Origin of the sequence: Stenotrophomonas sp. MYb238 (assembly GCF_009496535.1) — a bacterium.
Taxonomy (GTDB): domain Bacteria; phylum Pseudomonadota; class Gammaproteobacteria; order Xanthomonadales; family Xanthomonadaceae; genus Stenotrophomonas.
Genome location: NZ_WIDL01000006.1, coordinates 1 through 115,343, shown reverse-complemented (window position 1 = coordinate 115,343; position 115,343 = coordinate 1). Strand labels below are relative to the sequence as shown.

Here is a 115,343-nt window from a genome sequence, read left to right as displayed (position 1 = left end):
TGCGCTCGCGCTCGGCCAGGTCGAGCAGCAGCTTCTCGCGCTCGCGCTGCTTCTCCTGCAGCTTGCTCTGCTTCTCGCCGAGGTCGCGCAGCAACTGGCTGCTGTCGAAGGCCAGCACCGGCTGGTCCTTGCTGACCGGCGAGCCATCGGGGGCGAGCTGGGTGACCTTGAACTGCCACATGCGGTCCACCGAGGGCGACATCAGCTGCACCGCGCGCTGGGCGTAGACCTCGCCATCGATGCGCAGCGTGCCGCCACCGGCGGCCGAGGCCGCCAGCGCGGCGGCGAGCAGGACCGGCAGGCACAGGCGTGCGTACGGGTGTTTCATCGCGGCATTCCCTCTCCGGCGGCAGGCGCATCGGCGATCACCCGCACGCTCATGCCCGGCAGCAGCGGCAGCCTGCCCGGATCGAACGCGATGTCGACCAGGAAGTAGAGCCCGTCGCCCCATTCGGGCCGGCGCTCGGGCGCGCCGCCGATGGCGGTGATGCGCCCTGCCACGGCGCTGCCGGGCACAGCGTCGAATCCCAGGCGAGCCGCCTGGCCGACCCGCAGTGCCTGGCGGTCGGGCTGCAACGCCCAGGCACGGACCGCGAACCGGCTGGTCGTGGCCACCACCTCGCCGGCCCGGCTGCCCGGCATCGTCGAGGAACCCTCGTCGATGCGGCCGCCGATCCAGTTGTTGTTGAAACCGTGCACGACGATGCCGTCGCGGTCGGCGCGGACCTCGGCGGTGCGCACCAGCGCGGCATGGTAGTCGCGCTGGACTTCCAGCTTGCGGATCTCCAGCCGGTTGTCCTCGCGGCGCCGGCGTACCGCCTCGCGCGCTTCGGCCAGCAGGCGGCGCTGCAGTTCCACTTCGCGCGTGGCGCTGTCGAGTTCGCCCTGGTAGCGGTCGTAATCGAGGTCCGAGACCAGGCCCTTGGGGATCTTCGCGTCGATCCTGGCCGCGGCGAGCTTGGCCTGCGCATCGACCAGCGCCAGTTCGGCATCGACCGTCTTGACCTCCAGCTCGGCGATCTCCTTGTTGCCCTTGGCCGCGGACTGTTCGATCTGTGCCTCCAGATCGGGAATCATCGCCGCCGACTGCCCGGGATCGATGCGCAGGACGACCTCGCCTTTCTTCACCGGCTCGCCTTCGGGCACGAAATAGCGGATCACCACCGGCGAGCTGTTCGACTGCGGGGTGAGGATGACCTGGCTGTCGATCGAGCGTACCTCGCCGGTCAGCACCACCTTCGCCGCCGCGGGCACGGCGGTTGCGAAGCACAGCGCCGCTGCCGCCACCAGCTCAGTGCAGCGCCGAATCATGCTCGATCCTGCCGTCGTGCAACCGGACCCGGCGCGGCGCGCGCGCGGCGATGTCGTTGTCGTGGGTCACCAGCACCACGGTCTGGCCGTCGCGGTGCACCTCGTCGATCAGCGCCAGCACGTCGGCCGCGCTGCGCGAATCGAGGTTGCCGGTGGGTTCGTCGGCCAGCAGCAGGGCCGGGCGCAGCAGCAGGGCGCGGGCGATGGCGGCGCGCTGCATCTGCCCGCCGGAAAGCTCGCTGGGACGGTGGTGGCGGCGTTCGGCCAGGCCGACCCGTTCCAGCAGCGCGTCGGCGCGCTCGTGCGCTTCGGCCGGCGGCTGGCGGTGGAAGCGCAGCGGCAGCAGCACGTTCTCGCGCACGGTCAACCGCGGCAGCAGGTGGAAGCTCTGGAAAACGAAGCCGATGCGGCGGTTGCGGATGTCGCTGCTGGCCTCGTCGTCGAGCGTGGCCACGTCGCGTTCCTCGATCAGGTAGTGACCGCTGGTCGGGTGGTCGAGGCAGCCCAGGATGTTGAGCAGGCTGGATTTGCCCGAGCCGGACTGGCCGGTGATGGCGACGAACTCGCCTGCGCCGATCTTCAGGCTCACATCGGCCAGCGCCCGTACGGTCTGTCCACTCATGGCGTAGTGCCGGTGTACGTTGCGCAGCTCTATCACGGTCCGGTCATCCTGACTGCCCCTTTGGTCCTGTGCCCGATGCTAGCCGAAGAGGTGGCGGCAAGGCCATGGTCGGGGAGCTGGATCGAGGCTCGCAGCGGGTGTCGATGGCCCGGCTTGCTTGCCCGTTGGCCGCAGGCATGATCATGCGTGGGTTTGGTTGCTGCTGTCGTTGCTGTTGCTGGTGATTCTGCTCTTGGCTCCTGATTTCCCCGGCCGTAGAGCGAGCCGAGCACCGCAGCGTGGCGAGGGGCGAAGAGGCGCACGTGTCTGAGCGAAGCGAGTTGTGCGCTGCCCCCTCGGCACGCGAGGAGCACAGGGGACCGGCGGGCGCAGCCCGACGGATCGCGGCCCGGCCCGTGTTGACCAGCCATTCGGCTGTTGAAGAGCGTTTCTCTTGGCTACTTCTCTTTGCACGAGCAAAGAGAAGTAGCTCGCGCCCGATAGGGGGCGAAAGCTCTTGATCTTGTTTCAGCCGTTGCTTGCATTCCTGCTCTGGGAAGGAGCAATAGCCAAGGCATAGACACAAGAACGAAATCTTGAAAGCAAGGCTTTCACTCCTGCTTCGCAGGAGCGAGTTACTTCTCTTTGCTCGTGCAAAGAGAAGTAACCAAGAGAGGTGCTTTCCAACAGCCGAATGGCTGGTCAACACGCCCCTGCCTCCGCACCCAGCCCGCTGCGCGGGCTGGGTCCACTACGCCGGCGGGATTTTTCGACGAGGCATCCCTGTCTCGTCGAAAAACGACGTGCTCGCCCACTTCGCGGTCGAGTCCGGGGCAGTCGCCGCACGGCGCCTGCCCGTCCGGCGGGGCGAAGCAGTGCTTCGCCTTTTTCCGCCGAACCCATGCACGTCGCCCCTGCGGGGTCTTGTCCGTCGACTCCGTCGCTGTGGAAGGGGACCCGGAAGTCAAAAGCTAGAAGCAACGGCAAAATCACAGCAACGGCAACGGCAACGGCAACGGCAATGCGCCGCGACGGGGGCGTGGTGCCGTGTAGTGCACGGCAGAGGCTTTCCCGGCTACGCGTTTGAGCGGGACGTTGCCGTTTGAGCAGGACGTTGCCCGTGCGGGGACGATCAGGCCCGGGCGATCCGCCGCTGCCTTCTGCGCTCGCGGCGCCGTGCGCGCCAGCCGCGCCAGTGCTGCTGCAGGCAGGAGAAGATCACGTACAGCGCCGGGGTGCTGAGCAGGGTCAGGCTCTGCGAGATCAGCAGGCCGCCGATCATCGCGATGCCGAGCGGGCGGCGCAGTTCCGAGCCTTCGCCCAGGCCGATGGCCAGCGGCAGCGCCGCCAGGATCGCCACCATCGTGGTCATCATGATCGGGCGGAAGCGCACGATGCTGGCCTCGCGCACGGCCTCGGCCGGGGACTTGCCGTGCTCGCGCTGCGCCACCAGGGCGAAGTCGATCATCATGATCGCGTTCTTCTTGACGATGCCGATCAGCAGCACCAGCGCGATGGTCGAGATCACCGACAGGTCGGTATTGGTCATCCACAGCGCCAGCAGCGCGCCCATGCCGGCGGCCGGCAGGGTGGACAGGATCGTCACCGGGTGCACCAGGTTCTCGTACAGCATGCCCAGCACGATGTAGACCGTGGCGATGGCGGCGATGATCAGCATCAGCATCGCGGTGGGGTCCAGCGCCTGGCGGAAGCCGCCGGGCTCGGCCTGGCGGATGTCGCCGGGCATGCGCAGGCCGTCGATGGCGGCCTTGACGATGGTATCGCCCTCGCCGCTGCTCACGCCCGGGGCGAGGTTGTAGCTCAGGTCCATCACCGTGTACTGGTTCTGGTGGGTCACCTGCGATGGCGCCAGGCCCGGTTCCTGGTGGGCGAAGGCGGTCAGCGGGATCATCTGCCCGCTGCTGGAGCGCACGTACACGTCGTTGATCGCGGCCGGGCTGCCGGTCTGTTCCGGCAGCGCGTTGACCACCACGCCGTACTGGTTGAGGTCGGCGTAGATGGTGGAGATCTGGCGCTGGCCGAAGGCGCCGTACAGCGCGCCGTCGATGGCGCCGATGCTCACGCCCAGGCGCGAGGCCTTCTCGCGGTCGATGACGATCCGCTGCATCAGCCCGCCCTTGTCCACGTCCGAGCCGACATCGCGCAGCTTGGGGTTCTGCTTCAGCGTTTCCACCAGCTTCGGCAGCCATTCGGCCAGTTGCGCGGCGTCGTTGCCCTGCAGGGTGACGCGGTTCTGCGCGCCCTGGCCGCCACCGCCGCCGCCATCGGAGGGCAGGTCCTGGATGGCGCGCAGGCGCACGTCCAGGTCGGGGAACTGCGCGGCCTTGGCACTCAGTCGCGCGACCACCAGGCTGGTGGCCTCGCGCCGGCCCTCGGCCATGGTCTTCAGTTCGATGTTGAACTGCGCGCTGCTGCCCTGGCGGCTGGAGCCCAGCCGCGCGCCGACCATCTTCACCGCCGGGTCGGCCAGGAACATGTCGCTCAGGCGCCGCTGGCGCGCGCTCATCTCGTTGAAGGACACGGTGGCGCTGGAACTGGCGCGGCCCCAGATCAGGCCGGTGTCCTGCTCGGGGAAGTTGCCCTTGCCGACCGCGCCGGCGAGGTAGAAGGTGGCCACGATCAGCAGCAGCGGGGTGAGCGCCAGCATCAGCGCGTGGCGCAGCGAGAAATCCAGCGCGACCGTATAGACCTTCAGCATGCCGCCGTGCACGCTGTCGAGCAGGCGGTGCATGCGCGACTGACGCACGTGCGCCTCGTGCGGCTGCAGGAAACGCGCGCACAGCGCCGGGGTCAGGGTCAGCGATACCAGCGCCGAGACCATGATCGCCGCCACCAGGGTCAGGGTGAACTCGCGGAAGAACGCGCCGAGCATGCCCTGGGCGAAGATGATCGGCAGGAACACCGCCACCAGCGAGGCGGTGATCGAGACGATGGTGAAGCCGATCTCGCGCGCGCCGGCCATCGCCGCCTGCATGCGCGGCATGCCGTCGTCGAGGTGGCGCATGATGTTCTCGATCACCACGATGGCGTCGTCGACGACGAAACCAATGGCGATGACCAGCGCCAGCAGGGTCAGGTTGTTGAGGGTGAAGCCCAGCACCATCATCACCACCGCCGCGCCGGCCAGCGACAGCGGCACGGTCACCGCCGCGATCAGGGTCGGCGCCAGCCGGCGCAGGAACAGCGCCATGGTCAGCACCACCATCGCCAGGCTGATCATCAGCGTGATCTGCACCTCGGCCAGCGAGGCGCGGATGGTCGGGGTGCGGTCGAAATAGGGCGTGAGCGTGGTGCCGGCGTCGAGGTAGCCGGACAGCGCCGGCATCTCCGACTTCACCCGGTCCACGGTCGCCACCAGGTTGGCGCCGCTGCGCAGGTAGACGTACATCAGCACGCCGCGCTTGCCGTTGAACCACGCCGCCTGGAACGCGTCCTGCTGGCCGTCGTAGACGGTGGCGATGTCCTTCAGCCGCACCACTGCGCCGTCGTGGGTGGCGATGGCGACGTTGGCGAAGTCGGCGGCCTTGCGCACCTGGTCGTTGAGGATGATGGCGGTCTGGCTGCTGCCGTCGCTGAGGAAACCCAGCGGCGAGGCCACGTTGGCCGCGCGCATGGCGTTGCGCAGGTCGTCCGGGCTCAGCCCGAGTGCGTTCATCGCGCGCAGGTTGAGGTCCACGCGCACGGCGGGAGTGGAGGCGCCGGCGATGTCCACCTGCGACACGCCCGGCAGCTGGCGCAGGCGCTGCGCCAGCAGCGAATCGGCCAGGTTGTAGAGCTCGGCAACGGACTGCGTTTCCGAGGTCAGCGACAGCGCGATCACCGGATCGTCGTTGGGGTTGGCCTTCTGGTAGGTCGGCGTGCCGATGCCGGCCGGCAGGTCGGCCATGGCGGCGTTGATCGCCGCCTGCACGTCCTGCGCCGCGGCGTCGATGTCGCGGCTGGTGTCGAACATCAGGAACACCATGCTGCGGCCGTCGCTGCTGCTCGACCGCATGGTGCTGATGCCCGGCACCTGGCCGAGGTGGCGTTCCAGCGGCGCGGTGACGGTGGCGGCCATGGTGTCGGCGTCGGCGCCGATGTTGCTGGCCTGCACGAAGATCACCGGAATCGACAGGTTCGGCAGCGCCGCCACGCCCAGCCGCAGGTAACAGAGCAGGCCGGCGAAGAACAGGCCGATGGCCAGCAGGCTGATGCCGATCGGGCGCTTGATGAAGGGCGCGGAAATATTCATCCGGCGCGCTTGCCGGTAGCCTGCAGGCGCGCGGCGGCACGCTGCTCGCGGCGCCTGGCGGCCCATTCGGACAGGCGTTCGAAGTACAGGTAGATCACCGGCGTGGTGTACAGCGTGACCAGCTGCGACAGCAGCAGGCCGCCGACGATGGCCACGCCCAGCGGGCGCCGCAGTTCCGAGCCGATGCCGGTGCCCAGCGCCAGCGGCAGCGCGCCGAGCATGGCCGCAGCGGTGGTCATCATGATCGGGCGGAAGCGCAGCAGGCAGGCGCGGCGGATCGCGTCGAAGGCGTTCATGCCGGCGCGCTGCGCGTCCAGCGCGAAGTCGATCATCATGATCGCGTTCTTCTTGACGATGCCGATCAGCAGCACGATGCCGACGATGCCGTCCACCGACAGGCTCATGCCGCACAGGTACAGCGCCAGCAGCGCGCCGACGCCGGCCGGGGGCAGGGTGGAGATGATGGTCAGCGGGTGGATCCAGCTCTCGTAGAGCACGCCCAGCACGATGTAGATCACCGCGATGGCGGCCAGCAGCAGCATCACCACGTCGGTCTGGCTGCTGGAGAACTCGGCGGCGGTGCCGACGAACTGCGCCTGCATCTGCTGCGGCAGCTGCAGCTCGGCGACTGCCTTGTTGATCGCCGCCACGCCCTCGGACAGCGAGTAGCCCGGCGCCAGGTTGAAGGAGATCGTCGCCGACGGCAGCTGCTGCTGGTGGCTGACGATCAGCGGCGCGGTGCCGGGCGTGGCGGTGGCGATCGCCGACAGCGGGATGGTGCCGCCGGCGCCCAGCGCGATGCCGGTGTTGCTGTTGCCGATGCCGGTGGCGGTGGAGGAGTTGCTGGAGCTGACCTGGCCCAGGGTGGTGGCGTTGCTGCCGGTCAGCGCGCCGCTGCCGTTGCTGCCGATCGCCAGCTGGTTCATCAGCGCGTCGGAGGTGCGGAACTCCGGCGCCACCTCCAGCACCACGCGGTACTGGTTGAGCTGGGTGAAGATGGTGGAGATCTGGCGCTGGCCGTAGGCGTCGTACAGCGTGTCGTCGATGGTCTGCATCGGCACGCCGTAGCGGCTGGCCTTGTCGCGGTCCACTTCCACGTGCAGGGCGCGGCCGTGGTCGGCCAGGTTGTTGTCCACGTCGGCCAGCTCGGGCAGGCGGCGCAGCGCATCGGTGACGCGCGCGGCCTGTTCGGCCAGCTCCCTGCTGTCCATGTCCGACAGCGAGAACTGGTAGGCGGTGGCGGCCACGCGCGTGTCCAGGGTCACGTCCTGCACCGGCTTGAGGTACAGCGCCACGCCGGGGATGTGCGCGGCGGCGGCCTGCAGCCGCGGCAGGATCGCATCCAGGCTGCCGCGTTCGCCGCGGTCCTTGAGCACGATGTTCAGCTGGCCTTGGTTGAGCGTGGGGTTCATCGAGCCGGCGCCGATGTAGGCGGCCACGCCGGTCACCGCCTCGTCCTGGCGCAGCGCCTCGGCCACGGCGCGGGTGCGCTGCTGCATCTGCTCGAAGGCCACGTTCTGGTCGGCGATCACCACGCCGGTGATCATGCCGGTGTCCTGGTCGGGCAGCAGGCCTTTGGGTATCGCGATGTACAGCAGCACGGTCAGCGCCACCGAGCCCAGCGCGATGCCCAGGGTCATGCGCTGGTGGCGCAGCACCCAGTCCAGGCTGGACTCATACATATGCACCAGCTTCGACCACGCCGTCACCTTGCCCTGCGCGGCGGCGCGCTCGTGGGCGTCGTCGCCCTCGGGCAGCGCGTCGGGCTTGAGCAGGTAGGCGCACATCATCGGGGTGAGCGTCAGCGAGATCAGCATCGAGATCGCCACCGCGATCGACAGCACCCAGGCGAACTCGTGGAACAGGCGGCCGGTCACTCCCGGCATCAGGATCAGCGGCAGGAACACCGCGATCAGCGACACGGTCAGCGACAAGACGGTAAAACCAATCTCCTTCGCACCGGTCTCGGCCGCCTCCTGGCCGTCCTTGCCCTGCTCGATGTAGCGCACGATGTTCTCGATCATCACGATCGCATCGTCGACCACGAAACCGGTGGCCACGGTCAGCGCCATCAGCGACAGGTTGTCCAGCGACATGCCGGCAAACGCCATCACCCCGAAGGTGCCCAGCAGCGACAGCGGCACCGCCACCGACGGGATCACGGTGGCCCACAACCGGCGCAGGAATACGAAGATCACCGCCACCACCAGGCAGATGGTGAGGACCAGGGTGAACTGCACGTCGTGCACCGAGGCGCGGATGGTGACGGTGCGGTCGGAGAACACGTCCAGCTTCACGTCCGCCGGCAGCATGTTCTGCAGGCCGGGCAGGATCTGGCGGATGTTCTGCACGGTCTTGACGATGTTGGCGCCGGGCTGGCGCCGCACTTCCAGCAGCACCGCCGGCCTGCCGTCGGCCCAGGCGGCGATCTGGTCGTTCTCCACGCCGTCGACCACGCTGGCCACGTCGCGCAGCCGCACCGGCGCGCCGTTCTTGTAGCGCACGATGATGTCGTTGTAGTCCGACGCGTCGCTGAGCTGGTCGTTGGTGGAGAGCGTGTAGCTCTGGGTCTTGCCGTTGAGCGAGCCCTTGGGCGCGTTGACGTTGGCCTGGGTCAGCGCGCTGCGCAGGTCTTCCAGGGTCATGCCCATGTTGGCCAGCTGCGCCGGGTTGGCCTGGATGCGTACGGCCGGGCGCACGTTGCCGGCGATGGACACCAGGCCGACGCCGTCCACCTGCGACAGGCGCTGCGCCAGCACCGAGTCGGCCAGGTCGTTGACCTCGCGCAGCGGGCGCGTGTCCGAGGCCAGCTTGAGGGTCAGGATCGGCGCGTCGGCCGGGTTCACCCGGTTGTAGACCGGCTGGTATGGCAGCGAGCCGGGCAGGGTGGCCTGGCGGATCGCCGCCTGCACGTCCTGCGCGGCGGTGTCGATGTCGCGCTCCATCGAGAACTGCAGCACGATGGTGGACAGGCCGGCCGAGGAATCGGAGGTCATCAGGTCCAGGCCGGAGATCTGGCCCAGCTGCCGCTCCAGCGGCGTGGTCACCAGCGAGGCCATGGTCTGCGCGCTGGCGCCGGGGTATTGCGTGGTCACGACCAGGCTGGGCGCCTCGATCTCGGGCAGGGCCGAAACCGGCAGGCGCTGGTAGCCGAGGATGCCGAGCAGCATCAGGCCGACCATCAGCAGCGAGGTGGCGATGGGGCGGCGGATGAAGAGAGTCGAGAAGCCCACGGTCGGTTCCTGTGGTGAGAGTGTGGCGCGGCGCCGGGCGGTCAGTACCGGCCCATGTTCCCGCCGCGCTCGTTGCGCGCGCCGTGTGCGGCGCGCGCGTATGCGTATGTGTCCCGCGCCCGCATCGCGCCATCGCGCGCCGCGGGCAGGGACCGGGCGTCAGCGCGGGCCACGGCCGCCCCGGCCGGCGCCGCGCTTCTGGCTGGCGGCCTTCAGCTGTTCCTCGGTCGGCGCCGGCGGCGCCTGGCCCGGTTGCAGCGGATTGACCTTGACGCCTTCCTTGAGCCGGAACTGACCCTCGGTCACCACCTTGTCGCCGGGCTGCAGGCCCTTGCTGACGACCACGTGGCTGTCGTCGACCTGGCCGCCCTGCACCACGTCGCGCAGGGTGACGGTGTTGTCCGGCTTGATCAGGTAGACGAAGTCGCCGGTGCTGCTGCGCTGCACGGCCTCGGCCGGCACCACCACCGCGTCGGGCAGCTCGTCGAGCTTCATGCGCACGTTGACGAACTGGCCCGGCCACAGCGCCTTGTCGGCGTTGGGGAATTCGGCGCGCAGGCGGAAGGTGCCGCTGGTGGCGCTGATCTGGTTGTCCACCACCTGCAGCCTGCCGTTGGCATTGACCACCGCGCCGCCGGCGCGGTCCAGCGTCGCCGCTTCCAGCGGGCCGTTGCCCTGCGCGGTGCGCACCGCTTCCAACTGCTGCTCGGGCAGGTTGAACAGCACGTAGATCGGCTGCAGCTGGGTCAGCGTGACCAGGGCGGTGCCGGCGCCGACCACGTTGCCCGGGTCCACCGCGCGGATGCCGGCCACGCCGTCGATGGGCGAGACGATGCGGGTATAGCCCAGCTGCACCTTGCTCTGGTTCGCGGTGGCCTGGGCGGCGGCCACCGCCGCCTGGTACTGGGCGACCTGGTTGCGCAGGGTGGTCAGGTCGGTCTGCGCCACGTACTGGCGGTAGGCCTCGGAATTGGACCGCTCGTAGTTGGACTGGGCGGTGGCCAGCAGGGCCTGGTTCTGGCGCTGGCTGGCGATGGCCTGGTCGTACTGGGCCTGGAAGGTGCGCGGGTCGATCCGGGCCAGCAGGTCGCCCTTCTTCACCGTCTGCCCTTCCTTGAAATCGACGCTCAGCAGTTCGCCGCCGACCTGCGGGCTGACCGTGACCGTGTTGTACGCGGCCACCGTGCCCTGCGCGGTGACGTAGACCGGCACGTTCCTGCGTTCGGCGGCCACCGCGGTGACCGGCACCGGGTCGCGCGCCTTGTCGCCGCCGCCCCAGCCGCCGGGCGCCCCCGCGGCCGGCGCCGCGCCTCCGGCCTTCTTGCCGCCTCCCATCACCCGGTAGCCGATTCCCCCCACTAGCAGGATGGCGACGACGAGCAGCACGATCTTCCAGAAACGCGACATGCGGAAAACTCCCGAGGAACCGATTGGCGAAGGGGCTGGCGGAACGGCGCAGAGCATAACGCCGGCCCGTGACGGCTGGCGCATGACCGATGGGCCACGCGCTCAGACCCGTATTGGTGGTGAACGGTTCCGTGCCGTATTGGTTGACACTCGTCGGCCCCGTCCGTTTGCCCTACATTCACCTGCCAGCCGCAGTCCAGGAAAGCCGCCGATGGCCAGCAGGATTGTCAGGATGCTTGGCAAGCCCCTCGTACTCGTCTCATTGCTGGGAATCTCGATGAACCCATTTGCTGCATGGGCAAAGAAGGACGGCCCTCGGGGCGACGACTCGCGTTACCAGATCATCAGGATCACGGACAAGGCCTCCGTTCGTTTGCCGTGGTCATGGAGTGGCAGGGCGGCCATTCTGAGCCTGAAAGATCTGGCGCCGCTTGTGGACGAAAGCACGGAGCAGGGCAGGGTGCTGCTTGCCTACATCCGGGATTTGAGCGCCGGTGACGAGGAGCCTTTCATCCTGGACTCCGCCATTCCCCGTGAAGTGAATGATGGTTACAGGGATTACTGGGCGCGCAAGGACAGCGTGCTGCGCGTGGTCGGCTATGAATCGCTGGGGTCCGAGTCGCACACCAATGAGTACCTCGGACCGATTGCGTCGATCCCCACGGATCGCTATGGCGTGGCCACCTACCGGTTGGCCTACGAAGGCGAGGTGTTCGACATGACCGGGCCGATTTACCGGAAAATGGTGAGAAACAAATACTGGTCCCATGCGCAGGTGTTTTTCCCCAGGAACGGAAGTGGCGGAAAAATAGCCATCGTGGCCATCCGGCTGCCGACCAACTCCATGGATTACTTGAACCATCATGGAATCTACGCGGTGATCCCGAAGTCGTCTTGATGCCTGTGCGCGCCGGCCGTTGATCGGCATCGTGCTGGCGGTATCGCCATGCAGCAAGCAGGAAGGAAACAACATCCGCTACAGTCGACGCATCGTTCCGCTGCCGAGGAAACCCGCCGATGGCCCGCAAGACCGTGTTGCTGCCCGCCTTGTTGTGCGCCCTGTCGCCGCTGCTGGCGCAGGCCGAAACCACGCAACGCCCGGAAGTGGCCGCCGCCGCCGCGCGCCTGCAGCGGCAGGTGGTGGAGTGGCGCCGCGACTTCCACCAGCATCCGGAGCTGTCCAACCGCGAGGAACGCACCGCCGCCAAGGTCGCCGAGCGCCTGCGCGCGATGGGCCTGCAGCCGAAGACGGGCGTCGCCGTGCACGGCGTGGTGGCGATCATCAAGGGCGCCCTGCCGGGGCCGAAGATCGCCCTGCGCGCGGACATGGACGCATTGCCGGTGACCGAGCAGACCGGGCTGCCCTTCGCCTCCACCGCCACCTCCGAGTACCGCGGCGAGAAGGTCGGGGTGATGCATGCCTGCGGCCACGACGCGCATACCGCCACCCTGCTGGGCGTGGCCGACGCGCTGGTGGCGATGCGCGACAGGTTGCCCGGCGAGGTGATGCTGATCTTCCAGCCGGCCGAGGAAGGCGCGCCGCCGCCGGAGCAGGGCGGCGCCGAACTGATGCTCAAGGAAGGGCTGTTCAAGGACTTCAAGCCCGAGGCCGTGTTCGGCCTGCACGTGTTCTCCAGCGTCCAGGCCGGGCAGATCGCCGTGCGCGGCGGCCCGCTGATGGCCGCATCCGACCGTTTCGCCATCACCGTCAACGGCCGCCAGACCCACGGCTCGGCGCCGTGGAACGGCATCGACCCGATCGTGGCCGCCTCCGACCTGATCGGCACCGCGCAGACCATCGTCAGCCGCCGTGCCAACCTGTCCAGGCAACCGGCGGTACTGACCTTCGGCGCGATCAAGGGCGGCATCCGCTACAACATCATTCCCGACGTGGTGGAGATGGTCGGCACCATCCGCACCTTCGATGCGGACATGCGCCGGCAGATCTTCGCCGACCTGCGCAACGTCGCCGAGCACACCGCCGCCGCGCATGGCGCCACCGCCACCACCGACATCTACGAGAAGGACGGCAACCCGGCCACGGTCAACGACCCGGCGCTGACCGCGCGCATGCTGCCCAGCCTGCAGGCCGTGGTCGGCAAGGACAATGTCTACGAGCCGCCGCTGCAGATGGGCTCGGAGGACTTCTCGCTGTATGCCCAGCAGGTGCCGGCGATGTTCTTCTTCGTCGGCTCCACCGGCGCGGGCATCGACCCGGCCACCGCGCCCAGCAACCACTCGCCCAGGTTCCTGCTCGACGAGAAGGCGCTGGACGTGGGTCTGCGCGCGCTGCTGCAGGTGTCGCTGGACTACCTGCACGGCGCGCAGGGATAAGCTTCAGCGGACGTCGACCCGGTAGTCGGCGGTGCGCGCGGCCGGTTCGCCGCGCTCCCAGGGCCGCCGGTACTCCAGCCGCAGCAGCGCTTGCCCGGGCTGCTCCGCGCGGAACCGCAGGCGCTGCAGGACAGGGCCGCCGGGCCGGGCCGGCGCCGCCGTGGCGGTATCGGCCGACGGCGCGATGGCGGCCAGCTGCGGCTGTCCGCTCTCGACCACCTGCCACTGGTAGCCGGTGCCGGCGTTGCCTTCCAGCGCGACCTCCAGGATCTGCCCGACCTCCAGGGTGTTCGCCGAATCGGCCCGGGCATGCACGATCGTGGGGGGCGTCTGTGGCGGTTGTCCCTGGCAGGCGGCCAGGCCCAGCAGCAGGGCCAGTGTCGTGGACGGTCGGATCATGGCGGTCGGCTCCGATGCAGGCGCGGCTAACGTAACAGCTCCTACAATTGCCGCATGAACACCCCCCACGATTCCAGCCTCGGCCGCGAGGTCGCCTACCCCGCGCAGTACGACCCGGGCCTGCTGTTCCCGATTCCGCGCGCCGCCGCGCGTGCCGAGATCGGTCTCGATGCCGCGCTGCCCTTCGTCGGCCAGGACCGCTGGCACGTGTACGAGCTGGGCTGGCTGGACACGCGCGGCAAGCCCTGCGTGGCCACCGCCACGCTGTGGGTGCCGGCCGCCTCGCCCAACCTGGTCGAGTCCAAGTCGCTCAAGCTCTACCTGAACTCCCTCAACGCCGCGCGTTTGGGCAGCGCCGCCGACGTGCGCGGGCGCATCGCCGCCGATCTTTCCGCCTGCGCCGGTGCCGAGGTCGTGGTCGAATTCGGCCTGCCGCCCGTGGCCGATGCCGAGGGCGACTCCATCGACGGCCTGGACCTGGACATCGACCACTACGGCCCGCCGCAGGCCGGCTTCCTGCGCGCCGACGCCGGCGACGTGGTCGCCGAAACCCTGGTTTCGGCCCTGCTCAAGTCCAACTGCCCGGTGACCGGCCAGCCCGACTGGGCCAGCGTGAGCATCCGCTACGCGGGCCCGCGCATCGACCGCGGCGGCCTGCTGCGCTACCTGGCCAGCTACCGCGACCACGCCGAATTCCACGAGCAATGCGTGGAGCGCCTCTTCCTCGACCTGTTGCGCCACTGCGGCTGCCGTTCGCTGGACGTGGAGGCGCGCTACACCCGCCGCGGCGGCCTGGACATCAACCCGCGCCGTTCGACCGCCGACTTCGCCGCCGGCCACCGCCCATTCCGCGACCCCCGCCAGTAATCCGGCCGGGATTGTCTTCCGGGTATACGCCGGCTTTACGCCGGCGCGATGGTTCCTTAACGCGGGGGGTGCAATCGTTGCACCCAGCCGAGGAGGAACGACCCGATGAGCAACGACAAGAAGGCCGATTTCTCGGACGTGACGTCCAAAGTGGACAGCACGGCCGAGGTCGTACAGAAGGCGGATTTTTCCGACGTGACGGCGCGGGTGGATTCCACCGCGCAGATCGTGGGTGAGCAGTCCTACACCGTGCAGAAGGGCGACAGCCTTTCGCGGATCGCCAAGAACCAGCTGGGCGACGCCAATGCATGGAAGCGGATCTTCGAAGCCAACCGCGACGTGCTCGACGACCCGGACAAGATCTTCCCCGGGCAGACCCTGAAGATCCCGCCCCGCCAGGGCTGAGGCCACCAGGCCCGACCGCCCACTCCCTCCCATTCCGGAGCATCCCATGAAGAAGACTTCGCTCAGCAGTGTCCTGATGATCGCCCTGGCCGGTACGCTGGCCCTGGCCGGCTGCAAGAAGAAGGAAGAAACCACGCCGCCGCCGATGACCAACACGCCGGCACCCGCGCCGATGAGCGAGCCGGCCCCGGCTCCTGCTCCGGCGGTCAACGTCACCGCGGTCACCGTCGGCACCATGGCCGCGGCCGACAAGTCGGTGACGCCGGTGGCCATGATCGGCAGCAAGGACAAGATCATCGTTTCGGTGAAGACCGACGGTACTGCCAACAACGCCACGCTGGCCGCCAAGCTCACCTACCAGGACGGCCAGGTTGCCGGCGAGCAGAGCGCCACGCTCAACACCAGCGGCACCGATACCACCAATCTCGAGTTCAGCAAGGCAAGCGCATGGCCCGCCGGCAAGTACCGCGCGGACGTGACCCTGGATGGCCAGCCGGTCGGCACCACCCAGGAGTTCGAAGTGAAGTAGCAAGCGGCTCTACCTGCCGTCCCTCTCTCCCGGCAGGTGCAGGCCATGGGCGCAGTCGCGAGACTGCGCCTTTTTTTGTTTCACGATGACTCCAGCCCGGTAGTTCGCTGGACTGCGACGTAGCCCGATACAACAGGTTTATCAATAGCTTACGCGCGTCCATCATATGCCGGTGCTTTCTGAAACTTGACCCGGTTCTCCCTCGCGCCGCTCCTATCTGGCTCCTGGAATCCGGGTCGTTCCAAGGAGTCATCATGGCAAAGATCAAGCTCACCAAGACCGCCGTAGAGTCGGCGCAACCCCAGGCGAAGGACATCGAACTACGGGATACCGTCGTGCCCGGCTTCCTTTGCAAGATTACCCCGACGGGACGCCGGGTGTTCATGCTCCAGTACCGCACGAACTCTGGCCAGCCCCGCAAGCCCTCGCTGGGACTCTACGGGGAGCTAACCGTCGAACAGGCGCGGGTCAAAGCGCAGGACTGGCTGGCCGAGGTTCGCCGGGGTGGTGATCCCGGCGGTGCCAAGGCCGAGGCGCGCAAGGCGCCCACGATGGCCGAGTTGTGCAAAAAGTTCATGGAGGACTACTCCAAGAAGCGCAACAAGGTCAGCACGCAGGACGGCTACCAGGGCGTCATCGACCGCAACATCATCCCGCTGCTGGGCCGCAAGAAGGTGCATGACGTGAAGCGGCCCGACATTGCGGGGCTCATGGAAAAGCTGGCCTACAAGCCGACCGAGGCCAACAAGACCTTCGGCGTGCTGCGCAAGATGTTCAACTTGGCCGAAGTCTGGGGCTTCCGCCCGGACGGTACGAATCCGTGCCGCCACGTCCCGATGTACCCGCCGGGCAAGGAAACCCGGCTCATCGTGGACGAGGAAATGGTGCGGATCTTCCGCCAGTTGGAGAAACTGGAGGCGGAGGGGCTGGAGAACTACGTCATCCCGTTGGCGATCCGGCTGCAATTCGAGTTTGCGGCGCGGCGCTCCGAAATCTGCCCGCTCGAATGGAGCTGGCTGGACTTCGAGAACCGGCGCGTGGTGTGGCCCGACAGCAAGGTTGGCGGCATTTCCAAGCCCATGAGCGAGGAAGCCTATCGGCTGCTTTCGACGGCGCCGCGTCTGGAAGGCTGCCCTTACGTCCTGCCGTCGCCGAACGACCCGGCCAAGCACCTGACCTTTGGCGAGCACTATGGCGGCTGGTGCCGGACGCTCAAGGCCGCCAGCGTGCCGCACGTAGGCACGCACGGCATCCGTCATCGCTCGACCACCGACATTGCCAATTCCGGTGTGCCGACCAAAGTGGGAATGAAGCTGACGGGCCACAAGACCGTGGCGATGTTCATGCACTACGTCCACACCGAGGACAAGCCGGTGCGCGAGGCGGCCGAGCTGGTGGCCAGCCGCCGCCAAGCCATCACGGGCGCGCGGCAGCTTGCGGAGGCGGTGGCATGAACGGGCGCCGGCCATCAGCAGCATCGCTCGCAGCGCCCGCGGCGCTGCTGGGCGACATTCGGGCACTGATCGAGGCGGCGCGCAAGCGCGCCGCCTCGACGGTGAATAGCGAGCTTACGATGCTCTACTGGCGCATCGGCCAACGCATCCACACGCAGGTCTTGGACAGGCGCCGGGGCGCCTACGGCAAGGAAGTTCTGCCCACCTTGGCTGCGCAGTTGGTGGAGGAGTACGGCAGCAGCTTTGCAGAGCAGAACTTGCGCCGCATGGTGCAGTTCGCCGCCACCTTCCCCGACGAGCGAATTCTCGTATCACTGATACGAGAATTGAGCTGGACGCACTTCATCGCCCTGATGCCGCTGAAAGACCCGCTCCAGCGGGACTACTACGCACAGATGGCCAGCACCCAACGCTGGAGCGTGCGGACGCTGCGCGAGCGTATCGACTCGATGCTGTACGAGCGCACGGCGCTTTCCCAAAAGCCGGAAGAAACCATAGCGCAGGAGTTGGCGACCCTGCGCGATGCGCAGCGCATGTCGCCGGCCCTGGTCATGCGCGACCCGTACATCCTCGACTTCCTGGGCCTGCGGGACACTTGGCAGGAAGGCGACTTGGAAGCGGCGATCATCCGTGAAATGGAGTCCTTCCTGCTGGAGCTGGGCGCGGGCTTCTCATTCGTCGCCCGGCAGAAGCGCATTCCGATCGACGACGAGGATTTCCACCTTGACCTTCTGTTCTACAACCGCAAGCTGCGGCGGCTGGTTGCGGTGGAGTTGAAGGTAGGTGACTTCAAGGCGGCCTACAAAGGGCAGATGGAGCTTTACCTTCGGTGGCTAGACAAGCACGAACGGGAGCCGGAGGAAGCCTCGCCGCTCGGGATCATCCTTTGCACCGGCAAGAAGCGCGAGCAGATCGAATTGCTGGAGCTGGACAAGTCCGGCATCCACGTTGCCGAGTATCTGACCGCCTTGCCGCCGAGGGGCGTGCTGGTGGAGCGGCTGCAACAGGCAACGCAACGGGCGCAGTTGCAAATCGAGCAGCGCAAGACGGACAACGAGTAGTCCTGTCCCAAGCAGTCGGGCGTCCCGGCGTGCCGCCGTCGCGCTGTCGTGCTGCGCATCGAGCTTCGCTGCGCGAGTCTCGCCCCTGTCGGGCTTCCATCACTGACGCCTCCGTCCCGGCTCGTTGATCCGGGCCTGCGCGCTCCGCTTGCCAAAAATCGACTCTGTGCAGTGGGCGGGTGTGGGCGGTCTTGCTGTTCCCTTCACCGTATCACGGCGTTCTCGCCGTCAAGGGCGGCGCGCGCCATGCGCGCTTGCGTCCTGGCGGCCGTCTGCGACCCCTGACTGCTTGCGCTGCGCCGTGCTGCCGCCGGTTCCGGGCAATTCCGCCCGAGCAACCGGAGCACGATCATGTCGCAACTGTCCTTTCCCTCGTTCGATTCCTGTCTGCTGGTGCGCGACGCGCACGGGCGCTATCTACCGGCATCGGCCGACGACATTCTGGAAGCTGCGCGCCAGGTCATTGACCGGAAAATGCAGCGCGGAGCAGAGTTCACTTCGCCGGCGGCGGTCAAGGAATACTTGCGTACAAAGTTGGCCAGCTTCGAGCATGAGGTGTTCGTAGTGCTGTTCATGGATACGCGCCATCGTCTGATCGAATACAGGGAGATGTTCCACGGCACTATTGACGGTGCGTCGGTGTATCCGCGCGAAGTGGTCAAGGAGGCGCTGCGGCTCAATGCGGCGGCGGTCGTCGTTTCGCACAACCATCCGAGCGGAAACCCCGAGCCGAGCGCGGCTGACCGGGCGCTGACCCAGCGGCTCAAGGAAGCGTTGGGTCTGGTGGACGTGCGCGTGCTCGATCACATCATCGTTGCGGGCAACGAAACGGCATCGTTCGCCGAGCATGGGCTGATCTAGCCCAAGGGGCTTCGGCCCCTTTTTGCTGCGCCTGGTGGCATAGCTATGGCCCTCGCGGCCTGATGCTCAGGCCGTCGCAACCTGAATCATCTCGTCGTAATGTTTCTTGTCCACCTCTTCCAGCCACTGGAAGATGTTCCCGATGACGCTGTGGCTTTCGCCTGCCAAGTTTTCTGCGGATTCCTCTGTTATCTCAATAACGTCGCTATGTGAATACTTATTGATAAAGCGGTAGATTTTTTCTTTAAGCTCTGGTGTCGTGATGGTGCAATCTTTTAGGCCAGCCTCCATCAATTGACTAATGTCGCTTCGCCGCCTTGGATATTTGAAGGTAAAAAACGATTCAACAAGCTTTCGGGCGAGGTTGGCGGTCAAGAACGCCTCATCTCGATTGAGTGTCGTGTGCGCCCTATATTCGTAAAGCTTCTTGAAGATATAGTGGTACTCGGAACCGTAGTTCTTGAGTGAGTCGTCGGCATCCACAAGTAGGGAGTGACGAGGGGAGCCAGGTGGCGCATCCAGGCGATAAAAGAAGCAATTCTCGGCGTTGCCTTTTTTGACTCGATTCCTATTGGTGCCAGTGAACCAGTCTCTCACTAGCTTAAAGTAAGTGAAGTTGTGAGTCAGCACAAAAAGTTGCTTGGCTTCAGTGCATTGCGTTCTCAAAAACGAGTAGGCGTGAAACAAGTGATTAGAATCAAAGCTTGAGACCGGATCGTCAACGACGACGATCGTATCCTTGATGTTATTTCCATTTTCTTTGAGCTTCGTGATGAAATAGACAAATGCAATCGCAGTCTTCTCACCTTCGCTCAAATTCCCATCGTGCTCACCAACCCCGTTTCTGATGATCTCATAGCCTTTCTTCTTCTGATTGAAGTTCAGGCAAAGCTCAGAGCGGCCAATGAAGCGATGCAGGATGTCATTGAACTCCTTTGCCCCGACCGTTTCATTCGAGAGCGCCGCTTCTATGGCTCCGACCTCTAGACTAATTTTTTCAATTTCCTTATGGTCGTTCTTTGCTTCTGACTCAAGGTCATTGCACTTCTTCTCACTTCCAGCATAGTCAAACTCTTGCACCTCAGCCGCAGCAAAGTGAAGCTCCAGTGCCACCTTGCTTTTTGAGGTCTCAGATTTGAAATTTGAAGTCTTATTGTTGTGCTTTCCAACGAGAGCAACAATCGACTTCAGGATGTCATTGAAATTGGTGACATCGTCTTCAACCACATCCGAGATCTGAATGTCTGTCTTCCCAGGGTCTGTGATCTTGGCCTTCAGGGCTTCCCGCCAGGCGTCCATTTGCTGGTCGATCTTTTCAGCAGCAGTTGCGTAGTCCTTTTGAAGCTTTTCTGCCTCGGCCGATAGTTCTTTATAAAACTCGGTCGATGCGGGAAACTGATTAGCTGGAGCGCCTTGAGATTCAATCCATGTCGCCGCATTCTGAAGTCGGCTCTGAAACTCCGTGAACTCCTTGCTGAAGTGGGCAGCAAGCGCCTCGGCACGAAGCTGGGCGAACGGAGAGCCGCAGAACTCGCAGGATTGCGAGTCGTGGTTTTTATGGATTTCCAAGCCTGCTTGAACCCATTCGCGGATGTCCGGGTTATCGGTAAGCCGCTGGATTGCTTGATTGACCGCCGTAGTCCCAATCAAATCTCTGATGCGGCCCGCCGCTTTCTTAAAGTAGTCCGGCTCAATGGCCGTTGAGGCGAAAGCAATGCTTGGAAGCTGATCTGGCTTGGCGGCATTCGTAAGGTCGATAACCCTCTCATCTGGAAGAACCGACTCCGCCTTGATAATTGTCTCGCCGTTATTCTGTATGAAGTTGGAGAGCTTGCGGCGGTCGTAATTCAAGTAATAACTGTCGCTCGTATCAATCGCCTGAAGTCCAAGCTTCATTTTCTTGGCAGCATTGGTCAGGAACTTCTCTAATGCCTCACGCTGCTTCTTGATATCGCTTTGCTTGTCGTCGTGAGCCTTCTTTTTCGACTGAAGCTCGCTCTTCAGCTTCTCCAGCTTCTGCAAGTCATCAATCTTCTCTTTCGCAATAAGAAGGATGCTCTTTACGGATTTGTCCCAATCAATGTTCTCATGCACGAAGCGTTGATTGAAAACATGAATATTCAATTGGGATGAGTGGAGTGTGGATTCCGTGATCGTTGAGCCATCCTCCAGAACTACTGAAAATTGGCCCGTGCTGAAGCGGGGAACCATCGAGCGAAGCTCAAAGCAAGAGAATAGATTCGATAACGTTGACTTGCCTGTTCCATTCCAACCATAGACCAGGTTGTACCGGCCGAACTTTTGGATCTTCGTTCCATTGAAGTCGCTGAAGATTCCGAACTGTTTGAGGCGGTTGATGCAGACAATCATCTCTAGATCTCCGTGTTCTTGCTTTCCCATCATTAGCTTGCGAAACAAATGGTAAACGAAGAGTCCTCTTGCGTCTCCGCTTCGCGGATCGCGCTGCTCCAGGTTCGCTAGTCGCTCATCCCTGGCGGGACTGGCTTCGCCAGCCTTCCGCATCGCTGACGCCTACGGCCCGGCTTCCAGCTTCGGGCCTGCGCGCTTCGCTTGCGTGCGGTCAGCACAAAGGGATGGCCGTTGCCTTGTCCAGCCGTCTCCCCTGACTTCATCACCTTACCCGCGACCGTAGCCCGCGCCCGTGTGCCGTCAAGGCGCGCAGGGCCGTGTCCTCGGCTGCGCCTGCGGGCCGCACCCACCCTGCGCTTGGCTCCTTGACGGCCCCCGTCCGCGCGCTCCTTTGGCCGCGGGCGATGAACTCAGGAAAGACGGTGGCAACAGGGCCAACCGGGTTCCTCGTGCCGACCGCACCAAACAGCCGAAAGGCTGGGCTCCGAATCTAGAAATCCGGTGTGCGGTGTGAACAGCAAACCTCTTTTGTCAGGAGAAAGACCATGCAACTCGCATCCCGTTTCGCTTTCCGCTCCCCCTCGCTGCGCAGCGATTACCCGCTGTCCGACGACCAGATTCACCGCGTGGCCCCGTCCATCTTCGCGGATGCCCCGCACGAGAGCCGTTCGCAGCGGTACGCCTATATCCCCACCGCCGCCGTGCTGACCGAGCTTCGCAAAGAAGGCTTCCAGCCTTTCATGGTGACGCAAACCCGCGTGCGCGACGAAGGCAAGCGCGAGCACACCAAACACATGATTCGCTTGCGCCATGCCAGCCAGATCAACGGCGCGGAGGCCAACGAAATCGTGCTGCTGAACTCGCACGACGGCACCAGCAGCTATCAGATGCTGGCCGGAATGTTCCGGTTCGTGTGCAGCAATGGCCTTGTTTGCGGCAACACCGTGGCCGATGTGCGAGTGCCCCATAAAGGCGACGTGGCCGGTCTGGTCATTGAGGGCGCTTACGAAGTCTTGAGCGGTTTCGATCGGGTGAAGGAATCGCGCGATGCCATGCGCGGCATCACCTTGGACGATGGCGAATCCGAAGTGTTCGCCCGCGCCGCGCTCGCCCTCAAGTACGACGACCCCGACAAGCCCGCGCCCATCACGGAATCGCAAATCCTGATGCCGCGCCGCTTCGACGACCGCCGCCCCGACCTGTGGAGCGTGTTCAACCGCACCCAAGAAAACCTGACCCAAGGCGGGCTGCGTGGCCGCAGCGCCAACGGGCGCCGACAGCAAACCCGCCCGGTGCAGGGCATCGACCAAAACATCCGACTGAATCGCGCCCTCTGGCTGCTGGCCGATGGCATGCGCCAGTTGAAAGCCTGAATCCCCACGCGGCAGGGGCAGGCAGCAGCCCTTGTCGCTTTCTTCGCTGCTGCATTCCTGAACCGATAGGAGTTATCACCATGAACGCCGTTACCCAAACCGAAGCCCGCGCCATCAACACCGCCGCCGCTATCCCGCTGGAAGCCGCTGACCCGACCAAGAACCTGATTCTGGTTCCGCTGTCGCGGCTGGTGTCGCGCCCCACTGGCCGCAACGTGCGCAAGACCCCGCGCATGTCCATTCCCGAACTCGCCGCCAGCATCCAGCGTGTCGGCCTGCTGCAAAACCTCATCGTGATTGCCGCCGCCGACGGCGAGCATTACGAAGTCGTGGCCGGTGGCCGTCGCCTCGCAGCGTTGAAGCTGCTGGCGAAGAAGCACCGCATCAGCAAGGAATGGGAGGTGCCTTGCCTGCAGGTGGCCGATGGCACCGCACGCACGGCCAGCCTGACCGAGAACGTGCAGCGCGAAGCCATGCACCCCGCCGACCAGTTCGAGGCGTTCGCCGCGCTGGTGGCCGAAGGCCGCAGCATCGAGGATATCGCAGCGGATTTTTCCGTCACGCCGCTGGTGGTGCAGCGCCGCTTGAAACTCGCCAACGTCTCGCCGCGCCTGCTGGCCGACTATCGCGCCGAGGCCGTGAGCCTTGACCAGTTGATGGCCCTTGCCATCACCGACGACCACGCCGCGCAGGAAGCCGCGTTCTACGATGCGCCGACATGGCAGCGCAGCCCGCACAACCTGCGCGACCGTCTGACCGAACGCGAAATCGACGCCTACCGGCATCCGCTGGTGCGCTTTGTCGGGCTGGACGGCTACGAGCAGGAAGGCGGTGGCATCCGCCGCGACCTGTTCGCGGAGGGCGACAAAGGCGTGTATCTGACCGATGCCGCACTGCTGGAACGGCTGGCGCAGGACAAGCTGGCAGGTATCGCCGCCAAGGTGCAGGCCGAGGGCTGGGCGTGGGTGGATGCCACGCCGGGCATGACCCATGCCGATCTGCAAGCCTTCCAGCGTGCGCCAAGGGAACGCCGCAGTCCGAACAAGCGCGACGCGCAGCGCATCGAGAAGCTGCAAACCAAGCTGCACGAACTGGCCGAAGCCGTGGATGCCGCGCTGGACGACGAAGACGAAGAAAAGGCCGATGCCTTGCAGGAAGAAGGCGAACGCCTGGGCGAGCAGTTGCAGGCGCTGGAAGAAGGCTTGCTGGACTATGCGGCCAATGTGAAGGCCGCAGCCGGTGCCATCGTCACCATCGACCGCGACGGGCAGGCCGCGATTCATCGCGGGCTGCTGCGCGAAGCCGAAGCCAAGGCGCTGCGCACGCTGGAACGACTGCGGCAGGGTTTCGGCAGCGAAGGCGAAGCCGCAAACGAGGACGAAGGCGAGGACGACGAGCAGCCCAAGACCGCCACCATGTCCGACCGACTGGCGCAGCGGTTGAGCGCGCACCGTACCGCCGCGCTGCAAATCGAAGTGGCCCGGCATCCGCAAGCCGCGCTGGCCGCCGTGGTGCATGGCATGGTGCAGACCGTCTTGCAGGAAAGCCACTACGGCCACGACCTGCCGCTGGGCGTGCGCCTCACGGTGCAAGACCGGCTGGAAGGCATGGCCCCGGACTGGCCGGAATCACCCGCCGCCGTGGCGCTGCGCGAACTGCAACAGGTGGCAGGCGAAACCTTGCCGGAGGACAGCGCCGAACTGTTCGCCGCGCTGCTGGCGAAATCACAGGATGAACTGGTGCGGCTGCTGGCCGTGTGCTTAGCTTCCACGGTGGACGTGGTGACGCCTCGCGCCACGCCGCACCAGCCCGGCGCGGAACTGGCGCAGGCCGTGGGGCTGGATATGGCCGCGTGGTGGCAGCCCACCAATGAGGGTTACTTCCGGCATGTGCCGAAGGCCGCGATTCTGGAAGCCGTTGGCGGGTTCGCGCCCTCGCACGTCACCCGACTGGCGAAGTTGAAGAAGGGCGACATTGCCAGCGAAGCCGAACGGCTCGCCGCTGGCACCGGCTGGATGCCCGCCATCTTCCGCACCGAAGGCCCGCAGCAGGCCGGGCAGGACGCGCCGGCGGATGGCGAAGCCGAAGCACAGGAAGAAGCGGCCGCCGTGGCGGATGTCCAGCCGCAGGCCGAGGCTTTGGCCGCGTGACTTCGCACCGTAGATAGCGCCCCGGTTCCGGCCGGGGCGCTTCATATTGAGGATGCCTGCCATGACCCACCAACCCGCAAACCGCCCCCGTATGGCTGCGACCTATGCCTCCGGCACGGTGCGCGCCCGCCGCTGGCACGGCGACGGCGACGTGCGCGGCTACCGTCCGCCGCGTGGCTGGACGGCCCGCGCCGACCTGACCGATCTGCATCCCCTCACGGGCCGCGCCTTGCCGCGCGCCGTGTGGTGGATCATCGAAACCAAGAAATAACGAGCCGCACCGGCCCCAAGCCGTGCCGCCTTGGGGCCGGTGGTCGAAAACTCCGGGCGCGGCGGTGGCCGCGCCCGGTTTCACTGCTAAAAAAAAGCCCCATCGCCGCCTTCGGTCGGCGGCGATGGGGCCACGCACAAGGGCGCTCGTGCGCGAAATCCACGAAGCCAGCAAGTGTGGCGGCGCATCGCGCCGCCAACGATTCGACCGAGCCCCGCCGCAATGGGCGGGGCTGGTGTGGCTACGCCCCGGCTTGCTGCGGCAGGTTGCACGAAAGCGTGCCGTCCCCGACGCTGGCGGTTCGTTGTCTGTACGTCACGAAAGACGGTTCACCGACACGCCGCCCAGCCTCGCTTCTATGGAGCTTCCACACCACGCCTCAGTATGTGGCCGTGAGCTGCGGCAGGGGCGCTCTGGCCTTGTCGTCGGGGCATTGACCTGGCCCGCGTCAGGGCGCAAGCCGGTGCAGCCGTCACGCGGGGATGCCGAGTTGGCCACGTCTCCATTCGGGAGCGGGCGGCCTGTGCGTCCTTGTCTTGTTGTGAATCCTGGCGGTGGCGCGGCTGCGCCTTGGGCTTCATGGCCGCAACCTTGCAGCGAAAACAATTTCCCCTGCGCTGCGCGCATTCCTCGCGGGACAAATTCTTTTCGCTTCCAGGTTCTCCACGTTGTTGCGACCGCTGCGCGGTGCGACCAGCCCATCCCCCGCCGGCCGGATCACAACAAGGACGCACTGGCGCGACCTTGTTCAACCCGAAAGGAGAAACATCATGGCTAACATCGGCACCTTCACCGCAGAGAAAGACGGCTTCACCGGCACGCTTCGCACCCTGACGCTCAACGTCAAGGTCAAGCTGGTTCCCAACGACAAGGGCGACACCGAGAACGCCCCCGACTTCCACCTGCAAGCGGCTGGCCACGAAGTCGGCGCAGCGTGGAAGAAGACCAGCGAGGCCGGGCGGGAATACCTGTCCGTATCCATCGACGACCCTTCGTTCCCGGCGACGGTCTATGCCCGCCTGATCGAGAACGAGGACGGCACGCACGACCTGATCTGGTCGCGCAACAAGCCGAAGGCGGCCTGACAGCCGCTTACCGCGTCCCGCCCACTGCGGCGGGGCGCGATGCTGCTGATCGCAGCACCGCACGCGCAGGATTTCTGCTGCTGCCGCGTGCTGGATACGCCCGTCACCGCGGGCCTGCATGCGTGCCTTGTGGCTCGCAATCCGTGTCAACGAGCGGTGTGTGGCGTGTCGGCGCTGTAAGCGCCGCCGGGCTTTCGGGCTTCGCCCCGTGCCGGCAAGCCGTCACGGCCATCCGGCTTCAATCCCTCACGCCTTCGCGCCTGCGGCGCTGCGCGCTCCGCTTGCTGCAATTCAGTACCACACGCCAACGCGCTACGGCGTGTCGGGCTCTTCCAATATCGCCCTGAGTTCCTGGCGCACCTGTGCCAGCAATTCATCAGCTTCGCGGGTGCTGTCACCGGCATAAGCCAATGTGAGCAGCGTGAGCGGATGCACTTCCATGACCTCGCACAGATCGGCCAGCTTCTGGATGGTTGGGCTTTTCAGGTCGCGCTCCAGCGTGCTCATGTAGGTGCGACTGGACACGTTGGAGAACGCTTCCTGGCTCAAACCACGCGCCTTCCTTACCGTCCGAATCGCCGCTGCCAATGAGTTCTTCGCTGCCACCTATGGTTTCCCCAAAAAACCAAGATGACAGCCCATTGCGCCCTATAGGACTACAATCTATAGTGTTCATTTGGTGGTGATGTTTTCCTTTTCCGTGCTTTTACGGAGATCCGCATCTGCGGATTTCCTCAGACCCAGGGAACCGCGTCCGTGTCTTTCCTGACTTCCACCAATACGCCTTCGTGCCTCTCCGCTTTTGCGGCTTCGTGCGCTTGCGCATACGTGCATCCGTCCGCAGGCACAGATGCGCCTCGGCGATTGCGTGTGTTCGTGGAAGGGGCGCGGCCTTGACCACGCTTGTCACCGAGGAAGACCGGGTGCACCTACTGGCCCACGGCCTCACCCGCGCCGCAGGCCAGGAATGTGACCCGCTGCCCGTGGTGCGCCTGTTCACACCGGACGCACATGCGACCTGGCTATTGGCCGCGCTCGATCCGACCGATGGCGATACGGCCTACGGCCTGATCGACCTCGGGATCGGGATGCCTGCCCTGGCGACGGTGAAGCTGTCCGATCTGGCGTCCATCGTCGGGCCGCTCAAGCAGCCCGTGATACGAGATCGGTACTTCCAGCCGACGCGGCCGCTGTCGGAATACGTTCGACTGGCTCAGGAAAACGGTTCGATCACCGATTGACGCATTCCAGCGCGACCAGGCAAAAAGTATCGCATTGTGACTATTTCGGTCTTAGCCAAGACCTGGCAAGTCTTGATCCGCATGCTTGCACCAGGGTGGTGCGCTCCTGACCAAAACAGTCATGATGCCAGGCGCGAGATTCGGCACGGTGTTCAATGCTGCACCCCATTTCCGGGCGGTGCAGTCGTCGCATTTAGACGATTTCGGCAATGCACTGGAGCGAATCTGTCTTGACACCAGCAGTTAAAGCGTAACCCGAGTTTGATGACCACTTGATGGCGATTCGATAGCTCCCGCACAGCGGAATTGTGGCGACGTTCCCAGAAACAGGGAGGTTTCGCCATGACTGACCGCAGCAGCCAACACTGGTATCCCACGGCCGCGTATCTCTACACGCTGCACCTCGATGGCCCAGCGCTGGCTTGGGAGTATTTGCGCAGGAATGCAAGCTACCGGCGCGACTGGCTACGCCGGCGTCGCAAGCCAGATGCGGCGCAGGCCTGGGGCCTGCGCCTGCTGGAAGATCCCGGCCTGGATGCGCGCGATGCACATCCTGCTTGGTTCCCCGATCACGACGGCGTGGTGCAGCTATACCCCGACGCCGACCCACCACCCGATGCGCATACCTTCGAGTTCTGGCGCATTCCTGGGCGCAAGCAACTGACCCACGACGGCAAGCGCCTGGTGCTTGTATCGCATTGGCCAGGCTGCTGCGTTCGGCTCGCACTCGCACCCGACCTAGAAGATGGCTCGGCCTATCTCTACGCCACACGCGCCTGCGCCACGCCCTGTGCGCGCTACCGCACGCTCGCTGCGAAGCTGGATGCGCTATCTGCCGCAACCGTGGCCGCGCCTGTGGCAACAGCCCGCTCTCGCCCCACGCCCGCCGCGCTGCTGGAACTGCATACCTTGCAAGCGCTCGACGCGACCCTCGCGGGAGCCTCTTTGCGCGAAGTGGCCGAAGGTCTGTTCGGCGCGGATGCCGTCGCGGCCGACTGGCACAAAGACAGTGCATTGCGTGCCCGCGTGCGGCGGCTGGTACGCCGCGGCGATGAGCTGATGCACGGCGGCTACCGCCGACTAGCGCAGCTTCCAATGTTCCCGTCGCATTAGGGGGGACGTTTCTCGACCCGTGCGAATCGTCCCTTAGCAAGAAGCCTTGCTTTCTTGAGAGTGCCTCTATCCGGCCGCGTGGTGTGGCCGGGCTTGATGGAGGTACATCCCATGCGACCTGCTCCCTCGCGGCCTGCCGCCGCTGCCGTCACTGCGACCTCGCAGCCTCAACGCTACCTGACAAACGACGAAGCCGCCGACTACCTGCGGCTGTCGCCGCGCACGCTGGAGAAGCAGCGGGTGATCGGCGGCGGCCCCAAGTTCCGCAAGTTCGGCCGCCGCGTCATGTACGCGGTGTCCGACCTCGATGCCTGGGCCGACCAGCGCAGCTACGAGGCCACGTCCGATCCCGAATACGCCGAGCGCCACGCGGGCGACTACCGTGATGGCCGCTGATCGTCGGCGCGTGGGTGGCCTTCGCCATGTCCAGCCCGCCAGGGCAAGCCTTGCCGCAGCGCGAACAGCTCGATCTGTTCCGAGCGCTGCCGGGCGACATGGCGCCACGCGATTCCCAGGACTTGATGGCCTTTCCGTTCTTCTCGCTTGCCAAGTCGCGGCGCACGGCGCCGATCGACTTCCGCAGCGGGAACGTCACCATTCGCGTGGAAGGCACGCAGGAGCACGGCATCGCAACGATATGGGATGCCGACGTGCTGATATGGGCCGCCTCGCAGATCGTGGAGGCGCGCGACGCGGGCCTGCGCCCGTCGCGCTGGATACGCGCCACGCCTTACGAGATTTTGCGCTTCATCGGGCGCGGCACGTCCCTCAACGACTACCAGCGCCTGAAGGCCGCCCTCGACCGGCTGCAATCGACCACGGTGGCCACGTCCATCCGCGAAACCACGGGAAGGCGCTTGCATCGCTTCTCGTGGATCAACGAGTGGAAGGAACTCGCCGACGCCAGCGGCACCCCGCTGGGCATCGAGCTGATCTTGCCGGACTGGTTCTATGCCGGCGTGCTCGACGCCGCCCTGGTGCTGACCATCGACCCGGCCTATTTCCGCTTGAAAGGCGGTATCGAACGCTGGCTGTACCGCCTGGTGCGCAAGCATGGCGGGCGGCAGGAGCACGGCTGGCAATTCGACTTCCGACACCTGTACCGCAAATCCGGCAGCGCGGCCCGCTTCTCGGACTTCGCCTACGACGTGCGCGCCCTGGTGGCGCGGCAGTCGTTGCCCGGCTACGTCCTCGGCATCGAGCGGATGCCGGACGACAACACCGAGCTGCTGACCTTCCGGCCCGTGCCGCACGCGGCACGGGGATAACTGCGGGAGAACCTGTGGACGGCCTCGTGCTATCAGGAGTACCGGGTATCGTGCTATCAGGAGTACGACCCTCGTGCTATCAGGAGTACGAAAACGCCGGAAAGCCAACAACGGCGCGGGTTTGCGTTCCCTCTAACTTACCTAACAAGAAATACATAACTTTTAGTAGAAGCGCGCCGTTTCGGTGGACAACCACGAAATGGCACGCCCAGGCCGGCTTTCCAGCTCGGAGGGCCGCGCCATGATCTTCGCGTTTCTCAACCAGAAAGGCGGCGTCGGCAAGACCACGCTCGCCACGCACATCGCCGGCGAACTGGCGATGCGCGGCCTGCATGTCATCCTGCTGGATGCCGACCCGCAGGGGTCATCGCTCGACTGGACGCAGCGGCGTAGCCAGCAGGGCCTGCCCCGTCTGTTCAGCGCCGTGGGCCTTGCCCGCGAAACGCTGCATCAGGAAGCGCCAGAACTCGCCAGGCGGGCCGATCACATCATCATCGACGGCCCGCCGCGCATCGCCGCCCTCGCGCGCTCCGCGCTGCTGGCGGCCGAGCGCGTGCTGATCCCCGTGCAGCCCAGCCCCTACGACGTATGGGCTTCTGCCGAGATGGTCGCACTGATCCGCGAAGCACAGGTGTTCCGGCCAGCGCTACGCGCGGCCTTCGTCATCAACCGGCGCGTCAGCACCACCATCATCGGCAGGGAGGCACGGCAATCGCTGGCCGAACAGCCGCTGCCCGCGCTGCGCTCGGAGATCCACCAGCGCATCGTCTTTGCCGACAGCGTAGCCGCTGGCCGGCTCGCCCGCGAAACCGCGCCCGACAGCGCCGCTGCCCGCGAGATCGCCGCGCTCACCGACGAACTGCTGCGGTGGCCGACATGACTGGAAAGCCATCACCACGCAGCAAGCGCGTCGGCATCGGTGTACGTCCCCCAGCGAATCCGCACGCCGAAGCGTGGATTCGCCAGGGCGACGCAGATGCCTTGCAGAAAGGCGACCTCTACACCGCTCGACTGACGCTTGACATCACGCCCGCCATGCGGGCGCGCATCAAGGTGTCGGCCTTCACGCGAGGCGTGACCGTAGCCGAACTGCTGCGCAGCCTGCTGGAGCGGGAGTTTCCCCCGGAGGGCACGCCGTGAACGCATCCGCTTCGACCGCCCACACCCCCAAAGCAAGTGCGCCCACGGCTGCACCGCCGCCGGCGCCTTCGACACTCGCCGGCCAGGCCGGCAACGTGCCGCTGACGCGCGTGGCGCTGACCTACATCGAACCCCGCTTCAAGCTCTACCTGCGCTTCGGCGAACCGGCGCGCACGCTCCAGCTCGACCGCTGGCGGCGCTGCGCCGTGTTCCTGCCGAACGCGGTTCTGTGCCGCATCCGTTGGCAGGCCAACGACTACGGCACGATCCGCTGGCAGCTCATGGTGATGCAGACCGCCACGCCGCTGGACGCCGTGCAACGCATCCCCGGCGTGCAGCCGGGCGCGCGTCTGCTGTTGCACGCCGAAGGCGATGCCAACGTTCGCGCCGTGCTGGAACGCATCGACGACATCGAGGCGCTGGGCATCGCAGCCGCAGACACATCGCCCGCGTACTGGCGCACGCTCGCGAACCGGCTCGCAGCGCGCTCGGCGTTACCCACATACACCACAGAACGGCACGCCGCCTGGCTGGCAGGGAGGGCATTGCCATGACCACGATTTCCACGACCGGCCCCGTGCCGCATCCTCGCTCGCGCCTGCGCACTCGCCTCGTGCTGGCAGGCTTCGCCACCGTCGGCCTCGCTGCGCTGGCCTGGGCTGCGTTCGTGCAGCCCCTGCCGCGAATGGCCTACAACCCGTCCGACAGCGTGGCGGTCGGTTGGTATCGCATCGAACCGTTCGACCCGCGCACCGCCTCGCGGCCACGTCCGCTGTCCGTGGACAGCATCGTGCTGGTGCCGCTGCCCGACAGGGCCGCCATGCTGGCTGCGCAGCGCAGTTACCTACCGACCCGCGTTCCGCTGCTCAAACGTGTGGGCGCAGTCGCGCCACAACACGTCTGCATCGTCGCCGGCCAGGTTCGCATCGACGGCGTGCCGGTGGCCGCCGCCCTGCCTGCCGACCGGCAGGGCCGACCGCTGCCATCCTTGCAGCTTTGCCGCCGTCTCGAACCGGGCGAACTGTTCCTCTTGAGCGTGACCAACCCAGCGTCGTTCGACAGCCGCTATTTCGGGCCGGTCAGTGCATCCACCGCGATCGGCGTTGCGCATCCGATCTGGCTGGAGACACGTCCATGATGGCCGCCGATTCGCTGCACTTTGCCGCGCCTCTCATCGTGCCATCGGGCATGTCGTTCTACTGTTCGTCGCCTTGTCATCGCACGTGCAGTGCGGGTGCATTCGCACCGCACTTCGCGCTGCCTTCGGCGCAGCCGTCCAACGTGCAGGCGTCTTGCCTCGAACGCGCCTGGCCTGCGGCCATTGGCGTGTTCGCCGGCGGGCTGGCTGCTGGTGCAGCAGCGCCGCGGGGCCGCCGATGCCCGGAGCGGGAGCGAGGGGCAAAGGCGGAAGGCAAGACAAAAGGACGCGGCACCGGGCCGCGTCGAAGGCCTGTCTGCACATGGGGGTGGCGCGGCACGGAGCGGCTTTGCCGCCGTGCCGCGTGGGGCGCGAGGCCCGCGCCAATGCAGGCATGTCCGCGTGCTTCGCACGCCCGGAGACGCCGGAGCTTGCCAGGGGCGCTGCCATGACCGACCGCCGCGACGACGATTTCCGGGTGCGCCCTGGCGCGCCGAAGAACCGAGGCAAAGGCCAGGGCCAGAGCTTCGTTTCCAAGGTGCTCAAGCGGGCTGGCAAAGCCAGCGGCGGCAAGTCGGCGGTGCGCCGTCCTGTCGCTGGCGGGAGCGGCCAGCACGCGGGCCAGCGGCCCGGCTCACGGCTTGGGCGCGGCCATACGGCAGCGCGCTTCGCAGGTGCAAAGCTGACACCCATGTCACGGCGCGTGACCGTCAAGACGCTGCTGGTCAACCAGCGCAACGCCAGCCCGCAGTCGCTCGCCAAGCACCTGCGCTACATCGAGCGCGACGGTGCCGGCCGGGACGGCGAGCCGGGCCGTGCCTACGGGCCGCAGACCGACCATGCCGACCTCGATGCCTTCAAGGAACGCTGCCAGGACGACCGACACCATTTCCGTTTCATTGTTTCCCCGGAAGACGGAGCCGAGCTGGACGACCTGCGCACCTACACCCGGCACCTGATGAACCGCATGGAGGCCGACCTGGGAACGCGGCTGGATTGGGTGGCGGTCGATCACTGGAACACCGACAACCCGCACACGCACCTGATCGTGCGCGGACGCGACGATACCGGCAGAGACCTCGTCATCGCGGGCGACTACATCGCCCACGGCTTCCGCCATCGCGCCGCCGAGCTGGCGACGGAATGGCTGGGGCCGCGCACCGAACTGGAGATCCAGCAGACCTGGCAGCGCGAGGTGAAGCAAGAGCGGTGGACGAGCCTCGACCGCACGTTGCAGCGCGAGGTCGGCGAGGATGACCGGGTGCGGATCGAACGCTTCAACGAACCGACGTTGCAACGCCAGCGCCTGCTACTGATCGGCCGGCTGCAACGCTTGCAGCGGCTCGGCCTGGCCGACGAGGTGCAGCCCAGCACCTGGGCCATCCATGCCGACGCTGAGAAGACCCTGCGTGCCCTGGGCGAGCGTGGCGACATCATCCGCACCATGCAGCGCGCCATGAGCGGCCAGCCGCGCGAGCTGGCGGTATTCGAGCCGGCCGACGACGGCCGTACCCTCGTCGGCCGCGTGGCCGCCAAGGGGCTGGCCGACGAGCTGCACGACCGCGGCTATCTGGTCATCGACGGCGTGGACGGCAAGGCCCACTACGTCGCTTTGAACGCCCGCGACGAACTGGCGAGCTACCCCACCGGCGCGGTGGTGGAGGTGCGTGGTTCCGCCGAGGTACGGGCGGCGGACAAGAACATCGCCGCACTGGCGAGCGATGGCCTGTACCGTACCGATCATCACCTGGCGATCGAGCAAGGCCGAGCCAAGCCCGGCCGCGACCCGCAGGAAGTCGTCGCGGCCCACGTCCGACGGCTGGAAGCCCTGCGCCGGGCCGGCATCGTGGAGCGCGTGGCGGAAGGGCTATGGAAAGTGCCGGACGACCTATCCGAGCGTGGGCGCCAGTACGATGCGCAGCGACTGGGCGGCGTGGCCGTGGACCTGAAATCTCACCTGCCGATCGAGCGGCAGGCCCGCGTGATCGGCGCCACCTGGCTCGACCAGCAACTGATCGGCGGCGGCCGGGGATTGGGCGACCTGGGCTTTGGTGGCGATGCCAAGCAAGCCTTGCAGCAGCGCGCCGACTTCCTCGAAGAACAGGGGCTGGCCCAGCGGCGTGGGCAGCGGGTGATTCTCTCCCGGAATCTGCTGGAAACGCTGCGCAATCGGGAGCTGGCGCAGGCCGCCCAGCACATTGCCGCCGATAGTGGGTTGGAGCATCGGCACGTCACAGACGGGCAGCGCGTAGCCGGCATCTACCGGCGCTCGGTCATTCTCGCCAGCGGTCGCTATGCGCTGCTCGATGACGGCATGGGGTTCAGTCTGGTGCCTTGGCGGCCGATAATCGAGCCACGACTGGGGCAGCAGATCGCCGCGACTGTACGCGGCGGCGGTGTGTCATGGGAGGTTGGACGGCAACGAGGTCCTGGGATTGGATAGGGGCCGTAGGCTGTCGTACCGAGTTAAGGTGTCGAGCAGCGTTCTGGCCCTAGCTTCTGTGCTCCGTTAAGGCGACTAGTCTGTGCTTATCGCCGACGCTGTGGGTGCATGGTTGCTTGCCGATTCCGGTGCAACTCGCAAACGCGCTGCCCCGACCTGAACTGCCCATTCAACGATCTGCCCGGCCAACACGTCCGTCGCGACACCGAACGCGCTCACCACATCTGCCTCTCGCTTGCTGCCTGTAGCTTGGATTGCTTCGAAGCGTCTACTGGCAATAGCAGTCCGTTTGGCCGGATCGACCAGTTGCACATCGAGCCGAACCCGAACCGCGGCGATCGCTTCAGTGCCGCGGTATTCGAGCTGGAACGCCCGTAGCGTACTGCGCAACTCCATATCGGCGCTCATTGGCGTGCTATCGGTAATCACCGAAGTCGACCGCCCATCGCGCATGAAGGCTTCGACGATTCGGTCGCGTAGCAGCACCGGTGCGGGGTCGGCCCAACGCACTCCTTGCCAAGCCGACAAGCGACCATCGGGCTGCGCAATGAAAAGCCGCTCCGAATCCAGGACGCGACTACTCTCAGGGGCGTAGACGCGCAGCGCCCCAGGTCCAGGAACGGCGCGTGGCGTACTCTCCGCCTGGGCGATGTGATAGTCGGGCAGTTTGTAGGTGACCATTGGAGCTGTTTTGGGAAGCACACTGCACGCGGACAAGCCGAGTACTAGCGTCATAGTCGCGGCAGCGACGGGAATCATCCTGGCGGAAGTGTTCACGGCTTGGTTTCCTCAATGTTCTCTCCACCGAGCAGGTATTGCGCCGGATTGCGATCCAGTCGGCGCAGCACGGTGTTTAGATTGGCCAGCGCCTGCTGGAGTTCGTGCATGGCAGGGCCTGTGGCGGCCATGCCTTGGTTCAGCGATTCCTGATTGTTTTGCAGTAGCGTCTCAACCCTGAAAGCGGCGCGTTCGAGGGATGCCGTTGCATCACGCGTGTTCACCATGATTTGCTTACCATCGTTATTTAGTAGCAGGTTGGCATCGCGAAGAGTGCTATTTGCTTGGCGCACGGCAGCTGTCGATTCTCTGCTTGCTTCGGTCAGATTGCTGATTAACGTCGCGATCTCGGCCCTCTGGTCAGCGACCGCGCCCGTAGTCTGTTCGAGATTCACTAGACTGCGGTGCACAAGAGCCAAATTCTCCTTCGACAGTAACTCCTGCGTGCGCAGCAAGATGCCGTTGAGTGTCGTCATGCTGTTACCCTCGCCGGAGACCAGGGATGCCATCGCCGAACGTGGCGCGAGGATCAACGGTTCCTCGTCCTCTTTCCGATCCAGCAATGGCACGTTTGGCCCACCGTCGCTCAACTCGATCACCGCGTTGCCGGTAATTCCCGTGATGACCAATTCAGCGCGGGTATCCTGCCGGACCGGGATGGTGGCATTGATACGCACGCGCGCTATCGCCCGCCTTGGGTCAGGCGGCGAAAGAGAAAGTGCAACGACTTCGCCAATCGTGATTCCGCTGTACTGAACCTGGCTGCCGGGCGTAAGCCCGGTCACTGGCTCATCGAACATGATCCGGTAATACTGGTAATCGTGGTCGGAACGTGTGTCGCTGAGCCAGAGCGCGAAGCCGATACCAATCGCACCGAGCAGCACGACGAACAGACCAATGAATACATGATGGGCACGTGGCTCCATGATCAGACCACCTCGTTTTCAGAGTGTAAATATTGCGTGCGCCCAGCCCAATGCGTGCGCGACGGAAGAATGATGCAGATGCGGAAGGGTTTCATGGCTGCGTCTCTTGGCTGGAAGCACCAGTGGCCTGTGCGGCCGCACGGCCACGGGGGCCGTGAAAGTATTCCTGTATCCACGGGTGCTTGAATCGCTCGACTGCCTCGATGCCGTCGTTGATGAGTACCTTCTGGTTCGCCAGGACCGCGACACGGTCGCATATGGTGTACAGCGTATCGAGGTCGTGGGTTACCAGAAACACCGTGAGACCCAGTGCATTGCGCAGGGTCAGAATCAATTGGTCGAAAGATGCAGCCCCGATTGGATCCAGTCCTGCGGTGGGTTCGTCAAGAAACAGGATGTTCGCATCAAGCGCCAAGGCTCTCGCCAGTGCTGCTCGTTTCACCATGCCTCCGGACAACGAGGCCGGATATTTGTCTCCCGCTCCGGCAGGCAACCCCACCAAGCCCAGCTTGCTTCTTGCCAAACGCTCGGCAAGAGGCCGCGCCAGACCGACATGCTCGATTAAAGGAAGAGCGACGTTCTCCAAGACGGTCAGCGATGAATACAACGCGCCCTTCTGGAACAGAATGCCGAACCTTCGCTCCATACGCGCGCGTGCAAGCCATTGGGCTCGCAGTAGGTCGCGCCCCCCGATACGGACCACGCCCGAATGCGGCTTCTGCAGCCCGACGATGCTACGCAAGAGCACGGATTTCCCGGTGCCTGATCCTCCCACCACGCCAAGGATTTCCCCGCGTCGCACGTCCAGGTCCAGGTCCTGATGGACCTGCTGGGTTCCAAACCTGTTGTCTAGGCCGCGCACTTCAATAGCGTGTCGCACACCGTTGTCGGTGTCTTCCTTCACCGCGCTCACCAGCCCATCTCCATGAAGAACAGTGCAGCGATGGCATCGATCAGGATCACCATGAAGATTGATTGCACAACACTAGAAGTCGTGTGGTCGCCTACCGACTCAGCGCTACCGGCGACCTTGAACCCTTCATGGCAGCCGATAGCGGCGATCATCACCGCGAAGAGCGGGGACTTGCTCATTCCGACAAGAAAATGGCGCACCTCGATTTTTTCCTGCACGATGGCAAGGAACTGTGCAGGAGGAATCTCCAAGCTCAGTGCGCATACAGTGGCGCCGCCCACAATGCCAGCCAAGATGCCTACTAATGTGAGCAGTGGCAAGGACACAAGAAGCGCCAGCACGCGTGGCAGCACCAGCAACTCGATGGGGTCGAGCGCGTTGGAGCGAAGCGCATCGATCTCTTCATTTGCCTTCATCGAACCGATTTGGGCGGTATACGCGCTTGCGGTACGGCCTGCAATCAATATGGCCGGGAGCAGCACTCCGAACTCGCGCATGAACGAGAAGGCGACCAGATGCACCGAGAAGATGCTCGCACCGAAGTTGGCCAGCACCGTTGCGCCCAGGAACGCCACCACCATTCCTACCATGAAGCTCAGTAGCGCCACGATGGGAATGGCGTCCACCGCTGACCGCTGGATTTGAGCGATCACCGAGGTCGTGCGCCAGCGACGCGGGTGACGAACGGTACGGCTCCATGTTTCGATGATCTGACCCACGAACCCGGCCAGACCAAGACACGCACGACAGCCCTGTTCCACGGTCAGGCCTATGCGTCCCAGACCGCGGAGCAGAGGATTCCCGCTCACCGCTGCTTTGTCCGTCTTCTGCTGAGCGGTAGCAGCGGCGGCAAGCGCTTTCATTAGGGCGAGGCGATCCGGGGACAGATTTGGAGCTGCCTCCGGCCGGTCGAGTATCGAGTCTGGCCCGAGAATTTCCACCAGCAGAGCCGCGCCGGCGGTGTCCAGTCTCTGGACTTGCGTCCAGTCGAGCAAGGGAGTGGCGTACCCCTCGGCATGGCTGATGCGGGCGGCGGACACGGATTTTGCCAGACTGGCGTAGTGCTCTATCGTCCAGTCGCCACCCGCCAGCCATTTGTGATCACCGCCGACCATGGCATCCTGCCGGAGCCAAGCCTGTGAAGCGTTGCTCATGGCTGCGTGTCCCGCCAAGCGCTGTCGATGCGCTCGATGCAGTTCGTGATCGCCGCTTTGGCATGACCCAGCAATGTGTACGAACCGGCGAACTCTTTAATGACGTTGCCGCGCTCGAAGCAACTGGCGGCAGCAACGCGTCGTCCCGTACTTACATCGACTGCTTCGAACTCTAGGCTGGCACCGCCCGTCGTCACGGGTCCAACCAGCAGGGTCGTCATTGCATTGACTGCCCGATTCGGTGTCTGCAGTTCGGTGACCGCTACACGCACCCGAACCTGTCCCGTGCCACCTGGGGTGGCGGGACTTTTGCCTTCCTGGCGTTTCAGTTCGCTCGTCACATGGTCTAGCACTTCACGCTGCTGCGCGTCATCGAGCCCATCGATGCGACCCGAGGCGGTCTTGATCTGCGCATCTTCCACCACGACAGCGGCATAACGCTTGGGCTCGAATCCCGCTGCGCGGTACATCAGTACGTTCTCGTATCGTGTCGGCGATAACTTCTCGTAGTCGCCGAGAAATCCGGAGCGCGTCATGCTGTTGGTCGCGCATCCAGAGAGCGCGGCTGCTACGCAAAAAAAAATGCCGCCGCGGATCAATGCAGTTTTGCTCTTCATAATGGGTCTCCTTGATCAAACGAAACTAAGACAGGCAATGCCTGCTGCGATGAGGGCGGTGCCAGACCAGCGCGTCACTGATGCGAGATCGCCTAGCAAGAGGGCGCCGATACCCAAGTTTCCAAGTAGCCCGATTCCTGCCCAGGCTGCAGAGGCCGCGCTGATCGGAATCCGCTTGAGCGCGAGCCACAAAAGTGCGCCGCTGGCCGCCATGCACGTCACTGCCACACAGAGGCCGACCCAGCGCGTCGGACCGCCCGCCGTGATGGCCCGCAGGCCCAATGGATAGCCCGCTCCTAGAACCCCTGCGGCAATGACAATCGACCAGGATTTCCAGATCAGCGGATGGATGCTGAATCGCATAAGCCTAGCGAGACATACGGATGAAGCGTGGGTACATACGAATTCTGAGAATGCGCAGCACGAGGCGGTCCGCAAGAGACTCATGAGCGATCTCCATGCGCGGTGGCGGCACTCAGGCTCCACGGCCCAATTCGCTTGATTCCAAACAGGACTTCGTAAAGCAACGGAATCAAGCCCAACGTCACCAGCGTTCCGAGCGCCAGCCCACCGATCATCGCGATCGCCATCCCTGTCCATAACGGTCCGGAGAAGAGCATGAGTGGCACCAGTCCCGAAATGCAGGTGACCTTGGTCATCACGATTGGACGAAGTCGTTGTATCGCGGCCCCAACCAAGGCTTCATGGCGCGGCAGGCCTTCCGCTAAGCCCTGGTCGATGCGTTCCAGCAACAGCACGGCGTTGTTGACAATGATCCCGAACAAGGCCAGTACGCCGAAGGTCGCCATGAAGCTGAAAGGTGTGCCGGTTAGCTTCAGAGCCAATACCACGCCGATAAGCGTGAAAGGGATCGTCGCGAGGATCACACCGAGCTTGCGGAAGGAATTGAACTGCCATACGAACAGCATCAGCATCGCCAGAAATGCGAGGGGCATGTAGGTCGACAGCGCGGCGTTCGATTCGGCAGCTTCCTCGATCTCGCCGCCAAGTTCGACCGAGTAGCCCGCGGGCAGGTCCAAGGCAGCGACGCTAGGCACCAGGCGGTTGACGATCTCCTGGGCGGTGTAGGAGGTGTTCTGTCCTTGCACGGTGATCGTGCGGATGAGATTGCGCCGTTGGATGACCGATGGCTCGCTCGCGAGCGATACGTCTGCGACCTGGGCCAGCGTCACCGCCGGACCGCCGTTGCTGGGATAGATGAGCGTCGCGCCTACGTCTGCCGTGCTGCGACGCTCGCTTACGATGCTGCGCAGGACGATCGGAACGGAGGTGTCACCGTCGCGAATCACCGAGATCGATCGGCCGCTGTAGCGGACATCCAGCCCGCCAGCGATGTCTTCAGTCGTTACGCCCGCCCGACGCGCGCGGTCCTGGTCAACCTTTACGTCGATGCGGCCAATGCGCGTATCCCAATCGTTCTTGACGTTGATGGTTCCGGGCAGCTTGCGCAGTGCTGCTTCGATTTTGGACGCAGCCTCCAACAATACCTCCTCATCCGGACCGCTGACACGATAGATGGCGGTCCCTGATTCGGTCGCACCGAGCGAGAAGCGCTTGGGCTCGGCGCGCACGTCGCCATGTGCGTGCGCAAAGTAGCTGCGGGTTCGGGCGAGGACAGCGTCGATGTCGCTCTTCGGCTTCAGTGTGACAACGAAGTACGCGATGTTCGATGCCGGCAGCGGTGGATTCAGGCTAAGGATGAAGCGAGGTCCACCATCGGCGACGTAGCCGATGTGATCGGAGACTTCTGGATTGATGTTCTTGTCGCCCAGCCAACTACTGATCTGCTTCACGCGTGCGAGCGTTTCGCGCGAATCCGTACCTGGGGCGAGCTGCACCGGAATCTGGAACTGAAGCCGGTCGGACTTGGGCATGAAATCGTAAGGCAGGGTGGTGAAGCCATACAGCGCAATGGCAAGCGCCGCGATCATCGACGCTACATAGACCGCCTTATGGTGGAGAACCCACTCCAGTACGCGCCGGTAGCCACGGTAGAAGCGGGTGTCATACGCGTCGCCATGCTCCTGCTTGTGGTGGGGTTTGGCGAAGTGGTAGCACAACAGGGGCGTGACAGTCAGGCACAGCAGCCACGATGCGAACAACGTCAGTGCCAGCACGACCACGAGATTGTGCAGATACTCGCTCGTGGCGTTCTGGCCAAAAAAGAACGGCGAGAACACGATCACGATCACGAGCGAGGACGTGAGCAGCGGAATGGCGAGCGTGCGGCCCGCCTCGAGGCAGGCATGCTTACGATCTTCGCCACCGGCTAGGCGGCGTTCGATGTCTTCGGCAATCACAATGCCGTTGTCCACCAACAAGCCGAGCGCAATGATGATGGCGCCCATCGAGACGTTCTGAAGCTCGATGTTCATCGCGCGCATGACGATGAGTGCACTGAGGATCGTCAACGGCACGATCATGCCCACGATGATCCCGGTTCGCCAACCGAGGAATAGCACGACGACACCGAGGACGACGATGATCGTCTCCATCATGACGTGGTTCATTTTGCCCATCTCGTGCTTGACGACATCGGCCTGGAAAGTGACGTATGACAGATCGAAACCCGCCGGCAGCAGCTTCTCCTGGTCTGCAACCCGTGCTTTGAGCGCTTTTCCGAACTGCTCCACGTTTTGACCAGAGGCCATCGAAACCGCCATGACGACCGCGGGCTGGCCTTTGTAGATGGCGGCAGACTCCGGCGGATCGGCTGGCCGCACACTCACCTGCGCCAGTTCACCCAATGCGATCGTCGGCATGGGCGCCGTACTACTTTGCGGTCGCGGCAGCGCGATCGGCATTGCTCGCAGGGAGGGAGCGTCACTCACTTCGCCACTGACCGCCAAGGTTGCATTGATGCCGCCGACGACAATTTGTCCACCCGAAGCGACGACGTTCTGTTTGACGAGTTGGTCGATCACCCCCTGTGGTGTCAGCTCCAATCGCGCAAGCCTAGGCCGATCGAACTCGAGATAGACGCGCTCTTCCTGCAGGCCGTAGAAAGTGATGCGCTCAATACCAGGCACGGTGTACAGGCGGTCGCGCATCTGCTTGAGCGCGACGCGCATCTCGCTCATGGAGTAACCTGGTGCAGTGACCGCAATCGAGGCAACCGCGACGCGGCCGAAGTCTTCGTCGACGAAAGGCCCCATCGTGCCCTGTGGTAAGGCATCCTTCGAATCGGCGACCTTGGCCCGGACGCGCTGCCAGATCGGTGCCAAGTCGGTGTAGCGGTCCCAGATCGTGACCTGGATCATGGCGCTGCCTGCGCGCACGGTGCTCGTCACGCGCTTGACCTCTGCCAGTTCGCGCAAGCGCTCCTCGATCGGCCGGGCAATGAGTTGCTCAACGCGTTCGGCGGGCAGCCCCGGGTTCAACGCCGTGACCATCGCATCGCGGACCGTGACAGTCGGCTCCTCCTGAGAAGGAAAATTCAGGAAGGTCGCGATGCCGGCGACGAAAATGATAAGCGCTACAAAGTAGGTAAGTCGACTGGCGCGCAGCGCCATCTCGGTGATCTTCATGATGAAGTAACCTGGTGGATCGCGTTAGCGCTTGGTCAATTGAGTGGTGGCTTCCAGTGGTGTCACTGGCTGTCCATCGGTGAGCCATCCGCCTCCGGCGGCAACCACCGTCTCGCCGGGCTTAAGTCCAGCGAGGACGCGCGCGCTGTCTCCTTCCTGTGCCGGCGTGAAGCGCACCGCGCGACGGTGCACCTTCTTATCTGCAGGGGTGTAGACGAAGACGGAAGCCTCACCCGGCTTCGTGCCGAGCACCAGCGAGGCATAAGGGACGGATACAGTCTCGGGCCGAGAGGTCTTGGAGGTCGCCGCAGGTGCGTCGAGCACGACCTGTACGGGAATACCTGGCCGAAGTGCGCGCGCTTGCGCGTTATCTTCAGGCACTAGCACCACGGGTAGGAGCGAGCCATTTTCGGCGCGCAGACCGACACGACGTACCACCGCTCGGATTGGTTGTTCGGCTCCGCTCCAGAACAGTTCTGCGCGTTGGCCGACATCTATGTGAGGTGCCTGTGTAGTAGACGCGTTCGCGATGATCTCAGTGCCACTGCGCACACCGTCGACCTGAAATACCGGCGCACCAGCAGCAATGTCGGTGAACGCCAAAGCCAGCTTTTCCGCCACGACACCATCGAAAGGAGCGACGATCATCGTGCCACGTTGTGCTCGTTCGGCCAGGCCAAGCGCTGCCTTGGCAGTGCGCGCTTGGCCCTCTGCGACCGCTAGCTGCGCCTTGGCGCTCTCGAACGCAGCAGGGGAGATGACTTCGCTTTCGAGCAACCGGCGCTGTTGATCTGTCTGTACACGTCGATCCATCAGGCCGGCTTCGGCGGCCGCCAGGGATGCTTGCGCTTGCGTCACGCGAAGCCGGTCAGGTTCCGCATCAAGTTCTGCCATGACTTGACCGCGGGCGAACCGTTCACCCACGTCGACGTTCAACTTGGCGATCCGTCCTCCTGTTTCAAATCCTAGGATGCTGCGCTCGGTTGCTCGCGCCGAGCCAGTCAATTCGATGCGGGAGCTATGCGGAAGATCCGACTGCGCGGCGGCGAGCTTCACTGCGCGCGGAGGCTCGGATACGGTGGATTGCGAGTTTCCGCACCCTGAGACCAGGGTCGAAATGAATAGTGTGCAAGCAACCGTCAAGGAGCGCAGTGCGCACGCGGTCATGAAAGCTCTACGGACGCGACTCATGGGTGTCCTTTCGCAGGGATCAGTTCGAGATGGCCCGAGGCGAGATCCTGGAGCGCCCGAAAGAAATGCCGCCGCTCTGCGGGTGCGAGTATCGGCAGACCCAGGAGATCGGCGAACAGGGCGCCATCCAATGCCAGCATGATGAGTGCCGCGGTCTCGGTGCCACGCGGGGATCGACGCACGCGTTCGTACTGCACGCGATAACACTCGCGCAGTGGGTCGAGAAGTGTTGGATCTTCCGCAGCTGCCGCGAGCAGCGCTGCGCCCATCTTCTGCATCTCGTCGTCGGGTATCGCTTCCACCTGGCTCGACAGCCAGGGGTCCGGGTCTCCGGCAAACCTGCGCTCGTGATTGGCTTGTACCGCGTCGAACGCCCGGATCATCTCGTCGATCAGTGTCACGAACAAATCGCGTTTGGTCTTGAAATGATAGAGAAACGCCCCTTTGCTCAACCCGGCCCGCACGACGACGGCGTCCAGCGTCAGACGACTGGCGCCTTCCTCCAGCACCAGTTCGCGAGCGGCCTGCAGGATGCGCTCGCGAGTTAGCTGGGCTCCTTGCTGGAGAACGGGCTGCGCATCGGTGCTGCTATGGGCGGTGGACGGGGGGGGCAACTTTGTTTTCGCGCGAGGCGGCATGGTCGTGCTCCAAAAAAAGCTTGAGTCATATACAGTCCAGACGGTATAGTAGAAGGCGTAAAACAGTCCGTCAAGACTTTTTCGGAATGCAAGGACCTGCCATGTCTCAAATTCTTGAACGCTATCGCCTCATGGCCATGATTTCGCCGCTAATGCTTCTTGCGGCTTGCAGCCATGCTCCGCACTCTGCCGATCCGCCTCGCCTGGATGTACCGGCCCATTTCTCAAATGAAGAGGGAGGTGAAGGCATCCTGGACAAATCACCCCGCCGTACTCTTCCCGTCGACTGGTGGACGGCCTACGGCGATCCACAGCTCAATGTCCTAGTCCGGGCGGCGCTGGAGCGCAACACCGAACTGTCGATTGCGCGCGCGCGCGTCGACGAGGCCTCGGCCGCCACGCGGCGAGCACGGGCCTCCCTGCTCCCCTCGTTGTCCGCGGGCACGCAGGCAACTCGAGGACGCGACTATTCAGAGAACGTTGCGATCGGCAATGATGGCCGCGCCACGTTGTCTGCATCGTGGGAGGCAGACCTGTCGGGGCGGCTTTCGCAGGCAGCAGAAGGTGCGCGCCTGGATGCGGTGGCAGCCGAACAAGCGTGGGTTGCCACGCGTTGGCAGGTCGCGTTTGAAACAGTGTCGGCGGCTGTGCAGCAGCGCCAAGCCAGTGAACTCGAAGCGCTCGCCACGGCGCGGCTGGCATCCGCCGAGCGACTCGTCTTGCTGACACAACGGAAGTTCGAGGCCGGACAAGCTACCGGCTTCGACATCGAGCGAACCCGCTCCGGCGTCGTCGCACTGCGTGTGGAGCAAGAGCAACTTCGGCGTGCGCGCGGCGAGGCGACGCATGCACTTGATGTACTAGCGGGACAAACGCCCGGAGCGTCTGCAGCTTCTCCGACTCTTGCTTCACTCGCCGCCCCCAATTGGACACCGACACGCATACCTGCGGACCTGCTGAGTGAGCGGCCCGACGTGCGCGCCGCCGAAGCGAAGTTCGCAGCCGAAACCGCGCGCTGGAACGCAGCCGAAGGCGAACGCTTCCCTAAGCTGGTGTTGGACCTGAGCGGCGGACGGCAGCGCGTTGAGAGTGCGGGGACGCGCATTACCGGCAACATTTTTTCACTTGGGGCCGGGGTTTCGTTGCCGATCTTCGATGGTGGCGCGATCCGTGCCGGCATCGAGACCGGAGAGGCGCGCAGCCGAGCTGCGCGCGCGGAGTTCGAGCGCACTTTGTTGAGTGCATTGCAGGACGTAGAGAACGCATACCTCGGTTGGCATACGCAGCACGCCGCACTGGAGCATCAGACCGAGGGGGTCGCAGTCGCGGAGCGTCAGCTCGATCGCAGCCGCCGTCTGTTTGAGGCGGGACAAGTGGACGCCACGGTGGTGGCCGAGGCTGAGGCGGGGGTGATGTCAGCGCAGGCTTCGCTGATCCGCACGCGGGCCGAGACAGCCGTGCAATGGGGTGTGCTGGCAAAAGCACTATCCGGCCCACCTGTTTGATCGGGGAAGCTTGCTGGAGCAGCTTGCGAAGGCTAGATAGCGTGGCGCAAGGCGAAGGTGGTGAGGCCTAAGTGAGGAGGAATGCGAACATGGAAATTCGGCATCTGCGCTACTTTCTAGCGGTGGCAGAGGAACTGCACTTTGCCCGAGCCGCAGAGCGCCTCCACATCGAGACATCGCCGCTGTCGCGCGCCATCAAAGAGCTTGAAGAGGAGTTGGGCGTAGCGCTATTTGCGAGAACCACTCGGAGCACCCGCTTGACTCGTGCAGGCAGACTCTTCTTTGAGAGCGTACCCCGTGTCTTCGCAGCTTTGCAGCAGGCGCGCGACAGTGTGAACGCCGCAGCCAATGGCTTTCATTGCCAGCTCCGTATTGCATTGTCTGATGGAATCACGCCATCGCGCCTGCCTGCGTTGTTGGCGCTCTGCCGGCAGGAAGAGCCGGAAGTGGAAGTTCGCTTCTTCGAAGTGCCTTTGTCACAGCAAATCAAGGGATTGTGTGGCGAACTGTACGATCTCGGCTTCGCTCAATCGGATGAAGTCGGCGAAGGCATCATCGCCGTGCCGGTGTGGAGTGACCCTCTGATGGTAGCTGTGCCCGCACGGCACCCCTTGCTATCCCACAAACAGATTCCCCTGGAAGAGCTGTTGCGGTATCCGCTGGTGCTCTGCGACGCGGTGGCGTGTGAGGGCCATGCTCGGCAAGTTGAACGGGTGCTACGTCGCGTGGACATTGAGCCTCTAATTGCCGAACGCGTGACTTCCAGCGATCTAATGATGGTCCTGGTTTCGGCGGGACTTGCACTAGGCCTCACAGGAGGTGCGCATATTACTGCCAGCAGGGAACAGGGTGTGGTCGCACGGCCGCTGACTGGAGGTTCGCCCATGCTCACGACCTATCTGCTACGACCGGCCAGCGAGCCGTCAGAAATACTGACTCGCTTCATGGAACGCGTTCATTCGATCAAATCTCCAGACGCCAAAAGTCGGCGGTAAACCATCACACAATCTCCCAAGGAAACTTAACCATGAAGAAGATTGCTCTCATATTGCTTTCCTCGACACTGGCAGCCTGCAGCCCATCCGGGAAACCAGATAAAGGCAACCTTCCGACGGTCGATGAATTAGCGCTCAATCCTGAGCGGCTGAAAAAGTTGCGCCAGCAATGCAAGTTGGATCGTCCTATGCTGGGCGACCAACTATGTAACCGGGTTGCCGAGGCTACGCGAAAGCGCTTTTACGAAGATGGCGATGTGCCCTACACCACACCTAAAGAGCCGCCGAAGTTCTAAGCTGGTGGTCACGCTGGAGTATGTATGCCGGATATGAAAAACTTGAAGGAGAATTGCAATGGGCTGGATCTATCTTGTTTTGGCTGGATTGTTTGAAATCGGATGGCCGGTCGGGCTGAAAATGGCGCAAGAGCCAACATCGCGTTGGAGTGGGGTCGCAGTAGCCGTCTCTTTCATGACAATTAGCGGCGCCTTCCTATGGCTTGCTCAGCGTCAGATACCGATTGGGACTGCTTATGCGGTGTGGACGGGTATCGGAGCGGCGGGAACGTTCTTAGTCGGAATTCATTTCTATGGCGACCCAACCTCCCTGATGCGATACCTTGGCGTGGCGCTGATCATCCTGGGCGTTATCACGCTCAAGTTATCGAGTTGAGTACTAGCTCCTTTGATAGCGTAGTCACTGGGACACCCTGCGACACAGACTGGATCGGGTTCTGGGAACTCGCACGGTCACCTCCTCCTAGTCGTTATATGTGGTGAGCTTGCCGCAGCCTCGGGAGAGTTCGAGCCAGTGCGCGTAAGGCGGTGGAGCAGCCATTCCGGGTGCTCCACCTTCAGCTCCTGCAAAGGTGGAGAAAGAGTGTGGGTTGGCTAGCATGGCGCGGCCAAGAATCACCAAACCCATCTACCTGCCAGCGATCACGTGCTCGGCCATTCGCGGATCGTCGATGCCCCAACTCACTGCCACAGGTAGCCCAGTCTCGCGGCTCATGCGTTTGGCAAAGGGGCTGACGCGACGGCCGGCAACCAGCGGCTGGCCATTCGCTTCCTTGACATTAACCAGTCCGGCTCGGCCGTGGCAGGCCGCCGCGACCACCCTGCCGTCAGCCCAAGCGCCCGACAGCAGATTGACGAGCGCCCCGCTCCGGGTAAGTCCCACATGGTGCCATGGCCGCCGGGCAGGAACATCACCGCACCCCCTTCCGGGGCGATGCTGTCGATCTTCAGCGAGCCTTCGAGCTTGTCCATCGACACCTTGTCATCGAGGAAGCATTCCACGCTCGGCGGGTTCATGCCTTCGCTCGCTATGGAATGAGGATCCACCGGAATCTCGCCGCCGGCGATTGACGCAATATCCACATTGGCACCTGCATCGACCAAGGCGTAGTACGGGGTGGACTGTTCCTCGAACCACACGCCGGTCAGGCGCGGGTCGTCGCCCATCGTTGCCTGCGAAGTCAAAACCAGCAGAATCTCGAGGGGAGTTCCCATCATGGTTTTCTCAGTTCAGACGCTTGGGATCAAGCGGCCAGCGACCATTACGCCTGCTTGGCTTTGCGCGCTGTCTCGACCAAGCTGTCGAGCCAGTCCTGATGGCCGTTGATCATCGGGTTGGGTTTGGCGTTGTGCAGCTCCTCGGCCGGCTTGCCCTTCTGCGTTTCCTGCGTGAGGATGCGCACGCGCCCGCCGTCCAGGTTCTCGACCAGCCAGGCGTGATGCACATCCAGGCGCGTATCTGTGCCTTCCTCGCCGGACCAGCCGTGCCAGGCCACGCGGCCGGGTTGCCCATCCGCAGGTGCCACGTACTCGTTGCACTGCCCCTCTACCGGGAAGCCGAAGGTCTCGAAATAAAATCGATCGCCGTCGGCCAGTACCGGGCCTTTGCCGCCATGAAAGCGCACGTTAGCCGAGTTGGCGTAGTAGCTTGGCCACAGCGATGGTGTGACGAGTAGCGGCCATACGTCGGCCGCGCTCAAGCCGGCGGCGATGATCTCATTAGAGGCGAAATTCTCAGTAAAGCCCGGCGTGTAGCCTTCGGGCCAGAGGATGGCGTTCTGTTGCTTGCTCATATCGAAGCTCCTTCACAAAATGTCAATGACGCAACAGGGGTGGCTGCGTCATTCAAGTGGTCATAGAGCAATCATGAGCCTCCCTGTGAAATAAGTGAAATCCTAATTTTTTATTTTTGAAATCATATAATTTGATATCAGCGTCTAGGTTCTGCCATCCGCCGACAAGGCTATCTCGCAGCGGTGCTACGAAAGGGTCCGTCTCCAATTGAGCCGGCTGATTGCATATTTGTAGTGCGAGGCAGAGTTGTGCTGAGCATGACGATGAGAGCCATCTTGCCTACTTGTTGTTAGCACAGGAAGTGAACAGCAGTGCTCGTATCCAGCGATGTGCTGGATCGTGATGGGTGCGTTCGTGCCAAGCAGCCGTCTTGGTGAACCCCGGTATCTTCATCGGCGGCAGGGAGATAGCCAGCTTGTCCATACCGGCGACCAAGCGGCTCGGCAAGATCGCGACCATGTCACTGGCACGCAGGATGTCTGGCAAGATCAGAAAGCTCTTGACCGACAGTGTGACGCTTCGTTGTTTGCCCAACTGTTCTAGCGCATCGTCGGTGACGCCGCGGAAACCTCCACCATCGTAGGAAACAAGCGCATGGTCGAGAGCACAGAACTGCTTAACTGTCAGCTTGCGCCCCATAGCCGCTGGATGGTCTTCCCGCAGGACACACACGTAGTGCTCCTTGAATAGCTCTCGGGCATGCAGATTTGGCGGAGTGATCTCTGGCGTCAGGAGGGCTAGATCGATTTGACCGCGCTCAAGCTGGTTCTGTAGCAGTCCGCTCTCGACTGGCACTAATGAGACTCGAACGCGCGGTGCGTGCTGTTTGAGTGCCGATAGAAATGGGACAGCAATGGCACGCAGCGCATAGTCCGTCGCGGCGATGGAGAAGGTCAGTTGTGCGGTGGCCGGGTCGAAAGAAGGTGGCTGGAGCAGCGCGTCGATTTCCGCTAGCACCTGTTTGACAGATATCCCTATGTCTAGCGCCCGCTGCGTCGGAACGATGCCCCGCTGCGCACGCGCGAACAGCGGGTCGCCGAAGCTTTCACGCAGCCGCGCAAGCATGCCGCTCAAGGCCGGTTGGGTTAGTCCAAGACGTGCTGCCGCCCGTGTCACGTTGCGTTCGTCCAACAATACGTCCAGCGCCTTGAGTAAGTTGAGATCCATGCTCTTGATATCTTTCATTCTTATCCAGATTTCAATAAATAATTCTTTCCCATGATATCTAGATTCTGCTCATGAGGGGAGCGAGACCCAGCGAGAATTTTTTTCTGGGCAACCTCTTGGAAACTCCAAATGCGCCATAGGGTGCTTTAGTTTGCGGCGTTTGTCTTCGACTCGCCCCGCCGCTCATTCTTTCTTTTCCCTCGACCGTTGTGCTCAAAACGGTCTTTGACGGGCACCCACGCGGCACCGATCCTCGCTCTATGCGGCACGTTCCTGTGCCGCTTTTGAACGAGGAATCAGTGCAGGGAAATCGGAGGCCAGTCAATGCAAGCTCAGGGCGTACTGTTCGGGCAGATCGCCGCCGTATTCGGCATCGTGATCGCCGGCGTGTGGGGTGCAACGCAATGGACAGCCGCCGCCCTGGGCTATCAACTACGCCTTGGCTCGCCATGGTTCGACTTCTTTGGAACCCCGGTCTATCACCCTTGGCGGCTGTTCGAGTGGTGGTTCTTCTTTGATGCCTACGCGCCGCACGTCTTCGATATCGGCGGGGCCATCGCGGGTGGAAGTGGTCTGGTGGCCGTGGTGGTCGCCATCGCCATGTCGGTGTGGCGCTCGCGGCAAGCGCGCCTTGTCACCACCTACGGTTCGGCACGCTGGGCCGATGCGGAAGACATACGCAAAGCTGGGCTGATCCAGCCCGACGGGGTTTTCCTCGGGCTGCATCGCGGCCAGTACCTCCGCCATGAAGGCCCGGAACACGTCCTGACCTTCGCACCAACGCGCTCGGGCAAGGGTGTGGGCCTGGTCGTTCCCACCTTGTTGAGTTGGCCCGCATCCGTCGTCGTTCACGACATCAAAGGCGAGAACTGGACGCTCACCGCAGGCTGGCGTTCGCGGTTTAGCCACTGCCTCCTGTTCAACCCCACGGATGCGCAGTCGGCAGCCTACAACCCGCTGCTGGAAGTGAGGCGCGGCGCGCACGAAGTGCGCGACGTGCAGAACGTGGCCGACATTCTTGTCGATCCCGATGGCGCACTCGAACGCCGGAACCATTGGGAAAAGACCAGTCACGCGCTGTTGGTCGGCGCCATCCTGCATGTGCTGTACGCAGGCGAGGACAAGACGCTGCGCGGCGTCGCCAACTTCCTCAGCGACCCGGCGTGTCCGTTCGAGCTGACGCTGCACCGGATGATGACGACGAAGCACCTGGGCGATGCGCCTCACCCGGTTGTCGCATCCGCTGCCCGCGAAGTGCTTAACAAGTCGGACAACGAGCGATCGGGCGTGCTCTCCACCGCCATGTCGTTTCTCGGCCTGTACCGCGACCCGACCGTGGCCGAAGTCACATCGCGCTGCGATTGGCGCATCGCCGACCTGATTTCCGCCGAGCACCCGGTATCGCTCTATCTGGTGGTGCCGCCCTCCGACATAAGCCGCACCAAGCCGCTGATCCGGCTCATCTTGAACCAGATCGGGCGGCGGCTGACCGAATCGCTCGACGGCAGCGATGGCATCGCGCGCCGGCACAAGCTGCTGCTGATGCTGGACGAGTTTCCGGCGCTGGGCCGCCTCGATTTTTTCGAGTCCGCGCTTGCCTTCATGGCCGGGTACGGCATCCGCAGCTTTCTCATCGCTCAAAGCCTGAACCAGATCGACAAGGCGTATGGGCAGAACCATTCCATCCTCGACAACTGCCATGTCCGGGTGACTTTCGCCACCAACGACGAAAGGACGGCGAAAAGGATTTCAGAAACCCTCGGCACCGCCACCGAGCTTCGCGCGCAGCGCAACTACGCCGGCCACCGGCTCGCTCCGTGGCTGGGGCACCTGATGGTGTCGCGTCAGGAAACTGCACGGCCGCTGTTGACGCCCGGCGAGGTGATGCAGCTTCCACCTGATGACGCCGTGGTCATGGTGTCCAGCGTCGCCCCGATCCGCGCGAAGAAGCTGCGCTACTACGCCGACGCCAATTTCAAGAATCGCGTCCTGCCACCGCCCGCGCTCGTAGCCGGGAGGTACGCCGACGCGCCGCCAGCCCGCCCCGACGACTGGAGCGGCTTGGCGATCCCGGCCGTACCTGCGGCGCCGGCCTCGGCATCCGCCGATGGCCTGGGCGGCACCGATGACGGCGGCCCACGCCGCCAGCCCGAACTCTCCGAAACCGTCGCCTACGACCCCGAGCCGGACGCACATGCGAACGACCTGGCGCTGCTCGATGACGACGACCTGGCGCTGCCGCTTCCCGGCCAGCTCGACCCGGCCATGCAGCGCACGGCCCGGCTGGCTTCCCTCGACCCCAACGACGGAATCGACCTATGAGCCAATACCGCCTCAATCTTTTCATCCAGCCCGAGCACGCCCAGCGCCTGGACGAACTGGCCGCCAAGAAAGGCGTGTCCAAGTCGTCCATCGTCGCAGCGGCCTTGGCGTCCTGGCTGTCGCCCGATGCTGGCGACCAGCGCGAGGCCGCCATTGCCAAGCGGTTGGATCGACTGTCGCGGCAGACCGAACGCCTGGAGCGCGACCAGAACATCCAGATCGAAACGCTGGCGCTGTTCATCCGCTACTTCCTGACCGTCAGCACGCCGGTGCCCGAAGCCCATCAGGATGCGGCACGCGCCCAGGGCAAGGTGCGCTTCGAGCAGTTCGTCGAACAGTTGGGTCGCCACCTTCTGCGTGGCCGCAGTCTGGTGCGCGACGTGGTGGAGGAACTGCACCCCGATCCGATGCAGATGGATGACGCAGCAGCGATGGCCTCCGCCCATGAACGAACTGCGGAGCGTGCGTCATGAGTGCCGTTCCACAGATCCAGCCCGAACCTCGCTCATCCGCAGCAGCGTCCCAGGATCGCCGCATCCAGATGCTGCGCACTGCAATGGGGCCGCTGATCGCCGCTGCGCTCGAAGACCCGGATGTGGTGGAAATCATGCTCAACCCCGATCGCACCCTGTGGGTGGATCGGCTGTCGTCGGGTCGCTCGCCGCTGGGCGTGGAGATGCCCGAGGCCGATGGTGAACGCATCATCCGCCTGGTCGCCGCGCATGTCGGCGCGGAGGTGCATCGCGGCCAGCCGCTCTTGACCGCCGAGTTGCCGGAAACCGGCGAGCGTTTCGAGGGCATCCTGCCTCCGGCCGCCCCGGGGCCAGCCTTCGCGCTACGCAAGCGGGCCGTGAGCATCATCGGCCTGGATCGCTACGTGGCCGACGGCATCCTGACCGCCGGGCAGGCCGAGTTCCTGCGCCGCGCCGTGCGCGAGCGGCAGAACATCCTAATCGCCGGCGGCACCAGCACCGGCAAGACCACGCTGGCGAACGCGCTGCTGGCCGAGATCGCCGCCACAGGCGACCGCGTGCTGGTGCTCGAAGACACCATCGAGCTGCAATGCGCGGCCCGCGACCATGTGCCGCTGCGCACCCGCGCCGGCGTCGTCACCATGACCGAGCTGGTGCGGGCCACGATGCGCCTGCGGCCTGACCGCGTGATCGTCGGCGAGGTGCGCGGCGGCGAAGCCCTCGACCTCATCAAAGTGTGGGGCACCGGCCACCCCGGCGGCATTGCGACCATCCATGCCGGCTCCGCGCTGGGCGCGTTGCTGCGCCTCGAACAGTTGATTCTCGAAGTCGCTGTGAATCCGCCGCGGGCGCTGATCGCCGAGGCGGTCAACGTCGTCATCAACATCGCCGGACGCGGCCGCAAGCGCCACGTCGAAACCATCGCCCGTGTCGTCGGCTTCGACGGCACCGGCTATCGCCTGGCGGACGCACTGGAAACGCCGTTTCCCGAGCTGACGCCGGTTCCTCTCGCAGCCGACGCCGCTGCACATTCCCGTCCCCCAACCAACTTGGAGAACTGCCATGACGCACGTTGATTCTTTCCGCTTTTCCGTAAATCCGCTTCCTCGCCTGTCCGGCCTGGCGCGGCTGCGCAGCCTCACCCGCCCTGCGAGGCAGGGGCTGCTGCTGGCCGCGCTGCTGCTGTTGCTGGCCGGAACGGCGCAAGCCGCCGGTTCCTCGATGCCGTGGGAGGGGCCCTTGCAGTCGATTCTGGAGTCGATCCAGGGGCCGGTGGCACGCATCGTCGCGGTCATCATCATCATCGCCACGGGCCTGGCGCTGGCCTTCGGCGACACCAGCGGCGGCTTTCGCAAGCTGATCCAGATCGTGTTCGGGTTGAGCATCGCGTTCGCCGCTTCCTCGTTCTTCCTGTCGTTCTTCTCGTTCTCCGGCGGGGCCGTCGTATGAGTACGGCCAGCGACCTTCCAGGCTTCGAGGTGCCGCTGCATCGCTCGCTGACCGAGCCAATCCTGCTGGGCGGCGCGCCGCGCACCGTGGCAATTGCCAACGGCACGCTGGCCGCCGCCGTCGGGCTGGGCCTGCAACTGTGGATTCCCGGCGTGGTGCTCTGGATCGTCGGCCACTCGCTGGCCGTATGGGGTGCGCGCGTCGATCCGCAGTTCATGCAGGTCTTCGCGCGGCATATCAAACACCGCCCGCTTCTGGACGTGTGAGGGGAGGACGCCATGCTGAACCTTGCCGAATATCGTCAGCGCCCGGCCTTGCTTGCCGACTGGCTGCCCTGGGCCGGGCTGGTCGCGCCGGGCGTTGTGCTGAACAAAGATGGTTCGTTTCAACGCACGTTCCAGTTTCGCGGCCCCGACTTGGACAGTGCGACACAGGGCGAGCTGATTGCCACGTCGGCGCGGCAGAACAACGCGCTTCGCCGTACCGGGTCTGGCTGGGCCTTCTATATCGAGGCCGAGCGGATGCGGGCATCGAGCTATCCGCAATCCTCCTTTCCCGAACCACTGTCCTGGCTGGTGGATGAGGAGCGACGCGCGGCGTTCGAGGAGTCGGATGGCCATTTCGAGAGCGTCTATCACTTCACGTTGCAACACCTACCGCCGCAAGAGTCTCGCGCCCGTGCGGCTGGGATGCTGTACGAGAACCGGCCCACTGAGGGTGTGGACTGGCGTGGTCGGCTTGATTCCTTCGTGGCAGAGACCGATCGCGTGTTCGACCTGCTCGATGGTGTGATGCCGGAGATTGCCTGGCTGGACGATAGCCAGACGCTGACCTACCTGCATGCCACAGTCTCCACCCGGCGCTATCGCGTCGGCGTGCCCGACGTGCCGTTCCATATCGACGCACTGCTTGCCGATGCCGCGCTGGTCGGCGGCCTGGCGCCCATGCTGGGCGATCAGCACCTGCGCGTGGTGTCGGTACGAGGCTTCCCGACCTCGACCTGGCCGGGGATCTTGGACGACCTCAACCGCCTGGGCTTTGCGTATCGCTGGAGTACGCGCTTCCTGTGCCTGGACAAAGCCGAGGCGGAACGGGAATTGGGGCGCTTGCGGCGCCAATGGTTCGCCAAGCGCAAGAACGTCATCGCGCTGCTGCGCGAAACGATCTTTCAGCAGGAAAGCCCGCTGGTCGATACCGATGCCAGCAACAAGGCCGCCGACGCCGATGCCGCCTTGCAGGAGCTGGGCAGCGATCAAGTCGCCTTCGGCTACCTCACCGCCACGGTGACGGTGCTCGACGCCGACCCGGCCGTGGCCGACGAGAAGCTGCGCATGGTGGAGCGCGTCATCCAGGGCCGGGGTTTCGTGACCATCCCCGAAACCCTCAACGCAGTCGATGCCTGGCTGTCGTCCGTCCCCGGCAACGCATACGCGAACGTGCGTCAGCCCATCGTTTCGACGCTGAACCTGGCGCACATGATGCCGATGTCAGCGGTATGGGCTGGGCCGGAGAAGAACGAACACCTCGATGGCCCGCCGCTGATCGTCACCCGCACCGATGGCGCGACGCCGTTCCGGCTGGTGACGCACATCGGCGACGTGGGGCACACCCTTGTCGCCGGGCCGACCGGCATGGGCAAGTCGGTGCTGCTCGCCATCTTGGCCATGCAGTTCCGGCGCTACTTCGGCTCGCGGATCTTCGCCTTCGACATGGGCCGCTCGATGCGCGCCACCATCTTCGGCCTTGGCGGTGAGCACTATGACCTCGGCGCCGATGGCGGCATCGCCTTCCAGCCACTCGCGCGAATTGCCCACGAGGGCTACCGCACCTGGGCCGCCGAATGGGTGGAGGGCCGGCTGCTGCACGAAGGCGTGACGGTCGGCCCGGACGAGAAGGCTGCCATCTGGTCGGCGCTGAGAAGCCTTGCCGGTGCGCCGGTGGAGCAGCGCACCATGACCGGCTTGTCGGTGTTATTGCAGTTTAACGCGCTGCGCCAAGCGCTCGCGCCCTATGTGCTGGGCGGCGCACACGGCAAGCTGCTGGACGCTGACCACGACCGGCTGGGCATGGCCGACGTGCAGGGCTTCGAGATGGAAGAACTGATGCACAGCCCGGCCGCCGTGCAAGCGGTGCTGCGCTACCTGTTCGCCCGCTTCGACGAACGTTTCGACGGCGCGCCCACGCTGTTGATCCTCGATGAAGCGTGGCTGTTCCTCAATGAGCCGTCCTTCGCGGCCCGCATCCGGCAATGGCTCAAGACGCTCAGAAAAAAGAACGTCAGCGTCATCTTCGCCACGCAGTCGCTGGCCGACATCAAGGACTCGACCATCGCGCCAGCCATCATCGAAAGCTGCGCGAGCAGGATCTTCTTACCTAACCCGCAGGCCACCGAGCCGCAGATTCGCACGATCTACGAAGGCTTCGGCTTGAGCAGCCGCCAGATTGAGATCGTGGCGACCGCCCAGCCCAAGCGCGATTACTACTACCAGTCGCGCCTCGGCAATCGCCTGTTCGACCTCGACCTGGGGCCTGTCGCGCTCGCATTCGCGAGCGCATCCACCCCTCAAGACCAACGCGACATTGACCGCGTGCTGACGCAGGCCGGCGCTCCCGGCTTCGCCGGCGCGTGGCTGCGCCATCGCGGCCTCGGCTGGGCCGCCGACCTGCTGCCGTCCGCTCCGGCGGCAGCTTCCTTTCTCGCTTCTCAACCGCTGGAGGTTTCGCCATGATGACCAAGCCCCGTTTGCTCTCTGTCTCACTCGCTGCTGTGCTGTCGGTATCGCTGTTGGCCGTGCAGCCCGCATCCGCGCTGACGGTGTTCGACCCGTCCAACTTCGTGCAGAACACGCTGACCGCCGTGCGCACGCTGGAACAGATCAACAACCAGATCAACCAGCTCCAGAACGAGGCGCAGATGTTGATGAACCAGGCCAGGAACCTGGCAAATCTCGACTTCAACATCGTCAACCGCCTGCGCTCGACGCTCGCCACCACCGAGCGCCTGATCGCCGAGGCGCGCGGCTTGGCCTACGACGTGCAGAGCATGGATGCCACGTTCGCCCGCCTGTACCCGGAACAGTACGCCTCCACCATCAGCGGCGACCGCATGGCACAGGATGCCCGCGAACGCTGGCAGAACACCTTGAACGGCCTGCACACCGCGATGCGGATGCAGGCGCAGGTGTCGCAGAACCTCGCCCAAGACGAAAGCGCGCTGGCCGACCTCGTGAGCCAGAGCCAGTCGGCCACCGGCGCGCTGCAAGCGATGCAGGCGACGAACCAGCTCCTGGCTTTGCAGGCCAAGCAGTCGATCCAGGCGCAGCAGCTCCAGATCACGCAAGACCGGGCCGCTTCGCTGGAACTGGCGCGGCAAGCGGCGGCTATGGAGCGCGCCCGCGAAGTGCGGCGGCGCTTCCTCGGCACCGGCACGCCGTACACGCCGCAGTCCGTCAACTTCTACAACAACTGACCGGAGGCGGCCATGCGATGCGCTTCCGTCCTGCTGGCCGTGCTGCTGACCGCGTGCGGCCAGCAGCCGGCCGAGAACCTGGCCGACGCCCTGGCCGCAGATCCGGTGCGGCTCAAGGCGTTGCGCGGGCAATGCGCGGTCGACCGGCAGGCCATGGGCGAGGATGCCTGCCGCGCCGCCGCCGAAGCCTTCCGGCGGCGCTTCTTCGCCGGCCATACCGGGCCGGATGAATACAACTCGCTGGCTGAACTCCCGCCGATTCCGCCGAGCTTCGATACGCCCGCAGATGAATTGCCAGAGGGCGCCGTTCCGCTCACTCCGCCCGAGGATTCGCCATGAACGACGTGACCATCATCGACCGTTTCCTCGATACGTTCTCGCGCTACATCGACTCGGGCTTCGGCTTATTGCAGGGCGAAGTGGCATTTCTCACCGCCACGCTCATCGTCATCGACATGACGATCGCTGGCCTGTATTGGGCCATGAGCCACGCCACCGGCCAGGGCGACGACGTGATCGCCAAGCTGCTGCGCAAGGTGCTCTATGTCGGCGCGTTCGCCTACATCATCGGCAACTTCAACTGGCTGGCGAGCATCGTGTTCCGCTCGTTCGCCGGCTTGGGAATCACCGCTACCGGCTCGGCCATCACGATGGAGAACTTTCTTCAGCCGGGCCGGCTGGCGAAGACCGGCATCGACGCAGCCGCGCCGATTCTGGAACAGATCGGGGACATGGCTGGGTTCCCCGAGGTGTTCGTGAACATCGACCCTATCGTGGTTCTGTTCATCGCCTGGCTGGTGGTGATCCTCTGCTTCTTCGTGCTGGCCGTACAGCTTTTCATCACGCTGATCGAGTTCAAACTGACTACGCTCGCCGGCTTCGTCTTGATCCCGTTTGCACTCTGGAACAAGACCTCGTTCCTCGCGGAAAAGGTGCTAGGCAACGTGGTGTCGTCAGGCATCAAGGTCTTGGTGCTGGCCGTCATCGTCGGCATTGGTTCCGGGCTGTTTGCCGAGTTCCAGGTACATCCCGACGAACCATCAATCGACCACGCGCTGGTCGTGATGCTGGCCTCGCTCGCGCTGCTGGCGCTGGGCATTTTCGGCCCCGGTATCGCCACCGGCCTGGTGTCCGGTGCGCCACAGCTTGGTGCGGGCGCGATGGCTGGTGCTGCGGTCGGGGCTGTCGGCACCGGCGTTGCCATCGGAGCCGCCGCAACGGGAGTGGGCGGCGCCGTCATGGCTGGGGCACGAATGGCCCCGGCGGCCGCAAAGCTGGCCGGTGCCGGCGCGCGTGCCGCGACTTCGGCGGCCGGCAGTGCCCGATCGGCGTTCCAGGCCGGTTCCGCTGCGGCCGGCGGCGGTGCCAAGGGCGCGGCGGCTGGCCTCGGCAATGTCGCCAAGACCGGCGCACAAGCCGCAGGCCGCAGCGTCACCTCTGGTGCTTCCGCTGTTGGGCAGAAGGTGGCCGACTCCTTCCGCGCTGGCTGGAACGGCACAGAAGCCGGCAGCGACGGTGCTGGCCGCGGCCAGACCGCAGACGGCACCGCAGGCTCGCAGAAGCAAGAGCAACCGGCCTGGGCCAAGCGGATGCACCGCCGCCAGCAGGCTACCCATGCCGCGACCACTGCCGCCCACACGCTGCGCGGGGGCGACGGCGGCGGCTCCGGGCAAGGCCCGAGCCTGCGGGATTCCGATACCTAACCTTCAAGGAGAACACCCATGCGATTCAAACGACCGCAGGTGCGCTACGCCGATACGCCGCAGCCTGCCACCCCGTATCAAGCCGCCGCCCAGGTGTGGGACGACCGTATCGGCTCCGCCCGCGTGCAGGCGAAGAATTGGCGCCTGATGGCCTTCGGCTGTCTAGTGCTCGCGCTGTTGATGGCCGGCGGCCTGGTGTGGCGCTCGGCGCAGTCCATCGTGACGCCCTATGTCATCGAGGTCGATCAGGCCGGGCAGGTGCGCGCTGTAGGTAAGGCCGCTACGCCGTATCGGCCCGGCGACGCGCAGATCGCGCACCACCTGGCGCGCTTCGTGACGCTGGTTCGCTCGCTGTCCATCGACCCCATCGTGGTGCGGCAGAACTGGCTCGATGCCTACGACTACACCACCGACAAGGGCGCGGCGGTGCTCAACGACTACGCCCGCACCAATGACCCATTCGCCCGCATCGGCAAGGAATCGGTAACGGTGCAAATCACCAGCGTGGTTCGCGCCAGCGACACGTCTTTCAACGTGCGCTGGACAGAGCAGCGCTATGTCAACGGTGCGCCCGCCGGCACCGAACGCTGGAACGCCGTGCTTTCGACCGTCCTGCAAACCCCGCGTACTGAACAGCGCTTGCGCAAGAACCCATTGGGTATCTACGTCAACGGCCTGTCATGGAGCCGCGAACTGGATTCTTCCGAAGGAGCCAAACCATGAAACTTCGTTTCTGCCTTTACGTTTTTCCTTTGACGCTGCTGGCCCTCGCGGGCTGCGCCTCGCAGGGCAAGCCGCCGCCGTCCATCTCGCTCGACGAGCCGGTGCTGGCCCAGCCATTGCCCGAACCGCCCAAGCCCGTCGAAGTCGTCGCCGTCCCTGAACCGCTGGCGCTGCCGGCGCAGTTGAAGCCGCTGCCGGAACTCGATGAGGCCCCCGTTGCGCCGGAGCCGGCCGACGAAAAGGTGCGCGTTTCCCGTGCCAATGCAGAAGCGCGTATCGCGCCTACCCGTGAGGGCTACGTCAACGCGATTCAGGTGTGGCCGTTCACCGATGGCGCGCTTTATCAGGTCTATGCGTCGCCGGGGCGCGTGACGGTGGTTTCGCTTCAACCGGGCGAGGAACTGGTGACGGTCGCCGCCGGCGATACCGTGCGCTGGATCGTGGGCGACACGTCCAGCGGCGGCGGGGCCGATCTGCGCGTCAATGTGCTGGTCAAGCCCATCCGTTCCGGCCTGAAAACCAATCTCGTCATCACCACCAGTCGGCGCACCTACCTGCTGGAGCTGACCTCGACCGAGAAGGCATGGATGGCGTCGGTATCCTGGGACTACCCGAAAGACCGGATGCTCGCGTTGCAGCGCCAGGCGCAGGCTGCGCAGGCGACAACGCCTGTCGATACGGGCCTGTCGCTGGACAAGATCCGCTTCCGCTACGCGGTATCGGGCAGCAACCCGCCGTGGAAGCCGCTACGCGCCTTCGATGATGGAGAGAAGGTCTATATCCAGTTTCCGGCGGGCATCGCCCAGGGCGAGTTGCCGCCGCTGTTTGTCATCGGCGCGCAGGGCGACGGGCAATTGGTGAACTACCGTTTCCGCGCGCCGTACTACGTCGTGGATCGCCTGTTCGGCGCGGCCGAACTGCGGCTGGGCGGCGACGGCGGCGACGTGGTGCGGATCGAGCGCACCGATGGCGTTGCGCGGAGGAACTGACCATGAGCCAGGATGACACTCCCGACCTTGCCGCGCCGCAGGCGGCGGGCAAGATCGCTCCCGAGGCGGTCGCGCTTCGCGCCCAGCCGCGCCCGGTCACGCGCCTGAATCGGCGCACGCTGGCCATCCTCGCCGGCGTCCTGGCGGTGGCCGTGCTCGGCGCGGTGATGTGGTCGCTGCAACCTCAGCGGCGCGGTGCGGGCGAGCAGACCGAGCTTTACAACGTCGATCGTGTCTCGAAGTCTGAAGGACTGGATGCGCTGCCGACGGACTACTCCAAGCTGCCGCCGGCGTTGCCGCCTGCCGTTCCCGAACTGGGGCCGCCGCTGCCGGGCGATCTTGGCCCGGCCATCGTGAAGTCGCAGCAGCCGGCGACGGCCGCCTACGCGGCCCCCGGCCACGACCCGAACGATGCTCTGCGCAAAGAAGCCGAAGCGGCCGCGGCCTCGTCCGTGTTCTTCCGCTCGGGAGGGCAGAATGCGGCGCCGGTGGCGCAGACACAGGTGGCCGCTGCGCCGGGCTTCGCCGCCAATGCGGTGTTTGACCCGCTGGCGGCCGGGCCGGTCTCCACGGCGGCCCAGCCTGCTGACCCGACAGCGGTGCAAAACCGGCAAGACCATAAAGAGGCTTTCTTGAAAGGTGGCTCCACTGAAACCCGTAATTCCGGCAATCTGACCCTGCCAACTTCGCCGTATCAGGTCATGGCCGGAACGGTGGTCGCAGGTGCCTTGGTGACGGGGATTAAGTCGGACTTGCCCGGCGACGTGATCGCCACGGTGACGGAGCCGGTCTATGACACAGCCTCCGGGCGCTTCCTGCTGATTCCGCAGGGTTCGCGCATCCTGGGCAAATACAACAGCCAGGTCAGCTACGGGCAGAGCCGCGTTCAAGTCGTCTGGAACCGGATCATCCTGCCGGACACGTCTTCGCTCACGCTCGACAACCTGGCCGGCACCGACCCAGCCGGCTATGCCGGGCTGGAGGACGATGTGGACTACCACTGGGGCCGCATCTTTGCCGGTGCGGCACTCACCACGCTGCTGGGCGTCGGTGCCGAGCTGGCCGCGCCGGAGAACCGGCAGGATGGTGATCGCGTCATCATCGCTGGGCGCGACAGCGCGCAGGACAGCATCAATCAGGTCGGCCAGGAGATGACCCGGCGCAACCTCAACATCCAGCCGACCTTAACGCAACGGCCGGGCCTGCCGGTTCGCATCATCGTCAACCGGGATCTGGTGCTGCGGCGGTACCAGCCGCTGTTCTTCAACCGGGGGACTTCACGATGAGCACGACCAAGAAGCTGCGGCTCGGCCCGCTGCCGAAGACCGAGAGCACCAAGCTGACTTTCGTTTGCCCGACCAGCTTGAAAGCCGACCTCGACCGCTACGCCGCGCTACACGCGCAGGCGTATGGCGAGGCCGTTGATGCGGCGACGCTGATCCCGCATATGCTGGAAGCGTTCATGGCGGGGGATCGAGGATTCAGGAAGGGCACGGCGACCCGCAGCACACCACCGAAGCCGCCATGATTGCACCGCATGCTATTCAACGGCATCCATCGAACGCGCAGCCCAGGCTGCGCGTTCTTCATTCTGGATGCCGCCGAGCCTGTTGGGCTATGATGATGCGACAGGCCCGCCGTTCCTCGGCAATCCAGCACTACACAGTGCGATGCGGCTTTCTCTCCCAACGCTCCTATGTCGCTCCTAGCCGACAACGCCGCTCTTCTTCTAAGCGGCCCCGAAAGGAGCTAACCTACTGTCCCATATACGGTTTCAAGTCCTTCTTGATTTGCGCGAAAGACTTGACACCGGCACTTTTTTGTTTCCGCCTCCAAGGAAACCCTGCGGACTCCCGGCAAGAACTGTCGAAAACCGCTCCAGCGCTTTGGGGTCGTCTCCCAGCTGATCTTGCAGGTGGTGCGGGGGCGATGACGGACCGGCTGCGGCGGTATCCGCTGCATTATTGCCTTCCATGACGGGCGTGATGCCGCGAGTGAGCCGCGCCGGTGTCCGCACCTCTTCGCGCATCGTCATGCGCCCGACCGGCTGATGCCTGCCACATGACCAGATGCCATGAACCGCGGCCACAGGCATGCGGCCGCAACCGTACCCGCCCGTTTTGCCCGAACCGTCGCGACGCGCGACAATGCGCTGCTGACTTTCCAGCCCTTACTTCCGACGGAAACCATCCCCCATGTCCGATACGCCGAAGATCATCTACACGCTCACCGACGAAGCCCCGTTCCTGGCGACGCAGTCGCTGCTGCCGATCATCGATGCGTATGCCACCACCGCCGGCATCGCGGTGGAGACCCGCGACATCTCGCTCTCCGGCCGCATCCTGTCGCAGTTCCCGGACTACCTGCAGGACGGGCAGAAGATCAGCGACGACCTGGCCGAGCTGGGCGAACTGGCGACCAGGCCGGAAGCCAACATCATCAAGCTGCCCAACATCAGCGCCTCGGTGCCGCAGCTGAAGGCCGCGATCAAGGAGCTGCAGGACCAGGGCTACGCGCTGCCGAACTACCCGGATGCGCCGACCGACGACGTCTCGCGCGACATCAAGGCGCGCTACGACAAGGTCAAGGGCAGCGCGGTGAACCCGGTGCTGCGCGAGGGCAACTCCGACCGCCGCGCGCCGCTGTCGGTCAAGAACTACGCGCGCAAGCACCCGCACCGCATGGGCGCGTGGAGCGGCGACTCGAAGTCGCACGTCGCGCACATGGATGCCGGCGATTTCTACGGCAGCGAGCAGTCGGCCACGCTCGCCAACGCCGGCAACCTGAAGATCGAGCTGGTGCAGGACGACGGCAAGACCGTGGTGCTCAAGGACAAGACCGCGGTCAAGGCCGGCGAGATCGTCGATGCCTCGGTGATGTCGCGCCGCGCGCTGGCGTCCTTCATTGCCGCACAGATCGACGATGCGCGCGCGCAGGGCGTGCTGTTCTCGCTGCACCTGAAGGCGACCATGATGAAGGTCTCCGACCCCATCATGTTCGGCGTGGTGGTCGAGGAGTTCTACAAGGACGTGCTCGCCAAGTACGCCGCCGAGCTCAAGCAGGCCGGCTTCGACCCGAACAACGGCATCGGCGACCTGTATGCGCGCCTGCCGTCGCTGCCGGAAGCCACGCAGGAGGCGATCAAGGCCGGCATCGCTGCCGAATACGGCAAGCGCCCGGCGGTGGCGATGGTCAATTCCGACAAGGGCATCACCAACCTGCACGTGCCGAGCGATGTGATCGTCGATGCCTCGATGCCGGCGATGATCCGCGACAGCGGCCGCATGTGGAACGCCGAGGGCAAGCTGCAGGACACGAAGGCGGTGATCCCCGACCGCTGCTATGCCGGCGTCTACCAGGCGGTGATCGAGGACTGCAAGGCGCATGGCGCCTTCGACCCGGCGACCATGGGCTCGGTGCCCAACGTCGGCCTGATGGCGCAGAAGGCCGAGGAATACGGCAGCCACGACAAGACCTTCCAGATTCCGGCCAACGGCACCGTGCGCGTCAGCGACGACGCCGGCAACGTGGTGTTCGAGCACAAGGTCGAGGCCGGCGACATCTGGCGCATGTGCCAGGCCAAGGATGCGCCGATCCAGGACTGGGTGAAGCTGGCCGTCAGCCGCGCGCGCCTTAGCAACACTCCGGCCGTGTTCTGGCTGGACGGCAACCGCGCGCATGACGCGCAGATGATCGCCAAGGTCGAGAAGTACCTGAAGGACCACGACACCAGCGGCCTGGACATCCGCATCCTGTCGCCGGTGGAGGCCACCCGGTTCTCGCTGGAGCGCATCCGCAAGGGCCTGGACACCATCTCGGTGACCGGCAACGTGCTGCGTGACTACCTGACCGACCTGTTCCCGATCCTGGAGCTGGGCACCAGCGCCAAGATGCTGTCGATCGTGCCGCTGATGGCCGGTGGCGGCCTGTTCGAGACCGGTGCCGGCGGCAGCGCGCCCAAGCACGTGCAGCAGTTCGTCGAGGAGGACTACCTGCGCTGGGATTCGCTGGGCGAGTTCCTGGCCCTGGCCGCCTCGCTGGAACACCTGGCGCAGCGCTACGACAACGCCGCCGCCGCGGTGCTGGCCAAGGCGCTGGACGAGGCCAACGGCACGTTCCTCGACAACGACCGCTCGCCGGGCCGCAAGCTCGGCACCATCGACAACCGCGGCAGCCATTTCTACATCGCCCTGTACTGGGCGCAGGCGCTGGCCGCGCAGGACGAGGATGCCGCGCTGAAGGCGAAGTTCGCACCGCTGGCCAAGGCGCTGGCCGACAACGAGCAGAAGATCGTCGAAGAACTGGTCGCGGTGCAGGGCAAGGCCGTGGACATCGGCGGCTATTACCGTCCGGATCTGGGCAAGACCGGCAAGGCGATGCGCCCGAGCGCGACCCTCAACGCCGCGCTGGCCGCGCTCTGACCGCACCTGCCGCTGTCGTTTGACCCGGAACCCGCATCGCCCCGGCGATGCGGGTTCTTCGTTTGCGGACGGCATCGCCACCCTTCGTAGGAGCGACTTCAGTCGCGATGGAGCTTCACCGGCAATGCTCGGGTCGCGACTGAAGTCGCTCCTACCGCCATACCGATGCTCCACCGAGCCCGCCCATGCCATCACCTGATGCGCACGGCAATACTTCGAGCGGTGTGGCTGGGCTGCGGCGCGCGCGCCCTTCGTAGGAGCGACTTCAGTCGCGAAAGGGCTTCACCGGTAAAGCCCCATCGCGACTGAAGTCGCTCCTACGGGGAGCGGCACGCGTCACCTTGGTGCGGTAGGGTGAAGCCCGGCGCCCCGACTCCCGCAATGCCGATGCCTTCCACCGAATCCGCCCACGCCGTCGCCGCCTGCATCCGCGACGGTTTCGAGGACTACCACGCGCGTTTCGCCGCCATCACCGCCTGCGCGCGGCTGCGTTTCGATCAGCGCGACTGGGCGGCGGCGCGCGTCGATGCGGTCGAGCGCATTGCGCTCTACGACCTGTGCGTCGGCGAGTGCATGGCGCGCCTGCAGGCCATCGCGGGCAATGCGCCCGGCCGTGAGTCGTGGATGCAGGTGCATGCGGCCTTCGCCACGCTGGTCGAAGGGCTGATCGACGGCGAGCTGTACAAGACCTTCTACAACACCCTGACCCGGCGACTGTTCGCCACCCGTGGCGTGGACGATGCGATCGAGTTCATGGCGATCGAGATCGAACCGTCCGACGCCATCACCCATCCGGTCGCGCGCCACGTCTACACCGTTTCCGAGGCGCGCCCGGCCGAGGCCTTCGAACGCGTGCTGGCCGACTACCGCTTCGACACGCCGTACCGGCACCGCCTGCGCTGCGCCGCCGCCATCGCCGTGCGCCTGCAGGACGACCTCGCGCACTGGGGACCGAACCCGGTGCGCGCCATCGAGCTGCTGGAAACCGTGTTCTACCGCGAGCGCCGCGCCTACCTGGTCGGGCGCGTGTTCGGCGAGCACCGTTTCTCGCCCTGCGTGATCGCGCTGGTCAACGACGGCGACGGCCTGCGCGCGGAGGCGGTGCTCAGCCGCCGCCGCGACGTGGCGCACCTGTTCGGCGTCTCGCGCAGCTATTTCCAGGCCGACCTGCCCACCGTCGCCGACGCGGTGGTGTTCCTGCGCAGCCTGCTGCCGGGCAAGCCGGTGGACGAGCTCTACACCGTGCTCGGTCGCGCCAAGCAGGGCAAGACCGAGCGTTACCGGACCTTCTTCCGCCATTTCCAGCAGCACCCGAACGAGCGGCTGGTGCAGGCCGAAGGCACGCCGGGCATGGTGATGGCGGTGTTCACCCTGCCCAGCTACCCGCTGGTGTTCAAGCTGATCCGCGACCGCTTCGCCTGGCCCAAGACCATGAGCCGGCAGGACGTGGAGGACCGCTATGCGCTGGTGTTCAACCTGGACCGCATCGGCCGCCTGCTCGATGCCCAGCCCTACCGCCACCTGCGTTTCCCGCTGGCGCGCTTCGCCCCGGCGCTGCGCGAGGAACTGCTGGAAAGCTGCGCGCGCAGCGTGCGCGTGGAAGGCGACGACCTGGTGATCTCGCTGTGCTACGTGCAGCGGCGTTTCCGCCCGCTCAACCTGTACCTGCGCGAACAGACCGCCGAGGCCGCGCGCGCGGCGGCACTGGATTACGCGCAGGCCATCGCCGACATGGCGCGCAACGACATCTTCCCCGGCGACATGCTGCTGAAGAACTTCGGCGTCTCCCGCCATGGCCGCGCCGTGTTCTACGACTACGACGAACTGTGCCGGGTCGGTGACTGCAACTTCCGCGACTGGCCGCAGGCGCGCAGCGCCGAGGAGGCGATGGCCGCCGAGCCCTGGTTCCACGTCGCGCCCAACGATGTGTTCCCCGAACGCTTCCCGTTGTTCATGGGCCTGCCGCATCCGTTGATGGAAGCGGTGCGCGAGGCGCATGGCGAACTGTTCGATCCGCAATGGTGGCGCGACCTGCAGGCCGCCTTCGCCCGTGGCGAGTTTCCCGACACGCCGCCTTATCCGTGCGCATTGCGGCTGGCGTGAACGTCGACGCCGGAAACGGTACAGTCGTCGCCGGACCATGGCTGACAGGGAGAGCGTCATGTTGAAGTCGTTGCACCGTTGGGTAGCATTGGCCGCGTTGCTGCTGGCGGCCGATGCCGCATCCGCCGTCGGGCCGGGCGGCGTGCGCAAGCAGGCCGAGATGGGCATGCAGCTGTCGGGACAGATCGATATAGCGCCCGATGGCAGCGTGGAAGTGGTGCGGCTGGACCAGCAGGATCGGCTGAGTGAAGAACTGGCGCGTTTCGTCCAGTCCTCGGTGATGGCCTGGGCCTTCGAGCCGGTGGTCCGCGACGGCAAGCCCGTCGCCGCGCGCTCACCGCTGATGCTGCGTCTGGTCGGCAAACGGCTGGAAGACGGTAATACGCAGGTGTCCATCCGCAGTGCCGGCTTCGAGACCTACGATCCTGAAAGCAGGACGTCGGTCACCGCGTCGAATATGCCACCGCCGACCTACCCACGCTCAATGTACGAGATTGGCGCGCAGGGCGATGTCTACCTGATCCTCAGGGAGGGGCGGGACGGCCATGTGGCGGACCTCTACGTGGAACAGGTCAACATGACTGTGGTGGCCAGCGAGAGCCAGCTGCGCAAGTTCCGCCAGGTGCTGGGCAACAACGCGATGACCGCCGCGCGCAAATGGGAGTTCCGCGTGCCGGTGGAGGGCGTGGAAGCCGACAAGCCGCACTGGAGCATACGCGTGCCGGTGCGCTACGCGATCGTCGACAAGGGGCGATCGTTGCCGGACGACGAGTACGGCGCGTGGCGCGCCTACATTCCCGGACCACGCGAGCGTGCGCCATGGATCAGCGACGAGGACTGGGAAAACAGCTCGGATGCGCTGGCCGATGGCGGCATCTATATGGCGGGCCGCGGCAAGGCGCCGAAACTGTTGACGCCGCTGGAAGGCTGAGCGCGCCGGCGGCTGGTGGCGGAAACGAAAGAGCCCCGCATCGCGGGGCTCTTCGATGCATCGGGAATCAGCGCTTCATCGAACCGAAGAACTCGTCGTTGGACTTGGTGTTCTTCATCTTGTCGAGCAGGAATTCCATCGCCGCGATCTCGTCCATCGGGTGCAGCAGTTTGCGCAGGATCCAGATCTTCTGCAGCAGCTCCGGCTCGATCAGCAGGTCCTCGCGGCGCGTGCCGGAGCGGTTGATGTCGATGGCCGGGTAGACGCGCTTCTCGGCGATGCGGCGGTTCAGGTGCACTTCGCTGTTGCCGGTGCCCTTGAACTCTTCGTAGATCACCTCGTCCATCTTCGAGCCGGTCTCGACCAGCGCGGTGGCGATGATGGTCAGCGAGCCGCCTTCCTCGACGTTGCGCGCGGCGCCGAAGAAGCGCTTCGGGCGGTGCAGCGCGTTGGCGTCGACGCCGCCGGTCAGCACCTTGCCGGAGCTGGGCACGACGTTGTTGTAGGCGCGCGCCAGGCGGGTGATCGAATCGAGCAGGATCACCACGTCCTTCTTGTGCTCGACCAGGCGCTTGGCGCGCTCGATCACCATCTCGGCGACCTGCACGTGGCGCGCGGCCGGCTCGTCGAAGGTCGAGGAGACCACTTCGCCGCGCACGGTGCGCTGCATCTCGGTCACTTCTTCCGGACGCTCGTCCACCAGCAGCACGATCAGGTGCACTTCCGGGTGGTTGGTGGTGATGGCGGTGGCGACCTGCTGCATCAGCATCGTCTTGCCGGCCTTGGGCGGGGAGACGATCAGCGCGCGCTGGCCCTTGCCCTGCGGCGCCATCAGGTCGAGGATGCGGCCGGTGATGTCTTCCGACGAACCGTTGCCGCGTTCCAGGGTGAAGCGCTTGCGCGGGAACAGCGGGGTCAGGTTCTCGAACAGCACCTTGTTCTTCGACGCTTCGATCGGCTCACCGTTGATGGTGTCCACGATGTTCAGCGCGAAGTAGCGCTCGCCGTCCTTGGGGAAGCGGATGCGGCCGGCGATGTGGTCGCCGGTGCGCAGGTTGAAGCGGCGGATCTGGCTGGGCGAGATGTAGGTGTCGTCCGGGCCGGCCAGGTAGCTGGCCTCGGCCGCGCGCAGGAAGCCGAAGCCGTCGGGCAGGATTTCCAGCACGCCGTCGGCGGCCACGCCCTCGCCATGGCGGGTCAGCACCTTCAGCAGCGCGAAGATCACGTCCTGCTTGCGGGCGCGGGCCACGCCGTCGGTGATCTGCAGCTGCTCGGCGATCTCCAGCAGCTTGTGCGCCGGCATCCTCTTCAGGTCGCTCAGCGAATAGGCCGGGAAGCCCTCCGGCACGGAAGGGTGCGGGCGCGGCACGAAGGTCTCGGTGCCGTTGTCGCCGGGCAGGCCGTCCTCGCGGAAGCGGTCGCGGTTGCGCTCGCGGCGGTTGCGGAAGCGGTCGCGGCGGTTGCCCTGGCCTTGGCCCTGCTGGTTCTGCTGGCCCTGGCCTTGGCGCTGGGAGTTGTTGCCGTCGTTGCCGCGCGGCTCGCCGCCTTCCTGGCCACCCTGCGGGGTGCCGGCCGGCGCGGACGCCTGGCCTTCGTTGCCTTGAGCGGAAGGAGCGGGAGCGGAAGCGGGGGCGGAGTCGCCGGCCGGCAGCGGCAGGGCGGACTGGGCCGGGGCGGGAGCGGCGGAAGCGGGGCTGCTGCTGTCGCCGGCCTCGGTGGCCTTGGCGGCACGCGGCTTGCGCACGCGCTTCTCGACGGGCGCGTCGGCGCTCCCGGTTTCGGAAGGAGTGTTCTCGGACAAGTGCTTGATTCCTCTCGCTGACGTGCGAGCGCCCGATGGGGGGCGGCGAACTGGTTGGGAATGATCCGGACGAGAACCCGTCCGGAGGGTGCGGCAGGCGAACGCTGCCGGATGCGGCGACACTAACACCGCCGCGCGCGGCGGTGCAAGGAGGCGGGAAACGCCCGTTGGGCCGGCGGCAAGGCTGGCCCGGAGCCGGCGGCATGGCCGCCGGCAGGGTGGATCAGGCCAGCGCCTTGTCGATCATCTGGCTCAGCTGGCCCTTGCCGACGGCGCCGATCTGGGTGGCCTGGATCTGGCCGTCCTTGAACAGCAGCAGCATCGGAATCGAGCGCACGTGGTACTTGACCGCGGTGGCGCGGTTCTCGTCGACGTTGAGCTTGGCGATCTTCAGCTTGCCGTCGTAGGCGTCGGCAAGCTCGTCCAGCACCGGCGAGATCATCTTGCAGGGGCCGCACCATTCGGCCCAGAAGTCCACCAGCACGGGAGTACCGGACTGCAGCACGGCGGCGTCGAAATCGGCATCGCCGACGTGTAGAACCTTATCGCTCACTTGGGGAGTCTCCTGGGGCAATGCGACGGCCCATGCCGGGTTGGCGGTCGCATTGCGCTAAACTGGGGCATTGCGCGGACTTAAAGGCATGGCCTTGGCGTCGCGCGACCCGGCGCAGGGGCCGCAGTTTGCGACGGTGCCCGATACGATGCAAGCCGCCCGGCCAACCTGGCCGGCTGGCACTACCAAGACCGAATTTAATGAGCGACAAACCGCTGACCGATGTGACTTTTTCCTCCTTCGAACTGCAACCGGCCCTGCTGGCCGGGTTGGAAGGAGCCGGATTCACCCGCTGTACCCCGATCCAGGCGCTGACCCTGCCGGTGGCCCTGCCGGGCGGCGACGTCGCCGGCCAGGCGCAGACCGGCACCGGCAAGACGCTGGCGTTCCTGGTGACGGTCATCAACCGGCTGCTGAGCCGGCCGGCGCTGGCCGACCGCAAGCCGGAGGATCCGCGCGCGCTGATCCTGGCGCCGACCCGCGAGCTGGCCATCCAGATCCACAAGGACGCGATGAAGTTCGCCTCCGACTCCGGCCTGCGCTTCGCGCTGGTCTACGGCGGCGTCGACTACGACAAGCAGCGCGAACTGCTGCAGAAGGGCGTGGACGTGATCATCGCCACCCCGGGCCGCCTGATCGACTACGTCAAGCAGCACAAGGTGGTCTCGCTGCACGCCTGCGAGGTCTGCGTGCTGGACGAAGCCGACCGCATGTTCGACCTGGGCTTCATCAAGGACATCCGCTTCCTGCTGCGGCGCATGCCCGAGCGCACCACCCGGCAGACGCTGCTGTTCTCGGCCACCCTCAGCCACCGCGTGCTGGAGCTGGCCTACGAGCACATGAACGAGCCGCAGAAGCTGGTGGTGGAGACGGACAACATCACCGCCGACCGCGTGCGCCAGCGCATCTACTTCCCGGCCGACGAGGAGAAGCTGCCGCTGCTGCTGGGCCTGCTCTCGCGCAGCGAGGGCGCGCGCACCATGGTGTTCGTCAACACCAAGGTGTTCGTCGAGCGCGTGGCGCGCTCGCTGGAACGGGCCGGCTACCGTGTCGGCGTGCTGTCCGGCGACGTACCGCAGAAGAAGCGCGAGAGCCTGCTCAACCGCTTCCAGAAGGGCCAGCTGGAAATCCTCGTCGCCACCGACGTGGCCGCGCGCGGCCTGCACATCGATGGCGTCAAGTACGTCTACAACTACGACCTGCCGTTCGACGCCGAGGACTACGTGCACCGCATCGGCCGCACCGCGCGGCTGGGCGAGGAGGGCGACGCCATCAGCTTCGCCTGCGAGCGCTACGCGATGGGCCTGCCGGACATCGAGGCCTATATCGAGCAGAAGATCCCGGTCGAGCCGGTCACGGTCGAACTGATGACGCCGCTGCCGCGCCCGGAGCGCGCGGCGCCGGCCGAAGGTGAGGGCGAGGGCGAGGAGAACGAGAGCGTCGGCGCCATCTTCCGCGAGGCGCGCGAAGCCCGCGCCGCCGAGGAGGAGCGTCGTGGCGGCGGCCGCAGCGGCGGTCGCTCCGGCGGTGGTCGTGGCGAGCGTCGCGACGGCGAGCGCCGTCCGCGTGGCCCGCGCAAGCCGCGCGTGGAAGGCGAGCAGGCGGCAGTTTCCGCCGAGCCCGCACCGGCCCCGCGTCCGCCCCGCCCGCCGCGTGCCGAAGGCGCGCCGGAAGCGGCGGTGGAAGGCGAGCGCGCGCCGCGCAAGCGCCGCCGTCGCCGTCATGGCCGTCCGGTCGAGGGTGTCGAGACCGCGGCAGCAGCAGCTGCCGGCAATGGCCCGGTGCAGGTGCCGGCCACGCCGATGCGCCCGTCCGGCAACGACAGCGATTCGTTCCTGACCCGCCTGGGCCGCAAGATCCGCCGGATGCTGTCGGGCGATTGATCGCGATGGTGCCAGCCGCAGGCCGGCTGCCCCGTCGACCACAGGAGCGCACCCCGGTGCGCTCCTGTTTCGTTTCCGCCATCGCCCGGCGCGATGCACGCCGCGCGTCCGCCTCCGGCATAATCGGCGCATGAGCGTCCTGCGTTTCGACAATGTCAGCAAGCACTATGCGGGCGGCCACCAAGCACTGGTGGACGTCAGCTTCGAGGTGGCCGCCGGCGAGATGCTGTTCGTCACCGGCCACTCCGGCGCGGGCAAGAGCACCCTGCTGAAGCTGATCCACCTGAGCGAACGCCCGACCCGCGGCGCGGTGCTGTTCGGCGAACGCAACCTGCTCAAGGTGCGCGGCGGCAAGGTCGCTCTGCACCGCCGCCAGGTCGGCGCGGTCCACCAGGACCATCGCCTGCTGACCGACCGCACCATCGGCGAGAACGTGGCCCTGCCGCTGATCCTGCGCGGCGACCGCCGCGCCGATACCGGCAAGCGCGTGCGTTCGGTGCTCGAGCGCATGGGCCTTGGCCATCGCGAGAAGGCGCTGCCCACCCAGTTGTCGGCCGGCGAGCAGCAGCGCGTGGGCATCGCCCGCGCGATCGTCGCCGAGCCGAAGCTGCTGGTGGCCGACGAACCGACCGGCAACCTCGACCCGACCCTGGCGGCGGAGATCATGTCCCTGTTCGCCGAACTGCCCGGCCGCGGCACCAGCGTGCTGGTGGTCAGCCACGACCTGCCGCTGCTCAAGCACATGCGCAAGCGCGTGCTGATCCTCGACCACGGCCGCCTGGTCGACGACATCTCACCGCAGGATCTGGCTGAATGAGCGCGGGCACGAAGAAGGAAACGGCGAACAAGGCCGCCAATGCCGAAGCCGCGGCGCCGTCGCGGCTGGGCGTGTGGTTCGCCCACCACCTGCACAGCGTCGTCTTCAGCCTCGGCCGCGCGCTGCGCAAGCCGTGGGCCACGGCGCTGACCGTGGCGGTGATGGCGCTGGCGCTGGCGTTGCCGCTGGGCCTGTCGATCGCGCTGGACAACCTCAAGGTGTTCGCCGGCAGCGTGCAACAGTCGCGCGACATCAATCTGTTCCTCAAGCCCGGGATCGACGGCGCCACCGCGCAGGACGTGGCCGCGACCCTGCGCGCGCGCGCCGATGTCGCCGGCGTGGTACTGCGTACGCCCGATGAGGGCCTGGCCGGGTTGCGCGACAGCGCCGGGCTGGGCGAGGCGATCGACGCGCTCGGCGAGAACCCGCTGCCGACGCTGCTGATCGTCACCCCGGCCGGCGGCGACGACGCGGCGCTGGCCAGGTCGCTGGAAACGCTGCCCCAGGCCGACCTGGTCCAGCACGACGCGCTGTGGCGCCAGCGCCTGGACGCCTGGCTCGGCTTCGGCGCGCGCCTGGTGCAGGTGCTGTCGCTGCTGCTGGGCCTGGGCGCGGTGCTGGTGGTAGGCAATACCGTACGGCTGGACATCCAGGCGCGGCGCGAGGAGATCGGCGTGCTGCAGCTGCTGGGCGCCAGCGACGGCTTCATCCGCCGTCCCTTCATCTATCTCGGTGCCTGGTACGGCCTGGGCGCGGGTCTGCTGGCGCTGGGGCTGATCGGGGCCTGCGGCCTGGCGCTGCGTCCGCCGCTGGCGGCGCTTTCGGGCAGCTATGGCAGCCCGTTCGTCCTGCATGGGCTCGATGCCCTGCATTCGGGATTCGTACTGCTGGGCACGGTGGTGCTGGGCTGGCTCGGGGCGTGGCTGGTGACCGGGCACTTCCTCAGGCAGACTCGCCCGACCGACACCTGACACGCGCATGTCCACGCACGAACTCAAGCATCTGATCAGCGACGCCCCCCGGGTGATGGTGGTCGATGGCTCCAAACTGGTGCGCAAGCTGATCTCCGACGTGCTGCAGCGCGAGCTGCCGGACGTGGAGGTGGTGGGCTGCGCCGGCATCGATGAGGCCCGCGCGGCGCTGGCGGCCGGCCCGGTGCATCTGGTCACCACTTCGCTGGCGCTGCCCGACGGCGATGGCTTGGCGCTGGCGCGCAGCGTGCGCGAGGCGGCCGGGCAGGCCTACGTGCCGGTGATCGTGGTGTCCGGCGACGCGCAGCGCCATCTCGAGCAGCGCCGCTTCAACGAATTCGTTACCGACTATTTCGACAAGGCGCTGGGCCACGAGGCGCTGGCGACCTTCATCCGCGGCTACGTGCAGCCCGAGCCGGTGCCTGGTGCGACCGTTCTGTATGTCGAGGACAGCCGCGTCGTGGCCGAAGCCACCAAGCGCATGCTCGAGCGCCACGACCTGCACGTGGTGCACGTGCTCACCGCCGAGGACGCGTTCTCGCTGCTCACCGCCGAATCGCTGGGCCGCACCACGCGGCGCATCGACCTGGTGCTCACCGACGTCACCCTCAAGGGCGAGCTCAACGGCCGCGACGTGGTCGAGCGCGTGCGCATCGACTTCGGCTACGGCAAGCGCCGCCTGCCGGTGCTGGTGATGACCGGCGACAGCAACCCGCACAACCAGTCCGCCCTGCTGCAGGCCGGCGCCAACGACCTGGTGCAGAAGCCGATCGAGGAGCGCCTGCTGGTGACCAAGGTGCTGTTCCAGTTGCGCCTGACCCGTTTGGCGCAACCGGTGGTGATGCCGTGAGCACTGCCCCGAACATCCAGCTCGAACCCAGCTGGAAGGCGCGCGTCGGCGACTGGCTGCTGCGTCCGGAAATGCGCGAACTGTCGGCTTTCCTGCGCCAGCGCAAGGCCGCCGGCGTCCGCGTGTTCCCGCCCGGGCCGCAGATCTTCGCCGCCTTCGACGCCACCCCGTTCGACCAGGTGAAGGTGGTGGTGCTCGGCCAGGACCCCTACCACGGCTTCGGCCAGGCGCATGGCCTGTGCTTCTCGGTGATGCCCGGCGTGCCGGTGCCGCCGTCGCTGCTGAACATCTACAAGGAGCTGGAGGACGACGGCAATGTCGTTCCGCCGTTCCGCCGCCCGGACCACGGTTGCCTGCTGCCATGGGCGCGGCGCGGCGTGCTGCTGCTCAACGCGGTGCTGACCGTCGAGGAAGGCCGCGCCGGCGCCCACCAGGGCAAGGGCTGGGAGGGGTTCACCGACCACGTGGTCGACGTGCTCAACCGCGAGCGCGAGGGACTGGTGTTCCTGCTCTGGGGCAGCTACGCCCAGGCCAAGGGCAAGGTCATCGACACCCGCCGCCACCGCGTGCTGAAGGCGCCCCATCCCTCGCCGCTGTCGGCCCACCGCGGCTTTCTCGGCTGCCGGCACTTCTCCCAGACCAACGACTACCTGGCCCGCCACGGCCAGGCGCCGATCGACTGGCGCCTGCCGCCCCGGGCGGAACTGGAAGCCGGGCTCGCCGGCGGCTGAACGCCGGGGGCCTGTCATGACGCGGCGACGCGCTTCCTGCTAGGCTGGACGGCCTGCTTCCATTGATCCGGATGGGGAGGTTTCAGGGGCTTCCGGGGTCGTTTTTCGACAAATCTGGAACACTGGAACTTTTTCTGTACCGAGCAGTCCAATAGCCCGACTGCTAAGATGAGGTCCTATGAGCCCGAACACCTCTACTGCCCTTGTGGCAAACAATCTTCCGATCCCCAGCGCGCTCGGCTCGCTGGATGCCTATATCGGTGCCGTGCACCAGATTCCGGTGCTGTCGGTCGACGAGGAACAGGATCTGGCACGCCGCTTCCGCGACGGGCAGGACCTGGACGCCGCGCGCGAGCTGGTGCATTCGCACCTGCGCTTCGTCGTGCACGTGGCGCGCGGCTACAACGGCTACGGCCTGCAGCTGGGCGACCTGATCCAGGAAGGCAACATCGGCCTGATGAAGGCGGTCAAGCGTTTTGACCCGGACATGGGCGTGCGCCTGGTCTCCTTCGCGGTGCACTGGATCCGCGCCGAGATGCACGAGTTCATCCTCAAGAACTGGCGCATCGTCAAGGTCGCCACGACCAAGGCGCAGCGCAAGCTGTTCTTCAACCTGCGCAAGTCCAAGACGCGCCTGGGCTGGATGAACGCCGCCGAGGTCAGCGCGGTGGCCAAGGACCTGAACGTCTCCGAGCGCGAAGTGATGGAGATGGAATCGCGCCTGTCCGGCCGCGATGTCGGTTTCGATGCGCCCGCCGACGAAGACGACGACCATGCGCCGCCGTCGCCGGCCGCGTACCTGGTCGCGCGCGACGAGGATCCTTCGCAGGCCTATGAGCGCCAGGACAGCGAAGAGAACCAGATGCAGCTGCTGCGCGAGGGCCTTGCCAACCTGGACCAGCGTTCGCGCGACATCATCGCCCGCCGCTGGCTGGATGCCGACAGCAAGGTGACGCTGCAGGAACTGGCCGACGAGTACGGCGTGTCGGCCGAGCGCATTCGCCAGATCGAGGCCAACGCGCTGAAGAAGATGAAGGCGCTGTTCGCCGCCTGATCTTGCGGTGGTTCGACGGTACAAGAAAAAAGCCCGGGGAAACCCGGGCTTTTTCGTTGCATGGCCAGCGTCGCCGCACGATCCGCATCGTCTTGCCCGGATCGCGACGGGAGATCGTACTCGCGCCGTCGCGGCAGTGTAGATTCGCGCTTCTGCATCCACGAACGGAGACGACAATGAAGGGAAACTGCCTGTGCGGCGCGATCGAAGTGACGGCCAACGATGCCCGCCAAATCGGGCTGTGCCATTGCAGCATGTGCCGGCGATGGACCGGCGGGCCGTTCTTCGCCGTGCATTGCGACGACAAGGTACGCTTCGACGGCGATGCGGTGAGGACGTTCCGTTCGTCGGAATGGGCCGAGCGCGGGTTCTGCGGCACGTGCGGCAGCACGCTCTACTACCGGCTGGTGCCCGATGGCGAATACTTCGTGTCGGCCGGCCTGTTCCTGGGCCACGACTTCGAACTGGCCAGCCAGATCTTCATCGACGAGAAGCCCGCGTTCTACGAACTCGCAAATGACACCGAGAAGCTGACCGGACAACAGGTGTTCGAGCGCTTCGCGCCCGGCGGTGCGTGACGCCGCCGGCGTTCATTCCCGTGGTGGTCCGCCCTCGGGCGGATCGCCGTCGACATCGCCGAAGATGATGCGCGCGCTGCGCTGGTAGCTCCAGTACGCGACCGCCCAGTTGAGCAGCACCACCAGTCGGTTGCGGAAGCCGATCAGGAAGAACACGTGCGCGGCCAGCCAGAACCACCAGGCGAGCAGGCCGGAAAGCTTCAACCGGCCCATGTGCACGATGGCGGCCATGCGCCCGATGGTGGCCAGGTTGCCCTGGTCGCGATAGCGGAAAGGCGGCGGCGCGGCGCGCTGTTCCAGCCGCGCCCGGATCGTGGCGGCCACGTATTTGCCCATCTGCTTGGCCGCCGGCGCCACGCCTGGCACCGGTCGCCCGTCGGCCTGCGCTAGCGCGGCCAGGTCGCCGGCGACGAAGATGTCCGGATGGCCGGGCACGGTGAGGTCCGGCCGCACCTGCACGCGGCCGGCGCGGTCCAGCGGCGTGTCCAGCGTGCGCGCCAGCGGCGAGGCGGCCACGCCGGCGGCCCAGACTACGGTGCGCGCGGGAACGAATTCCTCGCCGAGCTGGAAGCCTTCGGCATCGATGGCGGTGACCGGCGTGTCGGTACGCACTTCCACGCCGAGCCGTTCCAGCTGCCGGCGTGCCTTGAGCGAGAGCACTTCCGGGAAGCTGGACAGTACCCGCGGGCCGGCTTCGACCAGGCGCACCTTCGCCGAGGCCGGATCGATATGGCGGAATTCGTTGCGCAGGGTGTGGCGCGCGATCTCGGCCAGGGTGCCGGCCAGTTCGACGCCGGTCGGGCCGCCGCCGACGATGGCGAAGCTGAGCCACGCCGCCTTCTTCGCCGGGTCCGGTTCGGCCTCGGCCTTCTCGAAGGCCAGCAGCAGCCGGCGCCGCAGCGCCAGCGCGTCGTCCAGCGTCTTCAGGCCCGGGGCATGCGGCGCCCACTGGTCGTTGCCGAAGTAGGCGTGGGTGGCGCCGCTGGCCACCAGCAGCAGGTCGTAGTCCAGCGTGCCGCCGTCGCGCAGCCGCACCTGGCGGCTCTGCTTGTCGATGCTCTCCACCTCGCCCAGCCGGACCTCGACGTTGCGCTGGTGGCCGAGGATGTGCCGCAGCGGCGCGGCGATATCCGGCGCCGACAGGCCGGCGGTAGCGACCTGGTACAGCAGCGGCTGGAACAGGTGATGGTTGCGGCGGTCGATCAGGGTGATGCGCAGCTTCGCGCCGGCAAGGGCGCGGGTGGCCCAGAGGCCGGCGAAGCCGCCGCCGACGATCAGCAGGCGGGGAGGGCGGTCGTGGGGCATGCGGTACTCCGGTGGGGGCCGGTGGGAGGCGTGACAACCGGCCACCATCTTCGCACGGGGTACGCAGGGCGATGTCGATAATTGATACTGGTTCCACTCGAATGCCATGGAGAGAACGCCGTGTCCGATCCCGAGAAGCGCATCGCCCTGCTGATCGATGCCGACAACGCGCCGGCGGCGAAGATCGACGAAGTGCTGGCCGAGGTGGCGCGTTTCGGCGTGGCCAATGTGCGTCGCGCCTACGGCAACTGGAAGAGTCCGCGCCTGAAGGGCTGGGAATCGGTGCTGCACGAATACGCGATCCGGCCGATCCAGCAGTTCGCCTATTCCAAGGGCAAAAACGCATCGGACATGGCGATGGTGATCGATGCGATGGACCTGCTCTACGCGCGCAACCTGGACGGTTTCGCCATCGTCTCCAGCGATGCCGATTTCACCCCGCTGGTGATGCGCCTGCTCACCGACGGGGTCAAGGTCTACGGTTTCGGCGAGAAGAAGACGCCCGATCCCTTCGTCAATGCCTGCTCGCAGTTCACCTACCTGGAGGCGCTGGGCCAGCCGCACGCCAGCGCGCCCGAGGTGGGGCCGGACGCGGGCGACGAAGCGGTGCGCCCGCGCAAGGGCGGCGCCGAGCTGCGTGGCGACACGCGGCTGGTGAAGATGCTGCGCCGCGCGGTGACCGCGGCCGAGGGCGAGGACGGCTGGGCGCACCTGGGGCCGGTCGGCAGCCAGATCGGCAACCAGGCGTCGTTCGATCCGCGCAACTACGGCTACGGCAAGCTCAGTGACCTGCTCGCGGCGACCGGCCTGTTCGAGCTGAAGAAGGACGGCAAGTCGTCCTATGTGCGCGCGCTGCCGAAGAAGGCCGCCGCCAAGACCGGGAAGCCGGGCGCAGCGTGATGGCGGGCGGGCTTCGACGCCGGCACGGCGGAACATCGCTCCCGCCTTTGCCGACACGTGGACACGCGTGGCGTATCGTGCAGGCCTGGCAACGGCCACAACGGGAACCGGAATGCTGAAGATCTGGGGACGCCGCAATTCGAGCAACGTGCGCAAGGTGCTGTGGTGCGCCGAGGAGATCGGCCTGCCGTACGAATCGATCGAGGTCGGCGGCGCCTTCGGCGGCACGCAGACGCCGGAGTACCGGGAGATGAATCCCAACGGGCTGGTGCCGGTGATCGAGGACCACGGCCTGCCGGTGTGGGAATCCAACGCCATCGTCCGCTACCTGTCGGCGCGCTACGCGCTGGGCACGCTGTACCCGGAAGACCCGGCCGCGCGCGCGCAGAGCGAGAAGTGGATGGACTGGACCCTGTCGAGCTTTGCCGTCGCCTTCCGCGACCTGTTCTGGGGCGTGGTGCGCACCGCGCCGGCCGACCGCGACGCCGCGCGCATCGATGCGTCGCTGGTGCGCTGCGGCGAGCTGCTGGCGCTGGCCGACGCCGAACTGGCGCGGCAGCCGTGGCTGTCCGGCGGGACGTTCGCGATGGGCGACATCCCTTTGGGCGCGTTCGCCTACGCCTGGTTCGAGATGCCGATCCAGCGGCCGGACCTGCCGCATCTGGCCGACTGGTATGCGCGCCTGCAGCTGCGCCCGGCCTACCGCAATGGCGTGATGACGCCGCTGACCTGAGGTGTGCGGGTACGGTGGATGGGAGAGGCGCCGCATGAGGCACGTGCAGGGGTGCACTGTAGGAGCGCACTTCAGTGCGCGATTGTGGCCTCCCAAGTAATGCCCCATCGCGCACTGAAGTGCGCTCCTACGGGTGTGCGTTTCCGGTGAGATCCATGCTGAGCAGGCCCCCGCATCTACGAAGCCAACTCCGCGCAAACGGCGACAGCCGCCTGTACCAGCGCGGCTGTCGTCGTGGACTGCACCGAAGGGCAGGGATCAGAACTTCCAGTTCAGGCCGAGATACACGACACGACCGGCATAGCTGTTGGAGTAGAAGCGGGCCTTGGTGTCGTTGCCCAGGTGGGTGCGCGTCTCTTCCTTGGTCAGGTTCAGCACCGAGGCGCTCAGGCTGAGGGCCGGGGTGACGTTGTAGGCGGCGTTGAGGTCGATCTGCTGGTAGGGCTCCTGATAGAGGTTCAGGCCGCTGACCAGACCCTGCACCACTTCGCCGCGACGGTTCCACGAGGCGCGCAGCAGCAGCTTCTCCACTTCATAGAACACGGTGAAGTTGGCCTGGTTCTTGGCGCTGCCGACCAGCGGCGACTTGCCGATCTCGGTGCCGTCCTCCAGGGTGATGGCCGCTTCGTTGGTGTCGTTCCAGGTGTAGTTCGCTTGGAAGCCCAGGCCGAAATCCAGCGTGTGCTGGGCATAGAACTCCAGACCCTGCGAAACTGCGTCGCGGCCGCCGGCGGTGGTGGAGTAGTTCTGCACGACCACGTTCTGGCCGCCGACGTTTTGCGTCACGTCCTGCACCACCGGCACCGAGAAGTTGCTGACGTCCTTGCGGAACAGGTCCAGGCCCACCACCGAACCGGGGTGGAAGTACCACTCCAGGCCGATGTCGTACTGGGTGGCCTTGTAGGCTTCCAGGTTCTTGTTGCTGCCCGAGCCGTACCAGCCCTGTTCGCCGGCGCCGCCGGTGAGGCGGCGGTCGTTGACGTATTCGGGGCTGAAGTATTCCAGGCTGCCCGGGGAGGCGATGTTGCCGTAGCTCGGGCGCGCGATCACCTTGGAGGCCGCCGCGCGCAGCAGCAGGTTCTCGCTCAGGTCATAGGCCAGGTTGAAGCTCGGCAGCACGTCGGTGTAGCTGCGGTCCAGGCCGCTGATCGCGAACGATTCGCTGCGCTGCTGGTCGTCCGAGAGCCTCCAGTAGCCTTCGGTGCCGCAATAGGTATCGGCGGGTGCGCTGCCGGGTACCGGGTCGGTCTTCTGGCAGGCCAGCGGGTTGCCGTTGGCGTCGTCGAAGAAGTAGTCGTTGTAGGAGGTGACCTTGTCGGTGGAATCGGCGTGCTGGCGGGTGCTGACCAGGCGCACGCCGACATTGCCGCGCAGGCGCTCGGTGCGGAAGTTGGCCTGCAGGTAGGTGGAGTAGATCTTTTCGTCCACGTTGTAGACGAAGTTGTCCTCGTTGCGGGTCTGCATCGGCCCGTAGGTCTTGTTCAGATAGGCGATGTAGGCCGGGTAATTGATGGCCGGGAACGCACTGGCGTTGATGCCGCCGGCCAGGTTGCCCATCGCGTACAGGAACTCGGGCGAGAACTGCTGGGCAAGGTCGTTGCAGCGCCCGTTCCAGTAGCGGTTGCCGTAGTCGCCAGGGTCGCTGCCCGGGCAGGCCCAGTAGCTGTTGCCGGTGCTGCGGTGGATGCCGCCGTCGCGGTACTTGACGCCGAACTGCAGCGATTCGAGGAAGCCGGCGTCGTTGTGCCAGGTGGTATCGATCTGGGCGTACTTCTGTTCGGTGGTGTTGCGCGTCCACGACGAACCGGTCGAGCCGAGGTCGACCTGCAGGATGCCGTTCTTCAGGTTCTGCATCAGTTCCGGCGAGAACGCCATCGACGGCGTGCCGGTCAGGTTCCAGGAGCTGGCCAGGTTGCCCAGGTTCCAGCTACCGTCCGCGTTCTGGCTGCGCGGCTTGAGCGGCACCGAGAACTGCAGCGAAGGGCCGCCCTTGGCCCAGGTGCGCCCGCCCTTGAAGGCGATGTCGACCGACTCGCCCTGCCATTCGGCCGAGAAGTCGGCGGTCTGCGACAGCGCCTTTTCCAGGTTGTAGCTGCCGGTGATCTGCGGGGTCGGCACGGTGCAGTCGTCCGAGCCCCAGCCGCCCGGCGCCATGCCACCGGCGGCGGCTTCGCCCTCGCTGCAGTAATAGGTCTTGCCCGGGTGCCGGCTGTAGTCGGCGCCGGTGACGATGGTGCCGCTCGGGTCCATGGTCAGCCCGTCGAGCAGGCGCCCGCCTGCCCAGTTGCCGTCTCCCCAGTAGCGGGCGATGTTCCATTCCGGCACCTTGATGGTGTGGGTCTGGGAGTTCTGCGACAGGTCGAAGCGGAAGTAGTTCGCGGTCAGGGTCAGGTTGTCCAGCGGCTTGAACTGGAAGGTCAACTGGCCGCCCTTGCGCTCGCGTTCCTCGTCCTTGACGTCGAGGTTCACCGAGGTGGGCATCATGAAGCCGGTGTAGTACTTGCCGCTCTGGTCGTAGAAGCCGGTACCGCCCCACCAGTTGGAATTGAAGTCCGAGGGATTGCCGTTGACGTCGACTGCGGTGCCGCCTTCGTCGCGGCCATACCATTGCCAGCTCTCGGTGCTGGCGCCCATGGTGCGGGTGGTGCGCTTCTGGTCGGTATAGCCTACGAATACGCCGAAGCGATCGTCCTTGTCGTGCCAGGCGTACGAGGCGGAGAGCTGGCCGTCGGTCTTGCGGGTGGTGTCGGCCCAGGTGCCTTCGACGGAGACGAAGCCGGTGTTGGATTCCATGTCCAGCGGACGGCGCGTGTGCAGGATCACCGTGCCGCCGATGCCGCCTTCGTCGATGCGCGCTTCCGGCGACTTGAACAGCTCGGCGCTGCCCAGCATGTTCGACGGTAGCAGCGTGTAGTTGAACGAACGGGTCGGGTCGCCGTTGGATTCGGCGGTGGCGATGTAGTTGCCGTTCAACTCGGTCAGGGTCAGTTCCGAGGACAGGCCGCGCACGCTGACGTTCTTACCTTCGCCGCCGCTGCGGGTGATGATCACGCCCGGCACGCGCTGCAGCGCGTCGGCCACGTTCTTGTCGGGGAACTTGCCGACGTCCTCGGCGGTGATGACTTCCACCACCGCGTTGGCGTCGCGTTTCTGCTGCAGGCTCTTCTCGATGGCGTAGCGGTAACCGGTGACGGTGACGGCATCGAGCGTGGTCGCGTCGGGCGAGGACGCGGCTGCCTGCTGGGCGAAGGCGCTGGCCGGCAGGACTGCGGCGGCCAGTGCGATGGCGATGGCGCCGGACAACGAGCTCCGGGCGTGCGTGCGTGATTTCTGTTTCATTCCACTCTCTCCCTCTCCTGGATTGGAATCTGATCGCTGGTACGAAAGGACTTGAATCGATCTAAGTTTTGAAGCCGGATACCCCGGTGGAACCGGAGGCGTTTCGTGCATGGATCGAGCAACGGACCGGGTCCGTTTCCCCTGTTCGCAGGCAATCGCAAGTCGATCTCTATTTGGATCGATCTAAACGAATGACGCGGATTTTTTAGCACAGCGCCATCGTCGACGCATGTTGCTGCGCAATAAGTCGGAGCCCGACGGCAAGCGTCGCGATCCGTGCCCAGGGGCCTCGAAAGAGGCTTGCACCCACATGCCTTGCGGGCGGTGGGCGACGTTTAGCCGGCGAGGGGCGGTACCTCGGCGCCGGGGATGGACCGCCTATGCCGATGCCTGCCGGAAACGGCCGTGATGCTGCGGCGCAGAATGCAGCCGGACGAATTGCCATGGTTTACTTGAATCGATCTAAATTCAGTGCATGTTCCATTTGGAACGATGGAAGGCCTGGTGATCGCCCGGATGCGGACCTCGTCCGCAGCGGTTGGTCGCCCGGTCTAAGGGGAGAAAACCATGACCGAATCGAATCGCCGGTTTCCATCCGCCTGCAAGCCGGCTCCGGCAGCGCGGGCCGTGCGCCATCCACCTGTTTCCTGATCCCGGCACTCTCCCCATCCCCCGCGGATGGGCCGGGCATCACCGGTCCGGCTCCGGCCGGACCACCCTATCCACGCATCGACATCGACCCTGAGGAACCACCGCATGCGCCGATCGCCGTCTCCCGCCCCCCGCCACCGCTCAGCTGCTGGGCTCGCCTGCCTGCTGGCGCTGGCCTTCGTGTCGTCGCTCCCGGCTGCGCCGCTCGCGCTGGAGCGCGAGGTCAACACCTTCATCGGCAGCAAGGACGACGGCAACACCTTCCCGGGCGCGTCGGCGCCGTTCGGCCTGATCCAGGTCAGCCCGATCGGCAGCCACTACTCGGGCTGGCGCTACGACGACGAGAAGATCCGCGGTTTCGGCCATTCGTTCGTGTCCGGCGCCGGCTGCTGGGAGCAGGGCGGGCAGGTGTCGGTGCTGCCGGTCACCGGCAGCATCGGTCCCGGCGGCGACTTCGACACCGCCGATGCCAAGCGTTTCGACCACAAGCGCTACGCCTCGGCCTACAGCCATGATGGCGAAGTGGGGCAGGCCGGCTACTACAGGGTGCGCCTGACCGACTACGGCGGCATCGACGTGGAGGCCACCGCGCGTACCCGCGCCGCCGCCGAGCGCTACACCTTCGGCGCCGGCAGCGCGGAAGGCCACGTGCTGGTCAACCTCGGCCAGGCCAACGAGCGCCATTCGGTGATCGGCAGCGTGATCGACGTGGTCGGCGACCGCGCGGTGGAAGGCAAGCTGGTCACCAAGAGCTTCTGCGGCGGCCACCAGTACACCACCTGGTTCCGCATCGAGTTCGACCGCCCGTTCAAGGCCTTCGGCACCTGGGGCGAGCAGGGCGGCCTGCCGGGCGCGCGCCACAGCATGGAAGGCGAGCTCAAGCCCAACGGCGCGTGGCTGAGCTTCGACTTGGCCGATGGCAGGTCCGTCACCGCCACCAGCGCGATCTCGCACGTCGACGCCGAGGGCGCGCGCAACAACCTGCGCGCCGACGGCATGGACGGCGACGCCCTGCTCGGTTTCGACCGCATGCATGACCTGGCGCGGCAGGGCTGGCGCAGGGAACTGGCGGGCGTGCAGGTCGAGGGCGGCAACGCCGACGACCGCACCGTGCTGTACACCGCGCTGTACCACGCGCTGCTGATGCCGATGACCGGCAACGACGCCGATGGCCGCTACCGCGGTTACGACGACGCGATCCACCGCGCCGACGGTTGGACCTACTACGAGTACTTCTCGCTGTGGGACACCTACCGCGCGCAGAACCAGTGGCTGGCGTTGACCAAGCCGGACGTGGCGCGCGACATCGGCCGCACCCTGCTGGCGATCGACGAACAGGGCGGCTGGCTGCCGCGCTGGGGCTATGCCAACTTCGAGACCAACATCATGACCGGCGACCCGGTCACGCCGTTCATGGTCGACCTGTGGCGCTTCGGCGCGCTGGCCGGCCGCGAGGGCGAGGCCTGGGCCGCGCTGCGCCGCAACGCCTTCGGCATGCCGCCGCTGAACTCGCGCGCCGCCGGCCGCTCCGGCAACGCCAGCTACCTGCGCGACGGCTACGTGGTCTACGACCGCGCGTTCCCGTCCAAGGGCATGGACGTGGACCCGCACCACGGCGGTTCGGCCACGCTGGAGTACGCGCTGGCCGATTGCGCGCTGTCGCAGATGGCCGATGGCCTGGGCCATGCCGACGACGCGGCGGTGCTGCGCGAGCGCGGCCGCAACTGGCACAAGGTATGGGACCCGCAGGTGCGCGACGCCGAGACCGGCTTCAGCGGTTTCCCGCGTCCGCGCGACGAGCACGGCAAGTGGTACACGCCGGCCGACGGCCACTACAGCCCGCGTTCGCAGCACGGTTTCCACGAAGGCACCGCCTGGCAGTACCAGTGGCTGGCGCAGCAGGACGTGCCGGGCCTGGTGACGGCGATGCACGGCCGCGAGCAGGCCGGGCGCCGGCTGGACGCGTTCTTCGCCTACGACGCGTTGGCGCAGGCGCCGCTGACCGCCGCGCGCAAGGAGTGGGTGGTCGGCCCATACAGCTACTACAACCAGTACCGCTACAACCCGAACAACGAGCCGGACCTGCACTCGCCGTGGATGTACACGCTGATCGGCCAGCCGTGGAAGACCGCCACGGTGGTGCGCGCCGCGCAGCAGCTGTTCACCAACGCGCCCAACGGCGTCACCGGCAACGACGACCTGGGCACGATGTCGGCGTGGTACCTGTTCAGCGCGCTGGGCCTGTACCCCGCGGTGCCGGGCAGCGGCCAGTTCCTGCTGCATGCGCCGCGCTTCGCAAGGGCCGAGATCGCGCTGGGTAACGGCCGCACGCTGCGCCTGCAGGCTCCCGGCGCCGATGGCCGCAGCCTGCAGTACATCCAGGGCGTGCAGGTCGACGGCAAGCCGCAGCGCGCGGTGTGGCTGGACTGGGCGCAGCTGAGCAAGGGCGGCACCATCCGCTACGCGCTGACCCGGCAGGCGCCGGAGCAGGGCTGGGGCACGGACGTGGCCGACCTGCCGGTCTCCTGGTGCGCCACGCCCGGCAGCACGATGGAATGAGCCGGCGAGCGGGTGACATCGCGAAAGGAAGCCGCCGCCTCCCGATCAACGCGCGGCGCTGCGGGGTTCCCCGTTCCCACTTCCCCATCCCCCGCTTTTAAGCTGTGACGTTTCCGCCCACCTCCGAGCGACGATGAGCAACGACACTTCCACCACCGGCAAATCCGCGCGCAGGGCCGGCAAGCGCGCGGTCACCGTCACCGACATCGCCCAGGCCGTGGGCGTGTCGCGGGCGACCGTGTCGCTGGTGCTGCGCGGCAGCCCGCTGGTCAACGTCGATACCCGTGCCCGGGTCGAAGCCGAACTGCGCCGGCAGCGTTACGTGTACAACCGCACCGCCGCCAACCTGCGGCGGCGCACGTCCTCCTCGATCGCGCTGGTGATCAACGACCTGTCCAACCCGTTCTTCGCCGAATTCGCGTCCGGCGTGGACGAGGCGCTGGGCGGCAAGGGCTACGTGACCCTGCTCGGCAGCACCGGCGAATCGCCCGAGCGGCAGCAGGCGGTGCTGAGCACGCTGATGGAGCACACGCCGACCGGCTTCATCCTGTCGCCGGCCGAAGGCAGCGATGCCGCGCAGCTGCGCCAGGTGCTGGGCGCGCATGCCAACGTGCTGCTGTTCAACCGCGAACTGCCCGGCGCCGACTGGGATTTCCTGACCATGGACAACCAGCAGGGCGCCTACCTGGCCACCCGCCATCTGATCGAGCGCGGCCACCGCGACATCGCCTTCTTCGGCGGCCACGCCGCCTCCAGCTCCTGCCACCAGCGCCGCGCCGGCTACCAGCAGGCGCTGGCCGAGGCGGGCCTGCCGGTGCGGCCGCAATGGATGATCGAGTCGGCGCCCAACCGCCTGGAAGCGGCCGCGCGCACCGGCGAACTGTTCGCCGATGGCGAACGCCCGAGCGCGGCGGTCTGCTACAACGACACCGTCGCGCTGGGCCTGATGCTGGGCCTGACCTCGCGCGGCATCCGTCCCGGCGGCGATTTCGCCGTCACCGGTTTCGACGACATCTCCGAGGCCTCGGTGGCGGTTCCGCCGCTGACCACGCTGATCGCCGATCCGCGCGAACGCGGGCGCCAGGCCGCCGCCCTGCTGCTGCAGCGCCTGGACAACCCCGACGCGCCGCCGATGCGCACCGTCGCCCCGGTGCAGCTGCGCATCCGCGAAAGCAGCGCGGCGCGCCCGACCTGACCCCCTTTCTTTCTTCCGACCCCACCGCACCCCGAGGCGCGCCATGCCGATCCCTTCCACACCGCTGTCAACGCCCGCCTCGTCCGCTGCCGTGGTCACGCCGCGCGTCGCGCTGGCGGTGGCCACCACCCTGTTCTTCATGTGGGGCTTCCTGACCAGCCTCAACGACGTGCTGATCCCGCACCTGAAGGCGGTGTTCGAGTTGAACTACGCGCGCGCGATGCTGGTGCAGTTCACCTTCTTCGGCGCGTATTTCCTGATGTCGCTGCCGGCGGGGCGGCTGGTCGCGCACCTTGGCTACAAGAAAGGCATCATCGCCGGCCTGCTGATCGCCGGCGTCGGCGCGCTCGGCTTCTGGCCGTCGGCGGCGCTGCGCACGTACGAAGCGTTCCTGGCGTCGCTGTTCGTGCTGGCCACCGGCATCACCGTGCTGCAGGTGGCGGCCAATCCTTACGTGGCGCTGCTGGGGCCGGAACAGACCGCGTCCAGCCGTCTGACCCTGGCGCAGGCGCTGAACTCGCTGGGCACCACGCTGGCGCCGCTGTTCGGCGGCTTCCTGATCCTCAGCACCACGGTCAAGAGCGGCGAGCAGATCGACGCGCTGCCGGCCGCCGAGCAGATCGCCTACCGCGCGGCCGAGGCGCAGTCGGTGCAGGGTCCGTACGTGGGCCTGGCGATCGCGCTGGCGCTGCTGGCGGTGTTCGTCTACCTGTTCCGCCTGCCCAGCCTGACCGAGGCCACCGAAAAGGCCGACACCGGGCATCACACCCTGATGGACGCGCTGCGGCATCCTCACGTGCTGTTCGGCGTGCTGGCAATCTTCTTCTATGTCGGCGCCGAGGTATCCATCGGCAGCCTGATGGTGAACTACCTGGCGCTGCCGGACATCGGCGGCATGAGCGAGCAGCAGGCCACCAACTACGTGTCCGCCTACTGGGGCTGCGCGATGGTCGGGCGTTTCGCCGGCTCGTGGCTGCTGGCGCAGTACTCGCCACGCCGCCTGCTGGCCGGTTTCGCGCTGGCCAACGTGATCCTGCTGGGCGTGACCCTGGCGGCCAGCGGCAAGGTCGCCATGTACGGCATCGTCGCCACGGGACTGTTCAACTCGATCATGTTCCCGACCATCTTCTCGCTCGCCATCGAGCGCTTGAGGCCGCTGACCAACAAGGCCTCGAGCCTGCTGATCATGGCCATCGTCGGCGGCGCGGTGATTCCGCTGCTGCAGGGCATGCTGGCCGATCGCATCGGGCTGCACCTGAGCTTCGCGCTGCCGGTGGCGTGCTACCTCTACATCATTTTCTACGGCCTGGCCGGTTCGCGACCGCAGACCGCCAGCGGCCAGGGAGGCTGAGGCCAGATGGGCAAGATCGTTTGTTTCGGTGAGATTTTGATCGATCTACTGGCGCAGCCGCCGGCCACGCCGGAAACGCCGCGTGCGTTCCTGCAGTACGCCGGCGGGGCGCCGGCCAATGTCGCGGTGGCGGCCGCGCGGCTCGGCGCGCGCAGCCATTTCGCCGGCATGCTCGGCCGCGACATGTTCGGCGACTTCCTCGCCGACAGCCTGGCCGAGGCTGGCGTGCTCACCGACTGCATCGTGCGCACCGACGCGGCCAAGACCGCGCTGGCCTTCATCGCGCTGGACGCCGGCGGCGAGCGCAGTTTCAGTTTCTACCGGCCGCCGGCCGCCGACCTGCTGTTCCGCGAGCAACACTTCCATCCGGCCTGCTTCGACGGCACCGGCTGCTTCCACGCCTGCTCCAACAGCCTGACCGAACCGGATATCGCCGCGACCACCTTCGCCGGCATGGACCGCGCGCGCGCCGCCGGCGCGGTGGTCAGCCTGGACCTCAACCTGCGCCCGGCGTTGTGGCCGCAGGGCGTCGATCCGACCCCGTGGCTGTGGCAGGCGCTGGAGCGCGCGGACCTGGTCAAGCTGTCGCGAGAGGAACTGGACTACCTGGCCGCGCCGCTCGGCGACGAGGGCGAGGCGCGGGTGCTGCGGCGCCTGCTCGGCGCGCAGGCGCGCTGGGTGATCGTCACCGACGGCGCCGCGCCGCTGCGCTGGCTGACCCGCGACGCCCAGGGCGAAGTGCCCAGTTTCCGCGTGCCGACCGTCGATACCACCGCGGCCGGCGACGCCTTCGTCGGCGGCGTGCTGTACGGCCTGGCCGAGCGCGGCGGTACCGGTGCGGCGTTCGATGCGTTCTGCCACGACCACGACGCGATCACCGCCACCCTGCGTTTCGCCGCGGCCGTCGGCGCGCTGGCGGTCACCCGCAAGGGCGCTTTCGCCGCCATGCCCGGACTCGAAGAAGTGCAGCAGCTGCTGCAGCAACAGGACGCCATCGCATGAACACCACCGCTCCCGATTTCCGTTCCCCGGCCTTCCTGCGCGCGCACATCGCCGACACCATGGCCTTCTACCACCCGCATTGCATCGACCCTGCCGGTGGTTTCTTCCACTACTACAAGGACGACGGCACGGTCTACGACGCCAGCCATCGTCACTTGGTCAGCAGTACGCGTTTCGTCTTCAACTACGCCATGGCGTACCGCGAGTTCGGCAACGCCGAGTACCTGGACGCGGCGAGGCACGGCGTGCGCTACCTGCGCGAGGTGCACCGCAATCCGGCCACCGGCGGTTACGCCTGGACCCTGCGCGAGGGCAAGGTCGAGGACGACATGAACCACTGCTACGGCGTGGCCTTCGTGCTGCTGGCCTACAGCTGCGCGCTCAAGGCCGGCATCGAGCAGGGGCGCGAGTGGATGGACGAGACCTGGCAGCTGCTGGAAAAGCGCTTCTGGGAGCCGCAGCACGGCCTGTACCGCGACGAGGCCGACGCGCAGTGGAACTTCACCGGCTACCGCGGCCAGAACGCCAACATGCACATGTGCGAGGCGATGCTGGCAGCGTTCGAGGCCAGCGGCGAGCGCCGCTACCTGGAGCGCGCGCTGCAGCTGGCCGACAACATGACCCGCAGGCAGGCGGCCAAGGCCGGCGGGCTGGTGTGGGAGCACTACGACGTCGACTGGAACATCGACTGGAACTACAACCTCGACAACCCCAAACACCTGTTCCGCCCGTGGGGTTTCCAGCCCGGCCACCAGACCGAGTGGGCCAAGTTGCTGATGATCCTGGACCGCCACGTCGAGGCCGACTGGCTGGTGCCGACCGCGCGCCACCTTTTCGACAGCGCGGTGACGCGTTCGTGGGACGAGGCGCGTGGCGGGCTGTACTACGGTTTCGCGCCGGAAACGCGCCGGCAGCCGGGCATGGACGGCGCGGCCATCGGCGGCGACAGCTTTGTCTGCGACGACGACAAGTACTTCTGGGTGCAGGCCGAATCGTTGGCCGCCGCGGCGCTGCTCGCAAAGCGCACCGGCAACGAGGCGTACTGGCAGTGGTACGAAAAGCTGTGGGCGTACTCGTGGGAGCACCTCGTCGATCACACCTACGGCGCCTGGTTCCGCATCCTCGATGCCGACAACCGCAAGTACGACGACGAGAAGAGCCCGGCCGGCAAGACCGATTACCACACCATGGGCGCCTGCCACGAAGTGTTGAACCTGGTCAGGTGAGGTGAGCTGCGAACGTCGTCCCCGCGCGGGCGGGATCGCTCTTGCTTCCGCCTGGACAGAGAGCGAAGCAAGGGGTGGAGCGCTGACCCTGCATGCGTTCGTTGAACAGCGCTTCCTGCCTCCGCGGGAATGACGGAATAACAACGAAGGGAAAACCCCGCAATACGAAGGAGCCACCATGCAGTCCGTGAGCATTCAATTTGGATCGATGCAAGTCCGCATGACCGGCCTGTGGCGCAGCGCCTTGCTGCTCGTGTTGTGCGGCCTGGGAAACATCGCCTTCGCCACGCCGCTGGCAGCGCAGTGGAGCTTCCGCCTGTTGCCGGGCGATACGCAGCTGCAGGCGCATCCGGGGCTGGATGCGTGGCGACCGGCACAGGTGCCCGGCAGCGTGCACGACGACCTGCACAAGGCCGGCGTCATCGGCGATCCCTACGTGGGCGCACCCGAGGCCGGGCTGCAGTGGATCGGCCTGGCCGACTGGGAATACCGCGCGCGTTTCGACGTCGATGCGGCCACGCTGTCGCGCCGCCATGCCGAACTGCGCTTCGACGGCCTGGATACCTTCGCCGAGGTCAGCCTCAACGGCCAGCCGCTGCTGAAGGCCGACAACGCGCACCGCACCTGGCGCGCGAACGTCGATGGCCGCCTGCGTGCGAAGGGCAACGAGCTGCGCGTCGTGTTCCGCTCGCCGATCCGTACCCTGCTGCCGCAGGTGCAGGCGATGCCGCACAAGATCGCCGGCAACTATCCCTCGCCCTATGGCGACGAACCCAAGGACGCGATGGTCGGCAACTTCGCGCGCAAGCCGGCCTACCACCTCGGCTGGGACTGGGGCCCGCGTTACGTCACCGCCGGCGTGTGGCGGCCGGTGCACCTGGACAGCTGGGACCAGCACCGCATCACCGGCCTGGCCGTGCGCACCGACGCGCTGGACGACCAGCGCGCGCGCCTGAGCGTGCTGCTGCAGGTGGAGCAGGGCGCGACGGCGGGCAAGGCCGGCGTCGTGGTGGATGTGCTCGATCCGGACGGCCTTCGCGTTGCCCGTATCGAACGCGAGGTCGTCCTGCAGCCCGGCGCCAACGCATTGCAGCTGCCGCTGGAGATCGCGCAGCCGCGGCGCTGGTGGCCGGTGGGTTACGGCGCGCAGGACCGCTACACCGTGCAGGCACGCCTCGATGGCGGTGGCGACCCCGCGCGCGAGGCCGCGCTCCGCACCGGCCTGCGCAGCGTGCAGCTGCAGCGCGACGAAGATGCCGAGGGTGGGCAGGGCTTCGCGTTCGTCATCAACGGCGTGCCGGTGTTCGCCAAGGGCGCCAACGTCATTCCGTTCGAATCCTTCCCGGCGCGCGTCACCCGCGAGCGCCTGCGCCGCGACCTGCAGGCCGCGCGCGACGCCAACATGAACATGCTGCGCAACTGGGGCGGCGGCTACTACGAGAGCGACGATTTCTTCGACATCGCCGACGAGCTCGGCCTGCTGGTGTGGCAGGACTTCATGTTCGGCGGCGGCATGCAGCCCGGCTACGACCCGGCGTTCCGCGCCAACGTGGTGGCCGAGGCGCGCGACAACATCCGCCGCCTGCGCCACCACCCCAGCATCGTGCTGTGGTGCGGCAACAACGAGGAAGAAACCGCTTGGAAAGACTGGGGCCACCGCAAGCAGCTGACCGCGGCCGACCCCGCCTTCGCGGCGAAGGTATGGCAGGGCTACGTGGACCTGTTCGGCAACGACCTGCGCCAGGTGGTGGCCGAGGAGGCGCTGGGCGTGCCGTACTGGTCCAGCTCGCCGAGCAACGACCTGGACGAGAAGGCCAACGACTCCCGGCGCGGCGACAAGCACTACTGGGACGTGTGGGGCGGTCCGGCGCTGCCGGCGACGGCCTACCTGCATGAAACCCCGCGCTTCATGTCCGAATACGGCCTGCAGGCGTGGCCGCAGCTGTCCACGGTGGACGCGTTCGCCAGCCGCGACGAGCAGCAGATCGATGGCCCGGTGATCCGCGCCCACCAGAAGTTCATGGCCGGCAAGGGCAACGAGCGCCTGCTGCACTACATCGAGCGCGAGTACGGCACGCCAGCCTCGTTCGCCGATTTCGTCTACCTCGGCCAGGTGATGCAGGCCGAGGGCATCGAGCTGGCCGCGCTGCACCACCGCGCCTCGCGGCCGTACACGATGGGCTCGCTGTACTGGCAGCTCAACGACGTATGGCCGGGCGCGTCGTGGTCGAGCATCGATTACTTCGGCCACTGGAAGGCGCTGCACTACCACGCGCGCCGTTTCTTCGCCGACGTGGCGGTGGCCGCGCTGCGCGACGAGGATGGCGTCACCCGCTTCAGCCTGCTCAACGATGGCCGGCAACCACTGACCGCGCGGTGGCGCGTGCGGGTGATGGAGGTCGATGGCCGCGAATTCGCGCGCCAGCAGGAGACCATCACCCTGGCGCCGATGGCCGCGACCCAGGTGGCGCAGCTGGTCGATGCCGACCTGCTCAAGGGCCACGACCCGGCACGCAGCGTGGCGGCGTTCGAACTGCTGCAGGGCGGCGATGTGATCGCGCGGCGGCTGGTGCATTTCGTGCCGGCCAGGACGCAGGCGCTTGCCGCCAACCAGTTGCACGCCGAACTGCGCGCAGACGGCGATGGCTATCGCCTGCGGCTGCACGCCGACGGCCTGGTGCGCGCGGTGTGGGTCGATTTCGGCGACACCGGCGCGCGTGTGGACGACAACGCCTTCGACCTGCTGCCCGGCGAAACCCGCGACCTGCGCGTGCGCGGCGACGCCAGCCTGGACGCCCTGCGCGCGGCGCTGCGCCTGCGCACGCTGGGCGACACGCTGCACGCCACTTCCGTTCCACCGCAAGACCCCGCTTCCACCCCGAGGACCCGATGATGAACCGAGCCCTGCGCAATGCCCCCCTCGCCGCCGCCCTGCTGCTGGCGCTGTCCGCCTGCAATCCGGCGCCGCCCGCTTCCAGCGCCGCGCCCGCCGATGCCGCGCCCACCGGAACGGCCGCGTCCGCCGACGTGCCGGCCGTCGACGATGCCGAAGCCGCACGCATGGCCGAACAGGTGCGCGAGGCGACCCGCCACGCCTGGCAGGGCTACATGCAGTACGCCAAGGGCCACGACGACCTGAAGCCGATCAGCGCGCAGCCGCGCGACTGGTACCCGGTGCCGCTGCTGATGTCGCCGGTCGATGCGCTGGACACGCTGCTGCTGCTGGGCATGGACAAGGAAGCCGACGAGGCGCGCGAGCTGATCGTCGGCCAGCTGTCGTTCGACCAGGATGTCGAGGTGCAGAACTTCGAGGTCACCATCCGCCTGCTCGGCGGCCTGCTGTCGGCTTACCAGATGACCAACGACGAGCGCCTGCTCAAGCTCGCCGACGACCTGGGCACGCGCCTGTCGCCGGTGTTCGACAGCCCCACCGGCCTGCCGTACACCCACGTCAACCTGCGCACCGGCAAGACCCGCGGCAGGATCAGCAATCCGGCCGAGACCGGCACCCTGCTGCTGGAGTTCGGCACCCTGGCCAAGCTCACCGGCAAGCAGGCGTACTACGACAAGGCCAAGCGCGCGCTGGTGGAGACCTACAAGCGCCGCTCCAGGATCGGCCTGGTCGGCCTGAACATCGATGTCGAAAGCGGCGAATGGACCAACAAGGACGCCTCGATCGCCGGCGGCATCGACTCGTACTACGAGTACCTGCTCAAGTGCTGGAAGCTGTTCGGCGACGAAGACTGCAAGCGCATGTGGGAAGACAGCATCGGCCCGCTCAACCAGTACCTGGCCGACGACGTGCGCGAGGGCGAGCTGTGGTACGGCCACGCCGACATGGACAGCGGCGCGCGCACCTCCACCACCTACGGCGCGCTGGATGCCTTCATGCCGGGCCTGCTTGCGCTGGGCGGCGACCTGGACCGCGCCAAACGCCTGCAGGAGTCCAACCTGAAGATGTGGCGTTTGAACGGCATCGAACCGGAGTCGCTGGACTACGCGGCGATGGAAGTGCGCTCGCCCGGCTACGCGCTGCGCCCGGAGATCGTCGAGTCGGCCTACTACCTGCACCACTACACCGGCGATGCGCGCTACCGCGGCATGGGCAAGGAGTTCTTCGACGACTTCGTGAAGTACACCCGCACCGAGCACGGTTTCTCGGCGCTGAAGGACGTGCGCAGCAAGGAGAAGGACGACTCGATGGAGAGCTTCCTGTTCGCCGAGACCTTCAAGTACTACTACCTGCTGTTCGCCCCGGCCAAGACCCTGGACTTCGACGGCGTGGTGTTCAACACCGAAGCGCACCCGCTGCGCAGGACCTGGTAAGCCGCGCGGTCCCTTCCGCATCCGCCCACGCCGTTTGGCGTGGGCGTGAGGGCGAGCGATCAGGGCCTGCGTGCCGATGGCGCGCAGGCCTTTGCTTTTTCGCGCCGCCCCGGCGGCAGCGCCGGCGGCGCAGCCGTCGTTTAAACCCTACGGTCTTCCCCAGCATCCAATGTCCAGTCGCACGCCTCCACGAGGACGCGTGCATGGCATGACGACAAGAGGAAGACCGATGCGCGCCACACCCTGCCGTTTCCTGCTGCTGGCGGCGATTGCGCTGCTGGCCAGCGTCCCCGCCGGCGCCGCGTCCCTGGTCGACGCCAACGCCGCGACCCGCGACTTCATCCGCGCGACGATGAAGGACAGGGGCATTCCCGGCCTGCAGGTTGCCGTCATCCGGGATGGCCGCCTGCTGCTTTCCGAAAGCCATGGCCTGGCCAACGTCGAGAACCGCCAGCCGGTCGAGCGTACGACCCTGTTCCCGATCAACTCGGCGACCAAGGCGTTCACCGGCGTGGCGGTGATGCAACTGGTCCAGGCCGGGCGCATCGACCTGCAGGCGCCGATCTCGACCTATCTGCCGGACCTTCCGCCGGACTGGCGCGGGATCCGCGTCCGCCAGCTGCTCGCGCACACCTCCGGCCTGCCGGACATCGTCGATGCGCAGGGCCTGGTCGGCGGTGGATCGGAGCAGGACGCCTGGCGCGCGGTGATGCGCATGCCGCTCGAGGCGAAGCCAGGCGAGCGCTTCGCCTACAACCAGACCAACTACGGCCTGCTGGCGCGGATCGTCGAGCGGCAGGCCGCGATGCCTTACGAGGATTTCGTGGCCGGACGCCAGTTCGCGCCGCTCGGCATGCGCCGCTCGGTGTTCGGCGACAGCTACGACCTGGTTGCCGGCGCGGCCACCGTGTACAGCTTCTTCCCGCGCCGCACCGACGCGCCGGACGCGCCGGCGCGGCTGTCGCACTGGTTCTACGACGTGCCGCGGGGACTCTGGGCGGGTGGCGGCATCCAGACCACCGCCGACGAACTGGCGCTGTGGCTGATGGCGCTGCTGCAGGGGCGGCTGATCGATGCCGGCCTGCGCGAGCGCATGTGGGTGCCCGAGCGCCTGGACGATGGCAGCGAGGGCGACTGGGGCGCCGGCTGGCCCGTGGCCGGCGCTTCTCCCCATCGCGAAGCGACCGCCATGGGCGGCGCCCGCGCGGCCTTCCGCGTCTATCCGGACGAGGGATTGGCGGTGGTCGTGCTGACCAACCTGGTCGGGGCCGATCCGCAGGCCTTCATCCCGCAGATCGCCGGGTTCTATCGCGCGGTGCCGGCCGGTAGGCCGCACTGAGCCATCGCCGTCGTTGCTTCGGGGCGCGGCCGTGCAGCGCGATCAGTACAGGTCCATCGGGTCCACGTCCAGCGACCAGCGCACGCGCCGCGCCTGCGGCAGCGCATGGATCTGCGGCATCAGCAGGTCGAGCAGGCCGTGCAGCGCGCGCCGCTGCGTGGCCGACAGCAGCAGCTGCGTGCGCTGGAAACCGGCGCGGCGCGGCATCGGCGCCGGCATCGGGCCGTAGCGTTCGACAGCGCTTTCCCCGGGGATGAGCTGCCTGGCCGCGGCCAGGAATTCGTTGGCCTGTTCCACCTGCTTGGCCTCGGCGCGCATCAGCGCCAGGTGCGCGAACGGCGGGAAGCCCGCGGCCTCGCGCTGCGCCAGTTCGGCGTCGGCGAAGGCGTGGTAGCCGCCGTTGACCAGCGTGTGCAGCAGCGCGTTGTCCGGATGATGGGTCTGCAGCCAGACCTCGCCGGCGCGCTCGGCGCGGCCGGCGCGGCCGGCGACCTGGATCAACTGCTGGGCCAGCTTCTCGCTGGCGCGGAAGTCGGCGGAGAACAGGCCTTCGTCGATGCCGACCACCACCACCAGGGTCAGCCGCGGCAGGTCGTGGCCCTTGGCCAGGATCTGCGTGCCGACCAGGATGCCGGGCTGCTCGCCGAGCGTGGCCAGGGTCTGTTCCAGCGCGTCGCGACGCGTGGTGGTGCCGCGGTCGATGCGCAGCACCGGGTAATCCGGGAACAGCTGCAGCAGCCGTTCCTCCAGCCGCTCGGTGCCGATGCCCTGCGGCTGCAGCGCCAGGCTGCCGCAGTCCGGGCAGGCCAGCGGCACCGGCGCGCGCGCGCCGCAGTGGTGGCACTGCAGGCGGCGCCCGGCGCCGTGCACGGTCATCGGCGTGGCGTGCAGCGGCGTGCTGCAGCGGCGGCACGGCGCGGTCCAGCCGCAGTCGTGGCACAGCAGCACCGGCGCGTAGCCGCGGCGGTTCTTGAACACCAGCACCTGGTTGCCGGCGCGCAGGTGCTGCTCGATGCCGGCCAGCACTTCCGGCGACAGGCCGTCCTGCAGCGGCCGCTTGCGCACGTCGAACACCCGCACCGCCGGCGGCCGCGCGTCGCCGGCGCGCTGGCGCAGGCGCAGGTGGGCGTAGCGGCCGGCGCGCGCGTTGTGCAGCGATTCCAGCGACGGCGTGGCGCTGCCCAGCACCACCGGCACGTCCAGCGCCTTGCCGCGCACCAGCGCGAAATCGCGGGCGTGGTAGCGGATGCCGTCCTGCTGCTTGTAGCTGCCGTCGTGTTCCTCGTCGACGATCAGCAGCCCGGCCTGCGGCAGCGGCGTGAACACCGCCGAGCGGGTGCCGACGATCACCCGCGCCTGTCCGCGCGAGGCGGCCGCCCATACCCGCGCGCGCTCGTTGTCGTTCAGGCCCGAATGCAGCGCATGCACCGCGATGCCCAGGCGGGCGCGGAAGCGGGCGAGCATCTGCGGGGTCAGGCCTATCTCCGGCACCAGCACCAGCGCCTGCCGGCCCTGCTCCAGGCAGCGGGCGATGGCCTGCAGGTAGACCTCGGTCTTGCCGCTGCCGGTGACGCCGTCGAGCAGGAAGGGATGGAAGCCGTCGGCCGCGGTTATCGCCTCGATCGCCGCCTGTTGCTGCGCGTTTGGCACCGGACCGGAAACCGGATGGGCGACCGGCACCGCCGCCGGCATCGCCGCCCGCCGCGCGAAGCCGCGCTTGAGCAGGGCGCGGCCGGCTTCGCGCCAACCGTCCATGCGCGTTTCGAGCGCGTCCTCGGCCAGCGGGCCGTCCCCCAGCAACCCGGCCAGGCGCTGCGGCCGGGTGCCACTGCGCAGCCGCGGCAGCCCGTCGCGGCCGGCGTCGGTCAGTTCCCAGCCCCAGTCGTGGGTGTCGGGCAGCGGCTCGCCACGCCGCAACGGCGCCGGCAGCGCGGTTGCGGCCACCTCGCCCAGCGGCGCGTGGGTGTAGCGCGCCAGCCAGCGCAGCGAGGCAAGCAGCTCCCCGCCCAGCAGCGGCGGGCCGTCCAGCCATTGGAGGGCCTCGCGCAGCGCCGCCGCATCCTCCACCGCGCCGATGCCCTCGACCAGGCCGACCAGCTCGCGGTTGCCGAACGGCACCTTGACCCGGCGCCCGACATCGCCGGCCACCGGCGACGGGCTGCCGGCCGGCGGCAGGTAATCGAAGGTCTGCGGCAACGGAACCGGCAGGGCGATGCGCAGGGTGGGGCAGCGGGGCATGGGCGGCAGTGTAGGTGGCGGCCGTTGCCTGGCACACCCCCGCCATGCCGGCGACGCCGGGTGCAAAGGGTCTGTAGCGCCCGCCTGCGGCAGTGGCCAACTTGCGTGCGCTTGTTGCGGCCGGGAGCATAAACACCGCGTAAACACAGGCCGCGACTGGAGATTTGGGCTTATCCACACAAATTGTGGATAACTCTGTGCATCAGCGTTGTGCTCCACGCGTCCAAGGCGGTGGTTGAAGCCTTTCCCTCAACTTGGTCAAAAAATAGCCATGCGATCAAGTCTTTTAGAATCAACGGCTTGTGCGTGAAACAAAAGCGAAACACGGCTGCCGTGACGAAATCGCGGCGGATCGCGGCCAGGCTATTGACGCTGTGCACAAGTTGCGGCATGGGCCGTTCTGGCGGGCGTGAAGACGGTGTGCAGGCCGGTGCGCGGGCTGTCCGCACCGGCGGATGCGCTGGGTATCATTCCGGGCGATGAAGGAGTTCCCCTGATGGCCGCATCCGCCTCTTCCACCACGGCCGCAGCCGGTGCCCTGTCCGCTTTCCTGAAAGGCGTCGAACGCCGCGCCCTGGTCGTCGCCGGGTTGCAGGGCGGCGACGGGGACGCCGCGGGCCATGCCGTGGCGGCGGCCATGCGGGCTTTCGCCGGGCCGGCCGCCGGCATGCCTTTGGCGGACTGGCCGGTACGTTTCTGGAGCCTGCTGTGCGGAAGCCCGCAGCTGCGCGCACCGTCCACGGGCGGCAGCTGGCCGCCGCCGCTGGCGCACCTGCGCGGGCTCGCGCCGGCCGAGCGGCTGGCGCTGCTGCTGCGCATCGGCGCCGGGTTGGACGAGGACGCCGCCGCGACGGTCCTGGGCATGGCGCCGGAAGACTACCGGCGGGCCCTGTCCGCCGCCTGCCCGCTGGACGTGCAGGGCTATCCGGATGCGGCGGCCTGGCGCGGGCTGGCCGAGCAGGTGCAGGCGCAGGTGCGCGATCTCCCGCCGGACCGGCTGCAGCAGCTGGACCACCTGCGCGGATCGATGGCGGCCGCCGCGGCGCACGCGCGTACGCCGGCTCCCGCTCCCGATTCGGCGCCGGCGCGGCGGGCCGACGCCGGCGACCGGGCCGCACGCCCACCGCGCCGCGCGGGTTCGCGCTGGACCTGGCGGACCTGGCTGCTGCTGTGCCTGCCGCTGCTCCTGCTCGCGGCCGTCGCGGCCTGGTGGTGGCGCGAACACGGGCTGGCGTTGCCCGGCACGGCCGCGCCGGCGGCCGAAGGCGCGGTATCGGACAACGGTCCGGTACAGGTCGAGGCATTGCCCGCCGAGGACGTTCCCGCCGCGCCCCCGGCCGACGGCAGCCGCGCCGCGGCGGACGCGGCGATGCTGGCCGATCCGGAGCTGGCGCTGGCGCAGGACGCCGATTTCTATGCCTGGCATGCGGCCGGCGGCCCGGTGCCGGTGGACGAGTCGCAGGCGCAGCCCGGCCGCACCGAACCGCCCGGTAGCGCGCTGGAGACGGTCGATGCGGAAGATTGAGCGCCTGTTGCCGCTGCTGCTGATGGCGCTGGCCGCGGTGCCGGCACTGGCGACGCCGGCCGCCCGCTCGCTGGTTCCCGGGACGCCGGACGCTGCCGTGACGGATGCGGACCTGCAGTCGCGCTGGCCGGCGCTGGGGCCCGTGCGGCAACAGGAACTGCGCGCGCGCTACGCGGCGTGGCGCGCATTGCCCGAATCCGAGCGGCAGCGCGTGCGTGCGGCCGCGGCCGCCGTGGCGGCCCTGCCGGCGGACGAGCGCGCGGCCCTGCACGGGCGTTTCCTCGGTCTGGACCGCCTGTACCGCGACGGCTGGCGGCTGGGCCCGCAACTGGGCGCGCTGTACCCGAATCTGCAGCCGTTGCTCGGTTATCTGCCCGAAGCGCAGCGCGAACCGATGCTGGCCCTGCTGCGCGAGCTCGACGCGGGACAGCTGGCGCAGCTGGCCCTGCTGTCGCAGCGCACGCCGCCGCAGGAGCGCGACGCGCTGCGCACGCAGCTGCTGGCCGTGCCTGCCGGCGGTCGTGGCGATTGGCTGCGGCGCAAGACCGAAGCCCGCTGACGGGACGCCGCGCGCGGCTTGACCGCCGGATCGTGCCTGCATCGCGGCAGGCCTTCACTCCCATTCACCCGCTGCCCTTACAATGGCCGGCTTCCGCGACCCGGCAACAGCGCGTCCCGCGCCGGCCGCAGTCCGCGTTCTTCCCCGTATGTCCACCCTTTCCGCCACGCCGCGCTTCCGCCAGGAAGTGCGCGCCACCGGCTTGCTTGCCCTGCCGCTGGTCCTGGGCCATGTCTCGACCGGCCTGATCGCGTTCGTCGACAACACCATCGCCGGCCACCACGGCACCGACACCTTCGCCGCGGTCAGCATCGGCACCGCCCTGCTGTGGCTGCCGATGCTGGTGCCGATCGGCACGCTGATCTCGCTGACCGCCTCGGTGTCGCAGCTGCACGGCGCCGGCCGCGAGCGCGCCATCGGCCCGCTGTTCCGCCAGGCGCTGTGGCTGGGCATGGGCCTGAGCGTGCTGATGTTCGCCTTCCTCAGCGTGGTGCCGGCGTTCCTGCCGGCCTTCGGCATCGCCCCGGACATCGTGCCCGGCGCCACCGGCTTCCTGCATGCGATCCGCTGGGGCGTGCCGGCGCTGACGCTGTACTTCTGCATGCGCTACCTGAGCGAGGGCATGCACTGGACGCTGCCGACCATGCTGCTGGGCTTCGGCGGGCTGCTGGTGCTGGGGCCTCTGGGCTATGCGCTGTGCAACGGCCGGTTCGGCTTTCCGGAGCTGGGCGCCGAAGGCCTGGGCATCGCCTCGTCGGTGACGATGTGGCTGCAGGCGCTGTGCTTTGCCGGCTACCTGTGGAAGACCCGGCGTTTCGCGCACCTGCAGCTGTTCGGGCATTTCGAGCCGCCGCGCTGGCGCGCGATCTGGGACCTGCTGCGGACCGGCCTGCCGATCGGCATCACCGTGCTGATGGAAGGCGGCCTGTTCATCATCACCGCGCTGTTGATCGGCCGCATCGGCGCGGTCGAGGCCAGCGCGCACCAGATCGCCATCAACGTCGCCCAGCTGTGCTTCATGATCCCGATGGGCGTGGCCGAGGCCACCACCGTGCGCGTCGGCCACGCCGTGGGCGGCAACGATGCGCTGGGCGTGCGCCGCGCCACCTGGGCCGGCTACGCCATCGTGCTGGTCACGCAGATGCTGTCGATCACCGTGCTGCTGCTGGGCCACGATGCGGTGGTGCGGCTGTACACCGACGACCTGGCCGTGGCCGCGCTGGCTTCCACGCTGCTGCTGTACGCGGCCACCTTCCAGTTCCCCGACGGCATCCAGGTGCTGTCGGCCGGCGCGCTGCGCGGGCTCAAGGACACGCGCGTGCCGATGTTCATCGCCATGTTCGCGTACTGGGGCGTGGGCATGCCGCTCGGCGCCGGGCTCGGCCTGGGCCTGGGCTGGGGCCCGCAGGGCATGTGGATCGGCCTGATCATGGGCCTGACCGCCGCCGCGGTGCTGATGGGCTGGCGCCTGCGGGTCAGCAGCCAGCGCCTGCTCCACCCTGCGGCACCCTGACTTGAAGCCCATGCCGGCCCTGCCGGTAATGGGTATCCTGCGTTGCAACAAGCCCCTTCCGGAGCGTCCATGAATCCCCCACCGCTGCCCCGCCGCAACCCCATCGCCAGCTTCTTCGTCGGGCTGTGGGACGTGATGAACTTCACCCGCCGGCTGATCCTCAACCTGCTGTTCTTCGGCCTGCTGTTCCTGGTGCTGATCCTGTTCATGGTGGCGATGGGCAAAGGCGCCTCGTCGGCCAAGCTGCTGCAGGACCGCACGGCCCTGGTGATCGCGCCGGAAGGCCGGCTGGTCGAGCAGTACAGCACCGACCCGGTCAGCCGCGCGTTGGGCAAGGCGCTGGGCGACACCAACGCCGAGGAACTGCAGCTGCGCGACCTGATCCGCGCGATCGAGGCCGCCAAGAACGACAAGAAGATCGAACGCGTGGTGCTGGACCTGGACAAGCTCCAGCCCAGCGGCTTCGCCTCGATGCGCGAAGTGGCCGCCGCGCTGCAGGACCTGCGCGCGGCCGGAAAGCAGGTCGTGGCCTTCAGCGAGAACATGGGCCAGTCGCAGTACCTGCTGGCCGCGCAGGCCGACGAGGTCTACCTGGACCCGATGGGCAGCCTGCTGCTTGAGGGCCTGGGCCGCTACCGCCAGTACTTCCGCGCCGGCCTGCAGGACAAGCTGGGCGTGGACGTGCATCTGTTCAAGGTGGGCGAATACAAGTCGGCCGCCGAGCCCTACGTGCTGGACGCCGCCTCGCCGCAGGCCAAGGAAGCCGACCTGTTCTGGATGAACGACGTGTGGCAGCGCTACCTGGGCGACATCGCCAAGGCACGCAAGCTCGACGCCGCGCAGCTGGCCGCCGGCATCGACACCCTGCCCGAGGGCATCGCCGCCGCCGGTGGCGACCTGGCGCGCTTCGCGCTGCAGCAGAAGCTGGTGGACGGGCTGAAGACCCGCGAGGAAGTGGAAGCGCTGCTCGCCGACCGCGGCGTGGCCGACGGCGATGCCGACGGCGGCTTCCGCCAGATCGCGCTGGGCGACTACCTGACCCAGGTGGACACGCGCCGCTCGCCGATCGACAAGCGCCCGCAGGTGGCGGTGGTGGTGGCCGAGGGCGAGATCGCCGGCGGCGACCTGCCGGCCGGCCGCATCGGCGGCGTCTCCACCTCGGCGCTGCTGCGCGAGGCGCGCGAGGACGACGACGTGAAGGCGGTGGTGCTGCGCGTGGATTCGCCCGGCGGCGAGGTGTTCGCCTCCGAGCAGATCCGCCGCGAAGTGGACGCGCTCAAGGCCGCCGGCAAGCCGGTGGTGGTGTCGATGGGCGATCTGGCCGCCTCCGGCGGCTACTGGATCAGCATGAACGCCGACCGCATCTACGCCGACGAATCGACCATCACCGGCTCGATCGGCATCTTCGGCATGATCCCCAACTTCGCGCGCAGCCTGGACAAGATCGGCGTGCACACCGACGGCGTGGGTACCACCCGCTTCGCCGGCGCGTTCGACGTCACCCGTCCGATGGATCCGGCCGTGGGCCGGGTGATCCAGTCGGTGATCGACAAGGGCTATGCCGATTTCACCGGCAAGGTGGCGCAGGCGCGCGGCCGCGACGTGGACGCCATCGACGCGGTGGCGCGCGGCCGCGTGTGGAGCGGCGCGCAGGCGAAGGAGCGCGGGCTGGTGGACGAGTTCGGCGGGCTGAAGGCCGCGGTGGCCGACGCCGCCACGCGCGCCAAGCTCGGCGGACAGGACAAGTACCGCGTGCGCTACATCGAGAAGATGGCCACGCCGTTCGCGCAGTTCATGACCGGCTTCGCCGGCAGCCGCGCGGGCGCGTGGATGCTGTCCGATTCGGGCCTGGCGCGGATGATGCTGGCGCGCACGATGCCGGAGATGGACGCGCAGCTGCGCTTCGTCGAGGACGCGGTGAAGGACCGCAACGGCGCGCCGGTGAAGGCGCTGGCCTACTGCTTCTGCGGGCTGTGATGCGCGACGCCGCGTGAACCGACGAAGACGCCGCCTCCGGGCGGCGTCTTCGTATGCGGCAGCGCCCCTCTGGTGCGCTAAGAGGCGTCACCGGGGAGGCCCATCGCGCGCCAGGGTGCGCTCCTACGGGGCGTTGCCCGTCGCCAGCAGCGCCTTCTGCTCGGCCTTGGCCGCATCTTCGGCCGCGGCCGCGGCGGCCTTGGCTTCCGCCAGCGGCTGCGCCATGGCCTTACGCACCGCCGCGGCCTGTGGATCGGGCCGGCGCTCGGTATCCGGCGGCTGTGGGCGGCCGCAACCGGCGAGCAGGATCAGGGTCAACGGCAACAGGCAATGACGGCGGTTCATCGGCATGCTCCTGTGGAGGCCGGCCATATCCTGACACAGCGCCCGTTGCGCGCCCGCGTCCGCGTGGCCGTCCTCGCCGCCTCACCTGTCCGCGGGCAGCGGCCTGAACACCACGTTCAACAGCGACAGGAACCGCCCCCTGCCATCGCCGTTGCCGAGATAGAGCAGGACGATGTCGGCATCTGGCGACCGCCAGCGCGCCTCGCGCTCCGGCGCCAGCGGATCGTCGAGGAAATCCTGCTGCCGCGACGGCGTTCCGTGGCGGGCCGTCATCGCGGCCAGCACCGCATCGTAGGCCGCCAGCGCCTGCGTTGGCGGCAGGTCGCGGCGCACCAGGTCGAGCATCAGCTGCGACAGCTGGTCGTCGCGGTAGTACACGCGCCCGACGAACTCATGGCCGCCCAGGCGCAGGCCCTCGATGCTCACGCGCTCCTCGTCGCCGCCCTGCAGATGGCGCGGTTCGGCCGGTACACCCGCACCCGGCACGGCCGCCAGTACCTGTTCGGCCGTCATGCCGGCCCGCACGCCGGCGAACAGCACCTGCGCCGGTGCGGCTTCGCTCCGGCACAGCAGCAGGGCCAGGACGAGTGCCGCCGTGACCTGTCGGAAGCGCGGTGGCGGGATCATGGGCATGGGCCGGTCGTGGGGTGGGCGGTATGCTACGACGCATGAACACGAACCGCTGGCGGCTGGACGGACAGACCGCACTGATCACCGGCGCCAGCGCCGGCATCGGCCTGGCGATCGCGCGCGAACTGCTCGGTTTCGGCGCCGATCTGCTGATGGTGGCGCGCGATGCCGATGCGCTGGAACAGGCGCGGGACGAACTGGCCGACGAGTTTCCCGAGCGCACGATCCATGACCTGTCCGCCGACGTCGCCGACGACGAGGACCGCCAGGCGATCCTGGACTGGGTCGAGGACCATGGCGGCCTGAACCTGCTGGTCAACAATGCCGGCGGCAACATCACCAAGCCGGCCAACGACTACAGCGAGGACGAATGGCGCGGCATCTTCGAGACCAACCTGTTCTCCGCATTCGAACTGTCGCGCTATGCCTACCCGCTGCTTACCCGCCATGCGGCGTCGGCTATCGTCAACGTCGGCAGCGTTTCCGGAATCACCCACGTGCGCAGCGGCGTGGTCTACGGCATGACCAAGGCGGCGCTGCAGCAGATGACCCGCAACCTCGCCTGCGAGTGGGCCGAGGACGGAATCCGCGTGAACTCGGTGGCGCCGTGGTACATCCGCACCCGCCGCACCTCCGGGCCGCTGTCCGACGCGGACTACTACGACGAGGTGATCGCGCGCACGCCGATGCGCCGCATCGGCGAACCGGAAGAGGTGGCGGCCGCGGTCGGCTTCCTGTGCCTGCCGGCATCGAGCTACGTCACCGGCGAGTGCATCGCGGTGGACGGCGGGTTCCTGCGCTACGGGTTTTGAGCCGCCGTGCCGTTCGCGGCGCGGACTGACTCCCGTTCCACCTCGCCGTTGCAGCGTGGGTGCGTATTGGCTGTGGGTGTGGCCGAGAGTGGAAAACGCGGCGTTGGATCGGGCGGTTGTTGCCGGGTCGATTGCGGCGCTGGCGCCGCAGAAAGAGCCGGGAATAGCGTCGTCGACGAAGCGGCTGGAATGGACCGGCAGGGCGCTTCTCCGGTTGCCGTTCGGCAAGGCGCCGCCTGATGGAAGTTGCTCGCCCGCACTGTTCGCGCGGGATGGCTGATCGATGAAACGCTGCTGCTGGCGACCGCACGCCTGCGGTTCTTCAGCATTCATCGCCTTTGAGCAAGACCGGGGTGTGCCCAGTGTCGGGCAACTGGCGATAACCGCAAGGCGCCAGACGATACGCCGGGCTCCGCTCTTGGCCTGGAGGTAGCCCGGCGGCAGCTCGAAATGCGGATTGCCGCCGGGCTCTGCCCGGTGTGTGCTGCTGCCAGCGCCCGTTCCGTTCCCATTGCCTTTACGGACCGTTGGTCGCGTCGTCGCGGTTCACCCGCGCTTCGCTGCTGCCTTGCTTGGAAGGTCCTGGCGCCCGCTTTGCAGGACGCGAGGCCTGCCGGCTCACATCCAGGTTTGGATTCGTCAGGTTGGAACACCACCAAGCGTCGGGCATGCATACCTGAAACGGCACTTTCGTATGGTTCGGATGATCTGCGGAAGGATTGGAGCAGCGGAGAGGAAGCGATGGTCGAGTCCTGCCAGTCCGGAGGGGTTCATCACAGGCATCCAGAAAATTTTAGGACCGGTCGCACTAACGGATGGACATGACACGCGCAAGTTCCATTTGTTACGAAAGTTGCGTTACTCTCGCCCGCCGGGCAGTTCGTTATGTATTTGTTCAGAATTTGAACTGCCCGTTCAGCGGTGACACCTTTGAACTTACGGAGAGAGTTACGAATGGCTACTCGTCACGGTTTCAATGTGTTTTCCAGGGGCGTGCGACGTACCGCGCTCAGCATGGCACTGAGCATGTGCTTCGTCGGTGTCGCCCTGGCCGATACCGGCGGCCTGCGTATCACCATCCGCGGCGCGGACGGCCCGGTCGCCGGCGCCACGGTCAGGATCAGCTCGCCCAGCAGCCTCATCAGCAAGACCGCCACCACCGGCGCCGACGGCACCGTGCGCGTCACCGGTCTGGATCCGGCGACCAACTATACGGTGGAAATATCGGCCACGGGCTACAGCGACTTCAGCGCCAGCAACGTCGCTGTGGTCAGCGGCAAGGATCTCAGCCTGGGCTACGCCCTGGGCGGCGGCGCCAACAGCGCCGGCGCTACCAACCTGGACACGATCATGGTGACCGGCTCCGGCCTGGCCGCCATCGACACCACCTCGGCGGTGGTCGGTACCACGCTGACCCTGGACATGACCGAATCGCTGCCGACCGCGCGCAGCTACCAGAGCTACCTGCAGCTGGTACCGGGCGTGAAGCCGTCGGCGGGCGGCAACCCGGCATCGAAGTCCGGCGTGAACTATTCCGACATCGACGGCGCCATCGGCTCGTCGACCGACAACCTCTACTACATCGACGGCGTCAACGTCACTGATCCGTCGACCGGCACCTTCGGCTCCAACCTGAATTCCGAGATCATCCAGGAAATGCAGGTGCTGACCGGCGGCATCCCCGCCGAATACGCCGGCGGCCAGGGCCTGATCTCCAAGGTCATCACCAAGTCGGGCAGCAACGAGTGGCACGGCTCGGTCAACTACTACCTGCAGAACGACAGGCTGGTGTCCAAGAACAAACACCTGGACGATTCCAGCTTCTCCACCTACGACACGGCCGTCACCCTGGGCGGTCCGATCATCAAGGACAAGCTGTGGTTCTTCGCGTCCTACCAGCGCGTCAACCGCGAGGAAGACGTGGTCGATCCGGTCACCCAGGACGTCATGCGCACGGTGAAGCAGGACAGCGACCGCAGCTTCGGCAAGTTGACCTGGCAGCTGACGGAGCGCGACCGCCTGACCGCCACCTTCTTCAACGATCCGCTGGATCGCAGCGGGTCGCTCGATCCCACCGTGCCGAACAACCGCGACCTCACCCGCAAGCAGGGCGGCAACAACTACAAGTTCGAGTATTCCCACGACTGGGACAACCTCGGCCTGGACGTGTATGCGTTCAAGCACGAATCGGAGCTTTCCCAGTTCGCCGCCAGCAACGATCCGTTCAACAGCGTCGCCTTCCACAATAGCCGTGACGGCGCGACCAACGCCGATATCAGCCGGGGCGGCACCGGTTCCAACCTGATCACCAACCGCGACTCCAAGGAGTTCGGCGCCAGCCTGGACTACCTGCTGAGCACGAACTGGGGCGACCACACCTTCAAGGCGGGTTTCCTGAGGGGCGAGGGCACGTACGAGGAACAGACCATCTACCCGGCCGGGCCGCGCTATACCTCCATCAGCGCGGGCGATGCGGGCACGACCATGGCCCAGTACATGGGCATCGGCGGTTACGCATGGCGCGGGCCGCTGGCCATCTCCTCCACGGACATGAGCCGGCTCATGGCCGCCACCGGGCTGACCCAGGCCCAGCTGCTGGCAAAGACCTTCACCGACACCACCGGCAATCCCTACAACCAGGTCAACGTCTACCGCATCCTGCAATCGGAAAACGAAGGGCTGGCGTACACGGTCAAGTCCAAGCAGACCTCGGCCTACCTGCAGGACAGCTGGACCCTGGACAAGTTCTCGGCCAATGTCGGCGTGCGCGCCGAACGCACCGAGTTCGTCAATTCGGCCGGGGCGACGATCCACAAGTTCGACTGGAACATCGCGCCGCGGCTGTCGCTGGCATACGACATCAATGGCGATGGCCGCAGCAAGGTCTGGGCCTACTACGGCCGCTACTACGATCCGATCCGTGCGGACATGGCCGATTTCGCCGGTGCGGTCACCGGCCCGACCTATGACGAGCAGGTCAACATCGACGGCCAGTGGTACACCTTCCGCCAGCGCGGGCCGGGCGATGCGGCCATCGCGCCTAACATCAAGACACCGTACACCGACGAGCTGATGCTCGGCTACGCCACCAACTTCGGCCAGGACTACACGTTCTCGGTGACGCTGACCAAGCGCGAGACCAAGGACATCATGGAGGACTACGACCTGGGCCTGTATTCCGACCCCGATGGCGTGGGCGAGGACAGCCAGGCTCCCGCAGGCTCGTACTTCTACCTGCCGTATTCCTATTTCGGCTATACCGACAATCCCGGCACGAACTACGTGCTCGGCACGCTGAAGGGCGGCAAGCGCGAGTACAAGGGCCTGGAAGTCACCCTGCAGAAGGTCAAGAGCAACAACTGGCAGGGCATGATGTCGCTCACCCTGAACGACGCGCACGGCAACTCCAACTCGGACGGCAACGCCGACTACCAGGGCGACTGGATCGCGCTGGATCCGCGCGCGCCCAACGTATGGGGCCCGCAGCCGGGCAACATCAAGCGGCAGTTCAAGTCCTTCGCCACCTACTACTGGGACTTCGGCCTGGAACTGAGCGGCGTGTTCAACTGGAACAGCGGCACGCTGTACAGCCGTACCTGGCTGACGTCCAGGCGCCATCTGCCGATGATGGACGATCCCTACGAGTACGAAGGCGTGACCGACACCTGGCTGTCGCCGGGAGCGGTGGGCAGCGAGGAAAGCCCGTCCTATTCCACCCTGGACGTGCGCGCCAAGTACACCAAGGCGCTTCCTGTGGGCAAAATCGAAGTGTTCCTCGACATCTTCAACATCCTGAACAAGCAGAGCGCCACCCGCATGCAGGACCTCGTCGCGGGCGACGGCATCTACGACTTCGGCCAGGCCGTGGAATGGGTCGAGCCGCGCCGCGCCTATCTGGGCGTGCGTTACTCGTTCTGACGCCGGTGTAGTACGTGCTCCGGCCTCGCAGGAGGCCGGAGCGGTTTCACAGGAAGCCCCGCGTTGCTGAAACGTGGGGTTTTTCCTTGGTGGCCGTCCGGTTGGGAGCGCCTGCACGTGCGTAGGGCGGAGCGCCGATGACCCGGGCCATCGACCTGCAGCGCGTCAGGGAGCCGCGGCGCAGTCCCGTGCCAGCCGCGCCTCGATGCCGCGCTGCTCGCGGGTGAGGTCCTGGCGTTCGCTCTGCAGGGCGCTGTTGTAGCGGCGTATCAGTTCCCAGCGACGGTCGTGCAGGCGCGCGCAGACTTCCTGCTGCGGCAGCGGATGGCAGGTGTCGCGGACCCAGGTGCCGGTGGCGACCGCCGGGCCGCCCGGGTAGGGGCGATGGCCGTGGCCGTGGCTGGGCGGCCGCCCGCCTTCGATGGATATCCGGCCGGAACCGAGCGAGGCACTGCCGGAAACGCTGCCGCCCACGCGCGGTGGCGGGTAGTAGCCGCCGACCCACAGCGGCACCCAGCGCGGGTTGCCCACGCCGTCGTCGCTGGTATAACGCCCGCCGTCCGGGGCGATGCATTCGTACAACGGCTGCGGCGGCTGCGCGGTGACGATGCGGATCTCGCGTTCGGCCGGCGCGGTGGCGGCGGGCGCGCTCGAGGCCGGGGGCGGCCGCGGCGGCGGATCCTGCGGGCGCTGCATGTCCAGCACCTGCTGGCGGTGGTTGTCGTCGCAGGGGGCATCCTGCAGCGCGATGGCGCCATTGCCCGCCACGCAGCGGTAGATGCGCACGCTGCCGGCCGGCGGCGGCTCGGCGGCCATCGCCACGGTGGGCTGCAGGGTCAGGGACCCGAGCAGGAGCAGGCGGACGCGCATGCCGCCATGTTGCCGCATGTGGCGGGCGGCGGGTAGGAGCGCACTTCAGTGCGCGATGGGGCATCGCCGGTGGGGTCCCGTGCGGGGCAAGCCCCGCACCCTACGGGGATCTGGCCTCAATCACGCAGCACCTGGCCGGTGGCGGCGATGCGGATGCGGGTCGGTTGAGCGAGCCCGCCGGTGGCGCCGTCGAGCAGGCCATCGAGCTGCGCGAGCAGAGCCGGGTCGAGTTGCCCGCGGCTGCGTGCCGGGGGCTGGCTGGCGAGGTTGGCGCTGGTCGAGACCAGCGGGCCGCCCCAGGCGTCGCACAGGGCGCGCACCAGCGGATGCGCGCTGACCCGCACGGCGACGCCATCGTGCGTGCCGGTGATCCAGCGCGGCGTGCGGGGGCCGGCCGGGACGATCCAGGTATTGGCGCCGGGCCAGCTGTCCAGCACGGCCTGGCGGCGGTCGTCGGCCAGCGCGTCGAGCCGTATCCAGCCCTCCAGCTGCGCCACGTCGGCGGCGGCCAGGATCATGCCCTTCTCGACCGGGCGCTGCTTGAGCGCCAGCAGCTTCATCACCGCCGCTTCGTTGGCCGGATCGCAGCCCAGGCCCCAGACCGCCTCGGTCGGGTAGGCGATGACGCCGCCGGTGCGGAGGGTGAGGGGGGCGGATTGCAGGGTCAGTTCGAGCATGGTGAGAGTGAAGCCGTGAAAGCCTCCTCGCCCTCCGGGAAAGGGAGTGGGGTGAGGGGCGATGGAGCCGGTGAGGGTGCGATTGACTTGACTCCGTTCGTTCCTCATCCGCCCTTCGCGCACCCTCTCCCGATGGAAGAAGGGCAGTGGTTACCGACTTTTCCTTCGGGCGTCAGGCATCAGAACGGCGGCGCGTCGTCGGCCGCGGCGGCCTTCTTCTTCACCACGGTCTTCTTCGCGGCGACCTTCTTGGTCGCGGTCCTGACCGTCGTCTTCTTCACTGCCTTCTTGGCCGGCGCCTTTTTCGCGGCGGCCTTCTTCGGCGCGGCTTCCTTCTTCGCCGCCGTCTTCTTGGCCGCGGCCTTCTTCGCGCCGAAGCCCTTGCGCGCAGGCTTGCCGGTCTCGGCCATCAGCTGCTGCACTTCGGCCAGGGTCAACGAGGCCGGCTCGCGGTCCTTGGGGATCTTGCCGTTGAGGGTGCCGTCGCTGATGTACGGGCCGAAGCGGCCGTTGAGCACCTGGATGTCCGAGCCCTCGAACTCCTTGATGATGCGGTTGCGCGCGATCTCTTCCTTCTCCTCGATCAGGAAGACGGCGCGCGCCAGGTCGATCTTGTATGGGTCGTCCTCTTTCTTCAGCGAGGCATAGGTGCTGCCGCGCTTGGCGAACGGGCCGAAGCGGCCGATGCCCACGCTCACTTCCTCGCCATTGGCGTCGGCGCCGAGCTTGCGCGGCATGTCGAACAGCTTCAGCGCGTCGTCCAGCGAGATCGAATAGATGCTCTGGCCCGGCTGCAGCGAAGCGAACTTGGGCTTCTCTTCGTCATCGACGGTGCCGATCTGCACCATCGGGCCGAAGCGGCCGATGCGCGCGCTGACTTCCTTGCCGCTCGCAGGATCGGTACCGAGCGTGCGCGAACTGCCGGCGTCGGTGCGGTCCAGCGATTCGCTCTTGTCGCTCACCAGTTCCTTGAACGGGCCCCAGAAGCGCTGCATCAGCGGCACCCATTCCTCCTCGCCGCGCGACACCGCGTCCAGCTCGTCCTCGAGCTTGGCGGTGAAGTCGTAGTCGACGTAGCGGGTGAAGTGGCTGGACAGGAACTTGCTCACCGCGCGGCCCACGTCGGTGGGCTTGAAGCTGCGGCCTTCCATCTCGGTGTACTTGCGGAACAGCAGGGTCTGGATGATCGAGGCGTAGGTCGAGGGACGGCCGATGCCGTATTCCTCCAGCGCCTTGACCAGCGCCGCTTCGGTGTAGCGCGGCGGCGGCTGGGTGAAGTGCTGGTCGGCGGCGATGCGCTCCAGCGGCACGTTGTCGCCGGGCTTCATCGCCGGCAGCTTGCGGCCCTCGTCCTCGTCTTCCGCATTCTTGCTGTCCTTGCCTTCCTCGTAGACGGCCAGGAAGCCGGGCACCACCACGGTGGTGCCGCTGGCGCGGAACACGTGCTCGCTGCCGGCGGAGAGGTCGACGCTGACCGTGTTGAGCGTGGCCGGGATCATCTGGCAGGCCACGGCGCGCTTCCAGATCAGCTCGTAGAGCCTGCGCTCGTCGTCGGTCAGGTACTTGCCGACCTGCGCCGGGGTGCGCAGCGCCGAGGTCGGGCGCACCGCTTCGTGCGCCTCCTGGGCGTTCTTGCTCTTGGTGGTGTAGGTATTGGGCTTGTCCGGCAGCGAGGCGGTGCCGTAGTCGCGGGCGATCACGTCGCGGATCTCGACCAGCGCGTCCTGCGACAGGTTCACCGAGTCGGTACGCATGTAGGAGATCAGGCCGACCGTGCCTTCCTCGCCGATCGCCACGCCCTCGTACAGCTTCTGCGCCACCTGCATGGTCTTGCGCGTGGTGAAGCCGAGCTTGCGCGAGGCTTCCTGCTGCAGCGTGGAAGTGGTGAACGGCGGCGCCGGGCGGCGCTTGCGCTCCTTGCTGGCGACGTCGGTGACGTGCAGCCGGCCCTGCGCGGCCTGCTGGATGCGCAGGCGCGCGGCCTCGGCGGTGTCGCCGTCGGTGATGGTGAACTGCTCGAACTTCTGCCCGTCCAGCTTGATGAGCTTGGCCGAGAAATGCTGGGTCGGGTGCGCGCAGTCGGCCTCGATGGACCAGTATTCGCGCGCCTTGAACGCCTCGATCTCCTCCTCGCGCTCGACGATCATGCGCAGCGCCGGGCTCTGCACGCGGCCGGCGGACAGGCCGCGCTGCACCTTGCGCCACAGCACCGGGGAGAGATTGAAGCCGACCAGGTAATCCAGTGCCCGGCGCGCCTGCTGGGCGTCGACCAGGTCGTCGGCGATGGCGCGCGGCTGCGCCATCGCTTCCTTGATCGCACGCGGGGTGATCTCGGTGAAGACCACGCGCTGCATCGTCTTGTCCTTCAGCAGCCCGCGTTCCTTCAGGATCTCGGCGATGTGCCAGCTGATCGCCTCGCCCTCGCGGTCCGGGTCGGTCGCCAGGAAGATGTCCTCGGCGCCCTTGGCGGCCTTGGCGATGGCCTCGACATGCTTCTCGTTCTTCTCGATCAGGTCGTAGCGCATGGCGAAGCCGTGATCCGGATCGACCGCGCCTTCCTTCGGAACCAGGTCGCGCACGTGCCCATACGAGGCCAGGACGGTGAAGTCCTTGCCGAGGTATTTGTTGATCGTCTTGGCCTTGGCGGGCGATTCGACGATGAGCAGGTGCTTGGGCATGTCAATGATTCTTGCGGGGGAGGGCGG

General features: G+C 66.5%; 96 protein-coding genes (1 of these 96 running past the window's edge). 64 read left to right on the top strand and 32 right to left on the bottom strand.

Annotation, left to right across the window (positions count from 1 at the left end):
* The 6 genes from CQ393_RS06115 to CQ393_RS06090 form a co-directional block, all read right to left on the bottom strand.
* Positions 1 to 328, bottom strand: the beginning of a protein-coding gene (locus tag CQ393_RS06115; protein ID WP_194269596.1) for an efflux RND transporter periplasmic adaptor subunit. 659 nt of this gene lie to the left of the window's left edge; 328 of the gene's 987 nt are visible here — the first part of the coding sequence; the start codon lies at positions 326 to 328; its stop codon lies off the left edge, out of view.
* Positions 325 to 1,311 (bottom strand): HlyD family efflux transporter periplasmic adaptor subunit, encoded by a 987-nt coding sequence (locus tag CQ393_RS06110; protein ID WP_153190668.1) that lies wholly within the window; start codon positions 1,309 to 1,311, stop codon positions 325 to 327. Before CQ393_RS06110 ends, CQ393_RS06115 begins: the two co-directional genes overlap by 4 nt.
* On the bottom strand, positions 1,292 to 1,933 hold the full coding sequence (locus tag CQ393_RS06105) for an ABC transporter ATP-binding protein (protein WP_153190667.1): 642 nt from the start codon (positions 1,931 to 1,933) through the stop codon (positions 1,292 to 1,294). Before CQ393_RS06105 ends, CQ393_RS06110 begins: the two co-directional genes overlap by 20 nt.
* Positions 1,934 to 3,044: 1,111 nt before the next feature.
* Entirely contained in the window at positions 3,045 to 6,164 is a 3,120-nt protein-coding gene (locus CQ393_RS06100; protein ID WP_153190666.1) for an efflux RND transporter permease subunit, read from the bottom strand.
* Entirely contained in the window at positions 6,161 to 9,397 is a 3,237-nt protein-coding gene (locus CQ393_RS06095; protein ID WP_343199678.1) for an efflux RND transporter permease subunit, read from the bottom strand. The genes CQ393_RS06100 and CQ393_RS06095 overlap by 4 nt, the downstream gene beginning before the upstream one ends.
* Before the next feature lie 159 nt (positions 9,398 to 9,556).
* Complete coding sequence (locus CQ393_RS06090; protein ID WP_153190665.1) at positions 9,557 to 10,804, bottom strand: efflux RND transporter periplasmic adaptor subunit; 1,248 nt, start codon at positions 10,802 to 10,804, stop codon at positions 9,557 to 9,559.
* A gap of 211 nt (positions 10,805 to 11,015) precedes the next feature.
* Here CQ393_RS06090 and CQ393_RS06085 point away from each other — a divergent pair, with 211 nt between their 5' ends.
* Positions 11,016 to 11,702: a hypothetical protein gene (locus CQ393_RS06085; protein ID WP_153190664.1), complete on the top strand. Its 687-nt coding sequence runs from the start codon at positions 11,016 to 11,018 to the stop codon at positions 11,700 to 11,702.
* 119 nt (positions 11,703 to 11,821) lie between these two features.
* The gene (locus tag CQ393_RS06080) at positions 11,822 to 13,138 is read left to right on the top strand and encodes an amidohydrolase (protein ID WP_153190663.1); all 1,317 of its coding nucleotides are present in this window, start codon (positions 11,822 to 11,824) and stop codon (positions 13,136 to 13,138) included.
* 3 nt (positions 13,139 to 13,141) lie between these two features.
* On the opposite strand, the gene CQ393_RS06075 is transcribed toward CQ393_RS06080, so the two are convergent.
* Complete coding sequence (locus tag CQ393_RS06075; RefSeq protein ID WP_153190662.1) at positions 13,142 to 13,537, bottom strand: protease inhibitor I42 family protein; 396 nt, start codon at positions 13,535 to 13,537, stop codon at positions 13,142 to 13,144.
* A gap of 54 nt (positions 13,538 to 13,591) precedes the next feature.
* On the opposite strand from CQ393_RS06075, the gene queF reads away from it, so the two are divergent.
* The 6 genes from queF to radC all read left to right on the top strand — a co-directional run bounded on the left by queF (position 13,592) and on the right by radC (position 18,714).
* The gene (queF, locus tag CQ393_RS06070) at positions 13,592 to 14,404 is read left to right on the top strand and encodes an NADPH-dependent 7-cyano-7-deazaguanine reductase QueF (protein WP_153190661.1); all 813 of its coding nucleotides are present in this window, start codon (positions 13,592 to 13,594) and stop codon (positions 14,402 to 14,404) included.
* Positions 14,405 to 14,509: 105 nt separating this feature from the next.
* Positions 14,510 to 14,809 carry a LysM peptidoglycan-binding domain-containing protein gene (locus CQ393_RS06065; protein WP_153190660.1) on the top strand — a complete coding sequence of 100 codons (300 nt, stop codon included), beginning with the start codon at positions 14,510 to 14,512 and terminating at the stop codon, positions 14,807 to 14,809.
* Between the two features lie 46 nt (positions 14,810 to 14,855).
* A complete protein-coding gene (locus CQ393_RS06060) occupies positions 14,856 to 15,338 on the top strand; it encodes a hypothetical protein (RefSeq protein WP_153190659.1) in 483 nt (160 codons plus the stop codon).
* A gap of 254 nt (positions 15,339 to 15,592) precedes the next feature.
* Complete coding sequence (locus CQ393_RS06055) at positions 15,593 to 16,792, top strand: site-specific integrase (RefSeq protein WP_014603550.1); 1,200 nt, start codon at positions 15,593 to 15,595, stop codon at positions 16,790 to 16,792.
* Positions 16,789 to 17,853, top strand: a complete 1,065-nt coding sequence (locus tag CQ393_RS06050) for a PDDEXK nuclease domain-containing protein (RefSeq protein ID WP_016487843.1) — start codon at positions 16,789 to 16,791, stop codon at positions 17,851 to 17,853. The genes CQ393_RS06055 and CQ393_RS06050 overlap by 4 nt, the downstream gene beginning before the upstream one ends.
* Before the next feature lie 351 nt (positions 17,854 to 18,204).
* Positions 18,205 to 18,714: a DNA repair protein RadC gene (gene radC / locus CQ393_RS06045; protein WP_016487841.1), complete on the top strand. Its 510-nt coding sequence runs from the start codon at positions 18,205 to 18,207 to the stop codon at positions 18,712 to 18,714.
* Positions 18,715 to 18,780: 66 nt separating this feature from the next.
* On the opposite strand, the gene CQ393_RS06040 is transcribed toward radC, so the two are convergent.
* Positions 18,781 to 21,237, bottom strand: coding sequence for an AAA family ATPase (locus tag CQ393_RS06040; protein ID WP_016487840.1), 2,457 nt, complete (start codon positions 21,235 to 21,237; stop codon positions 18,781 to 18,783).
* Positions 21,238 to 21,629: 392 nt separating this feature from the next.
* Here CQ393_RS06040 and CQ393_RS06035 point away from each other — a divergent pair, with 392 nt between their 5' ends.
* The 4 genes from CQ393_RS06035 to CQ393_RS06020 all read left to right on the top strand — a co-directional run bounded on the left by CQ393_RS06035 (position 21,630) and on the right by CQ393_RS06020 (position 25,963).
* Positions 21,630 to 22,457 (top strand): DUF932 domain-containing protein, encoded by an 828-nt coding sequence (locus CQ393_RS06035; RefSeq protein WP_003092327.1) that lies wholly within the window; start codon positions 21,630 to 21,632, stop codon positions 22,455 to 22,457.
* An 80-nt stretch (positions 22,458 to 22,537) separates the two neighbouring features.
* Entirely contained in the window at positions 22,538 to 24,607 is a 2,070-nt protein-coding gene (locus CQ393_RS06030) for a ParB/RepB/Spo0J family partition protein (RefSeq protein WP_006379606.1), read from the top strand.
* Positions 24,608 to 24,668: 61 nt separating this feature from the next.
* Entirely contained in the window at positions 24,669 to 24,878 is a 210-nt protein-coding gene (locus tag CQ393_RS06025) for a hypothetical protein (RefSeq protein ID WP_016487839.1), read from the top strand.
* 770 nt (positions 24,879 to 25,648) lie between these two features.
* A complete protein-coding gene (locus tag CQ393_RS06020; protein ID WP_001273857.1) occupies positions 25,649 to 25,963 on the top strand; it encodes a DUF736 domain-containing protein in 315 nt (104 codons plus the stop codon).
* Between the two features lie 312 nt (positions 25,964 to 26,275).
* Here the strand turns inward: CQ393_RS06020 and CQ393_RS06015 are convergent, their stop codons facing one another.
* Positions 26,276 to 26,569 carry a helix-turn-helix transcriptional regulator gene (locus CQ393_RS06015; RefSeq protein ID WP_006379425.1) on the bottom strand — a complete coding sequence of 98 codons (294 nt, stop codon included), beginning with the start codon at positions 26,567 to 26,569 and terminating at the stop codon, positions 26,276 to 26,278.
* A 287-nt stretch (positions 26,570 to 26,856) separates the two neighbouring features.
* On the opposite strand from CQ393_RS06015, the gene CQ393_RS06010 reads away from it, so the two are divergent.
* From CQ393_RS06010 to CQ393_RS05970, 9 genes are all read left to right on the top strand, one after another.
* The gene (locus CQ393_RS06010; RefSeq protein WP_016487838.1) at positions 26,857 to 27,204 is read left to right on the top strand and encodes a DUF2958 domain-containing protein; all 348 of its coding nucleotides are present in this window, start codon (positions 26,857 to 26,859) and stop codon (positions 27,202 to 27,204) included.
* A 342-nt stretch (positions 27,205 to 27,546) separates the two neighbouring features.
* Positions 27,547 to 28,317, top strand: a complete 771-nt coding sequence (locus CQ393_RS06005; protein WP_006379424.1) for a DUF2285 domain-containing protein — start codon at positions 27,547 to 27,549, stop codon at positions 28,315 to 28,317.
* A gap of 111 nt (positions 28,318 to 28,428) precedes the next feature.
* Positions 28,429 to 28,713, top strand: coding sequence for a helix-turn-helix domain-containing protein (locus CQ393_RS06000; protein WP_001247107.1), 285 nt, complete (start codon positions 28,429 to 28,431; stop codon positions 28,711 to 28,713).
* A 26-nt stretch (positions 28,714 to 28,739) separates the two neighbouring features.
* A complete protein-coding gene (locus tag CQ393_RS05995) occupies positions 28,740 to 29,585 on the top strand; it encodes a replication initiator protein A (protein WP_022652188.1) in 846 nt (281 codons plus the stop codon).
* 241 nt (positions 29,586 to 29,826) lie between these two features.
* Complete coding sequence (parA, locus tag CQ393_RS05985; protein WP_003092312.1) at positions 29,827 to 30,465, top strand: ParA family partition ATPase; 639 nt, start codon at positions 29,827 to 29,829, stop codon at positions 30,463 to 30,465.
* The gene (locus CQ393_RS18035; protein WP_022652187.1) at positions 30,462 to 30,725 is read left to right on the top strand and encodes a hypothetical protein; all 264 of its coding nucleotides are present in this window, start codon (positions 30,462 to 30,464) and stop codon (positions 30,723 to 30,725) included. Before parA ends, CQ393_RS18035 begins: the two co-directional genes overlap by 4 nt.
* On the top strand, positions 30,722 to 31,279 hold the full coding sequence (locus CQ393_RS18030) for a DUF2840 domain-containing protein (RefSeq protein ID WP_006379346.1): 558 nt from the start codon (positions 30,722 to 30,724) through the stop codon (positions 31,277 to 31,279). Before CQ393_RS18035 ends, CQ393_RS18030 begins: the two co-directional genes overlap by 4 nt.
* A complete protein-coding gene (locus CQ393_RS05975) occupies positions 31,276 to 31,863 on the top strand; it encodes a S26 family signal peptidase (RefSeq protein ID WP_006379345.1) in 588 nt (195 codons plus the stop codon). The genes CQ393_RS18030 and CQ393_RS05975 overlap by 4 nt, the downstream gene beginning before the upstream one ends.
* Before the next feature lie 448 nt (positions 31,864 to 32,311).
* A complete protein-coding gene (locus tag CQ393_RS05970) occupies positions 32,312 to 34,306 on the top strand; it encodes a relaxase/mobilization nuclease and DUF3363 domain-containing protein (protein ID WP_016487835.1) in 1,995 nt (664 codons plus the stop codon).
* Positions 34,307 to 34,381: 75 nt separating this feature from the next.
* Here CQ393_RS05970 and CQ393_RS05965 read toward each other — a convergent pair whose 3' ends face one another.
* The 9 genes from CQ393_RS05965 to CQ393_RS05925 form a co-directional block, all read right to left on the bottom strand.
* Entirely contained in the window at positions 34,382 to 35,083 is a 702-nt protein-coding gene (locus tag CQ393_RS05965; RefSeq protein ID WP_016487834.1) for an ABC-type transport auxiliary lipoprotein family protein, read from the bottom strand.
* A complete protein-coding gene (locus CQ393_RS05960) occupies positions 35,080 to 36,009 on the bottom strand; it encodes an MlaD family protein (protein ID WP_016487833.1) in 930 nt (309 codons plus the stop codon). The genes CQ393_RS05965 and CQ393_RS05960 overlap by 4 nt, the downstream gene beginning before the upstream one ends.
* 91 nt (positions 36,010 to 36,100) lie before the next feature.
* Entirely contained in the window at positions 36,101 to 36,922 is an 822-nt protein-coding gene (locus CQ393_RS05955; RefSeq protein WP_016487832.1) for an ATP-binding cassette domain-containing protein, read from the bottom strand.
* Positions 36,919 to 38,076 (bottom strand): ABC transporter permease, encoded by a 1,158-nt coding sequence (locus CQ393_RS05950; protein ID WP_016487831.1) that lies wholly within the window; start codon positions 38,074 to 38,076, stop codon positions 36,919 to 36,921. Before CQ393_RS05950 ends, CQ393_RS05955 begins: the two co-directional genes overlap by 4 nt.
* Positions 38,073 to 38,693 (bottom strand): DUF3313 family protein, encoded by a 621-nt coding sequence (locus tag CQ393_RS05945; protein WP_016487830.1) that lies wholly within the window; start codon positions 38,691 to 38,693, stop codon positions 38,073 to 38,075. Before CQ393_RS05945 ends, CQ393_RS05950 begins: the two co-directional genes overlap by 4 nt.
* A 15-nt stretch (positions 38,694 to 38,708) precedes the next feature.
* Complete coding sequence (locus CQ393_RS05940; protein ID WP_032665245.1) at positions 38,709 to 39,056, bottom strand: SMR family transporter; 348 nt, start codon at positions 39,054 to 39,056, stop codon at positions 38,709 to 38,711.
* 80 nt (positions 39,057 to 39,136) lie between these two features.
* Positions 39,137 to 42,241, bottom strand: coding sequence for an efflux RND transporter permease subunit (locus CQ393_RS05935; protein WP_016487828.1), 3,105 nt, complete (start codon positions 42,239 to 42,241; stop codon positions 39,137 to 39,139).
* A 24-nt stretch (positions 42,242 to 42,265) separates the two neighbouring features.
* On the bottom strand, positions 42,266 to 43,297 hold the full coding sequence (locus tag CQ393_RS05930; protein ID WP_223231736.1) for an efflux RND transporter periplasmic adaptor subunit: 1,032 nt from the start codon (positions 43,295 to 43,297) through the stop codon (positions 42,266 to 42,268).
* A 131-nt stretch (positions 43,298 to 43,428) separates the two neighbouring features.
* Positions 43,429 to 44,070, bottom strand: a complete 642-nt coding sequence (locus CQ393_RS05925; RefSeq protein WP_028689677.1) for a TetR/AcrR family transcriptional regulator — start codon at positions 44,068 to 44,070, stop codon at positions 43,429 to 43,431.
* Positions 44,071 to 44,171: 101 nt separating this feature from the next.
* Between CQ393_RS05925 and CQ393_RS05920 the strand changes: the two genes are divergently transcribed.
* The 4 genes from CQ393_RS05920 to CQ393_RS05905 all read left to right on the top strand — a co-directional run bounded on the left by CQ393_RS05920 (position 44,172) and on the right by CQ393_RS05905 (position 47,242).
* Complete coding sequence (locus CQ393_RS05920) at positions 44,172 to 45,575, top strand: TolC family protein (RefSeq protein WP_153190657.1); 1,404 nt, start codon at positions 44,172 to 44,174, stop codon at positions 45,573 to 45,575.
* Positions 45,576 to 45,664: 89 nt separating this feature from the next.
* On the top strand, positions 45,665 to 46,570 hold the full coding sequence (locus tag CQ393_RS05915; protein WP_006378999.1) for a LysR family transcriptional regulator: 906 nt from the start codon (positions 45,665 to 45,667) through the stop codon (positions 46,568 to 46,570).
* 32 nt (positions 46,571 to 46,602) lie between these two features.
* On the top strand, positions 46,603 to 46,866 hold the full coding sequence (locus CQ393_RS05910; RefSeq protein ID WP_016487824.1) for an EexN family lipoprotein: 264 nt from the start codon (positions 46,603 to 46,605) through the stop codon (positions 46,864 to 46,866).
* Between the two features lie 58 nt (positions 46,867 to 46,924).
* On the top strand, positions 46,925 to 47,242 hold the full coding sequence (locus tag CQ393_RS05905; RefSeq protein ID WP_000539741.1) for a multidrug efflux SMR transporter: 318 nt from the start codon (positions 46,925 to 46,927) through the stop codon (positions 47,240 to 47,242).
* A gap of 335 nt (positions 47,243 to 47,577) precedes the next feature.
* Here the strand turns inward: CQ393_RS05905 and CQ393_RS05900 are convergent, their stop codons facing one another.
* The 3 genes from CQ393_RS05900 to CQ393_RS05890 all read right to left on the bottom strand — a co-directional run bounded on the left by CQ393_RS05900 (position 47,578) and on the right by CQ393_RS05890 (position 49,845).
* On the bottom strand, positions 47,578 to 48,081 hold the full coding sequence (locus CQ393_RS05900; RefSeq protein WP_050582259.1) for a hypothetical protein: 504 nt from the start codon (positions 48,079 to 48,081) through the stop codon (positions 47,578 to 47,580).
* Positions 48,082 to 48,128: 47 nt separating this feature from the next.
* Positions 48,129 to 48,659, bottom strand: coding sequence for a polyketide cyclase (locus tag CQ393_RS05895; protein WP_016487823.1), 531 nt, complete (start codon positions 48,657 to 48,659; stop codon positions 48,129 to 48,131).
* Between the two features lie 280 nt (positions 48,660 to 48,939).
* On the bottom strand, positions 48,940 to 49,845 hold the full coding sequence (locus CQ393_RS05890) for a LysR family transcriptional regulator (protein ID WP_006378991.1): 906 nt from the start codon (positions 49,843 to 49,845) through the stop codon (positions 48,940 to 48,942).
* Between the two features lie 306 nt (positions 49,846 to 50,151).
* On the opposite strand from CQ393_RS05890, the gene CQ393_RS05885 reads away from it, so the two are divergent.
* The 16 genes from CQ393_RS05885 to CQ393_RS05810 all read left to right on the top strand — a co-directional run bounded on the left by CQ393_RS05885 (position 50,152) and on the right by CQ393_RS05810 (position 68,410).
* A complete protein-coding gene (locus CQ393_RS05885) occupies positions 50,152 to 52,149 on the top strand; it encodes a conjugal transfer protein TraG (protein ID WP_016487822.1) in 1,998 nt (665 codons plus the stop codon).
* Positions 52,146 to 52,622 carry a CopG family transcriptional regulator gene (locus CQ393_RS05880; protein WP_006378865.1) on the top strand — a complete coding sequence of 159 codons (477 nt, stop codon included), beginning with the start codon at positions 52,146 to 52,148 and terminating at the stop codon, positions 52,620 to 52,622. The genes CQ393_RS05885 and CQ393_RS05880 overlap by 4 nt, the downstream gene beginning before the upstream one ends.
* Positions 52,619 to 53,698, top strand: coding sequence for a P-type conjugative transfer ATPase TrbB (gene trbB / locus CQ393_RS05875; protein WP_022652184.1), 1,080 nt, complete (start codon positions 52,619 to 52,621; stop codon positions 53,696 to 53,698). Before CQ393_RS05880 ends, trbB begins: the two co-directional genes overlap by 4 nt.
* A complete protein-coding gene (locus CQ393_RS05870; RefSeq protein ID WP_006378803.1) occupies positions 53,685 to 54,071 on the top strand; it encodes a TrbC/VirB2 family protein in 387 nt (128 codons plus the stop codon). Before trbB ends, CQ393_RS05870 begins: the two co-directional genes overlap by 14 nt.
* Positions 54,068 to 54,337: a VirB3 family type IV secretion system protein gene (locus tag CQ393_RS05865; protein WP_006378802.1), complete on the top strand. Its 270-nt coding sequence runs from the start codon at positions 54,068 to 54,070 to the stop codon at positions 54,335 to 54,337. The genes CQ393_RS05870 and CQ393_RS05865 overlap by 4 nt, the downstream gene beginning before the upstream one ends.
* Before the next feature lie 12 nt (positions 54,338 to 54,349).
* Positions 54,350 to 56,800 carry a conjugal transfer protein TrbE gene (gene trbE / locus CQ393_RS05860; protein ID WP_006378801.1) on the top strand — a complete coding sequence of 817 codons (2,451 nt, stop codon included), beginning with the start codon at positions 54,350 to 54,352 and terminating at the stop codon, positions 56,798 to 56,800.
* Positions 56,797 to 57,540, top strand: a complete 744-nt coding sequence (trbJ, locus tag CQ393_RS05855; protein ID WP_006378800.1) for a P-type conjugative transfer protein TrbJ — start codon at positions 56,797 to 56,799, stop codon at positions 57,538 to 57,540. Before trbE ends, trbJ begins: the two co-directional genes overlap by 4 nt.
* Before the next feature lie 12 nt (positions 57,541 to 57,552).
* Positions 57,553 to 57,879 carry a hypothetical protein gene (locus tag CQ393_RS05850; RefSeq protein WP_006378798.1) on the top strand — a complete coding sequence of 109 codons (327 nt, stop codon included), beginning with the start codon at positions 57,553 to 57,555 and terminating at the stop codon, positions 57,877 to 57,879.
* Complete coding sequence (gene trbL, locus CQ393_RS05845) at positions 57,876 to 59,243, top strand: P-type conjugative transfer protein TrbL (RefSeq protein WP_006378795.1); 1,368 nt, start codon at positions 57,876 to 57,878, stop codon at positions 59,241 to 59,243. Before CQ393_RS05850 ends, trbL begins: the two co-directional genes overlap by 4 nt.
* An 18-nt stretch (positions 59,244 to 59,261) precedes the next feature.
* Positions 59,262 to 59,966 (top strand): conjugal transfer protein TrbF, encoded by a 705-nt coding sequence (trbF, locus tag CQ393_RS05840; protein WP_006378793.1) that lies wholly within the window; start codon positions 59,262 to 59,264, stop codon positions 59,964 to 59,966.
* Positions 59,963 to 60,955, top strand: coding sequence for a P-type conjugative transfer protein TrbG (gene trbG, locus CQ393_RS05835; protein ID WP_016487821.1), 993 nt, complete (start codon positions 59,963 to 59,965; stop codon positions 60,953 to 60,955). Before trbF ends, trbG begins: the two co-directional genes overlap by 4 nt.
* A gap of 2 nt (positions 60,956 to 60,957) precedes the next feature.
* A complete protein-coding gene (locus CQ393_RS05830) occupies positions 60,958 to 62,241 on the top strand; it encodes a TrbI/VirB10 family protein (RefSeq protein ID WP_016487820.1) in 1,284 nt (427 codons plus the stop codon).
* Positions 62,238 to 62,483: a DUF2274 domain-containing protein gene (locus CQ393_RS05825; protein WP_006378741.1), complete on the top strand. Its 246-nt coding sequence runs from the start codon at positions 62,238 to 62,240 to the stop codon at positions 62,481 to 62,483. Before CQ393_RS05830 ends, CQ393_RS05825 begins: the two co-directional genes overlap by 4 nt.
* A 667-nt stretch (positions 62,484 to 63,150) precedes the next feature.
* The gene (locus CQ393_RS05820; RefSeq protein WP_153190656.1) at positions 63,151 to 65,376 is read left to right on the top strand and encodes an NADP-dependent isocitrate dehydrogenase; all 2,226 of its coding nucleotides are present in this window, start codon (positions 63,151 to 63,153) and stop codon (positions 65,374 to 65,376) included.
* A gap of 381 nt (positions 65,377 to 65,757) precedes the next feature.
* The gene (gene aceK / locus CQ393_RS05815) at positions 65,758 to 67,479 is read left to right on the top strand and encodes a bifunctional isocitrate dehydrogenase kinase/phosphatase (protein WP_153190655.1); all 1,722 of its coding nucleotides are present in this window, start codon (positions 65,758 to 65,760) and stop codon (positions 67,477 to 67,479) included.
* Positions 67,480 to 67,537: 58 nt separating this feature from the next.
* Positions 67,538 to 68,410 carry an energy transducer TonB gene (locus CQ393_RS05810; RefSeq protein ID WP_228114307.1) on the top strand — a complete coding sequence of 291 codons (873 nt, stop codon included), beginning with the start codon at positions 67,538 to 67,540 and terminating at the stop codon, positions 68,408 to 68,410.
* Positions 68,411 to 68,477: 67 nt separating this feature from the next.
* On the opposite strand, the gene rho is transcribed toward CQ393_RS05810, so the two are convergent.
* Both rho and trxA read right to left on the bottom strand, forming a co-directional pair.
* Positions 68,478 to 70,211 (bottom strand): transcription termination factor Rho, encoded by a 1,734-nt coding sequence (gene rho, locus CQ393_RS05805; protein WP_153190654.1) that lies wholly within the window; start codon positions 70,209 to 70,211, stop codon positions 68,478 to 68,480.
* A gap of 223 nt (positions 70,212 to 70,434) precedes the next feature.
* Positions 70,435 to 70,764, bottom strand: coding sequence for a thioredoxin TrxA (trxA, locus tag CQ393_RS05800; protein WP_343199659.1), 330 nt, complete (start codon positions 70,762 to 70,764; stop codon positions 70,435 to 70,437).
* 200 nt (positions 70,765 to 70,964) lie between these two features.
* Here trxA and rhlB point away from each other — a divergent pair, with 200 nt between their 5' ends.
* The 7 genes from rhlB to CQ393_RS05765 all read left to right on the top strand — a co-directional run bounded on the left by rhlB (position 70,965) and on the right by CQ393_RS05765 (position 77,648).
* Positions 70,965 to 72,647: an ATP-dependent RNA helicase RhlB gene (gene rhlB, locus CQ393_RS05795; RefSeq protein WP_153190652.1), complete on the top strand. Its 1,683-nt coding sequence runs from the start codon at positions 70,965 to 70,967 to the stop codon at positions 72,645 to 72,647.
* A 130-nt stretch (positions 72,648 to 72,777) separates the two neighbouring features.
* On the top strand, positions 72,778 to 73,464 hold the full coding sequence (locus CQ393_RS05790) for an ATP-binding cassette domain-containing protein (RefSeq protein WP_153190651.1): 687 nt from the start codon (positions 72,778 to 72,780) through the stop codon (positions 73,462 to 73,464).
* A complete protein-coding gene (gene ftsX, locus CQ393_RS05785) occupies positions 73,461 to 74,435 on the top strand; it encodes a permease-like cell division protein FtsX (RefSeq protein WP_153190650.1) in 975 nt (324 codons plus the stop codon). The genes CQ393_RS05790 and ftsX overlap by 4 nt, the downstream gene beginning before the upstream one ends.
* Before the next feature lie 7 nt (positions 74,436 to 74,442).
* A complete protein-coding gene (locus tag CQ393_RS05780) occupies positions 74,443 to 75,285 on the top strand; it encodes a response regulator (protein ID WP_153190649.1) in 843 nt (280 codons plus the stop codon).
* Positions 75,282 to 76,016 carry a uracil-DNA glycosylase gene (gene ung / locus CQ393_RS05775; protein WP_343199657.1) on the top strand — a complete coding sequence of 245 codons (735 nt, stop codon included), beginning with the start codon at positions 75,282 to 75,284 and terminating at the stop codon, positions 76,014 to 76,016. Before CQ393_RS05780 ends, ung begins: the two co-directional genes overlap by 4 nt.
* Positions 76,017 to 76,194: 178 nt before the next feature.
* A complete protein-coding gene (rpoH, locus tag CQ393_RS05770) occupies positions 76,195 to 77,070 on the top strand; it encodes an RNA polymerase sigma factor RpoH (protein WP_153190648.1) in 876 nt (291 codons plus the stop codon).
* 176 nt (positions 77,071 to 77,246) lie between these two features.
* The gene (locus CQ393_RS05765) at positions 77,247 to 77,648 is read left to right on the top strand and encodes a GFA family protein (RefSeq protein ID WP_153190647.1); all 402 of its coding nucleotides are present in this window, start codon (positions 77,247 to 77,249) and stop codon (positions 77,646 to 77,648) included.
* Positions 77,649 to 77,660: 12 nt separating this feature from the next.
* Here CQ393_RS05765 and CQ393_RS05760 read toward each other — a convergent pair whose 3' ends face one another.
* Entirely contained in the window at positions 77,661 to 78,953 is a 1,293-nt protein-coding gene (locus CQ393_RS05760; RefSeq protein ID WP_153190646.1) for an NAD(P)/FAD-dependent oxidoreductase, read from the bottom strand.
* 120 nt (positions 78,954 to 79,073) lie between these two features.
* Here CQ393_RS05760 and CQ393_RS05755 point away from each other — a divergent pair, with 120 nt between their 5' ends.
* Both CQ393_RS05755 and CQ393_RS05750 read left to right on the top strand, forming a co-directional pair.
* Positions 79,074 to 79,853, top strand: coding sequence for an NYN domain-containing protein (locus CQ393_RS05755; protein WP_343199655.1), 780 nt, complete (start codon positions 79,074 to 79,076; stop codon positions 79,851 to 79,853).
* 112 nt (positions 79,854 to 79,965) lie between these two features.
* Positions 79,966 to 80,586 (top strand): glutathione S-transferase, encoded by a 621-nt coding sequence (locus CQ393_RS05750; protein ID WP_153190645.1) that lies wholly within the window; start codon positions 79,966 to 79,968, stop codon positions 80,584 to 80,586.
* A gap of 258 nt (positions 80,587 to 80,844) precedes the next feature.
* Here the strand turns inward: CQ393_RS05750 and CQ393_RS05745 are convergent, their stop codons facing one another.
* Positions 80,845 to 83,925 (bottom strand): TonB-dependent receptor, encoded by a 3,081-nt coding sequence (locus CQ393_RS05745; RefSeq protein ID WP_153190644.1) that lies wholly within the window; start codon positions 83,923 to 83,925, stop codon positions 80,845 to 80,847.
* Between the two features lie 756 nt (positions 83,926 to 84,681).
* On the opposite strand from CQ393_RS05745, the gene CQ393_RS05740 reads away from it, so the two are divergent.
* From CQ393_RS05740 to CQ393_RS05705, 8 genes are all read left to right on the top strand, one after another.
* Entirely contained in the window at positions 84,682 to 87,135 is a 2,454-nt protein-coding gene (locus CQ393_RS05740) for a GH92 family glycosyl hydrolase (protein WP_153190643.1), read from the top strand.
* A gap of 133 nt (positions 87,136 to 87,268) precedes the next feature.
* Complete coding sequence (locus CQ393_RS05735; protein ID WP_153190642.1) at positions 87,269 to 88,330, top strand: LacI family DNA-binding transcriptional regulator; 1,062 nt, start codon at positions 87,269 to 87,271, stop codon at positions 88,328 to 88,330.
* 43 nt (positions 88,331 to 88,373) lie between these two features.
* The gene (locus CQ393_RS05730; protein WP_153190641.1) at positions 88,374 to 89,681 is read left to right on the top strand and encodes a sugar MFS transporter; all 1,308 of its coding nucleotides are present in this window, start codon (positions 88,374 to 88,376) and stop codon (positions 89,679 to 89,681) included.
* Between the two features lie 6 nt (positions 89,682 to 89,687).
* Positions 89,688 to 90,683, top strand: coding sequence for a carbohydrate kinase (locus CQ393_RS05725; protein ID WP_153190640.1), 996 nt, complete (start codon positions 89,688 to 89,690; stop codon positions 90,681 to 90,683).
* Complete coding sequence (locus tag CQ393_RS05720; protein ID WP_153190639.1) at positions 90,680 to 91,909, top strand: AGE family epimerase/isomerase; 1,230 nt, start codon at positions 90,680 to 90,682, stop codon at positions 91,907 to 91,909. The genes CQ393_RS05725 and CQ393_RS05720 overlap by 4 nt, the downstream gene beginning before the upstream one ends.
* A 220-nt stretch (positions 91,910 to 92,129) precedes the next feature.
* Positions 92,130 to 94,802, top strand: coding sequence for a glycoside hydrolase family 2 protein (locus CQ393_RS05715; protein ID WP_153190638.1), 2,673 nt, complete (start codon positions 92,130 to 92,132; stop codon positions 94,800 to 94,802).
* Positions 94,802 to 96,235 carry a glycoside hydrolase family 47 protein gene (locus CQ393_RS05710; RefSeq protein WP_153190637.1) on the top strand — a complete coding sequence of 478 codons (1,434 nt, stop codon included), beginning with the start codon at positions 94,802 to 94,804 and terminating at the stop codon, positions 96,233 to 96,235. Before CQ393_RS05715 ends, CQ393_RS05710 begins: the two co-directional genes overlap by 1 nt.
* A gap of 229 nt (positions 96,236 to 96,464) precedes the next feature.
* A complete protein-coding gene (locus tag CQ393_RS05705) occupies positions 96,465 to 97,574 on the top strand; it encodes a serine hydrolase domain-containing protein (RefSeq protein ID WP_153190636.1) in 1,110 nt (369 codons plus the stop codon).
* Positions 97,575 to 97,616: 42 nt separating this feature from the next.
* On the opposite strand, the gene CQ393_RS05700 is transcribed toward CQ393_RS05705, so the two are convergent.
* Together CQ393_RS05700 and CQ393_RS05695 are read right to left on the bottom strand one after the other, a co-directional pair.
* Complete coding sequence (locus tag CQ393_RS05700) at positions 97,617 to 99,812, bottom strand: primosomal protein N' (RefSeq protein WP_153190635.1); 2,196 nt, start codon at positions 99,810 to 99,812, stop codon at positions 97,617 to 97,619.
* Between the two features lie 170 nt (positions 99,813 to 99,982).
* Complete coding sequence (locus CQ393_RS05695) at positions 99,983 to 100,204, bottom strand: hypothetical protein (protein WP_153190634.1); 222 nt, start codon at positions 100,202 to 100,204, stop codon at positions 99,983 to 99,985.
* Between the two features lie 104 nt (positions 100,205 to 100,308).
* Between CQ393_RS05695 and CQ393_RS05690 the strand changes: the two genes are divergently transcribed.
* From CQ393_RS05690 to sppA, 4 genes are all read left to right on the top strand, one after another.
* On the top strand, positions 100,309 to 101,337 hold the full coding sequence (locus CQ393_RS05690; protein ID WP_153190633.1) for a hypothetical protein: 1,029 nt from the start codon (positions 100,309 to 100,311) through the stop codon (positions 101,335 to 101,337).
* Positions 101,324 to 101,896, top strand: a complete 573-nt coding sequence (locus tag CQ393_RS05685; protein WP_153190632.1) for a DUF3106 domain-containing protein — start codon at positions 101,324 to 101,326, stop codon at positions 101,894 to 101,896. The genes CQ393_RS05690 and CQ393_RS05685 overlap by 14 nt, the downstream gene beginning before the upstream one ends.
* A gap of 148 nt (positions 101,897 to 102,044) precedes the next feature.
* Complete coding sequence (locus CQ393_RS05680; protein ID WP_153190631.1) at positions 102,045 to 103,409, top strand: MATE family efflux transporter; 1,365 nt, start codon at positions 102,045 to 102,047, stop codon at positions 103,407 to 103,409.
* Positions 103,410 to 103,478: 69 nt separating this feature from the next.
* Positions 103,479 to 105,386 carry a signal peptide peptidase SppA gene (gene sppA, locus CQ393_RS05675; RefSeq protein WP_153190630.1) on the top strand — a complete coding sequence of 636 codons (1,908 nt, stop codon included), beginning with the start codon at positions 103,479 to 103,481 and terminating at the stop codon, positions 105,384 to 105,386.
* A 123-nt stretch (positions 105,387 to 105,509) separates the two neighbouring features.
* On the opposite strand, the gene CQ393_RS05670 is transcribed toward sppA, so the two are convergent.
* Both CQ393_RS05670 and CQ393_RS05665 read right to left on the bottom strand, forming a co-directional pair.
* Positions 105,510 to 105,731 (bottom strand): hypothetical protein, encoded by a 222-nt coding sequence (locus CQ393_RS05670; RefSeq protein ID WP_153190629.1) that lies wholly within the window; start codon positions 105,729 to 105,731, stop codon positions 105,510 to 105,512.
* 81 nt (positions 105,732 to 105,812) lie between these two features.
* Positions 105,813 to 106,364 (bottom strand): hypothetical protein, encoded by a 552-nt coding sequence (locus CQ393_RS05665; protein ID WP_153190628.1) that lies wholly within the window; start codon positions 106,362 to 106,364, stop codon positions 105,813 to 105,815.
* A gap of 35 nt (positions 106,365 to 106,399) precedes the next feature.
* Between CQ393_RS05665 and CQ393_RS05660 the strand changes: the two genes are divergently transcribed.
* The gene (locus tag CQ393_RS05660; RefSeq protein ID WP_153190627.1) at positions 106,400 to 107,173 is read left to right on the top strand and encodes an SDR family oxidoreductase; all 774 of its coding nucleotides are present in this window, start codon (positions 106,400 to 106,402) and stop codon (positions 107,171 to 107,173) included.
* A gap of 1,014 nt (positions 107,174 to 108,187) precedes the next feature.
* Positions 108,188 to 111,091, top strand: coding sequence for a TonB-dependent receptor (locus CQ393_RS05655; RefSeq protein ID WP_228114305.1), 2,904 nt, complete (start codon positions 108,188 to 108,190; stop codon positions 111,089 to 111,091).
* A 165-nt stretch (positions 111,092 to 111,256) separates the two neighbouring features.
* On the opposite strand, the gene CQ393_RS05650 is transcribed toward CQ393_RS05655, so the two are convergent.
* The 3 genes from CQ393_RS05650 to CQ393_RS05640 form a co-directional block, all read right to left on the bottom strand.
* Complete coding sequence (locus tag CQ393_RS05650; protein ID WP_228114310.1) at positions 111,257 to 111,907, bottom strand: DUF4124 domain-containing protein; 651 nt, start codon at positions 111,905 to 111,907, stop codon at positions 111,257 to 111,259.
* 170 nt (positions 111,908 to 112,077) lie between these two features.
* Positions 112,078 to 112,638 carry a Sua5/YciO/YrdC/YwlC family protein gene (locus CQ393_RS05645; RefSeq protein WP_153190625.1) on the bottom strand — a complete coding sequence of 187 codons (561 nt, stop codon included), beginning with the start codon at positions 112,636 to 112,638 and terminating at the stop codon, positions 112,078 to 112,080.
* A gap of 179 nt (positions 112,639 to 112,817) precedes the next feature.
* The gene (locus tag CQ393_RS05640; protein ID WP_153190624.1) at positions 112,818 to 115,316 is read right to left on the bottom strand and encodes a DNA topoisomerase I; all 2,499 of its coding nucleotides are present in this window, start codon (positions 115,314 to 115,316) and stop codon (positions 112,818 to 112,820) included.
* Positions 115,317 to 115,343 lie beyond the last annotated feature (27 nt).

Excerpts from the sequence above, each read along its gene's own strand:
- CQ393_RS06035 (WP_003092327.1), top strand. The coding sequence starts at position 21,630 with ATGCAACTCGCATCCCGTTTCGCTTTCCGCTCCCCCTCGCTGCGCAGC.
- CQ393_RS06005 (WP_006379424.1), top strand. The coding sequence starts at position 27,547 with ATGACTGACCGCAGCAGCCAACACTGGTATCCCACGGCCGCGTATCTC.
- CQ393_RS05740 (WP_153190643.1), top strand. The coding sequence starts at position 84,682 with ATGCGCCGATCGCCGTCTCCCGCCCCCCGCCACCGCTCAGCTGCTGGG.
- CQ393_RS05670 (WP_153190629.1), bottom strand. The coding sequence starts at position 105,731 with ATGAACCGCCGTCATTGCCTGTTGCCGTTGACCCTGATCCTGCTCGCC.
- CQ393_RS05680 (WP_153190631.1), top strand. The coding sequence starts at position 102,045 with ATGTCCACCCTTTCCGCCACGCCGCGCTTCCGCCAGGAAGTGCGCGCC.
- CQ393_RS06080 (WP_153190663.1), top strand. The coding sequence starts at position 11,822 with ATGGCCCGCAAGACCGTGTTGCTGCCCGCCTTGTTGTGCGCCCTGTCG.
- CQ393_RS06030 (WP_006379606.1), top strand. The coding sequence starts at position 22,538 with ATGAACGCCGTTACCCAAACCGAAGCCCGCGCCATCAACACCGCCGCC.
- CQ393_RS05865 (WP_006378802.1), top strand. The coding sequence starts at position 54,068 with ATGAGTACGGCCAGCGACCTTCCAGGCTTCGAGGTGCCGCTGCATCGC.
- CQ393_RS05910 (WP_016487824.1), top strand. The coding sequence starts at position 46,603 with ATGAAGAAGATTGCTCTCATATTGCTTTCCTCGACACTGGCAGCCTGC.
- CQ393_RS06060 (WP_153190659.1), top strand. The coding sequence starts at position 14,856 with ATGAAGAAGACTTCGCTCAGCAGTGTCCTGATGATCGCCCTGGCCGGT.
- CQ393_RS06025 (WP_016487839.1), top strand. The coding sequence starts at position 24,669 with ATGACCCACCAACCCGCAAACCGCCCCCGTATGGCTGCGACCTATGCC.
- CQ393_RS05640 (WP_153190624.1), bottom strand. The coding sequence starts at position 115,316 with ATGCCCAAGCACCTGCTCATCGTCGAATCGCCCGCCAAGGCCAAGACG.
- CQ393_RS05890 (WP_006378991.1), bottom strand. The coding sequence starts at position 49,845 with ATGAAAGATATCAAGAGCATGGATCTCAACTTACTCAAGGCGCTGGAC.
- CQ393_RS05730 (WP_153190641.1), top strand. The coding sequence starts at position 88,374 with ATGCCGATCCCTTCCACACCGCTGTCAACGCCCGCCTCGTCCGCTGCC.
- CQ393_RS05885 (WP_016487822.1), top strand. The coding sequence starts at position 50,152 with ATGCAAGCTCAGGGCGTACTGTTCGGGCAGATCGCCGCCGTATTCGGC.
- CQ393_RS06020 (WP_001273857.1), top strand. The coding sequence starts at position 25,649 with ATGGCTAACATCGGCACCTTCACCGCAGAGAAAGACGGCTTCACCGGC.
- CQ393_RS05715 (WP_153190638.1), top strand. The coding sequence starts at position 92,130 with ATGACCGGCCTGTGGCGCAGCGCCTTGCTGCTCGTGTTGTGCGGCCTG.
- CQ393_RS05920 (WP_153190657.1), top strand. The coding sequence starts at position 44,172 with ATGTCTCAAATTCTTGAACGCTATCGCCTCATGGCCATGATTTCGCCG.
- CQ393_RS05710 (WP_153190637.1), top strand. The coding sequence starts at position 94,802 with ATGAACCGAGCCCTGCGCAATGCCCCCCTCGCCGCCGCCCTGCTGCTG.
- CQ393_RS05700 (WP_153190635.1), bottom strand. The coding sequence starts at position 99,812 with ATGCCCCGCTGCCCCACCCTGCGCATCGCCCTGCCGGTTCCGTTGCCG.
- CQ393_RS05645 (WP_153190625.1), bottom strand. The coding sequence starts at position 112,638 with ATGCTCGAACTGACCCTGCAATCCGCCCCCCTCACCCTCCGCACCGGC.
- CQ393_RS06090 (WP_153190665.1), bottom strand. The coding sequence starts at position 10,804 with ATGTCGCGTTTCTGGAAGATCGTGCTGCTCGTCGTCGCCATCCTGCTA.
- parA (WP_003092312.1), top strand. The coding sequence starts at position 29,827 with ATGATCTTCGCGTTTCTCAACCAGAAAGGCGGCGTCGGCAAGACCACG.
- CQ393_RS05935 (WP_016487828.1), bottom strand. The coding sequence starts at position 42,241 with ATGAAGATCACCGAGATGGCGCTGCGCGCCAGTCGACTTACCTACTTT.
- CQ393_RS05820 (WP_153190656.1), top strand. The coding sequence starts at position 63,151 with ATGTCCGATACGCCGAAGATCATCTACACGCTCACCGACGAAGCCCCG.
- CQ393_RS06040 (WP_016487840.1), bottom strand. The coding sequence starts at position 21,237 with ATGCGGAAGGCTGGCGAAGCCAGTCCCGCCAGGGATGAGCGACTAGCG.
- rpoH (WP_153190648.1), top strand. The coding sequence starts at position 76,195 with ATGAGCCCGAACACCTCTACTGCCCTTGTGGCAAACAATCTTCCGATC.
- CQ393_RS05975 (WP_006379345.1), top strand. The coding sequence starts at position 31,276 with ATGACCACGATTTCCACGACCGGCCCCGTGCCGCATCCTCGCTCGCGC.
- CQ393_RS05925 (WP_028689677.1), bottom strand. The coding sequence starts at position 44,070 with ATGCCGCCTCGCGCGAAAACAAAGTTGCCCCCCCCGTCCACCGCCCAT.
- CQ393_RS05760 (WP_153190646.1), bottom strand. The coding sequence starts at position 78,953 with ATGCCCCACGACCGCCCTCCCCGCCTGCTGATCGTCGGCGGCGGCTTC.
- aceK (WP_153190655.1), top strand. The coding sequence starts at position 65,758 with ATGCCGATGCCTTCCACCGAATCCGCCCACGCCGTCGCCGCCTGCATC.
- CQ393_RS05685 (WP_153190632.1), top strand. The coding sequence starts at position 101,324 with ATGCGGAAGATTGAGCGCCTGTTGCCGCTGCTGCTGATGGCGCTGGCC.
- CQ393_RS05765 (WP_153190647.1), top strand. The coding sequence starts at position 77,247 with ATGAAGGGAAACTGCCTGTGCGGCGCGATCGAAGTGACGGCCAACGAT.
- CQ393_RS06110 (WP_153190668.1), bottom strand. The coding sequence starts at position 1,311 with ATGATTCGGCGCTGCACTGAGCTGGTGGCGGCAGCGGCGCTGTGCTTC.
- CQ393_RS06085 (WP_153190664.1), top strand. The coding sequence starts at position 11,016 with ATGGCCAGCAGGATTGTCAGGATGCTTGGCAAGCCCCTCGTACTCGTC.
- CQ393_RS05725 (WP_153190640.1), top strand. The coding sequence starts at position 89,688 with ATGGGCAAGATCGTTTGTTTCGGTGAGATTTTGATCGATCTACTGGCG.
- CQ393_RS05825 (WP_006378741.1), top strand. The coding sequence starts at position 62,238 with ATGAGCACGACCAAGAAGCTGCGGCTCGGCCCGCTGCCGAAGACCGAG.
- CQ393_RS05895 (WP_016487823.1), bottom strand. The coding sequence starts at position 48,659 with ATGAGCAAGCAACAGAACGCCATCCTCTGGCCCGAAGGCTACACGCCG.
- CQ393_RS05790 (WP_153190651.1), top strand. The coding sequence starts at position 72,778 with ATGAGCGTCCTGCGTTTCGACAATGTCAGCAAGCACTATGCGGGCGGC.
- CQ393_RS05690 (WP_153190633.1), top strand. The coding sequence starts at position 100,309 with ATGGCCGCATCCGCCTCTTCCACCACGGCCGCAGCCGGTGCCCTGTCC.
- trbF (WP_006378793.1), top strand. The coding sequence starts at position 59,262 with ATGCGATTCAAACGACCGCAGGTGCGCTACGCCGATACGCCGCAGCCT.
- ftsX (WP_153190650.1), top strand. The coding sequence starts at position 73,461 with ATGAGCGCGGGCACGAAGAAGGAAACGGCGAACAAGGCCGCCAATGCC.
- CQ393_RS06105 (WP_153190667.1), bottom strand. The coding sequence starts at position 1,933 with ATGAGTGGACAGACCGTACGGGCGCTGGCCGATGTGAGCCTGAAGATC.
- CQ393_RS05850 (WP_006378798.1), top strand. The coding sequence starts at position 57,553 with ATGCGATGCGCTTCCGTCCTGCTGGCCGTGCTGCTGACCGCGTGCGGC.
- CQ393_RS05905 (WP_000539741.1), top strand. The coding sequence starts at position 46,925 with ATGGGCTGGATCTATCTTGTTTTGGCTGGATTGTTTGAAATCGGATGG.
- queF (WP_153190661.1), top strand. The coding sequence starts at position 13,592 with ATGAACACCCCCCACGATTCCAGCCTCGGCCGCGAGGTCGCCTACCCC.
- CQ393_RS05995 (WP_022652188.1), top strand. The coding sequence starts at position 28,740 with ATGTCCAGCCCGCCAGGGCAAGCCTTGCCGCAGCGCGAACAGCTCGAT.
- trbL (WP_006378795.1), top strand. The coding sequence starts at position 57,876 with ATGAACGACGTGACCATCATCGACCGTTTCCTCGATACGTTCTCGCGC.
- CQ393_RS05735 (WP_153190642.1), top strand. The coding sequence starts at position 87,269 with ATGAGCAACGACACTTCCACCACCGGCAAATCCGCGCGCAGGGCCGGC.
- CQ393_RS06055 (WP_014603550.1), top strand. The coding sequence starts at position 15,593 with ATGGCAAAGATCAAGCTCACCAAGACCGCCGTAGAGTCGGCGCAACCC.
- CQ393_RS18035 (WP_022652187.1), top strand. The coding sequence starts at position 30,462 with ATGACTGGAAAGCCATCACCACGCAGCAAGCGCGTCGGCATCGGTGTA.
- CQ393_RS05750 (WP_153190645.1), top strand. The coding sequence starts at position 79,966 with ATGCTGAAGATCTGGGGACGCCGCAATTCGAGCAACGTGCGCAAGGTG.
- CQ393_RS05705 (WP_153190636.1), top strand. The coding sequence starts at position 96,465 with ATGCGCGCCACACCCTGCCGTTTCCTGCTGCTGGCGGCGATTGCGCTG.
- sppA (WP_153190630.1), top strand. The coding sequence starts at position 103,479 with ATGAATCCCCCACCGCTGCCCCGCCGCAACCCCATCGCCAGCTTCTTC.
- CQ393_RS05650 (WP_228114310.1), bottom strand. The coding sequence starts at position 111,907 with ATGGCCGCCGAGCCGCCGCCGGCCGGCAGCGTGCGCATCTACCGCTGC.
- CQ393_RS06000 (WP_001247107.1), top strand. The coding sequence starts at position 28,429 with ATGCGACCTGCTCCCTCGCGGCCTGCCGCCGCTGCCGTCACTGCGACC.
- CQ393_RS05810 (WP_228114307.1), top strand. The coding sequence starts at position 67,538 with ATGTTGAAGTCGTTGCACCGTTGGGTAGCATTGGCCGCGTTGCTGCTG.
- CQ393_RS05940 (WP_032665245.1), bottom strand. The coding sequence starts at position 39,056 with ATGCGATTCAGCATCCATCCGCTGATCTGGAAATCCTGGTCGATTGTC.
- CQ393_RS05745 (WP_153190644.1), bottom strand. The coding sequence starts at position 83,925 with ATGAAACAGAAATCACGCACGCACGCCCGGAGCTCGTTGTCCGGCGCC.
- trbG (WP_016487821.1), top strand. The coding sequence starts at position 59,963 with ATGAAACTTCGTTTCTGCCTTTACGTTTTTCCTTTGACGCTGCTGGCC.
- CQ393_RS05960 (WP_016487833.1), bottom strand. The coding sequence starts at position 36,009 with ATGGAGCCACGTGCCCATCATGTATTCATTGGTCTGTTCGTCGTGCTG.
- CQ393_RS05655 (WP_228114305.1), top strand. The coding sequence starts at position 108,188 with ATGGCACTGAGCATGTGCTTCGTCGGTGTCGCCCTGGCCGATACCGGC.
- CQ393_RS05915 (WP_006378999.1), top strand. The coding sequence starts at position 45,665 with ATGGAAATTCGGCATCTGCGCTACTTTCTAGCGGTGGCAGAGGAACTG.
- CQ393_RS06065 (WP_153190660.1), top strand. The coding sequence starts at position 14,510 with ATGAGCAACGACAAGAAGGCCGATTTCTCGGACGTGACGTCCAAAGTG.
- CQ393_RS05780 (WP_153190649.1), top strand. The coding sequence starts at position 74,443 with ATGTCCACGCACGAACTCAAGCATCTGATCAGCGACGCCCCCCGGGTG.
- trbB (WP_022652184.1), top strand. The coding sequence starts at position 52,619 with ATGAGTGCCGTTCCACAGATCCAGCCCGAACCTCGCTCATCCGCAGCA.
- CQ393_RS05830 (WP_016487820.1), top strand. The coding sequence starts at position 60,958 with ATGAGCCAGGATGACACTCCCGACCTTGCCGCGCCGCAGGCGGCGGGC.
- CQ393_RS05660 (WP_153190627.1), top strand. The coding sequence starts at position 106,400 with ATGAACACGAACCGCTGGCGGCTGGACGGACAGACCGCACTGATCACC.
- trbJ (WP_006378800.1), top strand. The coding sequence starts at position 56,797 with ATGATGACCAAGCCCCGTTTGCTCTCTGTCTCACTCGCTGCTGTGCTG.
- trbE (WP_006378801.1), top strand. The coding sequence starts at position 54,350 with ATGCTGAACCTTGCCGAATATCGTCAGCGCCCGGCCTTGCTTGCCGAC.
- CQ393_RS05665 (WP_153190628.1), bottom strand. The coding sequence starts at position 106,364 with ATGCCCATGATCCCGCCACCGCGCTTCCGACAGGTCACGGCGGCACTC.
- CQ393_RS06050 (WP_016487843.1), top strand. The coding sequence starts at position 16,789 with ATGAACGGGCGCCGGCCATCAGCAGCATCGCTCGCAGCGCCCGCGGCG.
- CQ393_RS05950 (WP_016487831.1), bottom strand. The coding sequence starts at position 38,076 with ATGAGCAACGCTTCACAGGCTTGGCTCCGGCAGGATGCCATGGTCGGC.
- CQ393_RS05900 (WP_050582259.1), bottom strand. The coding sequence starts at position 48,081 with ATGGGAACTCCCCTCGAGATTCTGCTGGTTTTGACTTCGCAGGCAACG.
- CQ393_RS05970 (WP_016487835.1), top strand. The coding sequence starts at position 32,312 with ATGACCGACCGCCGCGACGACGATTTCCGGGTGCGCCCTGGCGCGCCG.
- CQ393_RS05945 (WP_016487830.1), bottom strand. The coding sequence starts at position 38,693 with ATGAAGAGCAAAACTGCATTGATCCGCGGCGGCATTTTTTTTTGCGTA.
- CQ393_RS05880 (WP_006378865.1), top strand. The coding sequence starts at position 52,146 with ATGAGCCAATACCGCCTCAATCTTTTCATCCAGCCCGAGCACGCCCAG.
- CQ393_RS06075 (WP_153190662.1), bottom strand. The coding sequence starts at position 13,537 with ATGATCCGACCGTCCACGACACTGGCCCTGCTGCTGGGCCTGGCCGCC.
- CQ393_RS05870 (WP_006378803.1), top strand. The coding sequence starts at position 53,685 with ATGACGCACGTTGATTCTTTCCGCTTTTCCGTAAATCCGCTTCCTCGC.
- rhlB (WP_153190652.1), top strand. The coding sequence starts at position 70,965 with ATGAGCGACAAACCGCTGACCGATGTGACTTTTTCCTCCTTCGAACTG.
- CQ393_RS05720 (WP_153190639.1), top strand. The coding sequence starts at position 90,680 with ATGAACACCACCGCTCCCGATTTCCGTTCCCCGGCCTTCCTGCGCGCG.
- CQ393_RS05695 (WP_153190634.1), bottom strand. The coding sequence starts at position 100,204 with ATGCCGCAACTTGTGCACAGCGTCAATAGCCTGGCCGCGATCCGCCGC.
- CQ393_RS06100 (WP_153190666.1), bottom strand. The coding sequence starts at position 6,164 with ATGAATATTTCCGCGCCCTTCATCAAGCGCCCGATCGGCATCAGCCTG.
- radC (WP_016487841.1), top strand. The coding sequence starts at position 18,205 with ATGTCGCAACTGTCCTTTCCCTCGTTCGATTCCTGTCTGCTGGTGCGC.